This is a genomic window from Paraburkholderia susongensis (genome assembly GCF_900177725.1).
In the GTDB taxonomy this organism is placed as follows: Bacteria; Pseudomonadota; Gammaproteobacteria; order Burkholderiales; family Burkholderiaceae; genus Paraburkholderia; species Paraburkholderia susongensis.
This window is the reverse complement of sequence record NZ_FXAT01000009.1, coordinates 169,812-269,692: the sequence shown is the minus strand read 5'-3', so window position 1 is coordinate 269,692 and position 99,881 is coordinate 169,812. Positions and strand designations below refer to the sequence as shown.

Below are 99,881 nucleotides of genomic sequence, written 5' to 3'. Positions count from 1 at the left end.
GAAACGACTCCACGCCGATGATAGTGCGGATTGCCCGTGTGAAAGTAGGTCATCGTCAGGCTCCTCATGCTGCATCGACTGAACCCCGGTCTCTCGACACGAGAACCGGGGTTCTGGCGTTTACGCCGGCGTCGGACTCCTGATCGTCCATGAGCGGACGACTGGGCTGCCACATCAACCCACCTGTCCGGGCACCATCGGGACCGGATACGCTCGTGCCCGTATGCGGCGGGCGCCATGGGCGAACGGGCGTGAAGTCGGCCTGAGCCGCACCGGACGTCGTTACCTGTCCATCGGGACTGCGGCCAGTCAGGCCCGCCTACGCACTGGCGCCGGATCAGACGTGCCCGCAATAACGCGATCGAGCTGTTCGCTCGCCGCCGTGACAGCCCAGAGCGGCGCGCGATGCAGTTGCCGGTCATGCAATATCGAAGGCATTGACGCCGTTCCCGAACGCACGCCTATGCTGCTGGCAGCGAGTCATATAGACATACAGCCGCCATCGCCATCAATTACGACATCGTTCTCGGACCAACCAAGCAGCAGGCAACAGGCAGCGCCAGCGGCATCACAGCGAAGCGCCACATCCCTCCGCGTCAACGCCCTTCTACTACCTCCTACTTCCCCTGCGCGAGAAACTTCTGCGCCAATCGAACCCAATATGTCGACCCAACTGGCAATAGCTCGTCGTTGAAGTCATAGCTTGCGTTATGCAGCATGCAGGGGCCCGCGCCGTGCCCAGCTTCCCGGTGGCCACCGTCGCCGTTGCCCAGAAATGCGTAACAACCGGGCTTCGCCAGTAGCATGAAAGAAAAATCTTCGGCGCCCATGGTCGGCTCGACCGCGTCGTCGACATTCTCCGCGCCGACGATCTCCTTCATCACCGTCGCAGCAAAACGCGCTTCCTCGCCACTGTTGACAGTCGGCGGATAGTTCCGGTGGAAGTGGACCTGGACAGAGCAATCGTATGCTTCGGCGGTACTCTCCGCGATTTTGCGCATCCGCGCTTCGATCAGGTCGAGTGTCTCGGTGGTGAAGGTCCGCACCGTTCCTGAGATCCATGCATCGTCCGGGACCACGTTGACCGCATCGCCGGCGTGAATCTGGGTGATCGACAACACGGCGGTATCCAGCGGCTTCTTGTTCCGCGTAATGATGCTTTGCAGTCCGTTGGCGATCTGCACCGCCGTAAAGACCGGATCGCGGCCATTATGCGGCAGCGCGGCATGCGCACCTACGCCTTTGATTTCGATGCGGAATTCGTTGCTCGACGCCATGATCGGGCCTTCCGTCACGCCGAAGTGACCCGCCGGAATTCCCGGCCAGTTATGGATGCCGAACACAGCATCCACAGGGAATTTGACGAACAGGCCGTCGTCGATCATCGCTTGCGCACCCGCGCCGCCTTCCTCGGCCGGCTGGAAAATAAATACGATCGTGCCGTCGAAATCGCCGTGCTTGACCAGATACTGAGCCGCGCCGAGCAGCATCGCGGTATGTCCGTCATGGCCGCATGCATGCATCTTGCCGTCGTTTTTCGACCGGTGATCGAAGCCGTTCAGCTCCTGAATCGGCAGAGCGTCCATATCGGCGCGCAGGCCGATCGCGCGCGAGCCGTTGCCGCGCTTCAATACGCCGACCACGCCTGTCTTGCCGAATCCGCGGTGAGTTTCGATGCCCCAGGACTCGAGTGTCCGGGCAACGAGATCAGCTGTCACCGCTTCTTCGTAGCGCAGTTCCGGATGGGCATGGATGGTTCGTCGGAGGGTCTGGATTTCGCCGCGAGCGGCCTGGATTTCGGGAATCAGTTTCATGATGGAGTGATGATGCGTTTGTGCTTGGCTTACGTGGGATCGCTCAGGGCCGCGTTGGCCCGGGCACGGAGATAATCGATTCTACGCCGAAGGCATTTTTGGTGGCACCAGCCAGGTCGACGGGCTGGCGGCGTAATAAAATTCCGCATGCTCGCTCACTATTTGCCTGGAAGGATTACCGATGAACGCCCCGATCGAGTTCGCGCGCGCAGTGTGTCCGCACGATTGTCCCGATACCTGCGCGATGCGTGTGACCATCGACAACGGGCGTGCGATCAAGGTTGTCGGCGACCCCGAGCATGCGCCGACCCAAGGCGTGTTGTGCACGAAGGTCAGCCGTTACGCGGAGCGTGTGTACCATCCGAACCGGCTGACTACACCGATGAAGCGCGTCGGCCGCAAGGGCGAGGGCCGCTTCGAGCCGATCAGTTGGGACGCCGCGCTCGAATTCGCCGCGGCCCGTTTGTCGGAAATCGCGCGCCGTGCGCCGGAAGCGATCTTGCCCTACAGCTATGCCGGCACGATGGGGTTAGTGCAGGGCGACAGCATTGCGCAACGCTTCTTTCACAAGCTCGGCGCGTCCCAACTGGACCGCACGATCTGCGCGGCCGCCGGCGCCGCGGGCATGAAGTACACGTATGGCACGGGCGTTGGCATGCATACCGAGTTTTTCGCCGAGAGCGAAGTGATCCTGATCTGGGGCGCCAACCCGATCGCATCGAATCTGCATTTCTGGACGCGCGCACAGGAAGCCAAGCGTCGCGGCGCGCAACTGATCGCAATCGATCCGTACCGCTCGCTGACCGCCGAAAAATGCCACCAGCACATCGCACCGAAGCCCGGCACCGACGGCGCTTTGGCGCTCGGCATGATGAACGTGCTGATTACCGAAGACCTGCTGGATCATGCGTACATTGAGGCACACACGCTCGGGTTTGCGGAACTGAAGGAACGCGCGCTCAACTATCCGCTATCTCGCGCTAGTGAAATTTGCGGCATTGAAGGGCAAGTAATCGCCGATCTTGCACGGCTTTACGGCGGCACGAAGAAGGCGGCGATTCGCCTGAACTACGGTCTGCAACGGGTGCGCGGCGGCGGCAATGCGGTGCGCGCAATCGCGTGCCTGCCGTCGCTGACGGGCGCGTGGCGTGAGCGCGCGGGCGGGGCGCTGCTGTCCTCTGGCGGCTGGGCGCCGGTCGACTCGCATGCGTTGCAGCGTCCTGACCTGATGCCCGGCTGGCCTGCGAGGCCAAGCCGTGTCGTCAATATGAATGCGATCGGCGATGCGCTGCTGCATCCCGGCGAAGCAGCGTTCGGCCCGAAAATCGAGGCCATCGTCGTCTACAACTCGAATCCCGTGGCGGTTGCGCCGGACTCCGAGCGGGTCGCGGCGGGCTTTGCGCGCGAAGACCTGTTCACGATCGTGCTCGAGCATTTCCAGACCGACACCGCTGACTATGCCGACCTGCTGCTGCCCGCCACGACGCAGCTCGAACACCTCGACGTGCACAAGTCGTACGGGCACACGCACGTGATGGTCAACCTGCCCGCGATCGCACCCATTGGCGACGCCCGTCCGAACACCGAAATCTTTCGCGGCCTCGCGCGTCACATGGGGCTCGACGAACCAGCGCTATTCGAGAGCGACGAAGCGATCGCGCAGGCCGCGTTCCGCTGGCAGGATAAAACGCTCGAAGGTATGGACTGGCCGACGCTGAAGCAGGCCGGCTGGGCCAAGCTCAATTTGCCCGATGCGCCTTTCGCCGATGGCGGTTTCCGCACACCGTCCGGCAAGTGCGAGTTCTACAGCGAGCGACTCGCGCAGCAAGGCCTCGATCCGCTACCGGACTATCTGCCGCCCTACGAATCCGCCGACGGCTCGCCTGAACTCGCCGCCCGTTATCCGCTCGCGATGATTTCGCCGCCCGCGCGCAATTTCCTGAATAGCACCTTCGTGAACATCGAAAGTCTGCGCGCGACGGAAGGCGAGCCGCATCTCGACATCCATCCGGTCGACGCGCATGCGCGAAACATCGCCGACGGCGATCAGGTGCGTATTTTCAACGACCGTGGCTCGATGCAGGCGCGTGCCCGCGTGACCGACAGGGCGCGCGAAGGGCTCGTGGTCGGATTGTCGATCTGGTGGAAGAAGCTCGCGCCGGACGGCCGCAACGCCAATCAACTGACCAGCCAGGCCCTCACCGATCTCGGCGGCTCGGCTACGTTTTATGACTGTCTTGTCGAAGTCGAGCGAGCCCGAAACGGGTCAGAAACCCGGCTGGATATTCCATCGGCGCACGTGCCTCGCGAGTTCGAGGCTGACGTCTAACCACGCTGCTTTCGCCATTAGCCATAACGTGCCCATGCTACGATGCATTTTTAGCACGATCATTCGAAAATAATTCAGGAGACGCTGCATGGAGAAAATCTGGCTGAAATCTTATCCGCCCGGCGTTCCCGCAGAAATCGATCCAACGCGCTATTCATCGGTTGCCGAGCTGCTCGAGGAGGCTTTCCGCGAGCATCGGGCCAAGCCGGCGTTCGTCTGCATGGGCAAGGAAATCAGCTACGGCGAGCTAGACGAGCTTTCGCGCAGGCTGGCTGCGTGGCTGCAGTCGAAGGGGCTCGCCCGCGGCGCGCGCGTCGCGATCATGATGCCGAACGTGCTGCAATATCCGGTAGCGATCGCCGCGATCCTGCGTGCGGGCTACGTGGTCGTGAACGTGAATCCGCTTTACACGCCGCGCGAACTCGAGCATCAACTGAAGGACAGCGGTGCCGAAGCGATCATCCTGCTCGAAAATTTCGCGGGAACGTTGCAGACGATCATGCGCAATACGCCGGTCAGGCATGTCGTCGTCGCGGCAATGGGCGACCTGATGGGAATCAAGGGCCCGCTCGTCAACTTCGTCGTGCGCAAGGTGAAGAAGATGGTGCCGGCGTGGAGCCTGCCGGGTCACGTCAGGTTCAACGACGCGGTCGCGCAAGGCGCGGGCCAGAGTTTCAAGCCGGCTCAGCAGGGACCGGACGACATCGCGTTCCTGCAGTACACGGGTGGCACAACCGGCGTGGCGAAAGGCGCGACGCTGCTGCATCGGAACCTGATCGCCAACGTTTTGCAGTCCGAAGTCTGGCTCGATCCGGTGCGTGCGAACCGCACTGATATCGATCAGTTCATCACGGTTGTCGCGCTGCCGCTTTATCACGTGTTCGCGCTGACCGTGTGTGGCCTGCTGACGATCCGCACCGGCGGTCTCGGCGTGCTGATTCCGAATCCACGCGACATTCCCGGCATGATCAAGTCGCTGGAAGGCTATGCGATCACGACGATTCCCGCCGTCAACACGCTGTATAACGCGATGCTGAACAGCCCCGACTTCCCCAAGCTCAATTTCTCGAAGCTGCTCACCGCGAACGGCGGCGGCATGGCGGTGCAGGAAGCGGTGGCGAAGCGCTGGTTCGAGCTGACGCGCACGCCGATCGTCGAAGGATATGGGTTGTCGGAAACGTCGCCGTGCGTGACCTGCAATCCGGTCACCGCGACCGAATACAGCGGCACGATTGGCCTGCCGCTGCCGTCCACCGAAGTCTCGATCCGCGACGACGACGGCAACGAGGTGCCGCTCGGCCAGCCCGGCGAAATCTGCATCCGCGGACCGCAGGTGATGGCGGGCTACTGGAACCGGCCGGACGAGACCGCCAAGGTCATGACGCCGGATGGTTTCTTCAAATCGGGCGATGTCGGGATGATGAACGCGGATGGCTTCATCAAGATCGTCGATCGCAAGAAGGACATGATTCTCGTGTCCGGTTTCAACGTCTATCCGAATGAGATCGAGGACGTCGTGGCCAAGTTGCCCGGTGTGTTCGAAGTTGCCGCGGTCGGTGTGCCTGACACGCATTCGGGCGAGGCGGTGAAACTGTTTGTCGTGAAGAAAGACCCGTCGTTGACCGACGAGGAGATCTTCGCGTACTGCAAAACGCAACTGACCGGCTACAAGCGGCCCAAAATCGTCGAATTCCGTACGGAGCTGCCAAAGAGCAACGTTGGCAAGATTCTGCGTCGCGAGTTGCGCGACGGAAGGGCGTAAGCGTATCCAACGCATGGTTGCGCACTCAACCTGACCCGGAGCTCGACTAACAAAGCGAGCCATCGCACCAAAGCAAACAGCCCGGCGGACGAAAGTCACGCCGGGCTGTTTGCTTTGAACGAGATCGCAGCCTGGGATGGAATCGCAACAGCCAGCATCGCGAATGAACCAGACAAGCGCCCCCAAACTATGGGCGCAAAAAAAGGCGCCCGAAGGCGCCTTTGAGAGAGACTGCTTTTTTACGACTTATTAGAACTTGTGGCGGATACCGACGCGAGCCGTGAACTGGTTGCTGGTCGACGAACCCGTCAGGCCGTTGATGCCTGCCGTTGCATCGACAATATCGCCCGCTGCGTTCATCGTTTCGCCCAGAGCGTGCTGGTACACGCCGATCACGTACACGTCGGTGCGCTTGGACAGGAAGTAGTCCACGCCCAGTGCGCCTTGGTGGTACTGAGCACGCGAGGTGCCTTCGATCGATGCGCCGCGCGTGTAGTCATACGCTGCGCCGACCAGCAGTGCCGGGGTCAACTGATACTTGAAGTTGATTTCGCCGTTGTTGAACGTAGCCGACTGGCCCTGGAGCGGCGACGCGAAGGTCTTGCCCAAGTTGCCGAAGCGGATGTTCGAATACGTCAGGCCGACCGTTGCCGCGCCGAACGTGTATGCACCGCCCGCACCGATGACCTGGTACGTGTTAGCCGACGTGAAGCCAGCGTAGACCGGGCTCGTTACAGCTGCATTAGGCGCCGTGATCGTGCCGCCGTTGTTGAAGATACCGCCCGAAGCTGCCGGCGTGCGTGCGTTCAAATAACCCACGCCCAATTGCAGCGGACCGTTGTTGTAGCCAGCACCCAACGACCAGATCTGATTGCCGGTGAAGTTGCCTGCCTGGCCGCCGAGGCTATACGTGCCGCCGAACGTCAGGCCGCCGTAGTTTGCGCTCGTGTACTTGACCGTGTTGTTGGTGCGGTACGCGTTGTTGAAGTTGTCGATATCGCCCGGGTGAGCAGCGATGTAGCCGCCCCACTGGTCGCCGGCTTCCATCGGGCCGACGTAGTCGACGACGGAGTCGTACTGACGACCCAGCGTGACCGTACCGAAGTTGCTCGACAGACCGACGTAAGCCTGACGGCCGAACATCAGGCCACCTTGACCGAGCTTGCCGTTGGTCACGTCAAAGCCGTTTTCCAACACGAACAGTGCCTTCAGACCGCCGCCCAGATCTTCCGTGCCACGCAGGCCGAAACGCGAGCCTTGCATCACACCGCTGGACATGTCGTACTTGTGGAAGCCACCGGCGTTGGTATTCATGTTGATACCAACGTCAATGATGCCGTACAGGGTCACGCTGCTCTGAGCATGCGCGACGCCTGCGAATGCGCCCAGTGCTGCGAGAGCGAGAAGCGACTTTTTCATCGAATGATCTCCAAGGATTACGAATCTTTTGTACAAGGCGAAATATTTATCTGGCGCTCAAGGCCTTGCTTGTGCAACTTCGCGAGAAGTTGCCACGTAATGTAACAAAAGGCATACATGGCACAAAGAAAAAGGAGGTGGCCAGGAGGGCTCCTGTTTCGTTTACGCAACATGGTCTAGAATCGGAAATTGGCTGTCCGTTTCATCCGGATCCGAGGTTCCCGCGTAGCCGGTTTTGCGTCGCAAAGCCTTGTCGCGTGGACGTTCCGGTTCGGTGAAGCGGCCGTTGAATCAGGGAGTGCTTTATGTTGCTGGACGAGTTGATTGGCGAGTTTGATCGGGGTTTACGCTCACTGACGGGCGTGTCGCGGATGAGTCGTCCGCTGCCTATTCCACAGGAGTCCGTGGCGACGGCCGAGGCACCCGAACTCTCGCCAGCGGAACGCGCGCACGCAGCCGGTTTGATGCGCGTGAATCATGTCGGCGAAGTCTGCGCGCAGGCGCTTTACCAGGCTCAGAAACTCGCCACTCGTTCGCCTTCGTTGCGCGCCGTGTTCGATCGCGCCGCGATCGAGGAAGAAGATCATCTCGCGTGGACCGCGAAGCGCCTCGAGGCGCTCGATTCGCGTCCGAGTCTGCTGAATCCGCTCTGGTACACCGGTGCCTTGGCGATCGGTCTCGCCGCCGGTCGCATGGGAGATCGCGTGAGTCTCGGCTTCATGGCTGAAACCGAGCGGCAGGTGGAGTTGCATCTCGACAGCCATCTCGACGAGCTGCCGCCCGCCGATCACGAATCGCGCGCGATCGTCGAGCAGATGCGGATCGACGAAGCACAGCACGGCAAGGCCGCGATGGATGCCGGCGGCGTCGAGTTGCCGTTTCCCGCGCGTGCGTTGATGCGCGCGATGTCGAAAGTCATGACGCGCACAGCCTATTACATATAAAAGCTGTCAGGCCGGACCCACCGCTGAAACGTATTTTCCGAAATGGGACGGCGCCCCGCGCGCCGTTCGTCGAAGGCCCTCTGCAAGCCTCATTTATTCCTTCCGATCCGCCTTAACGATCTCTTTCAATCCGCGTTGTTCCCCCGCGCTTTTCACGTATCACCTTCACAAGTTTCACTAGCTCATTCATTTATAACGGTTTTCCGTTTTATGCCTGACGTGAAGGAGTCGCGCTAAGTCCTTGTTCTAGCAAACAAAATTCGCTCGAAAAGCGGGTATCTCCCTTGACCCCTGTTTAGCGTTCCTCTAAAGTGGGAGGCAGTGTGAGAAAGTGTATTTTTGTGTGATCTCCACACCACTTTCAGGTAGATTTTCAGGAATCGGGAAGCCGGCGCAACAGCGTCGCAAGAGGGGAGAGTGAAGTGTTCCAAGGGGCGTCGGCGCTGACGCTCGATGCGAAAGGGCGGATGTCGATTCCCTCTCGTTATCGGGATGCGCTGCAAACACAGGCAGAGGGCCGGGTGACGATCACCAAGCACCCGGACGGCTGCCTGTTGCTCTTTCCGCGCCCGGAATGGGAGATCTTCCGCGACAAGGTCGACAAGCTGCCCATGAACGCAGCCTGGTGGAAGCGCATTTTTCTCGGCAACGCAATGGATGTGGATATGGACGGCGCAGGCCGCGTGCTCGTGTCGCCGGAGTTGCGCGCCGCTGGCTCGCTGGAAAAAGAAGTGACCTTGCTCGGCATGGGCCGTCACTTCGAGTTGTGGGATGCACAGATTTACGCCGCGAAGGAACAGGCGGCGATCGCCGAGGGCATGCCCGACGCGTTGAAAGATTTCACGTTCTGATCGCGGTTCAACTTTATGGCATCTGCGATGGGAAACGAATTGCAGCATCGCACGGTGCTGCTGAACGAAGCGGTCGACGCGTTGGTGACGCGCACGGACGGCACGTATGTGGACGGCACGTTCGGCCGGGGCGGTCATAGCCGCCTCGTGCTGGAGCGGTTGGGTGAAGCGGGGCGGCTGATCGCGTTCGACAAGGACCCGCTCGCCATCGCGACGGCGCAGATGATCGGCGATCCGCGCTTTGGCATCGTGCATGAGAGTTTTGCTTCACTGCGCTCCGCAATGGCGGAGCGTGGCGTAGGACGGGTGTCGGGTGTTTTGCTGGATCTGGGCGTGTCGTCGCCGCAAGTCGACGATCCGGAGCGGGGCTTCAGCTTCCGCGCCGACGGCCCGCTCGACATGCGGATGGACCCGACGCGCGGCGAGTCCGCGGCTGACTGGCTCGCGCGGGCCACGGTGCAGGAATTGACGGAGGTGATACGAGATTATGGGGAAGAACGGTTTGCTTTTCAGATTGCAAAGGCGCTTGTTGCTCGCCGGGCAGAGTCCGACCGTCTTGGGCCTCTCGTCAGCACGGGCGAGCTTGCCCAAATCGTGGCTAACGTCGTCAAAACCCGTGAGAAGGGTAAGGACCCGGCAACCCGCACCTTTCAGGCTATACGGATTCACGTCAATCAAGAGCTTGCGGAGCTGCAAGTCGTTTTAGAAGCAGCGTTGTCGCTGTTGGAGCAAGGGGGGCGGCTGGTGGTCATCAGCTTTCATTCGCTCGAGGATCGGATCGTCAAGCGATTCATGCAGGCGCACGCGAGTGCGCCGGCGGTCGATCGCCGTCTGCCGATCCGCGCAGTTGACCTGCCGAGCCCCCCGCTCAAGATCATCGGCCGTGTATTCGCGAGCGACGCAGAAGTCGCTGAGAACCCGCGCGCCCGTTCTGCCGTGATGCGTGTGGCGGAGCGGATCGCGCCATGAACCGCCTCAATATTTTCCTGCTGATCATCGTGATGGGCTGTGCCTTGTCGGTTGTCAACGCGACCAATCAGCAGCGTCAGATCTTTATCCAGTTGCAGCGCGCTCAATCGCAGGAGCGTCAACTGCAGCAGGACTATTCGCAGCTTCAATATCAGCAGAGCGCGCTGTCGAAGACCTCGCGCATCGAGCAGATCGCCACCGCCTCGCTGAAGATGCAATCGGTCACGACGGGCCGCACCCAGTACCTGACGCTCGACCCGGGCGCCGCGAAGGCTGAGGACGCGCCCATTCCGACTTCTGCTCCGGCCTCGGCGCCGGCGGCGACCCGTCGCGGAGGCACGCGATGAAAAAATCGTCGGCTCGCAAGAGCGTTGCGTTTTCCGCCAATCCGATCCTGTCGGTGCGCCTGCCGATGTGGCGCTCGAAGCTCGTCGTGTTCATGCTGTTCATGGCGTTCGTCGCGCTCGCCGCGCGCGCGTTCTGGATTCAGGGACCGGGCAACGCGTTCTATCTGAAGCAGGGCGAAATCCGTTATCAGCGCCGCATCGAATTGCCGGCCACGCGCGGCAAGATTCTCGACCGCAACGGTCTCGTGCTCGCCACGAGTCTGCCCGTGCGCGCGATCTGGGCGATTCCCGAAGCGGTGCCCGACGATCTCGGCGCCGACAAGCTCGACTCGCTGGGCAAGCTGCTCGGCATGACCACCAAGGAGCTGCGCACGAAGCTCTCGGAAGACAAGACCTTCGTCTACGTGAAGCGCCAGGTGCCGCTCGACGTCGCCGCGAAAGTCGCCGCGCTCGACATCCCCGGCATTTACTCGCGCGAGGAATACAAGCGCTTCTATCCCGAGGGCGAAATCACCGCTCACCTGATCGGCTTCACGAACGTCGAGGACGAGGGCCAGGAAGGCGTCGAGCTCGGCGACCAGAAGCTGCTCGCCGGCATGTCGGGCAGCCGCCGCGTCATCAAGGACCGCATGGGCCACGTCATCGAGGACGTGGACGAGCAGGTCGTGCCGCACAACGGCCAGGACGTCGATCTGTCGATCGACAGCAAGATCCAGTACATCGCCTATACGAACCTGAAAGCGGCCGTCGAGAAATTCAAGGCGAAGGCCGGCGCGGCGATGGTGATCGACGTGCGCACGGGCGAAGTGCTCGCGCTCGTCAACTACCCGACCTACAACCCGAACGACCGCTCGCACCTGACCGGCGACCAGCTGCGCAACCGCATCCTGACCGACACGTTCGAGCCGGGCTCGATCATGAAGCCGTTCACGATTTCGCTCGCGCTCGATCTGCACCGCGTGACGCCGACTACACTGGTGAATACGGGCGGTGGCCGCTTCGTGCTCGATGGCGCACCGATTACCGACGACAGCGCGTTCGGCGTGCTGACGGTCGGCGGTGTGATCCAGAAGTCGAGCAACATCGGCGCGACGAAGATCGCGATGCAGTTGAAGCCCGAAGAGATGTGGAACATGTACACGAGCATCGGTCTCGGCCAGGCGCCGAAGGTCGGTTTCCCGGGCGCGGCGGCGGGCCGTCTGCGTCCGTGGAAGAGCTGGCGCCGCATCGAGCAGGCAACCATGTCGTACGGTTATGGCCTGTCGGTGTCGCTGTTCCAGCTCGGCCGCGCGTACACCGCGATCGCGCACGACGGCGAAATCATGCCGGTGTCGATTTTCCACACGCCGGGCGACCAGCCGGCCATCGGTCCGCAGATTTTCTCGCCGACCACCGCGCGTGAAGTGCGCGCGATGCTCGAAACCGTGGTCGCGCCCGGCGGCACCTCGCCGGATGCGGCCGTGCCGGGCTATCGCGTCGGCGGCAAGAGCGGTACGGCCTACAAGCACGGCCCGCACGGTTACGACCACTCCAAATACCGCGCATCGTTCGTCGGCATGGCGCCGATGCCGAATCCGCGCATCGTCGTCGCCGTATCGGTCGACGAACCGACCGCGGGCAGCCACTTCGGCGGGCAGGTGTCGGGTCCGGTGTTCTCGGGCATCGTCGGCGATACGCTGCGCGCGCTGAACGTGCCGCCCGACATGCCCGTCAAGCAGATGGTCGTGTCCGACGACTCGGCGCCGGCCGCGCCCGGCGTGCCGGCCACGCAGTCCGGCGCCAAGAAACTGTCCACGAGTCCCGGCGTGAAAAAGATGACCATTTCCGCCAACACGAAGAATCATCCCGGAGTCGAGCGATGAGCGCGCTGCGCGAGCAACATCCAGCGCACCGGCAGATCGCCGACGCCCTCGCCTGGCTGCACGCGCACGTGCAGCCAGGCGCGCAATTGCACGCCGACACGCGCTCGCTCGCGGCCGGCGACGCGTTCTTCGCGTATGCGGTCGACGGTGCGGACAACCGTCCGTTCATCGACGCCGCGATCGAGCGCGGCGCGGCAGCCGTTCTCGTGCAACCGGAAGGCTTTGCCGGCACGCTCGACCCGTCCGTCGCGCACGCGGTGCCCGCGTTGAACGAACTCGCCGGCTCGATCGCGAGCGCCTGGTATAGCGATCCGAGCGACGTGCTGCTCGCGGTCGGCATCACCGGTACGAACGGCAAGACTTCGTGCAGCCAGTGGATCGCCACGGCGCTGAGTTCGCTCGGCACGCGCTGCGCGATCATCGGCACGCTCGGCACGGGCTTTCCCGGCCAGCTCATGCATACCGGCTTCACGACGCCCGACGCGCCGCAGTTGCAACGCAGCCTCGCGCAGTTGCGCGACGCGGGTGCGCAGGCGGTCGCGATGGAAGTGTCGTCGCACGCGCTGCATCAGGGGCGTGTGAACGGCACCGCGTTCGACATCGCCGTGTTCACGAATCTCACGCAGGACCATCTCGACTATCACGGCACGTTCGCAGCCTATGAAGCGTCGAAGGCGCACCTGTTCGCATGGCCGGAGCTGCGCGCGGCCGTGATCAATCGCGACGACGCGGCCGGCCGCCGTTTGCTTGCGAGCACGCGCGCTCATGCGCGCACGATTGCGTACGGTCTCGATACCGCGGCGGCAGTTGAGCCCAAAGACATGCCGCAAGCCGACGCATGGCTCGCCGCCTCGAATGTGCGTGCCACGGCCACCGGCACCGCGTTCCATCTGCGCACCTCGGACTGGGGCAACGCGGAAGTCGAAGTGCAGACGCTCGGCGCATTCAACGTGAGCAATCTGCTCGCCGTGCTCGGCACTCTGCTCGCCGCCGACGTGCCGTTCGACGCGGCGCTTGCCGAACTCGCGAAGCTCGAGCCGGTGAACGGCCGCATGCAGCGTTTGGGCGGCCGTCTGCAAAACGACGAACCGCTTGTCGTCATCGATTACGCGCACACGCCCGACGCGCTCGAAAAAACGCTCGAAGCGCTGCGCCCGATGGCGGCCGCGCGCGGTGGCGAACTCGTCTGCATGTTCGGCTGCGGCGGCGACCGCGATGCGACCAAGCGCCCGCTGATGGGCGCGATCGCCGAAAAGCTCGCGGACAGCCTCGTCGTCACGAGCGACAACCCGCGCAGCGAAGATCCGCTCGCGATCATCGAGCAGATCGCGGCGGGCATGAAGGACGCGTCGAAGGCACGCCGCATCGAGGACCGCGCGAGCGCGATTCTGCAGGCGATTCGCGGCGCCGCGCGCGAAGACGTGATCGTGCTGGCCGGCAAGGGACACGAAGCAACACAGGAAATCATGGGCAAGAAACGCGCTTTCTCCGATCAGGACCACGCCCGCCTCGCGCTCGCCGCGCGGGCGACGCAAGCACGCGGAGGTGGCGAATGAGCATGTTTTCGCTGCGTACAGCCGCCGCGCTGATCCCGGGCGCGACCGTCACCGGTGACGACAGCGTGCGTTTCGAGGGCGTCTCGACCGACAGCCGCAGCGCCGGTCCCGGCGATCTGTTCATCGCGATCAAGGGCGATCGTTTCGACGCGCACGATTTCCTGCCGCAGGTCGCGACGCGCAACGTCGCGGCCGTGCTGGTCGCGCGCACGCCGGAAAACTGGAGCGTGCCCGCGATCCGCGTCGCCGACACGCGCGCCGCACTCGGCGTGCTCGCGCGCGGCTGGCGCCGCCAGTTCAGCATGCCGCTCGTCGCGGTGACGGGCAGCAACGGCAAGACCACGGTCAAGGAAATGATCGCGTCGATCTTCGCGGCGGCGGTCGGCGCCGATGCGCGTCTCGCGACTGCGGGCAACTTCAACAACGACATCGGTTTGCCGCTCACGCTGTTCCGGCTGCATGCCGCGCATCGGCTCGCGGTGGTCGAGCTCGGCATGAACCATCCGGGCGAAACCGAACTGCTCGCGAAGCTCGCCGAGCCGACCGTCGCCGTCGTGAACAACGCGCAACGCGAGCATCAGGAATTCATGGCGACCGTCGAAGCGGTCGCGCTCGAGCATGCAAGCGTGATTCATGCGCTGTCGCCCGAAGGCACGGCCGTGTTCCCCGCCGACGACGCCTACGCGAGCATCTGGCGTGTGGCCGCGACCGGCAGCCGCATCGTCGATTTCGCGCTGAACAACGCCGAGCGCACGACCGAAGCCGCGGTGAAGGGCACGTTCGACGGCAAGCGCCTCTCCATCGATACGCCGCAAGGCCACCTCGACGTCACGCTGCAGGTGCTCGGCAATCACAACGCGCACAACGCGCTCGCTGCGACCGCGGCCGCGGTCGCGGCGGGTGTGTCGCTCGATGCGATCCAACGCGGCCTCGAATCGTTCGGCGCGGTGAAGGGGCGTCTGCAGGTCAAGCAGGCCGTGCTCGGCACGCTCGCGGGCGCGACCGTGATCGACGACACCTACAACGCGAATCCCGACTCGATGCGCGCCGCGATCGACGTGCTCGTCTCGTGCGCGTCGCCGCGCGTGCTCGTGATGGGCGACATGGGCGAGGTCGGCGACAACGGCCCGGTGTTTCACCGCGAAATCGGCGCCTATGCGAAAGAGCGCGGCATCGACGCGCTGTACGCGCTGGGCGACGCTTCGCGCGACGCCTGCACCGCCTATGGCGCGGGCGCGCACCACGTCGCCGATGTCGGCGCGCTGGTCGCGCAACTGCAGCAGGCCGGCTTCGGCGCTGCTGCAACGCTTCTCGTGAAAGGTTCGCGCTTCATGCAGATGGAGCGCGTGGTGGACGCCGTGACGAGTCCACAACCCAACGCTGCGGGCTCGACGCCCGCCGCACATTGAAATAGAAGGACCAAGCATGCTACTGGCGCTGGCGCAATGGCTGCAGAATGACGCAAGCTTCTTGCGCGTGTTCAGTTATCTGACGTTCCGCGCGGTGATGGCGACCATCACCGCGCTGCTGATCGGGCTCGTCTGCGGCCCGGCGGTGATTCGCAAGCTGACCGCGATGAAGGTCGGCCAACCGGTGCGCAAGATCGGCCCGCAATCGCACGCGGTGAAGTCGGGCACGCCGACGATGGGCGGCGTGCTGATTCTGCTCGGCATCGCTGTGGCGACGCTGCTGTGGGCCGATCTGACCAACCGCTTCATCTGGATCGTGATACTCGTCACGTTCGGCTTCGGCGTGATCGGCTGGGTCGACGATTACCGCAAGGTCGTCCACAAGGACCCGCGCGGCATGTCCTCGCGCGAGAAGTATTTCTGGCAGTCGGTGATCGGCCTGTTCGCGGCGGTCTATCTCGCGTTCAGCGTGTCCGAGGCGAGCAACGTGCGCGTGTTCGACCTGTTCATGGCGTGGGTGCGCAGCGGCCTTTCGATGGGGCTGCCCGCGCGCGCCGACCTGCTGGTGCCGTTCTTCAAGTCGATCACCTATCCGCTCGGCGTCTGGGGCTTCATCGTGCTCACGTATCTCGTGATCGTCGGTGCGAGCAATGCCGTGAATCTCACCGATGGCCTCGACGGTCTCGTCATCATGCCGGTCGTGCTGGTCGGCGCGTCGCTCGGGGTGTTCGCGTATGTGATGGGCAGCTCGGTCTATTCGAAGTACCTGCTGTTTCCGCACATTCCCGGCGCGGGTGAACTGCTGATCTTCTGTTCGGCGATGGGCGGCGCGGGCCTCGCGTTCCTCTGGTTCAACACGCATCCGGCGCAGATGTTCATGGGCGACGTCGGCGCGCTCGCGCTCGGCGGCGCGCTCGGCACGGTCGCGGTGATCGTGCGCCAGGAAATCGTGCTCTTCATCATGGGCGGCATTTTCGTGGCGGAAACGCTCTCCGTGATGCTGCAGGTCGCGTGGTTCAAATACACGAAGCGCCGTTTCGGAGAAGGGCGGCGTTTCTTCAAGATGGCGCCGCTGCATCACCATTTCGAATTGTCGGGTTGGAAGGAAACGCAGGTGGTCGTGCGTTTCTGGATCATCACGCTGATGTTGTGCCTATTCGGTTTGTCCACTCTCAAATTGCGTTAAGCAGCAGGTAAAGGAAGCAGGCGATGTTCGGCGAGAAGTTTCGGGATCGGCAAAAGCCGATGGTGCTCGTGCTAGGACTGGGTGAATCCGGTCTCGCGATGGCGCGCTGGTGCGCCAGGCACGGCTGTCGGCTGCGCGTGGCCGATACGCGCGAGGCGCCGCCGAACCTGTCCGCGCTCGAAGCGCACGGTGTCGACGCCGATTTCGTCGGCGGCCCGTTTTCGCCGGTGCTGCTCGAAGGCATCGAACTCGTCGCGATCAGCCCAGGGCTGTCGCCGCTCGCCGCCGATCTGCTGCCGCTGATCTCGGCGGCGCGCGAGCAGGGCATTCCGGTATGGGGCGAACTCGAACTGTTCGCGCAGGCACTGCGTACGCTCGGCGAAAGCGGTTACGCGCCGAAGGTGATCGCGATCACCGGCACCAACGGCAAGACCACGACGACGAGCCTGGCTGGCCTGCTGTGCGAACGCGCGGGCAAGAAGGTCGCGGTCGCGGGCAACATCAGCCCGTCGCTGCTCGACAAGCTGAGCGAGGCGATCGATCACACCGCCTTGCCCGACGTGTGGGTGCTCGAATTGTCGAGCTTCCAGCTCGAAACTTCGCACACGTTTACGCCCGACGCGGCGGCGGTGCTCAACATCACGCAGGATCACCTGGACTGGCACGGCGGTCTCGATGCCTATGCGGCCGCGAAGGGCCGCATCTTCGGTACACAGACCGTGCGCGTGCTGAACCGCGACGACGCGCGCGTGATGGCGCTCGCACCCGCAAGCGATGAGGCCGAGATCGTGACGTTCGGCGTGACCGAGCCGAGCAACGACGGCGACTACGGTTTGCTGCGCGACAACGGCATGGTGTGGCTGGTCGTCGCGCACGACCGTGACGCGAGCGACGAACCCGTATCGAAGCGCCGTCGCAAGAACGAAGCGGCCGCCACGCCGGACATCGCGTTGAAGCGCCTGATGCCCGCCGACGCGCTGCGCATTCGCGGTCTGCACAACGCCGCGAACGCGCTGGCCGCGTACGCGCTTGCGCGCGCGATCGGCTTGCCGGGCGCGCCGTTGCTGCACGGCCTGCGCGAATATCACGGCGAGCCGCATCGCGTGGAGTTGATTGCGTCGATCGACGGCATCGACTATGTGGACGACAGCAAGGGCACCAACGTCGGCGCCACGGTGGCCGCGCTCGACGGTCTTGCGCAGCGCGTGGTGCTGATTGCGGGCGGCGACGGCAAGGGCCAGGATTTCGAGCCGCTCGCCGCGCCGGTCACGCGCTGGTGCCGCGCCGTGATGCTGATCGGCCGCGACGCGCCGCAGATTCGGGCCGCGCTCGAACATAGCGGCATCGCCATGACCGATCACGCGACGCTCGAAGAAGCGACGCGCGCGGCCACCGCGCTCGCGCAGCCGGGCGACGCGGTGCTGCTCTCGCCCGCGTGCGCGAGCTTCGACATGTTCAAGGGTTACGCACACCGTGCCGCGGTATTTCGCAGCACGGTGGAAGACATCGCGGCCGAACGGGGGACGATGATATGAGCTGGTCGGAACGTTTCGGCTCGCGCGAAGCAGCCGGCAGTGGCGGCGCCGCGGCGCGCACGTCCAGCCGCACGGGCGGCAGTGGTCTCGCGAGCGCGGTCAACGGCGTGCGTCCGCTGCGCTCGCGCATGCTCGACTACGATCACTCGCTGCTGTGGGTCGTCGTTGCGCTGCTCGGGCTCGGCGTCGTGATGGTGTACTCGGCGTCGATCGCGATGCCCGATTCGCCGAAATACGCGTCCTACCGCGACTACGCGTTTCTCGTGCGCCAGATCATCTTCGTCGTGATGGGCGCGGTGGTCGGCGTCGTGTCGTTCCGCGTGCCGATCTCGACGTGGGACAAGTACGCGCCCAAGCTCTTCCTGCTTTCGCTCGCCGCGCTCGTGATCGTGCTGATTCCGCACGTCGGCAAGGGTGTGAACGGCGCGCGCCGCTGGATTCCGCTCGGCATCACGAACATGCAGCCGTCGGAAATCATGAAGCTCGCGGTGACGATCTACGCGGCGAACTACACGGTGCGCAAACAGGAGTACATGCACAGCTTCGCCAAGGGCTTTTTGCCGATGGCGGTCGCGGTCGGCCTCGTCGGCGCGTTGCTGCTGCTCGAGCCGGACATGGGCGCGTTCATGGTGATCGCGGCGATCGCGATGGGCGTGCTGTTCCTCGGCGGCGTGAACGGCAAGCTGTTCGGCGGCCTCGTCGCTACTGCGGTGGGCACGTTCAGTTTGCTCGTGTGGGCGTCGCCGTGGCGTCGCGAGCGGATCTTCGCGTACCTCGATCCGTGGGACGACCGCTACGCGCAGGGCAAGGCGTATCAGTTGACGCACTCGCTGATTGCGTTCGGGCGCGGCGAGTGGTTCGGCGTGGGGCTCGGCGGCAGCGTCGAGAAGCTCAACTATCTGCCGGAAGCGCATACCGACTTCATCCTCGCGGTGATCGGCGAGGAACTCGGTTTCGTCGGCGTGCTGGTCGTGATCCTGATGTTCTACTGGATCGTGCGCCGCTCGTTCGAGATCGGCCGTCAGGCGCTCGCGCTCGACCGCACGTTCGCAGGTCTCGTCGCGAAGGGCGTGGGCATCTGGTTCGGCGCGCAGACCTTCATCAACATGGGTGTGAACCTCGGGCTTCTGCCGACCAAAGGTCTCACGCTGCCGCTCGTGAGCTATGGCGGCTCGGGCATTTTGCTGAACTGCGTGGCGATTGCGGTGTTGATGCGGGTGGACTATGAAAATCGTGTGTTGATGCGTGGAGGGAAGGTATGACCGCTCTCCACCAACGCACGCTGATGGTGATGGCCGGCGGCACCGGGGGACACGTGTTCCCCGGGCTCGCGGTCGCGCACCTGATGCAGGCGTGGGGCTGGAAAGTGGTGTGGCTCGGCAACCCCGCGGGCATGGAGGCGACGCTCGTACCGAAGCACGGCATTCCGATGGAGTACGTGCGCTTTGGCGGCGTGCGCGGCAAGGGTCTCAAGACCAAGCTGATGCTGCCGCTCAATCTGCTGCGCGCGTGCACGCAGAGCCTGAGCGTGCTGCGTCGCGTGAGGCCCGACGTCGTGCTCGGCATGGGCGGTTACATCACGTTCCCGGCCGGTCTGATGACCGCGCTGAGCGGCCGGCCGCTCGTGCTGCACGAACAGAATTCGATCGCGGGTCTCGCGAACAAGGTGCTCGCGAAGCTCGCCAAACGCGTGCTCGTTGCGTTTCCGAATGCGCTGCCGCACGGCGAATGGACCGGCAATCCGATTCGAGAGGAACTTGCGCGCGCGAATGCACCCAAAGAACGCTACGCGCAACGCAGCGGAGCGCTGAACGTGCTGGTCGTGGGCGGCAGTCTCGGCGCGGCGGCATTGAATGAAGTAGTGCCGCGCGCGGTCGCGTTGCTTGGCTCCAACGAGAGGCCGCGCATCGTGCATCAGGCAGGCGCAAAGCATATCGATGCGCTGCGCGAGAACTATGCCGCGGCGGGCCTGCAAACCGGCGCCGAGGTCACGCTCGTGCCGTTCATCGATGATATGACGAGCGCCTACGAAGCAGCCGATCTCGTGATCTGCCGCTCGGGTGCGATGACCGTGTCGGAGATTTCGGCGGTCGGCGTCGCGGCGCTGTTCGTGCCGTTCCCGTATGCGGTGGACGATCACCAGACCACTAACGCAGCGTTTCTCGCCGACAACGGCGCGGCGCTGGTCGTGCAACAACGCGATCTGTCGGCGGAAAAACTCGCCGACTGGTTGCGCAGCCAGACGCGGGAAAGTCTCGCGGAGATGGCGGAGCGTTCGCGCTCGCTCGCGAAACCCGACGCCACGGAACAGGTCGCGCAGATCTGCGCGACCGTGGCGGGTTCGACGGCGGGCGCAAGCCCAGAAGGAAAGCAATGAAACACATCGTCAAACACATTCATTTTGTCGGCATCGGCGGTGTCGGCATGAGCGGCATCGCCGAGGTGCTCGTCAACCTCGGCTATCAGGTGAGCGGCTCGGACCTGTCGGGCAACGCGGTCACGGAGCGCCTCGCCGCGCTCGGCGCGCGCATCTCGATCGGGCACGCGGCGGAGAACATCGAAGGCGCGAACGCGGTGGTCGTCTCGACCGCCGTGCGCAGCGACAACCCGGAAGTGCTGGCCGCGCGTCATCGCCGCATTCCGATCGTGCCGCGCGCGGTGATGCTCGCGGAGCTGATGCGCCTGAAGCAGGGCATCGCGATTGCCGGCACGCACGGCAAGACCACGACCACGTCGCTCGTCGCGAGCGTGCTGGCCGCGGGCGGGCTCGATCCGACTTTCGTGATCGGCGGGCGGCTGATTAGCGCGGGCGCGAATGCGCGCCTCGGCACGGGCGACTTCATCGTCGCCGAGGCGGACGAGTCGGACGCGTCGTTCCTGAACCTGTTCCCGGTGATCGAAGTCATCACGAACATCGACGCCGATCACATGGACACCTACGGCCACGACTTCGCGCGCCTGAAGCAGGCGTTCATCGAGTTCACGCACCGTCTGCCGTTCTACGGCATCGCGGTGCTGTGCGTCGACGATCCGAACGTGAAGGAGATCCTGCCGTTCGTCTCGAAGCCGATCATCCGCTACGGTTTCGCGCCCGATGCGCAGGTGCGCGCGGTCAACGTCGAAGCGCGCGAGGGTCGCATGCATTTCACCGCGATGCGCGAAGACGCGGCGCCGCTCGACATCGTGCTGAACCTGCCGGGAGAGCACAACGTGCAGAACGCGCTGGCCGCCATTGCAATTGCGACTGAACTCGAAGTGAAAGATGCCGATATCCAGCGAGCGCTCGCGGATTTCAACGGCGTCGGCCGCCGTTTCCAACGCTACGGCGAAGTGCCGGTCGTGAGCGATGGCAAGGCCGCGGGCGCCTACACGCTGGTGGACGACTACGGTCACCATCCGGTCGAAATGGCCGCTACGGTGGCGGCGGCGCGCGGTGCGTTCCCCGGCCGGCGTCTCGTGCTGGCGTTCCAGCCGCACCGCTTCACGCGCACGCGCGATTGCTTCGAGGATTTCGTGAAGGTGCTGTCGACCGTCGACGCGCTCGTGCTGACCGAAGTCTATGCGGCCGGTGAAGCGCCGATCGTCGCAGCGGATGGCCGCGCCTTGGCGCGCGCGTTGCGCGTCGCGGGCAAGGTCGAGCCGGTGTTCGTCGAGACGGTGGATGAAGTGCCGGACGCGCTGTCGGCAGTGGTGCGCGACGGCGATGTGGTGATTACGATGGGCGCGGGTTCGATCGGCGGTGTGCCGGGTCGCCTCGCCCAGGAAACGAAGGTGTGAGATGAGCAGTACTAATTCAGATCAACTCGCCAAACAATTCGGCAAGGTGGCAGTGCTGCTCGGCGGAAACTCCGCCGAGCGCGAGGTGTCGCTCAATTCAGGGCGGCTCGTGTTGCAGGGCCTGCGCGACGCCGGCGTCGACGCGCATCCGTTCGATCCGGCCGAGCGTCCGCTCGCCGCGTTGAAAGACGAAGGCTTCGTGCGCGCGTTCAACGCGCTGCATGGCGGTTACGGCGAGAACGGCCAGATTCAGGGCGCGCTCGATTTCTACGGCATTCGCTACACCGGTAGCGGTGTGCTCGGCTCGGCGCTCGGTCTCGACAAGTTCCGCACCAAGCTCGTGTGGCAGCAGCTCGGCATTCCGACGCCGCCGTTCGAAGCGGTGCTGCGCGGCGACGACTACGAAGCGCGTGCCAAAGAGATCGTCGCGAAGCTCGGTCTGCCGCTCTTCGTGAAGCCCGCGAGCGAAGGGTCGAGCGTTGCCGTCATCAAGGTGAAGAGCGCCGATGCATTGCCGGCGGCGTTGATCGAAGCCGTGAAGTACGACCGCATCGTCGTGGTCGAGAAGAGCATCGAAGGCGGCGGCGAGTACACCGCGTGCATCGCCGGCAAGCTGGACCTGCCGGTGATCCGCATCGTGCCGGCCGGCGAGTTCTACGACTACCACGCGAAGTACATCGCCGACGACACGCAGTATCTGATTCCGTGCGGTCTCGGCGCTGAAGAGGAATCGCGCCTGAAGGTGCTCGCGCGCCGCGCGTTCGACGTGCTCGGCTGCACCGACTGGGGCCGCGCGGACTTCATGCTCGACAGCGCAGGCAATCCGTACTTTCTCGAAGTGAATACGGCGCCTGGGATGACCGATCACTCGCTGCCGCCGAAGGCGGCGCGCGCAGTCGGCATCAGCTATCAGGAACTGGTTGTCGGCGTGTTGGCGCTGACGCTGCAGGACTAACCGGGGCAACCCAAAAGCAACACCATGTGGAACAACGTTCGCCAGCTCAATCTCGCCACCAATGCGCTGCACGCGTTGCTGGTGCTCGTGCTGCTGGCGGCGGGCGGTTACTGGCTGATCCAGCGCCCGAATTTCGCGCTGCGCGAAATCCAGATCGGCGGCGACACCGAGCACATCAATTCGCCGACGGTGCGCGCCGGTGTAGTGGGGCGGTTGAAGGGCAACTTTTTCACGGTCGATCTCGACGTCGCGCGTCAGGCGTTCGAGCAGATGCCGTGGGTGCGGCACGCGAGCGTGCGGCGCGTCTGGCCGAATGCGCTGGCTGTCACGCTCGAGGAGTACAAGCCGCTTGGGACGTGGGGCAGCGATCAGCTCGTGAGCGTCGACGGTGAGCTGTTCACCGCGAATCAGGGCGAGCTCGACGACGACCTGCCCGCGTTCGACGGCCCGGACGGTACGGCAAAAGAAGTCGTCGCGCGTTATCACGACTTCCAGAAGTGGTTCGCGCCGCTCAATGCGACGCCCGAGGAAGTGACGCTGTCGCCGCGTTATGCGTGGACGGTGAAGCTCTCCAACGGCATGCAGGTGGAACTTGGGCGCGAGCGCAATCAGGAAACGCTCGCCGATCGCAGCAGGCGTCTGACCGCGGCATGGAGCGCGGTGACGCAACGTTGGGGGAAGGATATCGAGTATGCGGACTTGCGCTATCCGAACGGTTTCGCGATTCGTGCCGCTGGCATGCGCTTCATCAGCGAACCCGACAAGGGCAAGAAGTAAACGGACATCACACGCAATGAGCACGCTATGAGTAAAGACTATAAGGATCTGCTGGTCGCCCTCGACATCGGGACGTCGAAGGTCGTGGCCATCGTCGCCGAGTTGAAGGGCGAAGGCCACTACGAGGTGATCGGTCTCGGCCAGAGCGAGTCGAAGGGGCTCAAGAAAGGCGTGGTGGTGAATATCGAAGCCACCGTGCAGTCGATTCAGCGCGCGCTCGAGGAAGCCGAGCTGATGGCCGACTGCAAGATCACGAACGTGTTTACCGGGATCGCCGGAAGCCATATCCGCAGCTTCAATTCGAGCGGCATGGTGGCGATCAAGGAGAAGGAAGTCACGCAGGCGGACGTCGCGCGCGTGATCGAAACGGCGAAGGCTATCAACATCCCGACCGATCAGCAGGTGCTGCATATCCTCACGCAGGAATTCATCATCGACGGTCAGGAGGATGTGCGCGAGCCGATCGGCATGAGCGGCATCCGCCTCGAAGTGAAGGTGCATATCGTCACCGGCGCGGTGAGCGCGGCGCAGAACATCGTCAAGTGCGTGCGCCGCTGCGGCCTCGAAGTGAACGACCTGATCCTGCAGCCGCTCGCGTCGTCGCTCGCGGTGCTGACGGAAGACGAAAAGGAACTGGGCGTGGTGCTGGTCGATATCGGCGGCGGCACGACTGATATCGCGATTTTCAGCGAAGGCGCGATCCGTCACACGGCGGTGATTCCGATCGCCGGTGACCAGATCACGAGCGACATCGCGATGGCGCTGCGCACGCCGACGCCGGATGCCGAAGACATCAAGGTCGACTACGGCATCGCGAAGCAGGCGCTCGCCGATCCGGACGAGATGATCGAAGTGCCCGGTCTCGGCGAGCGCGGTCCGCGCACGCTGTCGCGCCAGGCGCTGGCGGCGGTGGTCGAGCCGCGCGTCGAAGAACTGTTTTCGCTCGTGCAGCAGGTGGTGCGCGAGTCGGGTTACGAAGAGCTGCTGAGTTCGGGCGTGGTGCTGACCGGCGGGGCGTCGATGATGCTCGGCATGGTCGAGCTCGGCGAAGACATTTTCCTGAAACCGGTGCGCATCGGCGTACCGGAATACGCGGGCGGTCTCGCCGACGTGGTGCGCAACCCGCGCTACTCGACGGCGATGGGCCTGCTCGTCGAAGGACGCTCGCAGCGCATGCGCGGGCGCAAGGTTGCGGTGCAGTCGGGGTCGATGGGACAGGTGTTCTCGCGCATGAAGGACTGGTTCCTCGGCAACTTCTGATGACAGGTTTCGAGTAATTCGCGCTGGTGCCGGCGGCCGGCGCGCGACAGGAGGTTGCCCGATCTCCTGCCGGATAACGGCCGAGTGGCGGTACTTTTTTATCTTGACGGAGGCAACATGGAATTCCAGATGCTGGAAACCGAAACGAACGGCACCATCATCAAGGTCGTCGGAGTCGGTGGCGCTGGCGGCAATGCCGTTCAGCACATGATCAACAAAGGCGTGCAAGGCGTCGACTTCATCGTGATGAACACGGACGCGCAGGCGTTGTCGCGTTCGCGCGCCACCGCGGTGATCCAGCTCGGCAACACGGGTCTGGGCGCAGGCGCCAAGCCGGAAATGGGCCGCGCCGCCGCTGAAGAAGCGCGCGAGCGCATCGCCGACGCACTGCGCGGCGCGCACATGGTGTTCATCACCGCAGGCATGGGTGGCGGCACCGGCACGGGCGCGGCACCGGTCGTTGCGCAGATCGCGAAGGAAATGGGCATTCTGACCGTTGGCGTCGTGAGCAAGCCGTTCGAATTCGAAGGCGGCAAGCGCATGCGCGTGGCGGAAGCCGGTTCGCAGCAACTGGAGGATCACGTCGACTCGCTGATCGTCGTGCTGAACGACAAGCTGTTCGAGGTGATGGGCGACGACGCCGAGATGGACAAGTGCTTCCAGTGCGCTGACGACGTTCTGAACAATGCGGTCGCGGGCATCGCGGAAATCATCAACGTCGACGGTCTCGTGAACGTCGACTTCGAAGACGTGAAGACCGTGATGGGCGAGCAGGGCAAGGCGATGATGGGCACGGCGACGGTCGCCGGCGTCGATCGCGCGCGCCTCGCCGCCGAGCAGGCCGTTGCGAGCCCGCTGCTGGAAGGCGTCGATCTGTCGGGCGCGCGCGGCGTGCTGGTCAACATCACGTCGAGCCGCTCGCTGCGTCTGTCGGAAACGCGCGAAGTGATGAACACGATCAAGAGCTATGCTGCGGAAGACGCCACGGTGATCTTCGGCGCCGTGTACGACGATGCCATGGGTGACGCGCTGCGCGTGACGGTCGTCGCGACGGGCCTCGGCCGTGCAGCGAAGAAGCAGCAGTCGGCACCGATGACGCTGCTGCGCACCGGCACCGACAACCAGCCGATCGGTGCAATGCAGCATGCTGCATACACGCCGGCGGCATCGCATGCGAGCACGGCCGACTACGGCGCGCTGGATACGCCGGCAGTGTGGCGCACCTCGCGCGACACCGCGGCATCGCACGTGCAGGCGCTGCAGGAAAAGGGCGTCGACACGTACGACATTCCGGCGTTCCTGCGCAAGCAGGCGGACTGAGCGCACGGGCAGGCTTTCGTTGCCGCGCTGTGTCGAACAGCGCTGGCGGACGAATGCACGAGCGTGGCGGGTGAACGGCAAAGAGGTCGCGTATCGTCTGATTCGCGGCAGGGGCAACTGCCCTCTGCGGATTCGCGAAGCGGACAAGGCGACTGCCGCTGGACGGCTGAGCCTATAGCTGGGCTCATGCTGGATTTCACTGCGACACGACGACGTGCGAGCGTGCTTCGCATCGATGCAAAGGACTGAGCATGATTCAGGCAGGTGACAAGCTGCCCGACGCGACGCTCTTCGAGTTTGTCGAAGACGAGCGGGCGGGCTGCACGATCGGACCGAACAGTTTCGACGTGCGCGGACAGACGGCGGGCAAGCGTGTGGTGATCTTCGGATTGCCGGGCGCATTCACGCCGACCTGTTCGGCCAAACATGTACCGGGTTATGTCGAGCACGCCGAGCGGTTGCGCGCTGCCGGCATCGACGAGATCTGGTGCGTGTCCGTCAACGACGCGTTCGTGATGGGCGCGTGGGGACGCGATCTGCACGCCTCGGGCAAGGTGCGCATGATGGCGGACGGCAGTGCGGCTTTCACACGGGCGCTCGGTCTGGAGCAGGATCTGTCGGCGCGCGGCATGGGAATCCGTTCCCAGCGCTACGCGATGGTGGTCGACGACGGCGTGGTCAAGACGCTGAACGTCGAAGCTGCCGGCAAATTTGAAGTCAGCGATGCAGCGAGTATTCTCGCTACGTTGAGCTAGTTGCTGGCGTCGCACCTTCGCCGCGGGCTTGCGCGCATATGCCGCGTGGCACTATGGCAACGGTGATTGCGACGCTTTTGTGACAGGCCGTTACGCGGGCCGATGACCGGAAACGCCTCCGTTCCGGGGCATCGGCCCGTCACGCTTTCCCTCGCGGCGCCCACGGGGTAACGCAGCGAAACAGATTGATACGTTCCCTGAAACGACGCGCCCCAGGGTATTGGAGTATAATTCGGGCTATGAAATAAAAAGTCCCGATTGGGATTTTCAATCGAATAGAAGATCACCATGTTGAAGCAGCGCACAATCAAATCGATCGTCAAGACTGTCGGCATCGGCCTGCACTCCGGCCGCAAAGTCGACCTGACGCTCCGTCCGGCGGCGCCGGACACTGGCATCGTGTTTTCGCGCGTGGATTTGCCCACGCCGGTGGACATTCCTGCGTCGGCGATGGCGATTGGCGATACGCGTCTGGCTTCCGTGTTGCAGAAAGACGGCGCGCGCGTATCGACGGTCGAGCATCTCATGTCCGCCTGTGCCGGTCTTGGCATCGACAACCTTTACGTTGACGTCACCGCCGAAGAAATTCCGATCATGGACGGCAGCGCGGGTTCGTTCGTGTTCCTGATCCAGTCGGCTGGAATCGAAGAGCAGAACGCCGCGAAGAAATTCATCAAGGTTACGAAGCCGGTCGAAATTCGCGACGGCGACAAGTTCGCGCGCCTCGATCCGTACTTCGGCTTCAAGCTCAAGTTCACGATCGACTTCCGTCATCCGGCGGTCGATAAAACCGGCCAGGCGCTCGAAGTGGATTTCGCCAACACGTCGTACGTGCGCGAAATCGCGCGCGCCCGCACGTTCGGCTTTGCGCATGAAGTGGAAATGATGCGCGAACTCGGCCTCGCGCGTGGCGGCAGCATGGACAACGCGATCGTGCTCGACGAGTACCGCATCCTCAACAACGACGGCCTGCGTTACGACGACGAGTTCGTGAAGCACAAGATGCTCGACGCGATCGGCGACCTGTATGTGGTCGGCCATCCGTTGCTGGCGTCGTACACCGCGTACAAATCGGGCCACGGTCTGAACAATGCGCTGCTGCGCGAGTTACTCGCGCACGAAGATGCGTACGAAATCGTTACTTTCGACGACACGCAGAAAGCACCGCGCGGTTTCGCGTACGAAACGCAGACGGCGTTCGCATAACGCCAGCGGGCGGCCTCGTTTGCTCGAGGCTTGCGCATGAAAAAACGGCCCATCGGGCCGTTTTTTTCGTCCAGCGTTTTAGCGGCTGGCGGGCGGGTCAGCGCTTGCGCCGATGCCGGGCCGCCATGCGCGCCAGCGCCTCCTGCAGCGGCGACGGCGCGAGCGATTCGCTGAGCGCCTGCAATGCGTCCGCGCCGGCCGGCGTCATGCGCGCCTGCTTGACCGGTGGCGGCTCCTTGGCCGGCTGCGGCCGCACGCGAATCTTCAGCGCATGAACGGGCCAACCGCGCTGCTGCAAATCCGACAACAGCCGCGGTTCGAGATGCCGCAACCGCGCCGCGAGCGCGTTGTGCCCGGCAAAGAGGGCCAGCACACCTTCCTTGATGAAGCCTGGCTCGACGCTCGTCGCCAGATAATCGGGCAGCAGCTCGCGCAAATCCTTTTCGAGCGCGGCGATCTGCTCGACGCCCGCGCGCAGCGCCGCGAACGCGTCCGTGCGGCCCAGCACCTCGGTGAGAGGTTGTGGGCGGCGCGGATCGAACTGCCTCGGCGGCCTTGAAAAGGACGGAAAACGGCTCATGTTTGAAGTTAAAGGCGTGAGCGCGCACCATGCGCGTTTACGCCGTGATTGTACCGCGCGGGCACCTCGCGGATCCGGCCTGCGACGAGTCGCCGGAGGTTGCCGGGCGGGCCTCGAAGGGCCCGTGCCGTCGCACCGCCGACACAAGCGCAGCCGGACGCGCGTGCTAGAATGCCCGATTCGAATTCACTCTTGGACCAAGCGGCCGAGGCCCTACCGACCCAGGCGCGTGCGTGCCCGAATCGCACGCCGCAAGCCAGCCGAAGCCGCGACGCAGACACCCCGATCCGATGACCACCGGTTTTCTACAGAAGATTTTTGGCAGCCGCAATCAGCGGCTAGTCAAGCAATATCAAAAGACCGTCGCGGCGATCAATGCGCTCGAACCGCAGATCGAGCAATTGACGGATGAGCAACTGCGCGCCAAAACGGGTGAATTCCGCCAGCGCGTCGCGAGCGGCGAGTCGCTCGACAAGCTTCTGCCCGAGGCGTTTGCGGTGTGCCGCGAGGCCAGCAAGCGGGTGCTCAAGATGCGCCACTTCGACGTGCAGCTGATCGGCGGTATGGCGCTGCACTACGGCAAGATCGGCGAAATGCGCACCGGTGAGGGCAAGACGCTCGTCGCGACGCTGCCGGTGTACCTGAACGCGCTGTCGGGGCGCGGCGTGCACGTGGTCACGGTCAACGACTACCTCGCCCAGCGCGACGCCGAATGGATGGCGCGCCTCTACAACTTCCTCGGTCTGTCGGTCGGTATCAACCTGTCGCAGATGGAGCACACGGCGAAGCAGGAAGCCTACGCCGCCGACATCACCTACGGCACCAACAACGAATTCGGCTTCGACTACCTGCGCGACAACATGGTCTACGAGACCGAGGCGCGCGTGCAGCGCAGCCTGAATTTCGCGGTCGTCGACGAGGTCGACTCGATCCTGATCGACGAAGCGCGTACCCCGCTCATCATCTCCGGCCAGGCCGAAGATCACACCGAACTCTACGTGCGCATGAACGCGCTGCCGCCGCTGCTCGAACGCCAGATCGGCGAGGAGAAGGCGGACGGCACCGGCGTCGAGAAGCCGGGCGACTACACGCTCGACGAAAAAGGCCGCCAGGTGTTCCTGACCGAATCGGGCCACGAAAAGGCCGAGCGTCTGCTCGCCGAGTGGGGTCTGATCGGCGACGGCGAAAGCCTGTACGCGCCGCAGAACATCACGCTGATGCACCACGTGTACGCGGCGTTGCGCGCGCACACGCTGTTCTTCAAGGATCAGCACTACGTCGTGCAGAACGGCGAAGTCATCATCGTCGACGAATTCACTGGCCGTCTGATGGCCGGCCGCCGCTGGTCGGACGGTCTGCACCAGGCGGTCGAGGCGAAGGAGCACGTGAAGATCCAGAGCGAGAACCAGACGCTCGCATCGATCACGTTCCAGAACTATTTCCGCATGTATGCGAAGCTGGCCGGCATGACCGGCACGGCCGACACCGAAGCGTACGAATTCAACGAGATCTACGGTCTCGAGACGGTCGTGATCCCGACCAACCGGCCGCCCAAGCGGATCGACAAGCAGGATCAGATCTACAAGACCGCGAAGGAGCGTTACGACGCAGTCATTCGCGACATTCGCGAGTGCTTCGAGCGCAGTCAACCGGTGCTGGTCGGCACGACGTCGATCGAGAACTCGGAGCTGCTGTCGCATCTGCTCAAGCAGGCCGGGCTGCCGCACGAAGTGCTGAACGCGAAGCAGCACGCGCGCGAAGCGGCGATCGTTGCCGAAGCGGGTCGTCCGCAGCGCATTACGATCGCCACCAACATGGCCGGCCGCGGTACGGACATCGTGCTCGGCGGCAATGCGGAAAAGCAGGCGTCGTTCATCGAGCAGGACGAAACGCTCGCCGACGACGAGAAACAGCGCCGCATCCAGAAGCTGCACGACGAATGGCAGGCGCTGCACGATCAGGTGAAGGCCGCGGGCGGCCTGCACATCATCGGCACCGAGCGTCACGAGTCGCGCCGTATCGACAACCAGCTGCGCGGCCGTGCCGGCCGTCAGGGCGACCCGGGTTCGTCGCGCTTCTACCTGTCGCTCGAAGATCCGCTGCTGCGCATTTTCGCGGGCGACCGCGTGCGCGCGATCATGGATCGCCTGAAGATGCCGGAAGGCGAGGCGATCGAAGCGGGCATCGTGTCGCGCTCGATCGAATCGGCGCAGCGCAAGGTCGAGGCGCGCAACTTCGATATTCGTAAGCAATTGCTCGAATACGACGATGTGTCGAACGATCAGCGCAAGGTGATCTATCAGCAGCGCAATGAATTGCTCGAAGCGAACGACATCACCGAGACCATTGGCGCGATGCGTCATGGCGTGATCGCCGACATCGTGCACCAGTTCGTGCCGGTCGGCAGCATCGAGGAGCAGTGGGACGTACCTGAACTCGAGGAAGTGCTGCGCAACGAATGGCAGCTCGATCTCGCGATTCAGGAAATGATCAACGAGTCGAACTCGATCAACGCGGAAGAAATTCTCGAAGCGGTCGAGGCCGCCTCGGACGAAGCGTACGAGGCGAAGGTCCAGCTGGTCGGCCGCGAATCGTTCAGCGCGTTCGAGCGCTCGATCATGCTGCAGACGCTCGACCGCGCGTGGCGCGAACATCTGGCCGCGCTCGACCATCTGCGTCAGGGCATCCATCTGCGCGGCTATGCGCAGAAGAATCCGAAGCAGGAATACAAGCGCGAGGCGTTCGAGCTGTTCGCCGCGATGCTCGACGCCGTGAAACTCGAAGTCACGCGCATCGTGATGAACGTGCAGATCCAGTCGCCGGAGCAGCTCGAAGCCGCCGCGGAGCAGCTCGAAGAGCAGGGCGGTCATCTTGAAAACGTCGAGTTCCGCCATGCCGAATTTGCGGAAGCCGGCGCTGCCGCGCCCGTCGCAGCCGAAGCGGCAACCGCCGCGATGATCGGCGACGCGATGAGCCACGGTCACAGCGCAACGCCACAGGCAGCAATGCACGTGAATACCGACAACGTGCCGAAGGTCGGCCGCAACGACCCGTGCCCGTGCGGCAGCGGCAAGAAGTACAAGCAGTGCCACGGCAAGATCGCGTAATGTAGATGCGGCGCGCCATCGGGCGCGCCGCATCGTCGCTGTGCCGTTTGTTGTGTCGTTCGCCGTTTCGTTCGCCGTTTCGTTTTTACGCGCAGCTTTGTCCTTGATTTCGCAGATGGCCCGGCAACACACCCGGGTCATCAGTTCCGTTTCCCTGATGCCGGCGCCCGCCGGCATTTTCTTCGACAGGTCGCGACCATGGCTGTCAACTTTCCCTCGATCGATCCCGCTCAACTCCATCCTGTCGCCGGCGTCACGCTCGGCTGGGCGGAGGCGAATATCCGCAAGCCGAACCGCAAGGACGTGCTCGTCATTTCCGTCGCCGAAGGCGCGACGGTAGGCGGCGTGTTCACGCAGAACCGTTTCTGCGCGGCGCCTGTCACCGTGTGCCGCGAGAACCTGCAGCGCGTGCGAGCGGGCGGCAAGCCGATTCGCGCGCTCGTGGTCAATACCGGCAACGCGAATGCGGGCACCGGCGAGCCGGGCCTCGCGCATGCGCGCGAAACCTGCGCGGAGCTTGCGCGTCTCGTTGACATCGCGCCCGAGCAGGTGCTGCCGTTCTCGACGGGCGTGATTCTCGAGCCGCTGCCGGTCGGTCGTCTGAAGGCCGGCCTGCCGGCCGCGCTCGCAAATCGCAAGGAAGCGAACTGGCACGACGCCGCGCAGGCGATCATGACCACCGACACGCTGCCGAAGGCCGCGTCGCGCCAGGTCACGATAGACGGTCACACGGTCACGTTGACCGGTATCAGCAAGGGCGCGGGCATGATCAAGCCGAACATGGCGACCATGCTCGGTTTCCTCGCGTTCGATGCGAGTGTTGCGCAGCCGGTGCTCGACGAGCTCGTGAAGCACGTCGCGGACCGCTCGTTCAACTGCATCACGATCGATGGCGATACGTCGACCAACGATTCGTTCATCCTGATCGCCTCGGGCAAATCGAGCCTGCCGGCGATCACGTCCACCGATTCGCCCGCTTATGCAGCGCTGCGCGACGCGGTGACCGAAGTCGCCCAGACGCTCGCGCAACTGATCGTGCGCGACGGCGAAGGCGCGACCAAATTCATGACCGTGCATGTCGAGGGCGGCTCGAGCGTCGGCGAATGCCGCCAGATCGCGTATGCGATCGGCCACTCGCCGCTCGTGAAGACGGCCTTCTATGCATCGGACCCGAACCTCGGCCGCATTCTGGCGGCCATCGGCTATGCCGGCGTGGACGATCTCGACGTCGGCAAAATCGATCTGTATCTCGACGACGTGCTGGTCGCCACCGCCGGCGGCCGCAATCCGGCCTACCGTGAAGAAGACGGCCAGCGCGTCATGAAAAAGAGCGAGATCGGCATTCGCGTCGTGCTCGGCCGCGGCAATGCGCAAGCCACGATCTGGACTTGCGATCTGTCGCACGACTACGTGAGCATCAACGCCGACTATCGTTCGTAAATCCGCTTCGCGAATCCGATTCCGGGCCGCTTCGCAGGCGGCTTCGTGAGCGGTTCGCGATCCGGTCCGATTCGGTCATTCCGCGGCCTCGGGCCGCTCATTTCACCGCCATGGACAAACTCGAACAGTTTTTGACCCGGGCCGAAGCCGTGCTCGGCCGCCTGGAAGCGATGCTTCCCCCTGCAGCGCCGGACATCGACTGGTCGGCCGCGGTCGCTTTTCGCTGGCGCAAGCGCCAGGGGCGCGGCTACCTGCAACCGGTATCCGCGATTTCGTCGATCACGCTCGACGACCTGCAGAATATCGATCGCCAGAAAGGGCTGATCGAGCAGAACACACGCCAGTTCGTGCACAAGCAGCCGGCCAACAACGTGCTGCTGACGGGCGCGCGCGGCACCGGCAAGTCGTCGCTGATCAAGGCGTGCCTGAATGCGTACGCGAAAGACGGTCTGCGCCTGATCGAAGTGGACAAGGACGATCTGCACGATCTCGGCGACATCGTCGATCTGATCTCGATGCGGCCGGAGCGCTTCGTCGTGTTCTGCGACGACCTGTCGTTCGAAGACGGCGAGTCGGGCTACAAGGCGCTGAAGGTCGCGCTCGACGGCTCGGTCGCCGCGCAGTCGGACAACGTGCTCATCTACGCGACGTCGAACCGCCGCCATCTGCTGCCCGAGTACATGAGCGACAACGAGACATACAAGCACACGTCGGATGGCGAGATTCATCCCGGTGAACTGGTCGAGGAGAAGATTTCGCTGTCCGAGCGTTTCGGGCTGTGGGTGAGCTTCTATCCGTTCAAGCAGGACGACTATCTGACGATCATCGCGCACTGGCTGCGGCATTTCGGCTGCGACGACGCCGAAATCGAGGCGGCGCGCGGCGACGCGCTGGTGTGGGCACTCGAACGCGGGTCGCGCTCGGGACGGGTGGCGTGGCAGTTCGCGCGCGACTGGTCCGGCCGTAAGACGCCGGCATGAGCGAGGCGAGCAAAAACGCGGGCAAAAACGGCGCGGCCCGTCCGGTCACCGAAGTCGCGGTCGGCGTGCTGGTTCAGCCGGACGGGCGCTATCTGCTCGCGCAGCGTCCGGCGGGCAAGCCGTACGAGGGCTACTGGGAGTTTCCGGGCGGCAAGCTGGAAGCGGGCGAGTCTGTCGAGGCCGCGCTCGCGCGCGAGCTGCATGAGGAGCTTGGGATCGAGGTCGAGGCGAGTCATTTGTGGCACACGCTCGAACACGATTATCCGCACGCCTATGTGCGGCTTTTCTTCTGCAAGGTGACGCAGTGGTCGGGGGAACCGCACGGGCGCGAGGGCCAGGCCTTCGTGTGGCAGAGCTTGCCCGCCGAGGTTTCGCCGCTGCTGCCGGCGACGATTCCGGTGCTGGAGTGGCTTGCGGCTGAGAAGACGTAGCCAGCGAGTCATCAGCAAGACCACGCGGGCGGGCGCTGTGCGAGCAGGCCCGCCCGCGTGTTTTTTATGGCCCTTTTGCTGGTCTTTTAGCGGCCCCTTCTGGTTTCAGGGGCCGTGGCGCGGCTCTCTCTGCGGCCCGCGCTCAACAGGCCAAACAATACGCGGCGCTCAGCGAGCGAGGCTCAATGCGGGTTGTAATCGTCACGAGATGTTTCATCGGACGACGCTTCCTGCTCATTGCCGCCGATCTTGTATTTTTCAGCGGCCCACGCGCCGAGATCGATCTGCTTGCAGCGCTCGGAGCAAAAAGGACGAAAGCGGTTTTCAGGGGTCCAGCGGACATCTTTACCGCAGGTAGGGCATTTGACGACGGTAGGCATACGGTCGGACAGTCAATCGCAAACGGAACAAGTAAGGAATATAGGGCTATTTCGCGCCGCTTCAAAGGCGCGTTCCCAGGATCTGGATTGGGCTATTGAAAGTTGGCGGCCGTCTACAGGCTGCAAAGCGTGAGCTGGAACGGCACGTCGACGTCGACCGCACGCGGCCGCAGATCGCCGTCCTGCACCGTGAAGCGCACCCACAGCATGTACTTGTTGGCGCTCGCTTCGGGAATCACCCGCAATTCAGGTGCCACACGAACCTGCATCAATTGATACGAGCGGCCTGAGAGCATCTGCTGATAGCTGCCTTGCATCGCCATCACCTTCGATGCCTGGCCGGATTCGCGCGCAAGACGCAGCACGATGGCCGCCGCATCGCGTAGCGGCAGGAGCGGCGTCACCCATTTGGCGATGTCCTGACGACGCTGATCGGGATGAAGCTGCTGCCACGCGTAGTAGGACGGCAGATCGAATTTGCAGGTGCCGCCCGGGATGATGGCGCGGCTGCGAATGCTCGCGAGCCACTCGTTGTCTGCAAGATGCTGGCCGGTTTTGCCCTGCATCTGCGCGAGCCCCGCGAGGGTTTGTTCTATTTCTCCGAGCACCGCTTCCAGCGCGTTCTGCTCGATTCCCGGATTGCCGCGAAACGGTGCGAGCGTCTGCCGCTGCCGTTCGAGCTCTTTCATCAGATCGGACTTCAGATCCGCGCGACCCGCAACTTCGGAGATTTCGAACAACGTTGTCAGCGCGACGTGATGTTCCCTGGCGTCTTCCTGAGTCAGAAAGAACGTGAAGCGCTCGAACAGATCTTCGAGGCGCAACAGCGTCCGGATTCGCTCATTGAAGGGGTACTCGTAAAGAATCAAGCGGGCTCGCCTCGGGCGTGGTCGGTGACGGGAATGCAGAACATTCTAATGCGGTGGGACTACCCAGGCAATCACGCACTTTTTCAGCGCGCTTTCGCAACTTTTTTCGTGAGTTCACGATGGTTCTGAGCGGTTCGGCTCGCGGGCGCGCGCAAAGTTCAATGTGTAGGCAAGGATTCGCGCGAGGTCTTTGTTTGAGGTTGGTTTGTGCCGCACTTGCGCCGCGTTTGTGGGGCGGTCGTGTTTCGGTTGCATCGCGTCTCGAGCTTCGGGCGCATTTCGTTCGAACGTGTGCATGTGTGCCGTGTACGGATTGAGGGTGCGTGCTGCACGCGTAGGTGCGATACGTGTCTGCGCGATACATCCCTGCGATCCGCATGCGCTGCTTACGCGGCTTCCCGGTGGACGTGCAGCGTTGGGAGGCGGTTCACCCGTGCGCGAGCGAGAGGTACGCGCGATGCCGCGCGTCCACCTGCGCCTCGAGTGCCTCGAGCGGCGCGTTGTCGTTGTCGATCACGTCGTCGGCCGCGGCGAGGCGTGCTTCGCGTGTGGCCTGGCGCGCGATGATCGCGAGCACCTGGTCGCCGCTGAAGCCGTTGCGGCTCATCACGCGCGCGATCTGCGTCTCGACGCTGCAATCGACGGTCAGCACGCGATTCACGCGACCCTTCCATGTTCCGGATTCGACCAGCAACGGCACCACGACGATCACGTACGGCCCTTGCGCTTCGCGCTCTTCGCGCTCGGTTTCCGCGCGAATCAGCGGATGCGTGATGCCTTCGAGACGTTTGCGTGCCGTTTCGTCGCTGAACACGAGCGTGCGCATGCGTGCGCGATCGAGCGAGCCGTCGGCCGCGACGAACTCGGCGCCGAATTCGGCGGCGATGTGCGGCATCGCGATACCATGCGGCGCCGTGATGCGATGCGCGATCACGTCCGTGTCGACGAGCGGCACACCGCGCGCGGCAAAAAGATTCGCCACCGTCGATTTGCCGCTGCCGATGCCGCCGGTCAGTCCCACAACGAACATGCGTCAGCCTCCCAGAGCCAGATAAAGCGGTGTGCCGACAAACAGCGTGAGCGCACCGCCCGCGGCGAGAAACGGCCCGAACGGCAGCGGCTCCTCGAAGCGCATGCGGCCGCCCCACGTCGCCGCGAGGCCGACCAGCGCACCGCTCACCGCCGCGATCAGCACGATTTGCGGCAACGCTGTCCAACCGAGCCAGGCACCGAGGGCAGCCAGCAATTTGAAATCGCCGTAGCCCATGCCTTCGACACCGCGCACGAGACGGAACACCCAATGCACGGCCCACAGCGTGAGGTAACCGAAGATCGCGCCGAGCACCGCATCGTGCAGATTCGTGAACAGGCCGTTGAAATTGACGATGAGGCCTGCCCACAAGAGCGGCAGCGTCATCGAATCGGGCAGCAGGTGCGTGTCGATGTCGATCGCGCTCATGGTGAGCAGAGCCGCGCACAGACCGAACGCGGCGAGCGCCATCAAGGTCGGGCCGAACACCGCGAGCGCGAGCGCCGCGAATGCGGCGCTCGCAATTTCGAGCAGCGGATAGCGCAGGCTCACATGCTGCCCGCAAGCGGAGCAGCGTCCGCGCAACACGATGTAGCTGAGGACCGGCAGGTTCTCCCACGCGCTCAGCACGTGACCGCAATGCGGGCACGCGCTGCGCGGCACCCACAGGTTGTAGCGCGCCGGCAGGCCGTCTTCCGGCGGCGGCGTGTCGCCGGTCTCGCTGATTTCCTCGCGCCAGGCGCGCTCCAGCATGATGGGCAATCGATGCACGACCACGTTCAGAAAGCTGCCGATCACGAGGCCGAACACGATCGCGAAGGCGATCTGCAGGCCAGCGGGCAGGCTGGCGAACGCGAGACCGAAGCCGCTTGCGAAGCGGCTTGGCAGTAAGCCCGCGAGCAGGCTGGGAGAGGTTTCTGACACGAGCGGAAGAGGGCCGACATGGAGATGGAATGGATTCGCAGCGATGCTACACCACGTTGCCGAGTTGAATGATGGGAAGATACATCGCAATCACGAGGCCGCCGACCAGCGTACCTAGCACGACGATCACGAGCGGTTCGCACAGGCTCGACAGCGTGCCGATCTTTTCGTCGACCTGACGATCGGCGAGCGAGGCGACGTCGAGCAGCATGCTGTCGAGCGCGCCCGATTCCTCGGCGACTGCAACCGGCTGCACGACCTCGGGTGGAAAGCAGTGCGCCGCACGCATCGCAGCGGCGAGTCGTTCACCGCGCCGCAGCCGCACGGCGATGCCCGCCGTGGCGCGGTCAAAGAACGCGTTGCCGGTCGCGTGGGTCAGCGAGTCGAATGCGTCGGCGAGCGGTGTGCCAGCCGACAGCAGCGTGCCGAGCGCGCGGCTCCAGCGCGCCGCGCACAGCGTGCCCAGCAGCGGACCGGCTACCGGCATCTTGAGCGACAGGCGCGCAACGCGGATGCGCGCCGCTTCGGAGCGCCGCAGGAGAAACGTCAGGGCCGAGCCCAGCGCGAACGTCAGCGCGACAAGGGGCACGCTCCAGTGCGCCGCGCCCGCCGATAGCGCCAGCACGAACTGCGTCGGCGCGGGGAGCTTGGCGCCGAAGCCGTCGAAGATCTGCTTGAAGGTCGGCACGACCCACACGAGCAACGCTGCGGTAATCGCGACGGCGAGCAGCAGGATCGCGACCGGATAGGTCAGCGCCGCGCGTACTTTCGCGCGCTGCGCGGCGGCGCGCTCGCGGTCGTCGGCGAGGCGGGCGAGCACAGTGGCAAGCGCCCCCGCTGCTTCGCCGACCTCGACGAGCTGGCAGTACAGCGCATTGAATTGCGCCGGATGCCGCTGCAATGCCGCCGAGAAGCGCAGGCCAGCGGTGATGTCGCGCGCGACGGCGGCGACGACGCGCGGCATGCCTTGCCGCTGGCCCGACGCAGCGGCCTGCGCAAGCAGCTCGAGCGCCGGTGCGAGCGGCAAGCCGGCGCGCAGCAGACTGGCGAGTTGCCGTGTGAACCGTGTGACGTCGGCCGCGCGGGTTTTGGGGTGCGGCGCCGGCCCCTGCGTCGCGAGTTCGACGACGAACAGGTTGTCGCGTTTGAGCATGATGCGCGCGGCACTCGCGTCCGGCGCGATCAGCGTGCCGCTTTGGCGGACGCCGTCGGCGTCGACACCGCGCCATCTGAAGCGCAGGTCGGCCGCGACAGGTTGTGGGGGCGTGACGGCGTTCATGCGACTTCGGTGGCGGCGAGCGCTTCGGCGAGACTGGTGGTGCCGTCGCGCACGCGCGCGAGCGCGGCGTCGCGCAAGGTCGCCACCTGCTCGGTCTGCGCGAGCCGGGCCAGTTCGTGGACGCCCGCGCTTGCCACGATCAGCTCGCGCATCGCCTCGGAAACGGGCATCACCTGATGGATGCCGACGCGCCCGCGGTAGCCGATGCCGTGGCAGGCGGCGCAGCCGCTCGCGGCATAAGGCTGCCAGCCGTCGAGCTGAGGCTCGGCGAAACCCGCGGCCTCGAGCGTCGCCGCCGAATGGGGTGCGGGCTGGCGGCACGCGATGCAGAGGCGCCGCACCAGCCGCTGTGCCGTCACCATGCGCAGCGCGGCCGCGAGGTTGTACGGCTCGACGCCGATATCGATGAGCCGCGCGACCGCGGCCGGGGCGTCGTTCGTATGCAGAGTGGACAGCACGAGGTGACCGGTTTGCGCAGCCTTCACCGCGACGTCGGCGGTCTCGTTGTCGCGGATTTCGCCGACCATGATCACGTCCGGATCCTGACGCAGAAACGCGCGCAATGCGACCGCGAAAGTGAGCCCGGCTTTCTCGCGCACGCTGACCTGATTGATGCCGGCCAGCTGGATCTCCGCCGGATCCTCGACTGAACAGAGGTTGCGCGCCTCGCCGTTCAGCAGATTCAGAAAACAGTAGAGCGACAGGGTCTTGCCGCTGCCGGTCGGCCCGGTGACGAGCACGAGGCCGTGCGGCGCGCGAATCGCGGCATCGACGGCTTTGCGTTGCTGCGGATCGAGGCCGAGCGAATCGAGCGAAAGATCGGCGGGCAGCGCATCGAGCCGGCGCAGCACGAGCTTTTCGCCGAACAGCGTGGGCAGCGAGTTGACGCGGTAGTCTTCGACGCGATGAGGCGTGGTGGCAATGCGCAAGCGGCCGTCCTGCGGCACGCGCCGCTCGGCGATATCGAGGCGCGCGAGCACCTTCACGCGCGTGACGAACGCGTCGCGCAGATGAGCGGGTGGCCGCGGGATTTCATGCAGTACGCCGTCGATCCGCAAGCGCACGCGCCAGCCATGCTCCGTCGGTTCGATGTGAATATCCGAGGCATTGCGCCGCGTCGCTTCCTGCAGCGTCTCGGTCAGCAGACGCACGGCGGGGGCGTTGTCGGGATCGGTGAGACTGGCTGCGTTGTTTTCGCCGTTCAGAGCGAGGGGGCGCGGCGTGGCCGCAGCGGTTGGAAAGGGAGTGGACATGAGAGACCGGTGATGAGCCGCCTGTGGAACGTGACGGCGTCATCTTCCGGCAGCGCGGACGGCGGCGCCATTCAGCCATTCGGCTAATGGCGCGCGGCGTGGCAGCGTGCGATGCTGACTGCGGATCAGCGATCGATGGCGCGATGGATCGCGTGAAGAATGGCGCAGAGGTCAGTTGAGCCGCGTTTTGGCCGCCTTCGTGCGCGAAGGCGGCTTGAACAGCTTGACGGTGCGAATCGCCTGATCGTCGCTGCGCATGACTTCGAGTTTGATCTCGCCGATCTGCACGCAGACGTCGCCGTCGGGAATGTCTTCGAGGATTTCGAGAATCAGTCCGTTGAGCGTTTTCGGGCCATCGGTCGGCAGCGTGAGGTGCAGCCAGCGGTTCAGCTCGCGCAGTGGCATGCTGCCCGCGACGATGCATTCGCCAGCCTCGTTCCAGCCGCCGCGCGAACTGGCGCTGCGCGGAATCGAGGTAGTGAATTCGCCGATCAGTTCCTCGATGATGTCTTCCGGCGTGACGAGGCCTTCCAGCTCGCCGTATTCATTGACGACGAGTGCCGTGCGCTGCCGGCTCTCCTGGAAATATTGCAGTTGCTGGAATACCGGCGTGCCGGTCGGCACGAAATACGGTTCGGTCAGCAGTTCGCGCAGGGTGTCGCGCTCCAGTTCCTGGTTGTGCAGAGCCGCGAGCGTCTTGCGCACATGCAGTACGCCGAGCACGCGGTCGATGTCGCCCTGGTAGACGATCAGCTTGTTGTGATAGCAGGTTTCCAGCTGGTGCAGGATCTGCTCGAACGGCGCGTCGAAGTCGAGCGCCTCGATGCGGCGGCGCGGGATCATCACGTCTTCGACGGAAATGTTTTCGAGGTCGAACAGATTCAGCAGGATGCTGCGGTGCTTGGTCGGCATGAAGCTGCCCGACTCGAGCACGATGGTGCGCAGCTCTTCGGTGGACAGCCGCTGGTCGCGCGCGCCTTTCGTATTGATGTGCAGCACGCGCAGGATGCCGTTCGCGAACAGATTGACGAACCAGATGAGCGGTTTCGCGGCGCGCATCAGTGGCGCGATCAGCAGGCTCGCGGGGAGCGCGATCTTCTCCGGGAACGTCGCGCCGACGATTTTCGGCGTGATTTCCGCGAACACGATGATCAGAAACGCGACGATGCCGGTCGCGACGGACAGGATGAGATTGTTACGGCCGAACGTGTGCAGCGCGAGCGAGGTCGTGAGCACCGGGATGATCGTGTTGAACAGATTGTTGCCGATCAGTATGACGCTCAGTAGCTGATCGGTACGCGCGAGCAGGCCCTGGGTCGTTCTTGCGCCCAGCGCGTTCTGGTTGGCAAGATGTTTCAGGCGATGGCGGTTGAGCGCCATCATCGCTGTCTCGGAAATGGAAAAGAAGGCGGAGCAGATGAGCAGCAGAAGGACGGCGCCGATCTGCGCCCATAAGGGAAGTTGTTCCACGCGTCGTGAAAAATGAGGGAAAGGATGGAGAGAATATAGCAGAGGGGGCAGTGCGTACTGCCACGGGGGGGCGCCGATACGGGCGGGGTGTGCTGGCCGTGCAGGTGACGCGAAAATTCGCCGCGCAAAACAAAAAACCGCCGAGCAATGCCGCGGCGGTTTTCGAACCCTGAACTAACAAGGAGAATCTGGTCGGGGTGAGAGGATTCGAACCTCCGGCCTCTACGTCCCGAACGTAGCGCTCTACCAGGCTAAGCTACACCCCGATGTACTGCTGACTCGATTCAGATTAATTCGGCGTTTCAGTCCAGTTCAAGACTGTCTTGCCGTCGAGTAAGAACATAATTCTAGCAGGCTCTCTTTAAAAATGGAATGGGGGAATGACGAAATTGCCGCGGCCGCGGCCTGAGCTTCCTGTTTCGCGCATTCGAGCGTGTGATCGAGCGCGCCGGAACGCGTAATGGCCTCGAAAATCGTATCGAAACGGTCGGTGCCGCCTTGTTCGATCGCTTCGCGCGCGAGCGCCGATTGCTCCGGCGTGCCGCGTTCGATGAGATAGATGAGCGGCAGCGTCGGTTTGCCTTCGCGCAGATCGTCGCCGGCGTTCTTGCCCATCGATTCGGCGGTGCCCGTGTAGTCGAGCCAGTCGTCCATGATCTGGAACGCCGTGCCGATGCGCCGGCCGAATTCCGCCGCGGCCGCTTCGATTTTCGCGTCCGCTCCGGCCAGCACCGCGCCGAGCTGGGCGGCGGCTTCGAACAGCTTGGCGGTCTTGTAGCGGATCACTTGCATGTAGCGGGTTTCGTCGACGTCCGCGTCGTGCATGTTCAGCAGTTGCAGCACCTCGCCTTCGGAAATGATGTTGGTCGCCTCGGAAAGAATTTCCATGACGCGCATCTTGCCGACGCCGACCATCATCTGGAACGAGCGCGAGTAAAGAAAATCGCCGACCAGCACGCTCGCCGCGTTGCCGAACAGCGCGTTGGCGGTCTGGCGGCCGCGCCGCAGGTCGGATTCGTCGACCACGTCGTCGTGCAGCAGAGTGGCGGTGTGGATGAATTCGACGACCGCGGCCAGTTCGTGCCGGTGCCCCGTCGTGTCTCCCAGCGCGCCCGCCACGAGCAACAGCAGCGCGGGCCGCAGCCGTTTGCCGCCGGCGCTGATGATGTACTCGGAAATCTGGTTGATCAGCATCACGTCGGACGCGAGACGTTGCCTGATGACGCGATTCACCTGCTGCATGTCTTCGGCGATCGGAGCAAGCAGGCTGGCGACGTTGGGGGAGGGGGTGGCAGTCGACGACATGATGGCTGAATTGGGTAGTGCCGCGAATTATAAGGCGATCGGGGCGGTTCCGGGTCGCCGGCTGCGGCACGGATGCGTTCCCGCTGGTAGCGGCGCCGCGCGCCGGGGCTGCATTTGAGGCGCCGGGCGTCGTGCGCGGCGTTGCGAAAGTAGGAACCAGAAAAGGTATTGAACGGCTCGGGAAGCAGGTTTTGACCGAGCAGCTAACTCCATGTATAATCGACAGTTTCCGCGCGCGGTGCGTGGGAAAAATGAACACAGAGTGAGGTTCTCAATGTACGCGGTCATAAAAACCGGTGGCAAGCAGTACAAAGTTGCCGTCGGCGAAAAACTTAAAGTAGAACAGATACCGGCAGACATTGACGCTGAAATCACGCTCGACCAGGTTCTCGCAGTGGGCGAAGGCGAATCGATTAAGTTCGGTACGCCGCTGGTCAGTGGGGCTTCCGTCAAGGCTACCGTCGTGTCGCAAGGTCGTCACGCCAAAGTGACCATCTTCAAGATGCGTCGCCGGAAGCACTACCAGAAGCATGGCGGCCACCGCCAGAACTATACCGAACTGCGCATCGACGCGATCAACGCGTAAGCGCAACGGTTAAGGAGCACATCAAATGGCACACAAAAAGGCAGGCGGATCGTCCCGGAACGGCCGCGACTCCGAATCGAAACGCCTCGGCGTGAAGGTTTACGGCGGCCAGGCTATCAACGCTGGTGGCATCATCGTGCGTCAGCGCGGCACGCGCATGCACGCTGGTGAGAACGTCGGCATGGGCAAGGATCATACCCTGTTCGCGCTGAAGGACGGCCACGTCCAGTTCTCCACGAAGGGCGCGGCGAAGAAGCACACCGTTTCCGTCGTCCCGGCAGCCTGAGCCTGATCAGGCACGGGCTTCAGGACCGGAAAAAGGCCCCGCGAAGTTCGCGGGGCCTTTTTTATTGCGGCGCCTCTATGGCGTTGCGGCCGCGGAACCGACCGCTCATCATCGGCGACTATGCCGTTCGGTCGATTGATCAGCGCGCGGCGCGCGCGGCAAAATAGCAGAATCCAATCAGTATCAACCCCGGCATCAAATGGGGCAGTACACCACGGGACGGAGTAACGCATGAAGTTCATTGACGAAGCGAGGATTGAAGTCATCGCCGGCGACGGAGGGGATGGCAGCGCGTCGATGCGCCGCGAGAAATTCGTTCCGTTCGGCGGCCCCGATGGCGGCGACGGCGGCCGGGGCGGCAGTGTGATCGCGGTCGCGGACCGCAACATCAACACGCTGATCGACTACCGCTACGCGAAAAAGCATCAGGCGCGCAACGGCGAAAATGGCCGCGGCTCGGACTGCTACGGCAAGGGCGGCGACGACATTACGCTGCGTATGCCGGTCGGCACCACGATCACGGACATGGAAACCGGTGAGCTGATCGCCGATCTGACCGAGCATAACCAGAGCGTGCAAATCGCGCAGGGCGGCGCGGGTGGTCTCGGCAATCTGCATTTCAAGTCCAGCACGAACCGCGCGCCGCGTCAGAAGACCGACGGCAAGCCGGGCGAGCGCCGCATGGTGCGCCTCGAACTGAAGGTGCTGGCCGACGTCGGGCTGCTCGGCATGCCGAACGCGGGCAAGTCGACGTTTATCTCGTCGGTGTCGAACGCGAAGCCGAAAATCGCCGATTACCCGTTCACGACGCTCGCGCCGAATCTGGGCGTGGTGCGCGTCGGGCCGAGCCGCAGCTTCGTGATCGCCGACATTCCGGGGCTGATCGAAGGCGCGGCGGAAGGCGCAGGCCTCGGGCACCAGTTTCTGCGTCACCTGCAGCGCACTGGCCTGCTGCTGCACATCATCGACATTGCGCCGTTCGACGAGTCGATCGATCCGGTCGTGGAAGCGAAGGCGATCGTCAACGAACTGCGCAAGTACGACGAACAGCTCTATCAAAAGCCGCGCTGGCTCGTGCTGAACAAGCTCGACATGGTGCCTGAAGACGAGCGCGAGGCGCGCGTTGGGGCTTTCCTCGAAGGCTTCGGCTGGGACGGCCCGGTGTTCGAAATCTCGGCGCTGACCGGTCAGGGCTGTGAAAATCTCTGCTATGCGGTGTTCGACTACCTCGCCGAGCATTCCGACGCACAGCGCGCGGCCGAAGCCGAAGACCTCGCTTCCGACGTGCGTTTCCGCGAGGGACCGGAAGCACAGGCTGCAACTGACGACTCCGGCACCCGCCCGCAGGAATAAAAACTCGAGCGCCGGCGCCAGCGGCGGGCTGCCGGCATGCATCTACGCGTCATCTTGGGAGACAGCGCACAATGCGTTCCGTCATCGCGGATTCACGGCGATTGGTAGTGAAAGTGGGTTCGAGCCTCGTCACGAACGACGGGCGCGGCCTCGATCATGCGGCGATCGGCCGCTGGGCCGCGCAGATTGCCGCGCTGCGCGCGCAAGGCAAGGAAGTGGTACTGGTCAGCTCGGGCGCCATCGCCGAGGGTATGCAGCGGCTCGGCTGGACCAGACGGCCACGCGAAATCGACGAATTGCAGGCGGCTGCGGCCGTCGGTCAGATGGGGCTTGCGCAGGTGTATGAAAGCCGCTTCGCCGCGCACTCCATCCAGACTGCGCAGATCCTGCTCACGCATGCCGACCTCGCCGACCGCGAGCGTTACCTGAACGCGCGCTCCACGCTGCTCACGCTGTTGCGCCTCGGCGTCGTGCCGATCATCAACGAAAACGATACGGTCGTGACCGACGAAATCAAGTTCGGCGACAACGACACGCTCGGCGCGCTGGTCGCCAATCTGATCGAAGGCGACGCGCTCATCATTCTCACGGATCAGCAGGGCCTTTTTACCGCCGACCCGCGCAAGGATCCCAGCGCCACGCTCGTTCAGCAGGCTGACGCCGGCGCGCCGGAACTCGAAGCGATGGCGGGCGGCGCGGGTTCGAGCCTCGGCCGCGGGGGCATGCTGACCAAGATTCTCGCGGCCAAGCGCGCGGCCCACAGCGGCGCCAACACGATAATCGCGAGCGGACGCGAGGCGGACGTGCTGGTACGGCTCGCGTCGGGCGAGGCGATCGGCACGCAGTTGATCGCGCGCACTGCGCGGATGGCGGCGCGCAAGCAATGGATGGCCGATCATTTGCAGGTGCGCGGCCACGTGGTGATCGACGACGGCGCGGTCGAAAAGCTGACTGCGGGCGGCAAGAGCTTGCTGCCCATCGGTATCGTCGGCGTGCAGGGAGCGTTCGCGCGTGGCGAGGTGATCGCCTGCCTGAGCGCGTCGGGGCGCGAAGTGGCGCGCGGTCTGACGAACTACAGCAGTGCCGAAACCAAGCTGATCCAGCGGCGGCCCAGTGGCGAGATCGAGTCGGTGCTCGGCTATATGCTGGAGCCGGAGTTGATTCATCGCGACAACCTCGTGCTGCTCTGATCCATTCGGCAGCGCGGGCAGGCAGCACGTGCCTCAGGCCCGCAAAAAGCGCATAAAAAAGCCGTTCCAGCGCATGCTGGAACGGCTCTTTTATCTTCGGATGCCTGCGACGAAACCGGCTTCAGTGAATCTGCGACGTTTGCGTGCGCTTGTAGCGGATATTTTCGACGATGCGCTTCGCGTTGCCGGTCGGCATCTTGTTCGCGCACATATAGTCCTGATACAGCGCCGATTGATACGCGTTCAGCGCGCCGTCCTCGATACGAGAAAACTGGTTCGCGACCGTTTTGTCCCAGCCGTCGTGATCGGCGTTCAGGCCCGCGTACTGACGCCATTCATACGTGTCGCAGCGGATACCTTCGTAATTGACGTTGCGCGCGCCGCTCGGGCTCGTGATGACCACCGTGTAACGCACGACGCCGTCGTCGCCGACGCTGACCGAGTTCGGGTCGATTGCGAATTGCAGTGGTGTATTGCCGGAGACCTCGAACGGCAGCAGATTGGCGTCCGTCGGCAGCGGCGGCAACGTGTCCACCTTGTTTTCAACCCAGTTGCCCTTGCGGTCCAGCAAATAAACGAACTCGCTGTCGTCCTTATTGGTCGGCTTGCCGGCGCTCGAACAGCCTGCCAGCAGGGCGCCAGTGGCGAGACACACCACGGCAAATGCAAATGCTTTCAATATGATTCCCTCGAAACACAGGCGCGGCCCGAAAGCCGCGCCAGAGAGAGGCAGCATGGATAGCCGCCCGGAGTTGTTAATCGCGCATGCCCGAGCGGACCAGCGGGACGGCGCCTTCATTAGCCGATTCGCCGTCGTGACGCGCTTCGCCGCTCGCTTGCGCTGCAGCGGCGCGTTGCCCGCAATCCGACACGACCAGAACGCGAGTCGTTGTTTCGACGCTCACCGAAGTCACGACAGTGGCCGAAGCCACTGTGCCTACCGTGGAATCCGGGGGACTTTGCATCGACGATGCAACCCGCGGATAACGCGACCCATGGTGTCCGCCAGGTTTTTCCGCACGCGGCGCAGGTCGGCGCATGAAACGGGATAGCTCCGTTAGCGCCAACTGATACACATCCCGCTTGAACTCGATCACACAGTCGAGCGGCACCCAATACTCGTTCCAGCGCCACGCATCGAACTCAGGGTGGTCGGTGGCGCGCAAGCAGATATCGCAGTCGCGTCCTACCATCCGGAGCAAGAACCAGATTTGCTTCTGGCCGCGGTAATGACCGCGTACTTCACGCTTGATGAACTTGTCAGGCACCTCATAACGCAACCAGTCGCGCGTGCGACCAATCACCTTGACGTGCTCAGGAAGCAGCCCGGTTTCTTCGTGTAACTCCCGATACATCGCTTGCACGGGGGTCTCACCATATTTGATGCCCCCCTGCGGAAACTGCCAGGAATGTTCACGGAGCCGTTTGCCCCAAAACACCTCGTTGTGCGCGTTCAAGAGGATGATGCCGACGTTCGGGCGAAAGCCTTCACGATCCAGCATACAACCACCTTCGAATCCTTTAAAATTGCTTTGATTATAAACAGATAACGGACCCGACGCACCGAATCGAGGAAGATTGGACCGATTCGCCGCAACAGGCCCGTGTTTGCGGTAGCCTGTCGGTTTTCCGTGCCTTATCCCTTGTGCGAAGGCTTTGCGCGGCAGCTTCGGCGCCGTGCCCGGGCAGCGCGTGCCGGTGGGCGGGCGAACCGTGCCGGCCCAGCATCGGATCTGTGTCGATTTCCCCAACGTTTTCACCTTTTCGGGCGGCCCCTCCGGAGCCGCCGCTTTTGGACAATCTGAATGAAAGCCTCCCGTTTCTTTATCGGCACGCTGAAAGAAGCGCCCGCCGACGCCGAAATCATCAGCCACAAGCTCATGGTGCGCGCGGGCATGATCCGTCGCGTCGCCGGCGGTATCTATAACTACCTGCCGGTCGGCCTGCGCTCGATCCGCAAGGTGGAAGCCATCGTGCGCGAGGAAATGAACCGGGCGGGCGCCATCGAGCTGCTGATGCCGGCGGTGCAGCCGGCCGAGTTGTGGCAGGAGTCGGGGCGCTGGGAGAAATACGGCCCCGAGCTGCTGCGTTTCAAGGACCGCAAGCAGGCCGACTTCGTGATGGGCCCGACGCACGAGGAAGTCGTCACCGACATCGCGCGCAACCAGATCAAGAGCTACCGCCAGTTGCCGGTCAACTTCTATCAAGTCCAGACGAAGTTCCGCGACGAGATCCGTCCGCGTTTCGGCGTGATGCGCGGCCGCGAATTCATCATGAAAGACGCGTACTCGTTCGACAAGGACATCGAGGGCCTGCGCGAGTCGTATCGCAAGATGTACGACGCGTACGTGCGCATTTTCACGCGCCTCGGGCTCGAGTTCCGCGCGGTCGCGGCGGACAACGGTTCGATCGGCGGCAGCGGCTCGCATGAATTCCACGTGATCGCCGACACCGGCGAAGACGCGATCGCCTATTGCCCGACCTCAGAGTTCGCCGCGAACGTCGAAGCCGCCGAAGCGCTGCCGCTCCTCGCGCAGCGCGCCGCGCCCGCCGAGGACATGAAGAAGACCGCCACGCCGGGCAAGGCGAAGTGCGAGGCCGTTGCCGAACTGCTGAACATTCCGCTCGAGCGCACGATCAAGTCGGTCGTCCTCGCTACCGAAAACGAAGGCGCCGAGCCGACCATCTGGCTGCTGATGCTGCGCGGCGACCACGATCTGAACGAGATCAAGGCTGGCAAACAGCCCGGTCTTGCCGATTTCCGCATGGCGACCGAAGCCGAGATCATCGAAACCTTCGGCACGCCGCCGGGCTACCTCGGCCCGATCAACACGAAGAAGCCGGTCAAGGTGATCGCCGATAGCACGGTCGCGAACATGAGCGATTTCGTGGTCGGCGCGAACGAGGTCGACTATCACATCACCGGCGTGAACTGGGGCCGCGATCTGCCGGAGCCGGTCGTCGCCGACATCCGCAACGTGAAGAAGGGCGATCCGTCGCCGGACGGCAAGGGCGTGATCGACATCTGCCGCGGCATCGAAGTGGGCCATGTGTTCCAGCTCGGCACCAAGTATTCGGAGGCGATGAACGCGACCTGCCTCGACGAAACCGGCAAGCCGCGGCCGATGGAAATGGGCTGCTACGGCATCGGCATCACGCGTATTCTCGGGGCGGCGATCGAACAGAATTTCGACGACAAGGGCATCATCTGGCCGGAGTCGATCGCGCCGTTCGAAGTCGTGCTGTGCCCGATGGGCTATGACCGCAGCGACGCGGTGCGCGAGCAGGCCGACAAGCTGTATGCGGAGCTCGTCGCCGCGGGCATCGACGTGATCCTCGACGATCGAGGCGAGCGGCCGGGCGTCATGTTCGCCGACTGGGAGCTGATCGGCGTGCCGCATCGTCTCGTGATCGGTGACCGTGGCCTGAAAGACGGCAAGCTCGAATACCAGGGCCGTCGCGACACCGAAGCGACGCTGCTGCCGGTCGAGGACGCCGCGCAGACGGTGATCGGCAAAGTGCGCGCCGCACTCCCGCGCTAGGCGGAGCGGGCGGTGGAGTACACCTTCCTGTCCGCGACCGTGCTGCTGATCCTGATTACCGATCCGCTCGGCAACATCCCGATCTTCATCAGCTGTCTGCGCGACGTGGCGCCCGAGCGCCGCACCGTCGTGATTCTGCGCGAGGTTGCGATCGCGTTTGCGATCCTGTTGATGTTCATGGTGCTCGGGCAGGGCTTTCTGCGCATGATGAGCCTCTCCGACCAGTCGTTGCGGATCGGCGGCGGCATCGTGCTGTTTCTGATCGCGCTGCGCATGGTGTTCCCGCATCCGGACGGCCCGTTCGGCGGCGACGCGCGCGGCGGCGAGCCGCTCATCGTGCCGCTCGCGATTCCGGCGCTGGCGGGCCCGTCGGCGTTGGCGACGGTGATGCTGCTGGCCTCGCAGGCGCCTGGCAAGACGCTCGAGTGGATCGGCGCGCTGACTGTCACGATGATCGTCTGCGCGATCGTGCTGATGCTCGCCGAGCGCATTCAGGCCTGGCTCGGTGAGCGCGTGATGACGGCGTTCGAGCGGCTCATGGGGCTCGTGCTCGTGGCGATCTCGGTGGAAATGATGCTCGGCGGCATTCGCTCTTTCGTGCACAAACTGTGAGGCGGGAAGCGGGACGCCGATGCAGTGACAAAAAAAGCAGCCATTCAGGCTGCTTTTTTTACGCCGGTGCGTGGCAGGCGAGAGCGCCCGAATCACGCACCAAATCAAGCACCAAATCACGCCCCATCAGTCAGCGCACGAATGGTCGGCAAATTGCGCCAGTACCCCTTGGCATCCATTCCGCAGCCGAACACATAACGGTTCGGCACTTCGAAGCCGCAATAGTCCGGGCGCAGCGGCTTCGCCTTCGGAATGATCTTCTCGCAGAGCACCGCTGAGAGGAAGCGCTTGGCGCCCATCGCGAGGATGCGGTCACGGATGGCGGCCATCGTTTCGCCTTCGTCGAGAATGTCGTCGAGCACGAGCACGACGCGGTCCTTCACCGACTCGGCCGGCGCCACTCGCCATTGCATCTCGTTGCCGCCCTTCGTGGTGTTGCGGTAGCGCGTCAGATGGATGTAGTCGAATTCGAGCGGGAAGTCGAGGTGCGGCAGCAGCATGCCGGTGAACACCGCCGCGCCGCCCATTACCGAGAGCACGAGCGGGAAGTCCTCGCTCATTTCATCGCGGATGGCGGCCGCCATGCCGGCGATCGACGCGTTGACGTCCGAGGCCGAAACGATTTCTTCGGAGTGTTTAAAGATGTGGAGAGCTTCTTCGCGGTTCATGACGTCTGACGGGCGGTAACTGTATACATGGTGTGGGTGGGAGCGTCCCGAAAGACGATCCTGCGAGGGGCGGCGACGTGCGGTACAGGATAAACCCGCGCGAACCCGGCGTCAGCCGCTCCGTGCAGCGGCGCTTGCGCGCGAGGGCGCGCCGTCCCCATCAAGCTTAGCGCATGCCGGGCATCATGCCCTTCATGCCGCGCATCATCTTCTGCAGGTTGCCGCCCTTGAGCTTTTTCATCATCGTGCGCATCTGCTCGTACTGGTTCAGCATGCGGTTGACTTCCTGCACCTGCACACCCGCGCCCGCGGCGATGCGGCGCTTGCGGGTCGCCTTGATGAGTTCGGGCTTCGCGCGCTCGGCCGGCGTCATCGAGTTGATGATGCCTTCCATGCGGCGCATCTGCTTCTCGGCCTGGCCCATGTCGGCGCCGGCCGCGGCCTGCTGGAACTGCGCGGGCAGCTTGTCCATCAGCGACGACAGACCGCCCATGCCCTTCATTTGTGTGAGCTGCGCGCGGAAATCGTTGAGGTCGAAGTCGCCGCCTTTCTTGACCTTGTCGGCGAGCTTTTGCGCGGCCTGCACGTCGACGCCGCGCTGCGCTTCCTCGACGAGCGCGAGGATGTCGCCCATGCCGAGAATCCGGCTCGCCATGCGGTCCGGGTGGAACACTTCGAGGCCGTCGAGCTTTTCCGCGACGCCGACGAACTTGACCGGCTTGCCCGTCACGTGACGCACCGACAGCGCTGCGCCACCGCGCGAGTCGCCATCGAGCTTGGTGAGCACGACGCCGGTGAGCGGCAGCGCGTCGCTGAACGCTTTCGCGGTGTTGACCGCATCCTGGCCGAGCATCGCATCGACGACGAAGAGCGTCTCCGCCGGCTTCAGCTCGGCGTGCAGCGCGGCGATTTCCTGCATCATCGCTTCGTCGATACCGAGGCGGCCGGCCGTGTCGACGAGCAGCACGTCGTGATAGTGGCGCTTCGCCCAGTCCACCGCGGCGCGCGCGATGTCGACCGGCTTCTGGTTCGGCTCGGACGGGAAAAAGTCGGCGCCCACCTGCTCGGTCACCGTTTTCAGCTGCGCGATAGCGGCGGGACGATAGACGTCGCACGAAACGGTCAGCACCTTCTTTTTGTACTTCTCGCGCAGGAGCTTCGCGAGCTTGCCGACCGTGGTCGTCTTGCCGGCGCCCTGCAGACCCGCCATCAGGATGATCGCGGGCGGCGTGACGGCGAGATTGAGCTCGGCCGCTTTGCCTTCGTAATCGCCGCCGATCACGGCGGTCAGCTCGCGCTGCACGACGCCGACGAGCGCCTGGCCCGGCGACAGGCTGCTGATCACTTCCTCGCCGAGCGCCTTCTCCTTGACCTTGGCGATGAACTCGCGCACGACGGGCAACGCCACGTCGGCCTCGAGCAGTGCGAGACGCACCTCGCGCAGCATTTCCTGGGTGTTCGCCTCGGTGAGCCGGGCTTCGCCGCGCAGCGTCTTGACGACGCGCGCCATCCGTTGAGTCAGATTGTCGAGCATGGGGAGCGATGAACGGTGGGGCCCCGGGCAGCGCGCGAAGTGCAAGACGTCGCGGAGGAGGGGCCTAGTGTAAACTTCGAATATGGATATTGTACTGTATGCCCTCACCGCGCTTCTCTACGGCAGCCTCGCCGTGGCCGGCTGGCGCTCGCACCGGCACACCGCCGTGCGTCCGATGCTCGAGAGCGTGCCGCCGCTGCACGATCATGCCGTGAGCGGCGCGGCGGTTTCGGCGGGCTCGGGCATGAGCACGGCGGGGCGCGTGCTGCTGTTCGTCGCGCTGCTCGCGCACGGCGTGCTGCTGCATACCACGATCTTCCCGCAGAACGCGATGGTGTTCGGCTTCGCGTTCGCGCTGTCGGCGATGTTCTGGCTCGGTGCCGGCATCTATTGGATCGAGAGCTTCTTCTTCCCGCTCGACGGATTGCGGCTGCTCGTATTGCCGCTCGCGTGCCTGGCGTCGCTGCTGCCGCTCGCGTTCGGCGGCGTGCGCGTGCTGCCGTACGCGGCCGCGCCGATGTTCAAGCTGCACTTCCTGATCGCGAACATCGCGTACGGACTCTTCGCGGTCGCGGCGCTGCACGCGGTGCTGATGCTGGCGGTCGAGCGGCGTCTGCATTCGATGCGCGGCGGCCTCGCGCCGCGGCATGCGGCCGCGGCGGGTAACGGCTGGTTGTCGAGCTGGCTCGACACGCTGCCGCCGCTGCTCACGCTCGAGAAGCTGCTGTTCCGTCTGATCGGCGCCGGCTTCGTGCTGCTCACGCTGACGCTCGTCTCGGGCATCCTGTTCAGCGAGCAGCTGGTCGACCGCGCGTTGCGGCTCGATCACAAGACCGTGTTCGCGATTCTTTCGTGGGTGATGTTCGGCGCGCTGCTGACCGCGCGCAGGGTGTCCGGCTGGCGCGGCCGTGCGGCATTGCGCTGGGTGCTGGCCTCGTTCGTTGCGCTATTGCTGGCGTACGTCGGCAGCCGTTTTGTTTTCGAGGTGCTGTTGCACCGGCCTGTAGTGTGAGCGTGTCTCCATGCGACAAATCTTTTTGCTGATCCTGCTGTTCATCGTCGGTCAATGGCTCGTGAGGGCGCTGCGCCGTCACGACGCGCAAAGCGCGCAGCGCACGGGCGCGGGCGCGCGCAATGCTCAGGGTGCGAACGGCGCCGCGCGTCCCGCGCAGCCGCCGCAGCTTGCCGAGCCGATGATCCGCTGTGCCGAGTGCGGCGTGCATGCGCCGAAAAGCGACTCGGTGGTGATGGCGGGGCAGACGTTCTGCTGCGCCGCGCACGCGCAGCAGAACGGCACGCGTCCGAGCGGCCGCGACGCCCGATGAGCGTCGCGTTCACCGTCGATGCCGACGGTTGGGTTGCCACCGCACGCAGGCTGCCCTCACCGAATTTCGAAGCGCGGCCGCAAGGCGCGGTGCCGACGCTAATCGTTGTCCATAACATCAGCCTGCCGCCCAACGAGTTCGGCGGCACCGCGATCGCCGAGCTGTTCCTGAACACGCTCGACTGCGACGCTCATCCGTACTACGACACGCATCTGCGCGGCGTGCGCGTGTCGGCCCATTTCGTGATTCATCGCGACGGCGCGCTCGAGCAGTTCGTGTCGTGCAACGAGCGTGCGTGGCATGCGGGGCCGTCGAATTTCTTCGGCCGCGAGCGCTGCAATGATTTCTCGATCGGCATCGAGCTGGAAGGCAGCGACACCACGGCCTTCGAAGGGGCGCAATACCGCACGCTCGCCGCGCTCGTGAGCGCGCTGAAGGCGCACTATCCGATCGAGGCGCTCGCCGGTCACTCCGACATCGCCCCTGGCCGCAAGACCGATCCCGGTCCGCATTTCGAGTGGCCGCGGCTGCAGCGCGACACCTCGCTCGAAGCTCGGTATTTCCCCTATCTCAAGTTTTCCGAACCGCTGTAACGACCCTTCGCGACCCTGCGCGCGATTCCCGTAGAACAAGGCGCAGCCTCGTTCTACGCGAGATGCCTTTTGCGTGCGCGACGAAAAAAGTCAACCCTTCAGGCGCAAATAAATCGGTTTGACCTGCCCTGAATCTCCACTATACTTGGTGCCACAAACTCAGTTACGCACTATATCTTGTGTGATTCTGTGCATAACCATGTGAATAACCGAGTGTATAAGTCAGCGGCGCCCCGCTCCCCGAGCATGGCGCCGCAAGCATTCCAGGCAGCGAAAAATTCCTGGGGCCGCAGCCGGTAGGGGGATCTCCGGCCGCATCCAGAAGCATTCAGGAAAGGACCAGCCAGTGATCGCGACACATCCGATGAAGACCGACATCAAATCGAACCAGGCTTCTTCGCAGTTGCATCCCGCCAACCGGCTTAGCCGGCCTTCCTGCACTTCATCGCTCGCGCTCGCGGCGGCGCGGCGTTCGATTTAATCCGCGGCACTCGCCGCAATTTCCAAGACCAGGAGCTTTGCACATGCAAACCACCGACAACGTGACGACCCGGTACGAGGGCTCACCGACTGGCCAAACCTTCGGCCAGGCTCAAGGCGCACAGGCGCTCGCGCCGCAAGCGACATACGCCGACTACAAGGTGATCCGCCGCAATGGCAGCGTGGTGTCGTTCGAGCCGTCGAAAATCGCGATCGCCGTGACGAAGGCGTTCCTCGCCGTCAACGGTGGTCAGGGTGCGGCGTCGGCGCGTGTGCGCGAACTGGTCGAGCAGCTCACGCAGAGCGTGGTGCGCGCACTCGTGCGCAGCCGTCCGAACGGCGGCACGTTCCATATCGAAGACATTCAGGATCAGGTCGAGCTCGCGCTGATGCGCGGCGGCGAACACAACGTCGCGCGCGCCTACGTGCTGTACCGCGAGAAGCGCAACCAGGCGCGCGCGCATGACGAGCAGGTCGCAGTCGGCAGCACGCCGGGCCTGAACGTGACCGACAACGGCGTCACGCACCCGCTCGACCTGGCGGCGCTGCGCGGCATCATCGAATCGGCCTGCGCGAATCTCGGCGACGCCGTGAGCGCCGAGCCGATCGTCGCCGAAACGATCAAGAACCTGTACGACGGCGTGCCGATGACCCAGGTCTACGACTCGGCCATCCTCGCTGCCCGCACGATGATCGAAAAGGACCCGGCCTACAGCCAGGTCACCGCGCGCATCCTGCTGCACACGATCCGCCGCGAAATCCTCGAAGAAGAAGTCACGCAAGCCGAAATGGGCGAGCGCTACGCCGAGTACTTCCCGCAGTTCATCAAGCGCGGCGTGCAGGCCGAGTTGCTCGACGACAAGCTGCTGCAGTTCGACCTGAAGCGTCTCGGCGCCGCGCTCGACGCGAACCGCGACCTGCAGTTCGGCTACCTCGGTCTGCAGACGCTCTACGACCGCTACTTCCTGCATCACGACAACGTGCGCATCGAAATGCCGCAGGCATTCTTTATGCGTGTGTCGATGGGTCTCGCGCTGAACGAGATCGACCGCGAAGCGCGCGCGATCGAGTTCTACAACGTGCTGTCGAGCTTCGACTTCATGTCGTCCACGCCGACGCTGTTCAACTCGGGCACGCGCCGCTCGCAGTTGTCGTCGTGCTACCTGACCACGGTCGACGACGACCTCGACGGCATCTACGAAGCGCTCAAGGAAAACGCGCTGCTCTCGAAGTTCGCGGGCGGCCTCGGCAACGACTGGACGCGCGTGCGCGCGCTCGGCTCGCACATCAAGGGCACCAATGGCAAGTCGCAAGGCGTGGTGCCGTTCCTGAAGGTCGTCAACGACACGGCGGTCGCCGTGAACCAGGGCGGCAAGCGCAAGGGCGCGGTGTGCGCGTATCTCGAATCGTGGCACCTCGACATCGAGGAATTCCTCGAGCTGCGCAAGAACACCGGCGACGACCGCCGCCGCACGCACGACATGAACACCGCGAACTGGATTCCCGACCTGTTCATGAAGCGCGTGATGGAAGGCGGCGACTGGACGCTGTTCTCGCCGTCCACCTGCCCGGACCTGCACGACAAGTTCGGCGCGGAATTCGAAGCGGCTTACACGGCTTACGAAGGCAAGGTCGCGCGCGGCGAGATCAAGCTGTTCAAGAAGATCCCGGCGGCGCAACTGTGGCGCAAGATGCTCGGCATGCTGTTCGAAACCGGCCACCCGTGGATCACGTTCAAGGATCCGTGCAACGTGCGCTCGCCGCAGCAGCACGTCGGCGTCGTCCATTCGTCGAACCTCTGCACGGAAATCACGCTGAACACGAGCGACGCCGAGATCGCCGTCTGCAACCTCGGCTCGGTGAACCTCGTCGCGCACCTGAAGGAGCAGGCCGACGGCACGCTCGCGCTCGACCACGACAAGTTGAAGCGCACGGTCAGCGTCGCGATGCGCATGCTCGACAACGTGATCGACATCAACTACTACGCGGTCGCCAAGGCGCGTAACTCGAACCTGAAGCACCGCCCGGTCGGCATGGGCATCATGGGCTTCCAGGACTGCCTGCACATGCTGCGCACGCCGTATGCGTCGGAAGAGGCGGTCAAGTTTGCCGATACGTCGATGGAAGCGGTCTGCTATTACGCGTACTACGCGTCGACCGAACTCGCCGAGGAGCGCGGCCGCTACTCGAGCTACCACGGCTCGCTGTGGGACCGCGGCATCCTTCCGCAAGACTCGGTGAAGCTGCTTGCCGAGGCGCGCGGCGGCTACGTCGAAGTCGATTCGAGCGAGTCGATGGACTGGTCGGAGTTGCGCTCGCGCATCGCGACCTACGGCATGCGCAACTCGAACTGCATCGCGATCGCGCCGACCGCGACGATCTCGAACATCATCGGCGTGTCGGCCTGTATCGAGCCGACGTACCAGAACCTCTACGTGAAGTCGAACCTGTCGGGCGAGTTCACGGTGGTCAACGACTACCTCGTGCGCGACCTGAAGGCGCGCGGCCTGTGGGACGAGGTGATGGTCGCCGACCTCAAGTACTTCGACGGCACGCTTTCGCGCATCGACCGCATCCCGGCCGACCTGCGCGCGATCTACGCGACCGCGTTCGAAGTCGATCCGACGTGGCTCGTCGAGGCGGCTTCGCGTCGTCAGAAGTGGATCGACCAGGCGCAGTCGCTGAACATCTACATGGCGGGCGCGTCGGGCAAGAAGCTCGACGAGATCTACAAGCTCGCATGGGTGCGCGGCCTGAAGACGACCTACTACCTGCGCACGATGGCGGCAACGCACGTCGAGAAGTCGACGGTCGCGCACGGCGCGCTGAACGCGGTCAGCTCGGGCGGCACTCAGGGCTCGGGCGGCGCGGCAGGCGGTGCAGCCGGCGGCTTCGGTGCGAGCGGCGAAGCGGCAGGTGGTGCGTCGGGCGGCTTCCAGGCGGCTGCCGTTGCATCGGCAGCGGTCGTGGCTGAAGCCGTTGCTTCGGCGCCCGAAGCGGATGGTCCGGTGTGCATGATGCGTCCGGGCGATCCTGGCTTCGACGAGTGCGAGGCTTGCCAGTAAGCAGATGGCAAGCAGCAGGAGCGTTGCTTGCTAAGCGATGTCGAGCGAGGTCGTAGGTGATGACCCGCATGCAGCGAGCAACGCACCTCGCAGAGATGAAGTAGCAGCAGAGCGATGAGCGGCGAGTGAGACCGAAGTCTCGCTGCTCATCGGAAGGGCAGTCCAGCAGTCGGCAACACCAGGCGAAGCGCGAGACTGTGCACAACGCTGCGTGCCTAACGCAGTGCTCCCGGCAAACGCTTTGATCGACGGGGCGATTGGCATGAACGGCCGCATGCATCGCTCAACAAGGCATTGAACCTCACCTCGCAGGCACGCACGGAAACGGCCAACGGGGCTCGCGGCACCACTCTCGCGATGAGCGAGGCACGCGACGCCAACGAGATATCGAAGCTGCAAACGCACTCCGCAATACAGATAGATAGAGCAGCGAAGCAACGTGACGAAACGTTGCTCTTCGAGTTCGCGAAGCACCTCGACAACGCATGTTCAACCCGAACTCAACACGCTTCACTCGACGCATCACGCACAGCAGGTTGAGCAAAGTGTTGTATGAACGTAGCAATGCGAATCGAAAACAGGAATTTTCATGAACGAACTCTTTTATCGCTCGTGAAAAGATGGTACAAACCGTTCTAAATTGATGGTGACATTTATGCTCAACTGGGATGACGAGATCACTACCGTAACTCCCTCGAGCGCGACGCAACCGAACGTGTTGCGCAACGCTGCGGGATCGGCTGTGGGTTCGCAAATCGGAATGCGTTCCGCTCCCCATGCTGCCTCGGCGCAAGAAGTCTTCGCGAACGACATCGCTGTTGCTCCCGTCGCGCATGTAGCCAACCCGGTTGCCAACGCAGCCGCGGTCTCCGAAGCGCGTGTCAATGTCGCCGACAAGCGCATCATCAACGGCCAGACCGACGTCAATCAGTTGGTGCCGTTCAAGTACAAGTGGGCCTGGGAGAAGTATCTGGCTGGTTGCGCCAACCACTGGATGCCGCAGGAAGTGAACATGTCGCGCGACATCGCCCTGTGGAAAGACCCGAACGGGCTGACCGAAGACGAGCGCCGCATCGTCAAGCGCAACCTGGGCTTCTTCGTGACGGCTGATTCCCTCGCCGCCAACAACATCGTGCTGGGCACCTACCGCCACATCACGGCGCCCGAATGCCGCCAGTTCCTGCTGCGTCAAGCGTTCGAAGAGGCGATCCACACGCACGCTTACCAGTACATCGTCGAGTCGCTCGGGCTCGACGAGGGCGAAATCTTCAACGCGTATCACGAGGTTTCCTCGATCCGCGAGAAAGACGAATTCCTGATTCCGTACATCCACGTGCTGACCGACCCGGCCTTCAAGACCGGTACGCTCGAGGCAGACCAGACTCTGCTGCGCTCGCTGATCGTGTTCGCCTGTGTGATGGAAGGCCTGTTCTTCTACGTCGGCTTTACGCAAATCCTGGCGCTCGGCCGCCAGAACAAGATGACCGGCGCGGCGGAGCAGTACCAGTACATCCTGCGCGACGAGTCGATGCACTGCAATTTCGGCATCGACCTGATCAACCAGATCAAACTCGAAAACCCGCATCTCTGGACCGCGGAGTTCCGTGCGGAAATCCGCGAGATCTTCCAGCAGGCGGTCGAGCTTGAATATCGCTACGCTGAAGACACGATGCCGCGCGGGGTGCTCGGCCTCAATGCGTCGATGTTCAAGAGCTATCTGCGCTTCATCTGCAACCGCCGTTGCCAGCAGATCGGTCTCGATCCGCTGTACCCGAACGAGGAAAACCCGTTCCCGTGGATGAGCGAGATGATCGACCTGAAGAAGGAACGCAATTTCTTCGAGACGCGAGTGATCGAATATCAAACCGGCGGCGCGCTGACCTGGGAGTGATCCGGGTTCGTGTCGCAGATGCATTCATTGATGGGGATGTCGCGGCTTCGGTCGCGGCAACTTGGATTAGGAGCAGAACGGCCTGATGCAAAGCGTGCCCGGTGCCTTGACGGCCCACAAACATGACAGGCACTTTGCGAACCCTTCAGTGGGATGGGCAAACTTCCCCCCGGAAAAAGCCGCTGGCGTGATCGCCGGCGGCTCGATCAAGCAATTGCCGGTGTCGCCTCGCGACGCCGACCAGATCTGGCGCGCGGTGCCTTGGGGCACGGCGCGCCTAACCGCATTCATTAGCGTAAGCGCGTTGCACCTGCGTACGCCGATGAATAGCCCGCTTCGTAGCGCGCGCCCTGAGAAGCGTCCGCGGGAAGCGGGTTTTGACGAAGGGTGTAGTTTGAACTGACCTCATCTGAAAACCTGAAGGAGAAAATGATGGCAACTGCAAAGAAGGCCGCGGCCAAGAAACCCGCAGCGAAGAAGACCGCAGCTAAGAAGGCAGCTCCGGCCAAGAAGGCAGCACCGGCGAAGAAAGTCGCTGCGAAGAAGGTCGCAGTGAAGAAGGTTGCAGCGAAGAAAGTCGCAGCGAAAAAAGTCGCGGTGAAGAAGGTTGCTGCGAAGAAGGCAGCGCCGGCCAAGAAGGCTGCAGCGAAGAAAGTCGCGGTGAAGAAGGTCGCGGCGAAAAAGGCGCCCGCCAAGAAGGCTGCAGCGAAGAAAGTTGCGGTGAAGAAGGTCGCAGCGAAGAAGGTTGCAGCGAAGAAGGCGGCACCGGCGAAGAAGGCCGCGGCCAAGAAGGCAGCACCGGCGAAGAAGGCTGCAGCGAAGAAGACCGCTGCCAAGAAGGCTGCGCCTGCGAAAAAGGCTGCCGCCAAGAAAGCCGCACCTGCCAAGAAGGCTGCCGCGAAGAAGGCCGCTGCGCCTGCGAAGAAGGCTGCTCCTGCGAAGAAGGCTGTCGCCAAGAAGGCTGCGCCTGCTCCCTCTGCGCCTGCTGTCTCGAGCGCACCGGCGGCGACGGTGAAGACCGCGCTGAACCCGGCAGCGGCATGGCCGTTCCCGACGGGCAGCCGTCCGTAAGCAGTCGATGTAATCGGGCACATCGCATGATGTGTCCAATGACCGGGTCGCGCTCGAGTTTTGAGCGAACCCGGTCAATCTCCCGTTACCGGTTTTCCGGTGGCGGGATTTTTTTTGCCTGGCGTTTTGCCTCGTGGTTCGACGGCGGCGGCCACGTGTGCGGGAAACGGATCGGGTTGTGGTCGCGAGGAAACTGCGCACGCACGAAAAATCTGCGGACGAAAAAACACGCATGGACCCGTGAGGGCGCATGCGTGCGAGGTCGTCGTGGCGGCGCGGGAGTAGAGCGGCGCGCGGCCGCGCGAGAGGGGAAGCCCGGTGTTAGTGCGTGACGCGCGTGACGCCGCCGCTCGACAGCAGCCGCACGCGGTCGCCGGCGCGGAAGATTTCGCCGGTCGAGGTTTGCGTGATCGCGCGCATGTCGCCGTTGTCGAGTCGCACGGTGATCTCGACGCCGTCGCGCATTGCGACACGGTTTTCGACTGCGTTGCCGGCAACCGCGCCGCCGACGCCGCCGACGATGCCCGTGGCGACCGAGCCGCGGCCGCCACCGATCGCGCTGCCCGCGAGCGCGCCGAGCGCGGCGCCGCCGAGTGCGCCGACGCCGCTCGGCTGGCCGTTGTTCGAACTGATTCTCACAGCACGCACACTATCCACCGTGCCCATGCGGACCGTCTGTTCACGCTGCGCCTGCGACGCGGTGAAAACGTCGGGAGAACTACTATTGACCGCACACCCCGACATGGCCAGCGAACTGGCGATCAAGGTGGCGACGACCAGGCGACTTGTTGTTCCCATTCCCAAACTCCCATAGCTCGCGGTATCAGGACAGCTCGTATCCGAATGCCTGCTTGAACCGCTCGTTGATTTCCGCCCGGCTGGGCGAGTAGTTTTGCGGACCCTGCTGCTCGATTTTCAATGCACCCATCAGACTGGCGAGACGGCCCGTGGTGGCCCAGCCCAGACCGTTCTCGATACCGTACAGCAAGCCGCCGCGAAATGCATCGCCGCAACCGGTCGGATCGAGCACCTGTTTGGCTTTGACGGCCGGAATCTCTTCGATGCCGCCGCCATGATAGATCTGCGCGCCCTTTTCGCCGAGCGTGATGATCAGTGCTTCGACCTTGCTGGCCATCTCTTCGATCGACCAGCCGGTCTTGTTGCTCACGAGTTGGGCTTCGTAATCGTTGACCGCAACATAGGTAGCAAGTTCAATGATGCGCCGGAGCGTCGCGCCGTCGAAGAGCGGCAAACCCTGGCCCGGATCGAAGATGAACGGCACGCCCTCGGCGGCCAGTTGCTCCGAGTGCTGAACCATGCCGTCGTAGCCGTCCGGCGCGACGATGCCGAGCGTGATCCCCTTCGCTTCGTCGGCGCGGTTGCAATGCGACTGCATCATCGCGCCCGGATGGAATGCGGTGATCTGGTTGTTCTCGAGGTCGGTCGTGATCATCGCCTGCGCCGAGTAGGTGTCGGGCACGACGAGCACGTTCTCCGTCGACAGGCCGAGCTGCGCGAGCCGGTCCATGTAGAGCTGCGCGTCGACCGCGCCGATCGCGCCCATGATGCGCGCGTCGCCGCCGAGCAGATGCAGCGCGTAGGCGATGTTGCCCGCGCAGCCGCCGAACTCGCGGCGCATGGTCGGCACGAGAAAGCTCACGTTCAGGATGTGGACCTGCTCCGGCAGGATGTGCTCCCGGAAGCGCCCTTCGAAGGTCATGATGTTGTCGTAGGCGAGCGAGCCGCAGATGAGCGTAGCCAAGGGGAGCGTTCCTGTAAAAAGGCGATGGAAAAAGGTGCAACGCTGCGAAAGCGCCGCGCGAGAAGGCGCGGCGCCGGGGTTCGTGCGCGCGCGGCTTACTTCAGCGCGGCGAGTGCTGCGTCGTAATTCGGCTCGTTCTTGATTTCGCCGACCAGCTCGGCATGCACGACCTTGTCGTGCTCGTCGATCACGACGACGGCGCGCGCCGTCAGGCCGGTCAGCGGGCCGCTCGTCACGTCGACGCCGTAGGCCTGTGCGAATTCATGGCCGCGGAATGTCGAGGCCGTCACGACGTTCTCGATGCCTTCAGTCGTGCAGAAGCGCGTAGCGGCGAACGGCAGGTCGCCCGACACGACGATCACGGCCGTGTTGCTGAGCTTCGCAGCCGCTTCGTTGAACTTGCGGGTCGACGTCGCGCAGGTCGGCGTGTCGAGGCTCGGGACGATGTTGAGCACCTTGCGCTTGCCTGCGAAATCGGCGAGCGACAGCGGCTTCAGGTCCTTGCCGACCAGCGAGAACGCGGCGGCCTGCTGGCCCACCGACGGGAACGTGCCGCTTACTTCGATCGGGTTGCCACCCAGCGTGACTTGACTCATGTTGTGCTCCGAAATTGCGTCAGTAATGACAGTGAAGCGCCCGCCCGGGAGCGGACGCGCGGGGGTGCGTTACGGATAAAAAATCTGCACGCGGAAATTGGAGGCGACCGCATTGCCGGTGTCGAGATGCACGATCATCGTCTGCGTCGCATGAGCGGGCAGGCCGGCCGCGATCACAGTGCCGGGCGGCACGTAATCCTGCGGCCACAGCACGCGCCGCACGGCGACGTTGTTCTGGTCGTCGAGCAGCGTGAGTTCGATAGCGGGGTAGGCGAGCGGTATGTTCAGGCGGTTGTGCAGCGGCATCTTCAGCTCGAGCTTGTGCGGGCCGTCGATCTGCCGCAGATCGGACGGCTCGACGAGCAGCCCTTCGATGTCGTGCGGCGGCGTCACCTGGCAGCCGAGCTGCGCGCAGATTTTCGCGTAGACGATCCGCGAGCGCGGCAGGTTGACCATCACGGTTTCGCGCTGCCACCACGCGAGTTGCGCAAGCAGTGCAATGATGAGCAGCGCCGCGACGACCACACCGGTCACGAGCCAGCCGATCCGCCTCGCTTCGGCGGGACGAGGCTCGCGCATGACAGGGAACGGGTCGGCGCCATCGTTGACGGGGGTAACAGAAAACGGCTCGCCGCTCGATGCGGCGGGCGCGAAGCCTTCGGGAGGGCGTGGGCCGCCCGGACCGCCCGCGCCCGAATTGCCCGCGCCTGTGGCCGCACCGAAGCCCGCCGCATTGCCGAAGCCAGCCGCGCCTGAACCGGCCGCACCGAAATACGGTTCGTTATCGGGGATGCCTCGCAGACTCGCCGGGTCACGCAGCGCCGGCTCATCCATCGCGGACGGCTCCGGGCGCTCGGTCCTGTGCCAGACGCGCGGCGCTTCCTCGGCCAGCGGCGGCACACGCGCCGCGGCAGGCGCTTCGTCAGGGAGTCTGTCAGTTGCTTCGTGGAGCGCTTCGTCAGGCGGGTAAGCAAACGGTTCGAGCGGCGCGTCAGCGAGCGTCGGTTCGTGATCCGCGGGAATCGGCGCGGCGAAGCCGCCGGCGGGCAACTCCGGTTCGCTCGCGTGAGCCGTCGCGTGACCAGCCGTGGGAGTGGGCGGCGGGTTGCCGTCGTTGCCGAGCGGCAGCGGCGAGAGCTGCATGCTGTCGGCGTGATGACGCAGACGGTTGTCGAGTGTGCTTTCGGAGGCGGACACCCACGGGGCCGACGCTTCGGCGCTGAAATCCGGGCTTTTCTGACGCACGCCCGACAGCGCCTCGATCGCGGCTGCCGCGGCGACAGGTTTGGCGGTGGAAAAATCGCCGCCTTCAGTGACGTCGAACAGGCTGCTCGACGCGTCGAAGACTTCCTGACAGTGTCCGCAGCGCACGAGACCGCGGCGCTGCGCAAGCTGCACCGGTTGCAGACGAAAGACGGTTTCGCAGAAGGGGCAACGCGTCGCCAGGAGCATATGAGCCGTAAAGCCCGAGGGCCGTTGGTTGGACAATACGCCTTATTCTAATGGCTTTCGCGGCGCGTTCCCGTAAGGCACACCCAACCCTCATGTTCGCGCCATACGCCGATATCGATCCAGCGCGCGTACACCTGCGCGACTTCGTCCGCCTGGCGCGCGAGAATGCCCGACAGTGCGATGCGTCCGCCCGGCTTGACCTTCGACGCGAGCATCGACGCCATCAGCTTCAGCGGATTGGACAGGATATTGGCGACCACGACGTCGAATTCGCCGGCCGGACATGCGTCAGGCAAGCCGTAGGTGACTTCGGCATGGTTGCGCTCGCTGTTGTGGCGTGCCGATTCGACCGCCTGCGGATCGATGTCGATGCCGATCACCGGATTCGCGCCGCACTTCTTCGCGAGAATCGCGAGAATGCCGGAGCCGCAGCCGTAGTCGAGCACGGACTGCCCGGCCTTGACCGACTGCTCTATCCACTCCATGCACAGGCGCGTGGTGGGGTGGCTGCCGGTGCCGAACGCGAGACCCGGGTCCAGTTCCAGCACGAGCGCGTCGGGATCGGGCGCATCGTGCCACGACGGCACGACCCAGATGCGCTCGCCGATCTGGATCGGATCGAACTGCGACTGCGTGAGCCGCACCCAATCCTGCTCCTCGACTTCGCGCACACTGAACGACGGCGCCGTGTCGAGCCCGATTTCGTTCGCCGCGGCGGTCAGCAGCACCGCCGGTTCGTGTTCCGGCGCGAGCAGCGCGATCACGCGCGAGCGTTGCCACGCCGTGCGGTCCGGCGTGAGACCGGGCTCGCCGAAGAGCGGCTGCTCGTCGGGCGTGTCGGCGTCCGCGTCTTCGACCGACACGGACAGCGCGCCCAGCTCGAGCAGCGCGTCGGAGAATTCCTCCGCGTGCTCGCGCGCCAGTTCGGCGACCAGTTCCCGATAGCTCATGACTTACGCTTCTTCCGCGACCTGCTGGCGCGCGGCCAGCCGGTTTTCGAGGTAGTGAATGCTGGTGCCGCCTTCGACGAACTTCGCGTCGAGCATCAGCTCGCGGTGCAGCGGGATGTTGGTCTGAATGCCTTCGACCACCATTTCCGACAGCGCGATGCGCATCCGCATGATGGCCTGTTCGCGCGTCGCGCCGTAGGCGATCAGCTTGCCGATCATCGAATCATAGTTCGGCGGCACGAAATAGCCGTTGTACGCGTGCGAATCGACGCGGATGCCGGGGCCGCCCGGCATGTGCCATGACGTCAGGCGTCCCGGCGACGGCGTGAACTTGAACGGATCTTCGGCGTTGATCCGGCATTCGATCGCATGGCCGCGGAACTGGATGTCGCGCTGGCGGAACGTGAGCTTTTCGCCGGCCGCGATGCGGATCTGTTCCTGCACGATGTCGACACCGGTAATCAGCTCGGTCACCGGATGCTCGACCTGCACGCGCGTGTTCATTTCGATGAAGTAGAACTCGCCGTTTTCATACAGGAATTCGAACGTGCCCGCGCCGAGGTAGCCCATCTTCTTGCAGGCGTCCGCGCAACGATCGCCGATGCGCTCGATCAGGCGGCGCGCGATACCGGGCGCCGGCGCTTCCTCGATCACCTTCTGGTGACGGCGCTGCATCGAGCAGTCGCGCTCGCCGAGCCACACCGCGTTCCTGAACGAGTCGGCCAGCACCTGGATTTCGATGTGCCGCGGGTTCTCGAGGAATTTCTCCATGTAGACCTGCGGATTGCCGAACGCGCGGCCGGCTTCTTCGCGGGTCATGTTGACCGCGTTGACGAGCGCCGCTTCCGTGTGGACCACACGCATGCCGCGTCCGCCGCCGCCGCCCGCCGCCTTGATGATGACCGGATAGCCGATCTGGCGCGCAATCTTCACGATCTCTTTCGGATCATCCGGCAACGCGCCTTCCGAGCCCGGCACGCACGGCACGCCGGTCTTGATCATGGTCTGCTTGGCCGTGACCTTGTCGCCCATCATGCGGATCGTTTCCGGACGCGGGCCGATGAAGGTGAAGCCGGACTGCTCGACGCGCTCGGCGAAGTCGGCGTTCTCCGAGAGGAAGCCGTAGCCGGGGTGGATCGCTTCGGCGTCGGTGACTTCGGCCGCGCTGATGAGCGCGGGCATGTTCAGATAGCTCAGATTCGACGGCGCCGGGCCGATGCAGACCGCCTCGTCGGCGAGCTTCACGTACTTGGCTTCCTTGTCGGCTTCCGAATAGACGACGACCGTCTTGACGCCGAGTTCGCGGCAAGCGCGCTGGACACGAAGCGCGATCTCGCCACGATTGGCAATGAGGATTTTTTCAAACATAGCGGGTTTTCGACTCATCAATGGGCGCCGGGTCGGTCACGACACCGGCTGCCGCAGAGGATCGGTCGCGCGCCTCGGGATGAACGGCGCGCGGGCGGCGAACTTCAGGTGCCGCGTTAGCCGACCACGAACAGCGGTTGGCCGTACTCGACCGCCTGGCCGTTTTCGACGAGGATTTCCTTGACCACGCCGGACTTGTCCGACTCGATCTCGTTGAGCAGTTTCATCGCTTCGATGATGCAGATGGTCTGGCCTTCCTTGACCGTGTCGCCGACCTGCACGAACGGATCGGCGCCCGGCGACGGCGCGCGGTAGAAGGTGCCGACCATCGGCGAGGTCACGACGTGGCCCTGCGGCGCGGCAACGGCGGGGGCCGCCGGGGCGCTGGCGGCCGGTGCGTCGAAGCCGGCCGCCGGTGCTTGCGGTGCGAATTGCTGGGGCGCGTACGAAGCGGACGGTTGCACGTAAACCGGCGGCGCATTCTTGACGATGCGGACCTTGCCTTCGCCCTCGGTCACTTCGAGTTCGGAAATACCGGACTCCGAGACGAGGTCGATCAGAGTTTTGAGTTTACGTAGATCCATCAGGTTGCCCCTTTCAATGCGTAGTGTGCCGGCATGTGCAATCGTGCAGTAGCCGGCTCAAATTGGACGTGTTTGGATTCAGCCGCGCGACGAGCCGGCCTTGAGCCGGTCGAGCGCGAATTCGAGCGCGTACAGATACCCCTTCCAGCCAAGGCCGCAAATCACGCCCTCTGCCTGGTCGGAGAAATACGAGTGATGCCGGAACGGTTCGCGGCGATGCACGTTCGACAGATGAATCTCGACGAACGGGATGCCGACCCCCGCCAGTGCGTCCCGAATCGCGACGCTCGTGTGCGTGTACGCGGCGGGATTGATCAGGATGAAATCGGTCTTTTCGGTCCGGGCGGACTGGATGCGGTCGACCAGCGCGCCTTCATGATTGCTCTGGAACGATGCAAGCTCGACATCTGCATCCGCGGCGCGGTCCGAGAGCGCCTGATCGATCTGCGGCAGGGTCACGTGACCGTAGACCTCAGGCTCCCGGGTACCGAGAAGATTGAGGTTGGGTCCGTGCAGTACCAGCAGTCGCGTCATGGTCGCTTCTATTTCCGTGGAATTGGGCGCACTTTAGCGCTGATTAGAGAAACTTGTCTAGTTTCGCGCACGTACGAAGCGCTCTCCGGCGCGGCTCGCCGCCGTGCCGGAGACCCAACTTCACTCAAATCCTCGGGATTCTCGCGCATTTTTGCTCGTTCTGCGCGGAATCGGGCACCAAAAGGAGCAGCAAAGGAAAAGCGGAATTTACAGCGTATCGAGCGTTTGCCGGAGCGCGGCGGGGTCGATCTGGCCCAATTTTGTCGACCGGATGTTGCCTTTTGCGTCGATCACGACGGTAAACGGCAAACCGCCCGCGTTGTTGCCGAACGCCCGCGCGAGATCGGCGCCGCCGAAGCCGGTCACGTAGATCGGGTAGGCGACCTTGACCTTCTGCAGGAACGCCTGGATGTTCTTTTCCGAATCGACACCCAGTCCGACGAACTGGATTCCTTTCTTCTCATACTCGCGCTGAAGCTTGGAAAGCGCGGGCATTTCCTCGACGCACGGCCCGCACCACGACGCCCAGAAGTTGACGACGATCGGATGCCCCTTGAGCAGGCTCAGCGACTGCGGCTTGCCGTCGACGCTCGTGACCGGCGCGGCCCACAGTTGCTGGACCGCGCTCTGGTGCGAGTCAGCCTGTGCGTCGGCTTGTGCCCCGGCCTGTGCTCCGCCCTGCGCCGCGTACGCGACGTCGGCGTCGCGATCGAGCCAGTGATTGGCCAGCACCCCGCCGCCCGCGGCGGCCAGCGCGACGACCGCGCCCGCCAGAATCCGTCTCGTGTTCATTGTCGCTCTGCTTCGTTTCAGTTCAGTTGGTGAAGGAGGTGATTTCGCCGCCGTCGAGCAGCGCCTGCACCGTTTGCAGATTGGCTCGCGCCGTGCGGCCGCGCGCGTCGGCGCGCACCGCGCCGCGCAGGTCGTCGGTTTCGTACAGCGCGAGGTGAATGCCGACCGGCTCCGCCTCGCGTGGTTCGTCGGCGGGACGCCAGAGGAAGCTCAGCGTCTCCACGTAGCCGCGGCCCGCGAAGTGCCGCGTTTCCGATACGTCGTACTGGATGTTCGCATTCAGCAGATAGATCGCGACTTCCTTCGGGTTGTCGCAGAACACCTGCAGATGCACGTCCGAATGCTCGCCGGCCGTGCCGCCGAGCACGGCGCCGGTCAGATACGGATTGAACGGCGCGAGCCGCTCCATCCAGTCGACCGCGATCACGCGCAGCCGCCGCAGCAGCGCCGGCTGGCTGTCGCCCTGAAAGAGCAATTGATATTCACGGATTTCTTCTTCTATCTGATCGTTGTCCGGCAGCCATTCACCGGCAACACGAGTCTCGCCGACGACCTGCCGGGCCGCTTTGCGCTTCGCGGTGGCGTAGTCCAGACCGTCCTCGGCAATCATGCGCGCAGCCGCGATGGCGATTTCCTCGCGCACGCGCTGCGGATCGAAATGTGATTTGCGAACCATCCGTCCATGATACTAGATAGAGGTTGGCGGCGCGGTCGCGCGAGCCGCGTCGGTTACAATGGGCGTCCTTTGCAGACGGTCGTTCCGGCCGTCCTGCGGCACTCCCACTTCTCGCAAAAAACGCCCGCGCGGCACGACAGGCTTATGCACATCCACATCCTCGGCATCTGCGGCACCTTCATGGGCGGTCTCGCGGTGCTCGCGCGCGGCGCGGGCCACACGGTGACCGGCTGCGACGCCGGCGTCTATCCGCCGATGAGCACGCAGCTCGAGGCGCAAGGCATCCGTCTGATCGAGGGTTACGACGCGGACCAGCTGAACGGCCTGAACGCGGACCTGTTCGTGATCGGCAATGTGGTCTCGCGCGGCAACCCGCTGATGGAGGCGATTCTCGACCGCGGCCTGCCGTACGTGTCCGGTCCGCAATGGCTCGGCGAGCACGTGCTGAACGGCAAGTGGGTGCTCGCGGTGGCGGGCACGCACGGCAAGACCACGACCAGCTCGATGCTGACCTGGCTGCTCGAAGACGCGGGCCTGAACCCGGGCTTCCTGATCGGCGGCGTGCCGCTCAATTTCGGCGTATCGGCGCGGCTCACCGATTCGAGCTTCTTCGTGATCGAAGCCGACGAGTACGACACCGCGTTCTTCGACAAGCGCTCGAAGTTCGTCCATTACCGCCCGAAAACGGCGGTGCTGAACAATCTCGAATTCGATCACGCCGACATCTTCCCCGATCTCGCCGCGATCGAAACGCAGTTCCATCACCTGATCCGCACGGTGCCGAGCCTTGGCCGCGTCGTCACGAACGGCCGCGAAGACGCGCTCGAGCGCGTACTCACGCGCGGCTGCTGGAGCGAGGTCGAGCGCTTCGGCGTGCAGGGCGGCTGGGAAGTGCAGCCCGCTGAAGCCGGCGTGCCCGTCGACGAACGCTTCGCGGTGTATCACAACGGCGAGCGTGCCGGGCTCGTGGACTGGCAGGTGCAGGGCGAGCACAACCGCATGAACGCGCTGGCCGCGATCGCCGCCGCACGCCACGTCGGTGTGCCGCCCGCGCAGGCCGCGAAGTCGCTGTCGGGCTTTCGCAACGTGAAGCGCCGCATGGAAGTGCGCGGCAGCGTCGACGGCGTGACCGTGTACGACGACTTCGCGCACCACCCAACTGCCATCGAGACGACCGTCGCCGGGCTGCGCGCGCGCGTCGGCCGTGACAACACGCGGATTCTCGCGGTGCTCGAGCCGCGCTCGAACACGATGAAGCTCGGCGTGATGAAGGCGCAACTGCCCGCAAGTCTCGCCGACGCCGATCTGGTGTTCGGCTACGGCGCGCCGGGCGGGCGCGACGCGCTCGGCTGGAACCTCGGCGAGGCGCTCGCGCCGCTCGGCGGCAAGGCGCAGGCGTTCGACCATCTCGACGCGCTCGTCAAAGCGGTGGTTCACGCCGCGCGCCCCGGCGACCAGATTCTCGTGATGAGCAACGGCGGCTTCGGCGGCGTGCATCAGAAGCTGCTCGACGCGCTTTCGACGCGAGGTGCGTCGTGATTCTCTATCTGCACGGTTTCCGTTCGTCGCCGAATTCGTTCAAGGCGCGCGTGCTCGCGGCGCGTCTCGCCGAACTGGACCGCGCCGACGAATGGTGTTGCCCGATGCTGCCGGTGTCGCCGTTCGAGACGGTTGCGCTTGCCGAGTCGCTGGTGGCCGAGGCGCGCGCGAAGGGCGGCGCAAAGCGCGTGACGGTGATCGGCAGCTCGCTCGGCGGCTATTTCGCCACGTATCTCGCCGAGCAGCACGGCTGGCCGGCCGTGCTGCTGAACCCGGCGGTCGTGCCGCAGCGCGATCTGAGCGGCTATCTCGGCGAGCAGCCGTTGTGGCATGGCGGCGGCAGCATCGTCGTCGAGCCGCATCATCTGGATGAGCTGCGCGCGCTCGGCGTCGCGTCGATCACGCGGCCCGAACGCTATTATTTGATGGCGGCCACCGGCGACGAAGTGCTCGACTACCGCGAAATGCTCGCGCACTATCCGGGCGCGCGCACTACGCTGATCGAAGGCAGCGACCATGCGATCAGCGAGTTCGCACGCTACGCCGACGATGTGCTGGCGTTTTGCGACGCAGAACAGGACTAACCCGCCGGCGCGTATCGCGCCGCGGACCATTACCACGAACATGTTGTCGTGCCGCGCACGCAGTGATCGATCGCTGAACAGGATCGGGCGCGCCGGCAGATGCAAGTCAGAACGAGAGTATTGAGTGAACGTTTTCTTCGAGGAATCGGGCAGTTTCAAGGCCGGCAGCGTGCTGTCGCGCCAGGGCGACGCGTTTCAGGTCGAGTTGCCGGGCGGGCGGCGCGCGAAGGTGCGCGCAAAGGACGTGCTGATCGAATTCGACAAGCCCGGCGCGGCCGAATTGATGGGGCAGGCCGACGCGCTCGCGCAGGAGATCGACCTCGACTTCCTGTGGGAATGCGCGCCTGACGACGAATTCCCGTTCGCGACGCTGGGCGCAGAGTACTTCGGCGAGCACTTCGGCGCGGCCGAGCGCGCGGCGCTCGTGCTGCGCATGCACGGCTCGCCGGTGTATTTCCGCCGCAAGGGCCGCGGCATGTATCAGCGCGCGCCGCAAGAGCAACTGAAGATGGCGCTCGCGGGCCTCGAGCGCAAGCGTCAGCAGGCGCTCGTGCAGGCGCAGTACGAGGAGGAGCTGAAGGAAGGCCGTCTGCCTGACGCATTCACGGGCAGCAAGGCGCTCGCGCTGCTCACGAAGCCCGACAAGAACACGATCGAATACAAGGCGCTCGAGGGCGCCGCGGCGGCGCGCGGCATTTCGCAGGCGCGGCTGATGCTCGAATGCGGCGCAATCGCCTCGCCGCGCGCGCTGCATGAAGCGAAATTCCTCTCCGAATTTTTCCCGCACGGCACCGGCTTTCCGCCGGTCGCCGCCGCGATCGTGCCCGACGATCTGCCGCAGGCCGACGGCGAAGCGTTCTCGATCGACGACATCACGACGACCGAAATCGACGACGCGTTCTCCGTCGAGCATCTGGCCGACGGCCGCGTGCGTATCGGCGTGCACATCGCCGCGCCGGCGCTCGGCATCCAGCGCGGCGACGAGGCCGACGCGATTGCGCGCACGCGGCTTTCGACCGTCTACATGCCGGGCGACAAGATCACGATGCTGCCCGACAGCGTCGTCGAGACGTTCACGCTCGCGGAGGGCGGCTATCGCCCGGCGCTGTCGCTGTACGTGATCGTCAATCGCGAGACGCAGGAGATCGTCGCGAGCGAAACGCGCGCCGAGCGCGTGTTCGTGAAGAGCAACCTGCGCCACAACACGCTCGACGAGATCGTCACCGAGCAGGCGCTCGCCGAAGGCACGGGCGATTATCCGCACAAGGACGACATCGCGGTGCTGTGGCCGTTCGCCCAGGCGCTGTTCGAAAAGCGGCAGACCGCGCGCGCCGGCTACGGTCTGCGCCGCGAAGTGCAGCGCAATACCGACTTCAATTTCTACGTGGACGGCGAGCACATCACGATCACGCCGCGCCGGCGCGGCTCGCCGCTCGACACGATCGTCGCCGAACTCGCGATTCTCGCGAACTCGTCCTGGGGCGCGTTCCTGCACGATCACGGCGTGCCGGGCATCTACCGCACGCAGCGCGCGTTCGGCGCGCCGAGCGGCCCGAAGCGCACGCGCATGCAGACCAACGCCGCGCCGCACGAAGGCCTCGGCGTCACGCAGTATGCGTGGAGCACGTCGCCGTTGCGCCGCTACGTCGACCTCGTGAACCAGTGGCAGTTGATCGCCTGTGTGCAGCACGGCGTGACCGCGAAGCTCGCCGCGCCGTTCAAGCCGAAAGACGCCGACCTGTTCGCGGTCGTGCAGGGTTTCGACGACACCTACACCGCGTATGCCGATTATCAGCGCCGCATGGAGTACTTCTGGTGCCTGCGCTGGCTGAAGCAGGAGAACCGCAAGCAGGTGGTGGCGTCGGTCGTGAAGGGCGATCTCGTCCGTCTCGAGGAGATTCCGCTGCTGCTGCATGTACCCGGCCTCGGCGTGCATGCGCGCGGCACGCGTTTGCAGATGGAAGTGATGTCGATCGACGAGCTGACGATCGAAGCCTCGGTGCGTCTCCTGCACGTGCTCGATGCGCCGACCGTGACGAGCGGCGGCGAAGCCGACGAAGCTGAGGACGAGGGCGACGAAGAACTGCTCGACGCAGCCGACGACAGCGCAGAGGGCGAAGCCGAGGCGCAAGCCGAGGCCGATCTCGACGGCAATCTCGATGATGGCGAGAGCGCCACGGAAAACGGCACGGGCGACGAGCGCAACGACGGAAACAGCGACGAAGGCAACGATAGCGCAGCCAATCCCGCCGACGCCGAACAACACATCACGGAGCCGGGACGATGAGCGGCAACGAAGCGCGCGACCGTTACGCGGTCATCGGCAATCCGGTCGGCCACAGCAAATCGCCGTTCATTCACGGCCGCTTCGCCGCGCAAACCGGCGAGCCGGTCGACTACGGCCATCTGCTCGCACCGGTCGATGCATTCGTGCCGCACGTGCGCGCGTTCATCGAAGCGGGCGGACGCGGTCTGAACGTGACCGTGCCGTTCAAGCTCGAGGCTCATGCGTTCGCGAACACGTTGTCGCCGCGCGCGGCGGCAGCGGGCGCGGTGAACACACTGCGCGTCGACGCGAACGGCATCTACGGCGACAACACGGACGGCTTTGGCCTCGTGCGCGACATCGAGGTGAATCTCGGCGTGCCGCTGAAGGGCGCGCGCATCCTGCTGCTCGGCGCGGGCGGCGCCGCGCGCGGCGTCGTGCTGCCGATGCTCGATCGCGCGCCGCATACGCTGACGATCGTCAACCGCACGGCGGCGAAAGCCGAGGCGCTCGTCGGCCAGTTCGCGCAGGCCGCGCGCGACGCGCAATGCCGTCTGACGGGCGGCGGCGCGCGCGCAATCGAAGCGGGGCAGTACGACGTGATCGTCAACGCGACCGCAGGCAGCCTCGACGCGTCGCTGCCCGAGTGCGACGACCACGCGTTCGGCAACGGCACGCTCGCGTACGACATGATGTACGGCGCGCATCCGACGGTCTTCATGGAGCACGCGCGCACGCTCGGCGCGCGCGGCGCGGACGGCCTCGGCATGCTGGTCGAGCAGGCGGCCGAATCGTTTTACGTATGGCGCGGCGTGCGCCCGGACGGCGCGCCGGTGCTCGCCGAATTGCGCGCGCTGCTGACGGCGCCGTCGCCGGCTTAACGGCATCACGGTATCGAGGATCCAGTGGACGCCCGGCGGCATTCACCCATTCGAGGACTGAACGCACGATGACAGCGACGCGGCGCGCAAGCGGTTCGCGAGGCCGGCCCAGCCCGGTGCAATGGCTGCTCTATCTGATCGCGGTGCTGGCGCTCGCGTGGCTCGTCACGCAGGCGTTCTACTTCACGCAGATCGCGGTCTGGACCGTCGTCAATCCGCGCTCGACGGCGTTCATGCGCTCGGACGCATGGCGTCTGTCGCAGGATCGGCCGGATCTGTCGGTGCAGCGCACGTGGGTGCCGTACGACCAGATTTCCCACAATCTCAAGCGCGCGATCATCGCGTCCGAAGACGCGAATTTCGTCAACAACAACGGCTACGAAACCGACGCGATCCTGCAGGCGTGGGAGCGCAACAAGGCGCGCGGCAAGATCGTGCGCGGCGGCTCGACGATCACGCAGCAGCTCGCGCGCAATCTGTTTCTGTCGCGCGAGAAAAGCTACATCCGCAAAGGTCAGGAGCTGATCATCACGTGGATGCTCGAAACGCTGATGGACAAGCAGCGCATCTTCGAGATCTATCTGAACTCGGTCGAATGGGGCAATGGCGTGTATGGCGCCGAGGCGGCCGCGCAGTACTACTACAAAACTCCCGCGAGCAAGCTGACCGCCGCGCAATCCGCGCGTCTCGCGGTGATGCTGCCGCGCCCCAAATATTTCGACGAACACCGTAATTCCGCATATCTCGCGCAACGCTCGCGTGTGATCGCGCGACGCATGGGCGCGGCCGAATTGCCCGATTGAACGCGCGTGCGGTGCTCACGCCTGAGCGCCGGATAAGCCGCGTTTTCCACGTTTTCCACGTTCTCAAGCCCGCCTCGCGCGGGTTTTTTTACGTCCGGAATGCGCCCGGAACCGTACCTGCCAGCCGCAACTAAACAGCCAATCGGCAACTAAAATCTCATTATATGGACTCAACATTCACATATTGGTGATTCTCGAAAGTCGCCCTACAATCCAAGCCAACACGCATCGCAAATCGGAGCGCCAGGCGCTCCGACCCAGCCGATAGCGGCAGCAAAAAAACCGGAGACGACACCCACCATGTCTGGCAGCCAAAGACAGCACCCGCGCGAGCGCGGCGCCGCAAGCATCCCCGCCGCACGCATTGCCGGGCTTCTCTCCGGCCCCGCGCGCTAAGCGCAAAAAATCATCCGAAAGCGAATCGCCATGAACAAAGCGATGCCTACTCACGCCGTCAGCGCGGCCGAGGCCGTACAGACGCCGAACAGCGCACCGGGCTCCGCGCCGCGTCAGACCCCGGCCGTCACCGCCAGTGCCGCCGCGAGCGCCCCTTCCGCCGCAAGAGCGTCGCGCCCTGTCACGCGGCCCGGCGCCGCCGACGGACTCGGGCTGCCCGTCACGCTGCTGGAGATCACGCCGCAGCAGGCGGGCACGCAGACGCTCCTGCGCGGCCTCGCGATTCTCGAAGCGGCCGCCGCCGGCGTGCGCGATCTGCGCAGCTTCGGCGCCGCGCTCGGCACGACCCGCAGCACCACGCACCGGCTCGTGAGCAGCCTCGTGCAGGCGCGCTATCTGCGTCAGGTGCAGGGCGGCTATCTGCTCGGGCCGAAGCTGATCGAACTCGGCACGATCGCGCTCGAACAGATGCCGCTCACCGCGGTGGCGCGCCCGCATCTGGAGTCGCTGGCCGAGCAGACGCTCGACACGATCCACCTCGGCGTGCGCGATGGCGACGACGTGCTGTACATCGACAAGATTCCCGGCACGCGCGGCCTCGAAATGCGCTCGCGCGTCGGCCACCGCATGCCGCTCGCGTCGACCGGCATCGGCAAGGCGATGATGCTCGACCTCGCGCCGGACGCGTGGCAGTCGCTCTTCGACGCCTCGCGCCGCGCGCTCGCGGGCGTGAGCTTCAAGCCGGACAACCGCCCCGACGCGCCGACCTTCATGCAGCGCATGACGAACTACGCGGCCGGCGGCTACACCTTCGACCTCGAGGAAAACGAAGCGGCGATCCGTTGCGTCGCGGCGCCGGTGCGCGATGCGTCGGGCGCGATCGTCGCGGCGCTCTCGGTGGCGAGCACGATTCCGTACATGCCGCTCGAACGCATGGACGAACTGATTCCGGTCGTGCAGCGCGAGGCGCGCGCGATCTCGGAGGAACTCGGTTGGCGCGCTCCGCAACCGGCAGCCCGCAGGATCAAGCGATGAAACAGGCGGGCATCGCCACCGTGGCGAACCACGAATCAGCCGTCGACGACGGCATCGATGCGGGTGTCGATTTCGCGCGTGCCGCGCTGATCGCGCTCGACTGGGGCACGACGTCGCTGCGCGCGTATCTGTTCGACGGGCACGGCCGCGTGCTGGCGACGCGCGCGTCGGCGGCCGGCATCATGAACCTGCCGCGCAGCGCCGCCGAGGGCGGCTTCGACGCCGTATTCGACGACGTCTGCGGCGCGTGGCTCGAACGCGCGCATGGCGTGCCGGTGATCGCGGCGGGCATGGTCGGCAGCGCGCAGGGCTGGCTCGAAGCGCCGTATGTCGAAACGCCCGCGAATGCCGACGCGCTCGTGGCCGGCATCGTCCGTGTGACGGCGGCCAACGGCGCGACGCTGCATATCGTGCCCGGCGTGCTGCAACGCGGCGAGCTGCCCAACGTGATGCGCGGCGAGGAGACGCAGATTGTCGGCGCGCTCAGCGAGGACGCGGACGCCGCACATGACGCCGCGAACGACGCCGCCCATGCCGCAAGCAGCACGTGCTCGTTGATCGGCCTGCCGGGCACGCATGCGAAATGGGCGGTCGTGCAGGCGGGGCGTATCGAGCGTTTTCATACGTTCATGACCGGCGAGGTGTTCGCCGCGCTGCGCGAGCATACGATCCTCGGCCGCACGATGACCACGCCCGATCGTCCGGATACCGAAGCATTCCTGCGCGGTGTGAACGTCGCTCGAGAGAAGGGCCAGGCGGGCATGCTCGCGACGGTGTTCAGCACCCGCACGCTCGGTCTCACCGGCGAGCTGCCGGGCGAAGCGCAGCCCGACTATCTGTCGGGCCTGCTGATCGGGCACGAGCTGGCCGGTCTCGAAGCGGTGCTCGTGCTGCAGCAGAGTTCGCTCGCGCACCAGAGCCCGCGCCTGATCGGCAACGAAGCGCTATGCGAGCGCTACCGCCTCGCGCTCGCGCAATTCGGCTGCCTGCAGGCACAGCTAGTCAAGCACGCGACCGAGCGCGGCCTGTGGCGCGTCGCCGCCGAGGCGGGGCTCGTCAATCCGTCCGCCCGCGCACGGAGCGCCGGCTAACCGGCCGGCCGGCGGCAAGACCGCTCACGAAACAAGGAACCGACATGCAACCTCACATCAATCTGCCCGCACCGTACATGCCGCACGCAGGTCTGATCGCCGCGTTCGAAGCCTGTCCGCTGATCGCGATCCTGCGCGGCGTGACGCCCGCCGATGCGGCCGATCACGGCCAGGCGCTGTATGAGGCGGGCTTTCGCATCGTCGAGGTGCCGCTCAATTCGCCGCAGCCGTTCGACAGCATCGCCGCGATCCGCAAGGCGCTGCCGGCCGACGCGATCGTCGGCGCGGGCACGGTGCTGCATCCGGTATTCGTCGACGATGTGAAGGCGGCGGGTGGTGAACTCATCGTGATGCCGCATAGCGACCCCGAGGTCGTCAGCGCCGCGAAGGCGCAGGGCCTTGCGTGCGCGCCGGGCGTCGCGACGCCGAACGAAGCATTCATCGCGCTCAAGAACGGCGCGGACGTGCTGAAGATGTTCCCCGCCGAACAGCTCGGCTGCCAGGTCGTCAAGGCATGGCGCGCGGTGATTGCGGCGCAGGTGCCGCTCGTGCCGGTCGGCGGTATCACGCCGGACAACATGGGGCCGTTTCTGAGCGCGGGTGCGAATGGTTTCGGGCTCGGCTCGGCGCTCTACAAGCCGGGGCAAAGCGCGGCCGTGACCGCCTCGCACGCGAAGGCGTTCATCAACGGTTTGCGGATCGCCCGCGCGGGCGCGAAGAAATGAACCGGCTCGCTGGCAAAGCCGCTCTCGTGACCGGTGCCGGGCGCGGCATCGGCGCGGCGATCGCGCTCGCGTTCGCGCGCGAGGGTGCGGCGGTGGTGCTGGCTGAACTCGATCCCGACGCCGCGCAGCGCACGGCCGCACAGATCGAGGCGCAAATCGGCGCGGGCGCGCGCGTGCTCGCGGTGCAGACGGACGTCACGCAGGCGGCCTCGGTGCAGCATGCGGTGAGCGAGGGCGAACGTGCTTTCGGCGCGCTCGACGTGCTCGTCAACAATGCGGGCATCAACGTGTTCTGCGATCCGCTCACGATGAGCGACGCCGACTGGCGGCGCTGCTTCGCGGTCGATCTCGACGGCGTGTGGAACGGTTGCCGCGCGGTGCTGCCGGGCATGGTCGAGCGCGGCGCGGGCAGCATCGTGAACATCGCGTCGACGCACGCGTTCAAGATCATTCCGGGCTGCTTTCCGTACCCGGTCGCGAAGCACGGCGTGATTGGCCTCACGCGCGCGCTCGGCATCGAATACGCGCCGCGCAACGTGCGCGTGAATGCGATCGCGCCGGGCTACATCGAGACGCAGTTGACGCACGACTGGTGGAACGAGCAGCCCGATCCCGCCGCCGCGAAGCAGGCGACGCTCGCGCTGCAGCCGATGAAGCGCATCGGCCGGCCCGAGGAAGTGGCGATGACCGCGGTGTTCCTCGCGTCGGACGAAGCGCCGTTCATCAACGCGAGTTGCATCACCGTGGATGGCGGGCGCTCGGCGCTGTATCACGATTGAATTTGCCTGCCTCGTGAGGATCGCGCTCACAGGAGTCACAGGAGCGCGCTGCGCGAGGAGGCGTGAAGAGGCACAGGCAGAAGCACAGGCAGAACACCGGACGACGCGCTGGCCGCGTGTGTCAGACCGGTACAAGAAGACGCGGCCAATACCTTCTCGTTATCAATTAGTCAGGAGACACGCATCATGAAACGTAGAATTTTCCTCACGCTGGCAGCGGCAGCGGCGGGTGTGCTCTTCAACGCACCGGTCGTGCAGGCCGCTGATCAGGTCAAGATCGGCTTCCTCGTGAAGCAACCGGAAGAGCCGTGGTTCCAGGACGAATGGAAGTTCGCCGAGATCGCCGCCAAGGAGAAGGGCTTCACGCTCGTGAAGATCGGCGCGCCGTCGGGCGAGAAGGTGATGAGCGCGATCGATAACCTCGCCGCGCAGAAGGCACAGGGCTTCGTGATCTGCACGCCCGACGTCAAGCTCGGACCGGGCATCGTCGCGAAGGCGAAGGCCGACGGCCTGAAGATGATGACGGTCGACGACCGTCTCGTCGACGGCGCGGGCAAGCCGATCGAGTCGGTGCCGCACATGGGCATTTCGGCGTACAACATCGGCAAGCAGGTCGGCGACGGCATCGCGGCTGAAATCAAGAAGCGCGGCTGGGACATGAAGGACGTCGGCGCGATCGACGTGACCTACGAGCAGCTGCCGACCGCGCATGACCGCACCACCGGCGCCACCGACGCGCTCGTCGCCGCGGGCTTCCCGAAGGCGAACGTGATCGCCGCGCCGCAGGCGAAGACCGACACGGAAAACGCGTTCAACGCCGCCAACATCGCGCTCACGAAGAACCCGCAGTTCAAGCATTGGGTTGCTTACGCGCTGAACGACGAAGGCGTGCTCGGCGCAGTGCGCGCAGCGGAAGGCCGCGGTTTCAAGGCCGACAACATGATCGGCATCGGCATCGGCGGTTCGGATTCGGCTCTGAACGAGTTCAAGAAGCCGCAGCCGACGGGCTTCTACGGCACGGTCATCATCAGCCCGAAGCGCCACGGCGAGGAAACCTCGACGCTGATGTACGACTGGATCACGCAAGGCAAGGAACCGCCGATGCTCACGCTGACGACCGGCATGCTGGCAACGCGTGACAACGTCGGCGAAGTGCGCGAGAAGATGGGCCTCGCGTCGAAGTAAGCGGGTCGATTGCGGTGAGATGAAGCAAGCAAGTATCTAGCATGGGACCGGAGTAAGTGCTCTGCATGGGACCGTAGTAGGCGCTGAAGCGCCAACTACGGATCGACAGCTAAAGCGCTAACTCCGGTCGACCGCAGAGCATGGGACCGGAGTAAGCGCTAAAGCGTTAACTCCGGTCGACACAGGAGGCGAAGTGTCAGCGACGCTACGTTTTGACAATATCGGCAAGGTTTTTCCAGGCGTGCGTGCGCTCGACGGTGTGTCCTTCGACGTCTACGCGGGCCAGGTGCATGGCCTCATGGGCGAAAACGGCGCGGGGAAATCGACGCTGCTGAAGATACTCGGCGGCGAGTACCAGCCCGATTCGGGCCGCGTGATGATCGACGGCAACGAGGTGCGTTTCACGAGCGCGGCGGCGTCGATCGGCGCTGGCATCGCGGTGATTCACCAGGAACTGCAATACGTGCCCGACCTCACGGTCGCGGAAAACCTGCTGCTCGGCGCACTGCCGAACTCGCTCGGCTGGGTCAACAAGCGCGAAGCGAAGCGTTTCGTGCGCGAGCGGCTCGAAGCGATGGGCGTCGCGCTCGACCCGAACGCGAAACTGCGCAAGCTCTCGATCGCACAGCGGCAGATGGTCGAAATCTGCAAGGCGCTGCTGCGCAACGCGCGCGTGATCGCGCTCGACGAGCCGACCAGTTCGCTCTCGCACCGCGAGACAGAAGTGCTGTTCAAGCTCGTGCGCGATCTGCGCGCCGACAACCGCGCGATGATCTACATCTCGCACCGCATGGACGAGATCTACGAGCTGTGCGACGCGTGCACGATCTTCCGCGACGGCCGCAAGGTCGCCTCGCATCCGACGCTCGAAGGCGTGTCGCGCGATACGCTCGTGAGCGAAATGGTCGGTCGGGAAATTTCGGACATCTACAACTACTCGGCGCGGCCGCTCGGCGAAGTGCGCTTCGCGGCGAAAGCGATCGAAGGCCATCCGCTCGCACAGCCCGCGAGCTTCGAAGTGCGGCGCGGCGAGATCGTCGGCTTCTTCGGATTGGTGGGCGCGGGCCGCAGCGAGCTGATGCACCTCGTGTACGGCGCCGACCACAAGAAGGGCGGCGAACTGTTGCTCGACGGCAAGCCGATCAAGGTGCGCAGCGCGGGCGAAGCGATCAGGCACGGCATCGTGCTGTGCCCGGAAGACCGCAAGGAAGAGGGCATCGTCGCGATGGCGACGGTCTCGGAGAACATCAACATCAGCTGCCGCCGCCACTATCTGCGCGCGGGCATGTTCCTCGACCGCAAGAAGGAAGCTGAAACGGCCGACCGTTTCATCAAGCTCCTGAAGATCAAGACGCCGAGCCGCCGTCAGAAGATCCGCTTCCTGTCGGGTGGCAACCAGCAGAAGGCGATTCTGTCGCGCTGGCTCGCCGAGCCCAATCTGAAGGTGGTGATTCTCGACGAACCGACGCGCGGCATCGACGTCGGCGCGAAGCACGAAATCTACAACGTGATCTATCAGCTCGCGGAACGTGGCTGCGCGATCGTGATGATCTCGTCCGAATTGCCCGAAGTGCTCGGCGTGTCCGACCGCATCGTCGTGATGCGCCAGGGCCGCATTTCCGGCGAACTCGCGCGCAAGGACGCGACCGAACAGTCGGTGCTGAGTCTCGCGCTGCCGCAAAGCTCGACCGCGCTGCCGGACAGCGCAAACGCCGCCAACGCGGGCGCGCAGCACGCGGCCTGAACCTTATTTGGACGCAAGTCCGCAACCCGTGGGGAACGGGGAGGAGTATTGAACATGCAAGCCAGAGAAAACCTCGCGCAAGAGGCCGCCAAGAGCGCGGCCGACGCGCTGATTCCGCAGACGGGCGACAAGACGAAATGGTGGCAGCAGATCACCGAGTACAGCCTGATCGTGATCTTCGTCGTGATGTTCATCACGATGTCGCTGACCGTCGACCACTTCTTCTCGATTGAGAACATGCTCGGCCTCGCGCTGTCGATCTCGCAGATCGGCATGGTCGCGTGCACGATGATGTTCTGCCTCGCCTCGCGCGACTTCGACCTCTCGGTCGGCTCGACCGTCGCGTTCGCGGGCGTGCTGTGCGCGATGGTGCTCAACGCGACCGGCAACACGTTTATCGCGATCGTCGCGGCGGTCGCGGCGGGTGCGGCGATCGGCTTCGTCAACGGCGCGGTGATCGCCTATCTGCGCATCAACGCGCTGATTACGACGCTCGCGACGATGGAAATCGTGCGCGGCCTCGGTTTCATCGTGTCGCATGGGCAGGCGGTCGGCGTATCGTCGGATACGTTTATCGCGCTCGGCGGACTGACGTTCTTCGGCGTGTCGCTGCCGATCTGGGTCACGCTGTTCTGCTTCATCGTGTTCGGCGTGATGCTCAACCAGACCGTGTACGGCCGCAACACGCTCGCGATCGGCGGCAATCCGGAAGCGTCGCGTCTCGCCGGTATCAACGTGGAGCGCACGCGTGTCTATATCTTCCTGATCCAGGGCGCGGTGACCGCGCTCGCCGGCGTGATCCTCGCGTCGCGCATCACCTCGGGTCAGCCGAATGCGGCGGAAGGCTTCGAGCTGAACGTGATCTCGGCGTGCGTGCTCGGCGGTGTGTCGCTGCTCGGCGGCCGCGCGACGATCTCCGGCGTCGTGATCGGCGTGCTGATCATGGGCACGGTCGAGAACGTGATGAACCTGCTCAACATCGACGCGTTCTACCAGTACCTCGTGCGCGGCGCGATCCTGCTTGCCGCCGTGCTGCTCGACCAGTTGAAGAACCGCGGCTCGCGCGATTGACCGGATTCGTCGCGCGACCCGCTCCGCTCTCACCATCCAGTTCTTAAAGGAATCGAACGATGTCGTCTCCGGCCAATGCAAACGCCCGCCTCGCGGATACCGCGTACGCGCGCTATCCGAGTCTCGTCGACCGTACGGTGTTGATCACGGGCGGCGCGACCGGCATCGGTGCTTCGTTCGTCGAGCATTTCGCGGCGCAGGGTGCGCGCGTCGCGTTCTTCGATATCGATGCGAGCGCCGGCGAAGCGCTCGCCGATCAGCTCGGCGATTCGAAGCACAAGCCGCTGTTCCTGACCTGCGATCTGACCGATGTCGACGCGCTGCAAAAAGCGATTGCCGACGTGAAGGCCGCGCTCGGGCCGATCCAGGTGCTCGTCAACAACGCGGCGAACGACAAGCGCCACCAGATCGGCGAGGTGACACGCGAGTCGTTCGACGCGGGCATCGCCGTGAATATCCGCCACCAGTTCTTCGCGGCGCAGGCCGTGATGGAGGACATGAAGGCCGCGAAGAGCGGCTCGATTATCAACCTCGGCTCGATCAGCTGGATGCTCAAGAACGGCGGCTATCCGGTCTACGTGATGTCGAAGTCGGCGGTGCAGGGTTTGACGCGCGGCCTCGCGCGCGACCTCGGGCACTTCGACATCCGCGTCAACACGCTCGTGCCGGGCTGGGTGATGACGGAAAAGCAGAAGCGCCTCTGGCTCGACGACGCGGGCCGCCGGCAGATCAAGGAAGGGCAGTGCATCGACGCCGAGCTGATGCCGGCCGACCTCGCGCGCATGGCGCTCTTCCTCGCCGCCGACGACAGCCGCATGATTACCGCGCAGGACATCGTCGTCGATGGAGGCTGGGCGTGACTGCCGAGGCACGCACGCAACGGGCCACGCTGCTGCTCGACACGAAGTGCGAGCTTGGCGAAGGCGCGACCTGGTGTGCGCGAACCGGCCGCTTCTACTGGACCGATATCGAAGGCGCGCGCCTGTGGCGCTATGATCCGTCCGACGGCCGCAGCGATTCCTGGCCCATGCCCGAGCGGCTCGCGACGTTCGCGCTGTGCACGAATCCGCGCTACCTGCTGCTCGGTCTCGCCTCGCATCTCGCGTTCTTCGATCTGGAGACGGGCGGCACGCAACGTATCGTCGACGTCGAGCCCGGCATGAACACGCGCGTGAACGACGGCCGCTGCGATCGCGCGGGGCGTTTCGTGTTCGGCACCAAGGACGAGAGCGGGATGTTGCAGCGCGTGGGTGGCTTTTACCGGCTCAATCGCGATCTGTCGCTCGAACGCCTGCCGCTGCCGGCGCCGGCGATCTCGAACAGCATCGCGTTCAGCCCCGACGGCGCGACGATGTATTACTGCGATTCGCCGACGCGCGAAATCCGCGCCTGCGACTATCGCGCGGACGGCTGCATCGTCAACGACCGCGTGTTCACGCGCCTGACCGACGCGAGCGGCGTGCCCGACGGCTCGAGCGTCGACAGCGACGGCGGCCTGTGGAACGCGCAGTGGGGCGGCGCGCGCGTGGTGCGCTACGGTTGCGACGGCATGGAAACGGAGCGCGTCGAGGTGCCGACCGCGCAGCCTAGCTGTGTTGCGCTCGGCGGTCCCGCAAGAGGGCTCGCCGCCGGCGGCGCGCAGCTCGACACGCTCTACATCACGAGCGCGCGCGCCGAACTCGACGCGGCGGCGCTCGCGGCCGATACGTTCGCGGGCGGCGTGTTCGTCGCGACGCTCGCGCGGCGCGGGGTGGCCGAGCCGCTGTTCGAAGGCGCCCCGTCTGACACAGAATGACGCGTTCCCGGCCGCGCGCCGGGGCCGCGATCGTGAAGGTGAAGCAGAAAAAGAAAAAAAGCACGCAGCACCCGTCAGCCTTGACGGCCACGTCCCACGCCTCTCGATGGAGCCAGACATGACTGTTGCGAATTTCGTTTCAGCCTCATCCCAAACGTCCCAGACCCGGCGCTCGCGACTTGCCGCGGCGGCCAACCCTGTGCTGGCGGGCCCCAGCACGTCGGCGGTGGCGCTCGGCGAAGGCAGCGCCGGCGATTTCGCCTGCATCACGCTCACCAACGCGCAGTTGCGGCTCGACGTCGCGCCGACGCTCGGCGGCGGCGTGACCCGCTTCGACTGGCGCAACGACGGCGCGCTCACGCCGATCTTCCGGCGCTGCCGCCACGTCGGCGCCGACACGCAGCCGAACCAGCTCGCCTGCTATCCGCTGCTGCCGTATTCGAACCGGATCGGCGGCGGGCAGTTCAGCGTGGCGGGGCGGCGCGTCGAAGTGCCGCGCAACCGCGCCGACGAGCCGCTGCCGATTCACGGCGACGGCTGGCTCGCGCAATGGCAGGTCGTCGAAGCGGATCGCGAGCATGCGCGTCTTTCGCTCGATCGCTGCGACGGCAAGCCGTACGCGTATCGCGCGACGCAAACCTACACGCTCGACGGCCCGACACTCGTCGTCGCGCTCGAAATCGAAAACGCCGGGCGCGAGACGCTGCCGTTCGGGCTCGGCGTGCACCCGTTCTTCGTGCGCGACGCGGATACCGAACTGTCGGCGGCGGCGGGCGGCCTGTGGCTCTCGGGTGACGACTGGTTGCCAGTGCGCCACGTGCCGGCGCCGCCCGCGTGGCAGTTCGGCGTCGCGTATCCGCTGCCGGAGACGATCGTCAATCACGCGTTTACCGGCTGGAGCGGCCAGGCGGCCGTGGTGTGGCCGAAGCGCCGGCTGTCGCTGAACATCGCGGCCGACACGGACTACTACGTGCTGTACACGCCGCCCGGCGAAGATTTCTTCTGTTTCGAGCCGGTCGATCATCCGATCAACGCGATGAACCTCGCGGGCGGCGCGAGCGAAAACGGCATGACCCTGCTCAAGCGCGGCGAGCGTTTGACGCGCACGTTCCGCTTTACCGTCGAGCGGATGGGGCTGCGGTCGATGCCGGGCGGGCGTGGGGCGCGGCGGCAGTGACAGGATGTGGCGGGTGCATACGCAGGTAAAATACGCGCCTCTTCCGATTACCGGCTCGCCGCGAGACTTCCTATGTCCAATTTCATCCAGACACTCAACGACGCCTGGCAGCGCACGAATTCGCTGCTGTGCGTTGGCCTCGATCCCGAGCCCGGCAAATTCCCCGGCGCGCTCGCGGGCCGCTCCGATGCGATCTTCGAGTTCTGCCGCACGATCGTCGATGCGACCGCGCCGTACGCGTCGTCGTTCAAGCCGCAGATCGCCTACTTTGCCGCGCATCGCGCGGAAGACCAGCTCGAGCAGCTCATCGCCCACATTCACGCGAACCATCCGGGCCTGCCGGTGATTCTCGACGCGAAGCGCGGCGACATCGGCAGCACCGCCGAGCAGTACGCGCGCGAGGCGTTCGAGCGCTACAAGGCGGACGCGGTGACGGTCAATCCGTACATGGGCTTCGACTCGATCGAGCCGTATCTCGAGCACGAAGGCAAGGGCGTGATCGTGTTGTGCCGCACCTCGAACGCAGGCGGCTCCGATCTGCAATTCCTCGAGACGGGCGGCCGGCCGCTCTACCAGGTCGTCGCGCAGCTCGCGGCGCAGAAATGGAATGCGAGCGGCCAGCTCGGGCTCGTGGTCGGCGCGACATTTCCGAAGGAGATTGAAGTGGTGCGCGGGATCGTCGGCGACATGCCGCTGCTGATTCCCGGCATCGGCGCGCAAGGCGGCGACGTGCAGGCTACCGTGACCGCGGGCCGGACCGCGAACGGCACAGGCATGCTGATCAATTCGTCGCGCGCGATCATCTACGCGGGCAAGGGCGACGATTTCGCGCCGGCAGCCGCGCAGGCCGCGAAGGAAACGCGCGACCGGATCAACGCGTTCCGGTGAGCCGGAGGGGCTACCTCAGCCTCAGCAACGCGGCGGCGCCAGGCGCTCGATCAACGCCGCATGCCGCGGATGTTGCGCCTTCAGCACGGCCACATCCGCGAGTTCGAACTCACTGAATTCGAAACCCGGCGCGACCGTGCATCCCGCGAGCGCGAACGTCGCCGGATCGGCGCACTCCGCCGCGAACCACAAGCCGGCCGGCACCACGGCCTGAAACACCGTATCGGGCTGCGTGAGCGGATTGCCGAGCCGATGCGTGATGAGTGCGCCGTTGCCGTCGAGCACGTGAACGTTCAGCGGCTCGCCCGCATAGAAATGCCAGACCTCGTCGGAGCGGATCCGATGCCATGCCGAATGCGCGCCGTCGCATAGCAGGTAGTAAATCGCGGTCGACGCCGCGCGCTGGCCGTCCGGCTTGGCCGGCTCGCCGTCGCGCAATACGCGCGCGGCCGAGCGGTACGTCTCCGCGAAGAATCCGCCTTCGGGATGCGGCTTCAGATCGAGGCGGCGGATCAGTTCGTCCGTGACTGCGCGCGAGTTGTTCATGGGTCCACCGTTCGGCCGTTCACGTGAGGCTCAGTGCTCGCGCTCGTCGAGCAGCGCGAGCACACCGCGCAACGCATGCGCGGCGGCCTGCACGCGGATCTGCTCGCGATCGCCCTTGAAAATCTTCGTTTCCACTGAGGTATGCAGCCGGTTGCTCCAGCCGAACGAGACCATGCCGACCGGTTTGGTTTCGGTGCCGCCGCCAGGCCCCGCGACGCCGGTAATCGACAGCGACACCTGCGCGCGGCTGTTGCGCAGCGCGCCTTCGGCCATCGCGCGGGCGACCGGTTCGCTGACCGCGCCGTGCTTTTCGATCAGGTCGGCCGGCACGCCGATCATTTCGCTTTTCGCCTGATTCGAATACGTGACGAAGCCGCGCTCGAACCAGCCGCTGCTGCCGGAAATGTCGGTAATCGCAGTCGCCACCATGCCGCCCGTGCAGGATTCGGCGGTGACGAGCATCAGGCGCTCGTCGCGCAGACGGTTGCTCACGCGGATCGCAAGCTGATGAACGACGGAATCGGTAGGCATGGCGTCAATCCGGAAAAACGGCGCCGGCGGTGAAGCGCGGCAAAGGGCGAAGGCCGGGCGGCGGTCAAACAGAGCGCTGAAACAGCGCTCAGGCAAACGCTCAGGCAAACACTCAAGCAGCCGTCAAATGCCGCGCAAGCAGAGTGATCCAGCAGCGCTCAAACCGACATGCGCCACAGCGCGATCACGAGCAAGGTAAAAAATGCGGCGATCAGGTCGTCGAACATGATGCCAAAGCCACCTTTCAGACGGCGGTCGAAATAGCCGATGGGCGGCGGCTTCACCATGTCGAAGAAGCGGAAGACGATGAACGCCCACACCTGGCCGCTCAGCGTGGCGGGCGTGACCATCAGCAGCACGAGCCAGAACGCGACGATTTCGTCCCACACGACCGCTGACGGGTCCTCGATGCCGAGCCGCCTCGCGGTAAAGCCGCAGATCGCGATTCCGCCGATAAAGCCCGCGACGATCAGCACGCCCCACTCGATCACGGTCAGATAGCGGCTCAGGACCGCGAACGAAGCCCACGCGAACAGTGTGCCGAACGTACCCGGCGCGACCGGCGACAGCCCGCTGCCGAAACCGAGCGACAGGAAATGCAACGGATGAGACAGCATGAAGCGCGCAGTGGCGCGGCGTGGCTGCTGTCCGGGCGTACGCGGTCCGGACGCGTTGGGCGGCTGGCTGCCGGGGAGATCGTCGGCGGGGCCGAGCGGGTGGTCATTCTGCATGGAAGTGGTCGAAACCTTGCAACGTCAGAGTGAGCGGCTCGCCGGCGGCATTGCGCCACGCGATGGCCGGGCGGTCGTTGGCCGCCTCGAGAGCGCTTATTGTACCGATGCGGGTGACCGGCACGGCCGCCTTCTGCGCAGCGGCTTCGACCGCGGCACGCGCGACGGCGGGCGCGGTGAAGCAGAGCTCGTAATCGTCGCCGCCCGCGAGCGTGCAACGCTGCTGGACCTCGGGCGCGAGGCGGCGCAGCGCGGCTGAGCGCGGCACCGCGTCGGCGTTGACGGTCGCGCGCATCGACGAGCGTTCGAGGATGTGCAGCAGGTCGCCCGCGAGCCCGTCCGACAGGTCGAGCGCTGCATGCGCGATGCCGCGCAGCGCAAGGCCCAGCGCAATGCGCGGTTCCGGGCGTTCGAGGGCGCGGCGAAACGTCGCGGTGTCGCCGGCATGGGCCGTCCACTCGCCGCGCCGTACGCCGAGTCCGGCGCGCGCGTCGCCGAGCGTGCCGGAAATCCAGATGTCGTCGCCGGGCCTGGCGGCGTCGCGGCGCAGCGCTGATTGCGGCGGCACGCTGCCGAACACCGTAATGCAAAGATTGAGCGGACCGCCCGTCGTATCGCCGCCGATCAACTCGCAGCCATAACGCTCGGCCAGAGAGAACAGGCCTTCGCTGAACCCGGAAAGCCATGCTTCGTCGGCTTTCGGCAGCGAGAAGGCCAGTGTGAACGCCTGCGGCTGCGCGCCCATCGCGGCGAGGTCCGACAGATTGACCGCGAGCGCCTTGTGCCCGAGCGCTTCGGGGTCGACATCGGCGAAGAAATGGCGGCCTTCCACCAGCATGTCCGTCGAAATGGCGAGCATCTCGCCGGCATGTGGCGCGAGCAGCGCGCAATCGTCGCCGATGCCGAGCGTCTCGCCTGCGGTACCCGATGGTCGCGCTGCGGCGGCGCGGCGGGCGAAGAAACGGTCGATCAGCGAAAACTCGGAAAGCATGATGGCAGAAGATGAGTGGAGAACGGTGAGAATGTCGGCCTGATTGCAACTCTTGGCAGTGGATTCCGATGATGTGTGCTTAAGAACGAGCGCTGCGCGGCTGCTGCGCATCGGCCTGCGTTCCGCGTCACGGAGCCCCAGGGCACCGCCTGTTTTTTGCCTCAGCTCCCTCGTTGCATCAGGCGGGCAGATCAAGCCGCATCGGCTTTTCACGCTGTTTCAGTCGCGGCTGTTGTACCCGTATTGAAGGAATTGCGTAGGCAATTGGGGCTACAATGCCGTCGAACATCTATTCTAATCTGCACTTCGAAGCCCGCCTTATGTCGAATCCCGTCAATACCAAACTCCGCGAAGCCGCTCTCGACTACCACGAGTTCCCGACTCCCGGGAAGATCGCGATCGCCCCGACCAAGCAGATGATCAACCAGCGCGACCTCTCGCTGGCGTATTCGCCGGGCGTCGCGTTCGCGTGCGAGGAAATCGTTGAAAACCCGCTGAACGCGGCGCGCTTCACCGCGCGCAGCAACCTGGTCGGCGTCGTGACGAACGGCACGGCGGTGCTCGGTCTCGGCAACATCGGGCCGCTCGCGTCGAAGCCGGTGATGGAAGGCAAGGCGGTGCTGTTCAAGAAGTTCGCCGGCATCGACGTGTTCGATATCGAAATCAACGAGAACGATCCGCACAAGCTCGTCGAGGTGATCGCCGCGCTCGAGCCGACGTTCGGCGGTATCAACCTCGAGGACATCAAGGCGCCGGACTGCTTCATCGTCGAGCGCGAATGCCGCAAGCGCATGAAGATTCCGGTCTTCCACGACGACCAGCATGGCACCGCGATCGTCGTCGCGGCGGCGGTCACCAACGGCCTGAAGGTGGTCGGCAAGGACATCAAGAAGGTTCGGCTGGTTGCCTCCGGCGCGGGCGCCGCGGCGCTCGCCTGCCTGGATCTGCTCGTCGACCTCGGCCTGCCGCTCGAAAACATCACGGTGACCGACCTCGCGGGGGTCGTCTACAAGGGCCGCACCGAGCTCATGGACCCGGACAAGGAGCGCTTTGCGCGTGAAACCGAGGCGCGCACGCTCGCCGAAGTGATCGACGGCGCGGACGTCTTCCTCGGCCTGTCGGCCGGCGGCGTGCTCAAGCAGGACATGGTCAAGCAGATGGCCGGGAAGCCGCTGATTCTCGCGCTCGCGAATCCGACGCCGGAAATCCTGCCGGAACTGGCGCTCGAAGTGCGTCCGGACGCTGTGCTGTGCACGGGCCGCACCGACTACCCGAACCAGGTGAACAACGTTCTCGTGTTCCCGTTCCTGTTCCGCGGCGCGCTCGACGCGGGCGCGACCACGGTGACCCGCGAAATGGAAATCGCCGCGGTCAACGCAATCGCCGAACTCGCACGCCAGGAGCAGAGCGATATCGTTGCGACGGCGTACGGCATCGAGGACCTGTCGTTCGGGCCGGAATACCTGATTCCGAAGCCGTTCGATCCGCGTCTGATCGTCAAGGTCGCGCCGGCGGTGGCGAAGGCCGCGATGGATTCGGGCGTCGCCGAACGTCCGATCGAGGACATGGAGGCGTACCAGCAACATCTCCAGCAGTTCGTCTACCACAGCGGCACGACGATGAAGCCGATCTTCCAGCTCGCGCGCGGTGTCGAGCCGGAGAAGAAACGCATCGTGTTCGCGGAAGGCGAAGAAGAGCGCGTACTGCGCGCAATGCAGATCATCGTCGACGAAAAGCTCGCTAAACCGATCCTGATCGGCCGTCCGGCGGTGATCGAGCAGCGCATCGCGCGTTACGGTCTGCGTCTCGTCGCGGGACAGGACTATACGGTCGTCAACACCGATCATGACGCACGTTACCGCGATTTCTGGCAAGAATACGCGAAGATGATGTCGCGCAAGGGCATCACCGCGCAGATGGCCAAGCTCGAAATGCGCCGCCGCACCACGCTGATCGGCGCGATGATGGTCAAGAAGGGCGAAGCGGACGGCATGATCTGCGGCACGGTCAGCACGACGCACCGCCACCTGCACTTCATCGATCAGGTCATCGGCAAGAAGCCGGGCGCGAAGGTCTACGCGGCAATGAACGCGCTGGTGCTGCCGAACCGGCAGATTTTCCTCGTCGACACGCACGTGAACGTCGATCCGACGCCGGACGAACTGGCCGAGATCACGATCATGGCGGCCGAGGAAGTGCGCCGTTTCGGCATCGAGCCGAAAGTCGCGCTCGTATCGCACTCGAACTTCGGTTCGAGCAATGCGCCGACCGCGCAGAAGATGCGCGAGACGCTCGAGATCCTGCGCGAACGCGCGCCGGATCTGCAGGTGGACGGTGAAATGCACGGCGACGTCGCGCTCGACGCGAACCTGCGCCGCGAAGTGCTGCCCGATTCGACGCTCGAAGGCGACGCGAACCTGCTCGTGCTGCCGAACATCGATGCGGCCAACATCTCGTACAACCTGCTGAAGACGGCGGCCGGCAACAACATCGCGATCGGCCCGATGCTGCTCGGCGCGGCCAGGCCGGTGCATGTGCTGACGCCGTCGGCGACGGTGCGCCGTATCGTCAACATGACGGCGCTGCTGGTGGCAGACGTTAGCGCAGCGGCCCGCTGACCCGATCAGGCAGCGCATGGCGCCGCCTGATCGGGCGCCATGAAAAAAAAGCGTGCCCGCAATGGGCACGCCTCAGGGCAAGCAGGGGATAGCCACCCCGAAAAATGGCAATGACACAGCCTGACGGCTGCGGCAATTCCAAGGCTCTTCAACCGTGGTGAAAACGTGGGTGGGCGGCCGTTCGGGCCGCCTGCGTTCCGTCCTCATTTGCACGGTTGAGCTAAGTTTAGCCTGATCGCGTTCAATATTTTGTCAAAAGTCGTCAAGGTCCCTACCGCCGGGTTTTCCGGGCGGCCGCAGCGTTTCGTCTGCCCGTCGAACGTTGATTCCAAAGGCTATTAGCGATACCCTTACGACTTTCATGGTCGTCAAACTCGTGATCTGAGAGCGGGGAAACCTGATACATGGCACGCAACGGGTTGCGCATCAAAGGCGTGCTGATCGGTGTGGTCGCGCTCTGCGCGTTGTCTGGTTCCGTACCTGACGCGTTGGCGCGGAAATACACGGACTCCGCCGCGACGAACGTGGAAGTCGGCACCATTGCGCTGGCGCAACTGCCGCGCGAGGCGGTCAATACGTTGAACCTGATTGCCGCTGGCGGTCCTTACCCGTATGAGAAGGACGGCATCGTATTCGGCAATTTCGAGCGGGTGCTGCCGGCTCATCGGCGCGGCTACTACCACGAATACACCGTTCCCACGCCTCACGCGCGTAATCGCGGGGCGCGCCGCATCGTCTGCGGAGGTCCGCTACAGCGAACCGACAATTGTTACTACTCAGACGACCACTACACCAGTTTTAATCGTATTGTTGAATGAGATCGGGAAGAACGGCATGAGCGACAACATCTACGCGCACGACTCCGGGGTCGCGACGGATCTTTTCGCGGCCGGCGACGGCAATTTGTTCCAACGCGTCATGAAGATGCGCGCCGGCGAGGGCCGCGACCACCAGAGCGAAACCCAGAACGAAGCTGGCACGACGGTTTCATCGAACGAGGAGCCCATGAGTCTTTTCCAGACCGTGCGACCGAACATCGTGCAGTCGATCCGCGCGTTCCGCGTGCAGGATCTCGCCGACGAGGCCAGCCAGCTGGGCCAGCACTTTCTGTATGCGTATTGCGCGAACGCGGCATCCAAACAGGAAGTGCTCGAAACCATCGCGACGTCTTTTCTCTTTCCGAAGCACTTCGGCAAAAACTACGACGCGCTCTACGATTGCCTGACCGACCTCGTGCATAAAGCGGGGGCGCAGCCCGGTTTCGTGATCGTGCTCGAACAGTTGCCGGTCGCGCAGAAGTTCGACAAGGAAGGGCGCGAAACTCTGCTCGACGTGTTCCGCGAAGCGGCCGAATTCTGGGCCGAGCGCAAGGTAGCGTTCCGGGTGTTTTACTCGTTCGCGTGATTTGCCGGATTTTCGGCTGCGTTTGAGGTTGTTTTCCGCACGAAAGAACGACAAAGGCCCGCCAACTGGCGGGCCTTTGCTTTATGGGCGCGGCAGTTCAAGCCGCGAGGCAACCATGCGCGAACCGCATCACCATCCGCCCCAGCGCGCCGCCAGTGCCGACAGAACGGCCATACCCGCGGTCTCGGTGCGCAGCACGCGCGGCCCGAGACCGACGGCGCTGAATCCGTGAGCGGTGGCCGCGGCCTCTTCGGCCGAGGAAAAGCCGCCTTCCGGGCCGACCAGCACGATCACGCGGCCTCGTGGCGCCGCCGTGGGCAATGCCGAGAAGCCGATGTTCGCGCGCGGCGACAGCAGAATGCGCAGTTCGCCTTCTTCGGGTTCGGGCGGCAGCGTGGCGAGCCAGGTGGCGATTTCGCGCACCTGCGCGACTTCCGGCAACCGGTTGCGCCCGCATTGCTCGCACGATGCACGCACGATGCCTTGCCAATGCTGATGCCGGCGCTGGGCGCGCTCGCCGGCCAGACGCACGACGCTGCGCGTGGTGGTCAACGGCACGAAGCTCGATGCGCCGAGTTCGACGGCCTTTTCCAGCAGCCAGTCCATCTTGTCGCCGCTTGCAATGCCTTGCGCGAGTGTCAGGTGATATGGCGTTTCGACTTCGGTGGCGCGGAAATCGCGAATTTTCACGCGGGCCGAACGGCGTTCGACTTCGATGAGTTCGGCGCTGTATTCCCCACCTTCGCCGTTGAACAGCACGATCGAATCGCCGGGCTGCAGACGCAGCACGAGGACGTGGCGCACGACATCATCGGGAAGCGGCAGGATGTCGTCTGGATGCAGGGGAATACCGACGAAAAAGCGGGGCATCAAAAAAATACTCATTGACTCAGGAAAGGTGGCGAGCGAGCGCCCAACGGTAACCGTCCGGATCTTCGACCTGGGCAAAGCGGTCGCCCCAGAACTGATCTTGCGGCTCGCTCAGCGATTTGGCACCGGCCGCGAGGGCCCGCGCATAAACCGCGTCGACGTCGTCGACATAGACATAAAACGATTGCGGGGCGATTGCGCCTGCGCTTCTCGGGGTTTTTGCAACCGAGCCGAATGCCCCTTCCGGCGCGAACATCACGATCAACTGGCCTTGATAGGTCATCTCGACATGCATGACCATGCCGTCGTCCTGGACACTATCGCGGACCTCGAAGCCGAACGCCGCGGAGTAGAACGCGGTCGACGCACGTGCATCGCGCACCGTCAGATAGGGGGTTAGCCAAGGCACACCGGCGGGGCGGGAGGCGGTCATGGGGTTCTCCGGATCTCGAGGTTTGACGGGGCGCATGCTGCGGTTCGACGCTAATGGAGGCGTATCGAGACGCGTACTGCACGCATACTGCATGTATTGCGCCGCGGCGTGCGATCCAGTCGAACCGCCGCATTGTGCCCACGCTTGAATCTGATGGCTATAGGACGCGATCTAGTTTATCGCGCACCGACCGCGATGCCGAGAATAGCCCCCGCGTGCAAGGCTGGATCGTAGTGCTTCAGCGAATCGATCCGGCGTTCGGCGAGGCGTGCGGATCGTCGGGCAGGGCGCTTACGGCGGGCGGCCCGGACCGAGGCGTGGCGGGCAGGCGATCGAATGGTAAAGGGCCCGGCCGGCTCCTGCCGCGGCGCGTGCGTTGAACCACAGGACTGGAGGGCTTTCCGGCCGGGTACGGGTTAACGTTCTGTTAGAATGTGACGCTTTCAGCCTTGTCCGTTTGCTCTGCCCGTTTCGCGTCTCCTGGCGCCGCATCGTGCGCCGTAGCGAACCGTCCGCCGAGCTTCCGGGCCTCAAGCGCGCCCCGCTTTCTGACTCTGTCTCCGGACTCGACATGACGATCCCGTCTCCCGCACCCACTTCCTTGATGGCTAACGCAATCCGTGCGTTGGCCATGGACGCCGTTCAAAAGGCGAACTCCGGCCACCCCGGCATGCCGATGGGCATGGCCGAAATCGGCGTCGCCCTGTGGTCGCGTCATCTGCGCCATAACCCGAAGAACCCGCAGTGGGCCGATCGCGACCGCTTCGTGCTGTCGAACGGTCACGGCTCGATGCTGCTGTACTCGCTGCTGCATCTGACCGGCTACGATCTGCCGATGGAAGAGCTGAAGAACTTCCGCCAGCTCCATTCGAAGACGCCGGGCCATCCGGAATACGGCATCACGCCGGGCGTCGAGACCACCACCGGCCCGCTCGGCCAGGGTCTCGCGAATGCGGTCGGCATGGCGCTCGCCGAGTCGCTGCTCGCCACTGAATTCAACAAGCCTGACGCGAAGATCGTCGATCACCACACGTACGTGTTCGTCGGCGACGGCTGCCTGATGGAAGGCATTTCGCACGAGGCCTGCTCGCTCGCGGGCGTGCTCAAGCTGAACAAGCTGATCGCGTTCTACGACGACAACGGCATCTCGATCGACGGCGAAGTGGTGCACTGGTTCCACGACAACACGCCGAAGCGCTTCGAAGCGTACGGCTGGAACGTGATCCCGAACGTGGTCGGCCACGACGTCGACGCAGTGGATGCCGCGATCAAACAGGCGAAGCAGTCGGACAAGCCGACGCTGATCTGCTGCAAAACCGTGATCGGCGAAGGCGCGCCGACCAAGGCCGGCAGCCACGATTCGCACGGCGCGCCGCTCGGCGACAAGGAAATCGCGGCCACCCGCGAGGCGATCGGCTGGAAGTGGGAGCCGTTCGTGATTCCGCAGGAAGTCTACGCGGCATGGGATGCGAAGGAAGCGGGCGCGCGCTTCGAAGCCGACTGGGACAAGGCGTTCGCGGCGTACGCGGCGAAGTACCCGCAGGAAGCGGCCGAATTCAAGCGCCGCAGCGCGAAGCAATTGCCGGCCGACTGGAAGGACAAGGCGCGCGCGATCATCGCCGGCGCGAACGAGCGCGCGGAAACCATCGCGACGCGCAAGGCCTCGCAGCAGGCCATCGAAGGCCTGTCGGCCGTGCTGCCCGAACTGCTCGGCGGCTCCGCCGACCTGACCGGCTCGAACCTGACCAACTGGAAGGCCGCGAAGCCCGTGCGCGTGAATGCCGAAGGCCAGGCCGCCGGCAACTACGTGAACTACGGCGTGCGTGAATTCGGCATGAGCGCCGCGATCAACGGCGTCGCGGTGCATGGCGGCTTCAAGGCGTTCGGCGGCACGTTCCTGACGTTCTCGGACTACAGCCGCAACGCGTTGCGCGTCGCCGCGCTGATGAAAGCGCCGTCGATCTTCGTGTTCACGCACGACTCGATCGGTCTCGGCGAAGACGGCCCGACCCACCAGTCGATCGAACACGTCGCGAGCCTGCGCCTGATCCCGAATCTGCACACGTGGCGCCCGGCCGACACCGTCGAAACCGCGGTGGCCTGGACCCACGCAATCGAACAGGAAGGCCCGTCGTGCCTGATCTTCAGCCGCCAGAATCTGCCGTTCTCGGAGCGTACCGACGCGCAGATCGCCAACATCGACAAGGGCGGCTACGTGCTGCGCGACTGGGATGAAGAAATCGTCGCGCGCAAGATCATCCTGATCGCCACCGGCTCGGAAGTCGAACTCGCGCTGAAGGCCGTCGAGCCGCTCGCGCGCGAAGGCATCGCGGCGCGTGTTGTGTCGATGCCGTCCACGACGGTGTTCGACAGGCAGGACGCCGGATACCGCGAACGCGTGCTGCCGCACGGCGTGCGCCGTGTCGCGATCGAAGCGGGCGTGTCGGATTTCTGGCGCAAGTACGTGGGTCTCGAAGGCGGCGTGGTCGGCATCGACACGTTCGGCGAATCGGCCCCGGCAGGCGTGCTGTTCAAGCATTTCGGCTTCACCGTCGAGCATGTGGTGGAGACGGTCAAGGCCGCGCTCGGCTGATTCGGAGCCAAGCGTTGCCGTCGCGCCCATGCGGCTGCGCGGCAACGCGTCTGGCCGGATACTCGGCCGGGCGCTCGATCAGGCGAACACAAACGTATTTTTTCAGCCATCAGGAGATAAATCATGACGATTCGCGTCGCAATCAACGGCTACGGCCGGATCGGCCGCAACACCCTGCGCGCCTTCTATGAAAACGGCAAGAAGCACGATATCGAAATCGTTGCCATCAACGACCTGGGCGATGCCAAGACCAACGCCCACCTGACGCAGTACGACACCGCGCACGGCAAGTTCCCGGGCGAAGTGTCGGTGGACGGCGACTACCTGGTCGTGAACGGCGACAAGATCCGCGTGCTGGCGAACCGCAACCCGGCTGAACTGCCGTGGGGCGAGCTGAACGTCGACGTCGTGATGGAGTGCACGGGCTTTTTCACGACCAAGGAAAAGGCGAGCGCGCACATCAAGGGCGGCGCGAAGAAGGTCATCATCTCGGCGCCGGGCGGCAAGGACGTCGACGCGACGATCGTCTACGGCGTGAACCACAACGTGCTGAAGGCATCGGACACGGTGATCTCGAACGCATCGTGCACGACGAACTGTCTCGCGCCCCTGGTGAAACCGCTGAACGACAAGATTGGCCTCGTGAACGGCCTGATGACGACGATCCACGCGTACACGAACGACCAGGTGCTGACCGACGTGTACCACGAAGACCTGCGCCGCGCGCGTTCGGCCACGCACAGCCAGATCCCGACCAAGACCGGCGCCGCGTCGGCGGTCGGCCTCGTGCTGCCGGAACTGAACGGCAAGCTCGACGGCTATGCGATCCGCGTCCCGACGATCAACGTGTCGGTCGTCGACCTGTCGTTCATCGCCGCGCGCGACACGACGGTCGAGGAAGTCAACGCGATCATGAAGGAAGCATCGCAAGGCGCGCTGAAGGGCATCCTCGGCTACAACGACGCGCCGCTCGTGTCGATCGACTTCAACCACAACCCGGCTTCGTCGACGTTCGACGCAACGCTGACCAAGGTGTCGGGCCGTCTCGTGAAGGTGTCGAGCTGGTACGACAACGAGTGGGGCTTCTCGAACCGCATGCTGGACACGGCTGTCGCGCTCGCGAACGCGAAGTAAGTCTCAGGCTGTAGCGTTTTCTGCCGCGTTGGTGCTGCGGCAATCGCGCAGCACGAAGCACGAAAAAGCCGCTCCCCGGA

Annotated in this window: 89 protein-coding genes, 1 tRNA gene and 1 pseudogene; 59 read left to right on the top strand and 32 right to left on the bottom strand. The window is 64.6% G+C overall.

The features are described 5' to 3' along the window. Positions 1-617 precede the first annotated feature (617 nt). Positions 618-1,814, bottom strand: coding sequence for a M20 aminoacylase family protein (locus tag B9Z01_RS24885; RefSeq protein ID WP_085487956.1), 1,197 nt, complete (start codon positions 1,812-1,814; stop codon positions 618-620). A 181-nt stretch (positions 1,815-1,995) separates the two neighbouring features. Here B9Z01_RS24885 and B9Z01_RS24880 point away from each other — a divergent pair. Both B9Z01_RS24880 and B9Z01_RS24875 read left to right on the top strand, forming a co-directional pair. After that, a pseudogene (locus B9Z01_RS24880) lies at positions 1,996-4,068 on the top strand (molybdopterin-containing oxidoreductase family protein); the annotation flags it as partial. A 163-nt stretch (positions 4,069-4,231) separates the two neighbouring features. Next, positions 4,232-5,905 carry a long-chain fatty acid--CoA ligase gene (locus B9Z01_RS24875; RefSeq protein ID WP_085487954.1) on the top strand — a complete coding sequence of 558 codons (1,674 nt, stop codon included), beginning with the start codon at positions 4,232-4,234 and terminating at the stop codon, positions 5,903-5,905. Positions 5,906-6,154: 249 nt separating this feature from the next. Here B9Z01_RS24875 and B9Z01_RS24870 read toward each other — a convergent pair whose 3' ends face one another. Then, on the bottom strand, positions 6,155-7,324 hold the full coding sequence (locus B9Z01_RS24870; protein ID WP_085487952.1) for a porin: 1,170 nt from the start codon (positions 7,322-7,324) through the stop codon (positions 6,155-6,157). Between the two features lie 305 nt (positions 7,325-7,629). Between B9Z01_RS24870 and coq7 the strand changes: the two genes are divergently transcribed. The 18 genes from coq7 to lpxC all read left to right on the top strand — a co-directional run bounded on the left by coq7 (position 7,630) and on the right by lpxC (position 28,033). Continuing rightward, on the top strand, positions 7,630-8,268 hold the full coding sequence (gene coq7 / locus B9Z01_RS24865) for a 2-polyprenyl-3-methyl-6-methoxy-1,4-benzoquinone monooxygenase (RefSeq protein WP_085487950.1): 639 nt from the start codon (positions 7,630-7,632) through the stop codon (positions 8,266-8,268). Between the two features lie 422 nt (positions 8,269-8,690). Further along, positions 8,691-9,119, top strand: coding sequence for a division/cell wall cluster transcriptional repressor MraZ (gene mraZ, locus B9Z01_RS24860; RefSeq protein WP_013090620.1), 429 nt, complete (start codon positions 8,691-8,693; stop codon positions 9,117-9,119). 15 nt (positions 9,120-9,134) lie between these two features. Beyond that, complete coding sequence (gene rsmH, locus B9Z01_RS24855) at positions 9,135-10,088, top strand: 16S rRNA (cytosine(1402)-N(4))-methyltransferase RsmH (protein WP_085487948.1); 954 nt, start codon at positions 9,135-9,137, stop codon at positions 10,086-10,088. Then, a complete protein-coding gene (ftsL, locus tag B9Z01_RS24850) occupies positions 10,085-10,435 on the top strand; it encodes a cell division protein FtsL (protein ID WP_085487946.1) in 351 nt (116 codons plus the stop codon). Before rsmH ends, ftsL begins: the two co-directional genes overlap by 4 nt. After that, on the top strand, positions 10,432-12,297 hold the full coding sequence (locus B9Z01_RS24845) for a peptidoglycan D,D-transpeptidase FtsI family protein (protein WP_085487944.1): 1,866 nt from the start codon (positions 10,432-10,434) through the stop codon (positions 12,295-12,297). Before ftsL ends, B9Z01_RS24845 begins: the two co-directional genes overlap by 4 nt. Beyond that, the gene (locus B9Z01_RS24840; protein WP_085487943.1) at positions 12,294-13,853 is read left to right on the top strand and encodes a UDP-N-acetylmuramoyl-L-alanyl-D-glutamate--2,6-diaminopimelate ligase; all 1,560 of its coding nucleotides are present in this window, start codon (positions 12,294-12,296) and stop codon (positions 13,851-13,853) included. Before B9Z01_RS24845 ends, B9Z01_RS24840 begins: the two co-directional genes overlap by 4 nt. After that, positions 13,850-15,262, top strand: a complete 1,413-nt coding sequence (locus B9Z01_RS24835; protein ID WP_085487941.1) for a UDP-N-acetylmuramoyl-tripeptide--D-alanyl-D-alanine ligase — start codon at positions 13,850-13,852, stop codon at positions 15,260-15,262. Before B9Z01_RS24840 ends, B9Z01_RS24835 begins: the two co-directional genes overlap by 4 nt. Positions 15,263-15,278: 16 nt before the next feature. Continuing rightward, positions 15,279-16,448 (top strand): phospho-N-acetylmuramoyl-pentapeptide-transferase, encoded by a 1,170-nt coding sequence (mraY, locus tag B9Z01_RS24830; RefSeq protein ID WP_085487939.1) that lies wholly within the window; start codon positions 15,279-15,281, stop codon positions 16,446-16,448. A 23-nt stretch (positions 16,449-16,471) separates the two neighbouring features. Further along, positions 16,472-17,983, top strand: a complete 1,512-nt coding sequence (gene murD, locus B9Z01_RS24825; RefSeq protein WP_085487937.1) for a UDP-N-acetylmuramoyl-L-alanine--D-glutamate ligase — start codon at positions 16,472-16,474, stop codon at positions 17,981-17,983. Beyond that, complete coding sequence (gene ftsW / locus B9Z01_RS24820; RefSeq protein ID WP_085487935.1) at positions 17,980-19,245, top strand: putative lipid II flippase FtsW; 1,266 nt, start codon at positions 17,980-17,982, stop codon at positions 19,243-19,245. The genes murD and ftsW overlap by 4 nt, the downstream gene beginning before the upstream one ends. Continuing rightward, on the top strand, positions 19,242-20,360 hold the full coding sequence (gene murG, locus B9Z01_RS24815; protein WP_085487933.1) for an undecaprenyldiphospho-muramoylpentapeptide beta-N-acetylglucosaminyltransferase: 1,119 nt from the start codon (positions 19,242-19,244) through the stop codon (positions 20,358-20,360). Before ftsW ends, murG begins: the two co-directional genes overlap by 4 nt. Further along, a complete protein-coding gene (gene murC, locus B9Z01_RS24810; protein ID WP_085487931.1) occupies positions 20,357-21,760 on the top strand; it encodes a UDP-N-acetylmuramate--L-alanine ligase in 1,404 nt (467 codons plus the stop codon). The genes murG and murC overlap by 4 nt, the downstream gene beginning before the upstream one ends. 1 nt (position 21,761) lies before the next feature. Further along, complete coding sequence (locus B9Z01_RS24805; protein WP_085487929.1) at positions 21,762-22,715, top strand: D-alanine--D-alanine ligase; 954 nt, start codon at positions 21,762-21,764, stop codon at positions 22,713-22,715. A 24-nt stretch (positions 22,716-22,739) separates the two neighbouring features. Next, positions 22,740-23,492, top strand: coding sequence for a cell division protein FtsQ/DivIB (locus B9Z01_RS24800; protein ID WP_085487927.1), 753 nt, complete (start codon positions 22,740-22,742; stop codon positions 23,490-23,492). A 27-nt stretch (positions 23,493-23,519) separates the two neighbouring features. Beyond that, a complete protein-coding gene (ftsA, locus tag B9Z01_RS24795; RefSeq protein ID WP_085487925.1) occupies positions 23,520-24,752 on the top strand; it encodes a cell division protein FtsA in 1,233 nt (410 codons plus the stop codon). A gap of 117 nt (positions 24,753-24,869) precedes the next feature. After that, positions 24,870-26,072, top strand: coding sequence for a cell division protein FtsZ (gene ftsZ / locus B9Z01_RS24790; protein WP_085487923.1), 1,203 nt, complete (start codon positions 24,870-24,872; stop codon positions 26,070-26,072). A gap of 251 nt (positions 26,073-26,323) precedes the next feature. After that, positions 26,324-26,827: a peroxiredoxin gene (locus tag B9Z01_RS24785; RefSeq protein WP_085487921.1), complete on the top strand. Its 504-nt coding sequence runs from the start codon at positions 26,324-26,326 to the stop codon at positions 26,825-26,827. 288 nt (positions 26,828-27,115) lie between these two features. Further along, positions 27,116-28,033, top strand: a complete 918-nt coding sequence (gene lpxC, locus B9Z01_RS24780) for a UDP-3-O-acyl-N-acetylglucosamine deacetylase (protein WP_085487919.1) — start codon at positions 27,116-27,118, stop codon at positions 28,031-28,033. A 97-nt stretch (positions 28,034-28,130) separates the two neighbouring features. Here lpxC and B9Z01_RS24775 read toward each other — a convergent pair whose 3' ends face one another. After that, the gene (locus B9Z01_RS24775; protein ID WP_085487918.1) at positions 28,131-28,613 is read right to left on the bottom strand and encodes a DciA family protein; all 483 of its coding nucleotides are present in this window, start codon (positions 28,611-28,613) and stop codon (positions 28,131-28,133) included. Positions 28,614-28,903: 290 nt separating this feature from the next. Between B9Z01_RS24775 and secA the strand changes: the two genes are divergently transcribed. The 4 genes from secA to B9Z01_RS24755 all read left to right on the top strand — a co-directional run bounded on the left by secA (position 28,904) and on the right by B9Z01_RS24755 (position 34,571). After that, entirely contained in the window at positions 28,904-31,720 is a 2,817-nt protein-coding gene (gene secA / locus B9Z01_RS24770) for a preprotein translocase subunit SecA (protein ID WP_085487994.1), read from the top strand. A gap of 198 nt (positions 31,721-31,918) precedes the next feature. Next, complete coding sequence (gene argJ / locus B9Z01_RS24765; protein ID WP_085487916.1) at positions 31,919-33,160, top strand: bifunctional glutamate N-acetyltransferase/amino-acid acetyltransferase ArgJ; 1,242 nt, start codon at positions 31,919-31,921, stop codon at positions 33,158-33,160. Between the two features lie 110 nt (positions 33,161-33,270). After that, positions 33,271-34,140 (top strand): ATP-binding protein, encoded by an 870-nt coding sequence (locus B9Z01_RS24760; protein WP_085487914.1) that lies wholly within the window; start codon positions 33,271-33,273, stop codon positions 34,138-34,140. Beyond that, entirely contained in the window at positions 34,137-34,571 is a 435-nt protein-coding gene (locus tag B9Z01_RS24755) for an NUDIX domain-containing protein (RefSeq protein WP_085487912.1), read from the top strand. The genes B9Z01_RS24760 and B9Z01_RS24755 overlap by 4 nt, the downstream gene beginning before the upstream one ends. A 182-nt stretch (positions 34,572-34,753) precedes the next feature. Here the strand turns inward: B9Z01_RS24755 and yacG are convergent, their stop codons facing one another. The 9 genes from yacG to B9Z01_RS24710 all read right to left on the bottom strand — a co-directional run bounded on the left by yacG (position 34,754) and on the right by B9Z01_RS24710 (position 43,081). After that, positions 34,754-34,951 (bottom strand): DNA gyrase inhibitor YacG, encoded by a 198-nt coding sequence (gene yacG, locus B9Z01_RS24750; protein ID WP_085487910.1) that lies wholly within the window; start codon positions 34,949-34,951, stop codon positions 34,754-34,756. Positions 34,952-35,064: 113 nt separating this feature from the next. Further along, positions 35,065-35,820, bottom strand: coding sequence for a cell division protein ZapD (zapD, locus tag B9Z01_RS24745; RefSeq protein ID WP_085487908.1), 756 nt, complete (start codon positions 35,818-35,820; stop codon positions 35,065-35,067). A gap of 427 nt (positions 35,821-36,247) precedes the next feature. Then, positions 36,248-36,850 (bottom strand): dephospho-CoA kinase, encoded by a 603-nt coding sequence (gene coaE / locus B9Z01_RS24740; protein WP_085487906.1) that lies wholly within the window; start codon positions 36,848-36,850, stop codon positions 36,248-36,250. A 3-nt stretch (positions 36,851-36,853) separates the two neighbouring features. Further along, positions 36,854-37,774 (bottom strand): prepilin peptidase, encoded by a 921-nt coding sequence (locus tag B9Z01_RS24735; RefSeq protein ID WP_143809053.1) that lies wholly within the window; start codon positions 37,772-37,774, stop codon positions 36,854-36,856. Between the two features lie 46 nt (positions 37,775-37,820). Beyond that, entirely contained in the window at positions 37,821-39,053 is a 1,233-nt protein-coding gene (locus B9Z01_RS24730; RefSeq protein WP_085487904.1) for a type II secretion system F family protein, read from the bottom strand. Further along, positions 39,050-40,306 carry a GspE/PulE family protein gene (locus B9Z01_RS24725; RefSeq protein ID WP_085487902.1) on the bottom strand — a complete coding sequence of 419 codons (1,257 nt, stop codon included), beginning with the start codon at positions 40,304-40,306 and terminating at the stop codon, positions 39,050-39,052. Before B9Z01_RS24725 ends, B9Z01_RS24730 begins: the two co-directional genes overlap by 4 nt. Positions 40,307-40,477: 171 nt before the next feature. Beyond that, complete coding sequence (locus B9Z01_RS24720; protein ID WP_208626175.1) at positions 40,478-41,776, bottom strand: HlyC/CorC family transporter; 1,299 nt, start codon at positions 41,774-41,776, stop codon at positions 40,478-40,480. 189 nt (positions 41,777-41,965) lie between these two features. Next, positions 41,966-42,042 (bottom strand) — tRNA-Pro (locus B9Z01_RS24715). A 46-nt stretch (positions 42,043-42,088) separates the two neighbouring features. Next, on the bottom strand, positions 42,089-43,081 hold the full coding sequence (locus B9Z01_RS24710; protein ID WP_085487898.1) for a polyprenyl synthetase family protein: 993 nt from the start codon (positions 43,079-43,081) through the stop codon (positions 42,089-42,091). A gap of 274 nt (positions 43,082-43,355) precedes the next feature. Here B9Z01_RS24710 and rplU point away from each other — a divergent pair, with 274 nt between their 5' ends. The 4 genes from rplU to proB all read left to right on the top strand — a co-directional run bounded on the left by rplU (position 43,356) and on the right by proB (position 46,496). Next, the gene (gene rplU / locus B9Z01_RS24705; RefSeq protein WP_007180329.1) at positions 43,356-43,667 is read left to right on the top strand and encodes a 50S ribosomal protein L21; all 312 of its coding nucleotides are present in this window, start codon (positions 43,356-43,358) and stop codon (positions 43,665-43,667) included. Positions 43,668-43,692: 25 nt separating this feature from the next. Further along, positions 43,693-43,953 carry a 50S ribosomal protein L27 gene (rpmA, locus tag B9Z01_RS24700; protein WP_008923994.1) on the top strand — a complete coding sequence of 87 codons (261 nt, stop codon included), beginning with the start codon at positions 43,693-43,695 and terminating at the stop codon, positions 43,951-43,953. A gap of 231 nt (positions 43,954-44,184) precedes the next feature. After that, on the top strand, positions 44,185-45,306 hold the full coding sequence (gene cgtA, locus B9Z01_RS24695; protein ID WP_085487896.1) for an Obg family GTPase CgtA: 1,122 nt from the start codon (positions 44,185-44,187) through the stop codon (positions 45,304-45,306). Between the two features lie 71 nt (positions 45,307-45,377). Continuing rightward, on the top strand, positions 45,378-46,496 hold the full coding sequence (proB, locus tag B9Z01_RS24690) for a glutamate 5-kinase (protein WP_085487894.1): 1,119 nt from the start codon (positions 45,378-45,380) through the stop codon (positions 46,494-46,496). 121 nt (positions 46,497-46,617) lie between these two features. Here the strand turns inward: proB and B9Z01_RS24685 are convergent, their stop codons facing one another. Further along, complete coding sequence (locus B9Z01_RS24685) at positions 46,618-47,175, bottom strand: CNP1-like family protein (protein ID WP_085487990.1); 558 nt, start codon at positions 47,173-47,175, stop codon at positions 46,618-46,620. A gap of 76 nt (positions 47,176-47,251) precedes the next feature. Beyond that, on the bottom strand, positions 47,252-47,998 hold the full coding sequence (locus B9Z01_RS24680) for an RNA pyrophosphohydrolase (protein WP_085487893.1): 747 nt from the start codon (positions 47,996-47,998) through the stop codon (positions 47,252-47,254). Positions 47,999-48,301: 303 nt separating this feature from the next. On the opposite strand from B9Z01_RS24680, the gene B9Z01_RS24675 reads away from it, so the two are divergent. Then, positions 48,302-50,038 (top strand): proline--tRNA ligase, encoded by a 1,737-nt coding sequence (locus B9Z01_RS24675; protein ID WP_085487891.1) that lies wholly within the window; start codon positions 48,302-48,304, stop codon positions 50,036-50,038. A gap of 12 nt (positions 50,039-50,050) precedes the next feature. Next, a complete protein-coding gene (locus B9Z01_RS24670) occupies positions 50,051-50,650 on the top strand; it encodes a MarC family protein (protein ID WP_085487889.1) in 600 nt (199 codons plus the stop codon). A 116-nt stretch (positions 50,651-50,766) separates the two neighbouring features. On the opposite strand, the gene B9Z01_RS24665 is transcribed toward B9Z01_RS24670, so the two are convergent. Next, positions 50,767-51,318, bottom strand: a complete 552-nt coding sequence (locus tag B9Z01_RS24665) for a hypoxanthine-guanine phosphoribosyltransferase (protein ID WP_085487887.1) — start codon at positions 51,316-51,318, stop codon at positions 50,767-50,769. Between the two features lie 166 nt (positions 51,319-51,484). Beyond that, complete coding sequence (gene ffh / locus B9Z01_RS24660; RefSeq protein WP_085487886.1) at positions 51,485-52,852, bottom strand: signal recognition particle protein; 1,368 nt, start codon at positions 52,850-52,852, stop codon at positions 51,485-51,487. A gap of 82 nt (positions 52,853-52,934) precedes the next feature. On the opposite strand from ffh, the gene B9Z01_RS24655 reads away from it, so the two are divergent. The 8 genes from B9Z01_RS24655 (at position 52,935) to B9Z01_RS24625 (ending at position 61,277) form a co-directional block, all read left to right on the top strand. Beyond that, on the top strand, positions 52,935-53,864 hold the full coding sequence (locus tag B9Z01_RS24655) for a cytochrome C assembly family protein (protein WP_085487884.1): 930 nt from the start codon (positions 52,935-52,937) through the stop codon (positions 53,862-53,864). A 10-nt stretch (positions 53,865-53,874) separates the two neighbouring features. After that, a complete protein-coding gene (locus B9Z01_RS24650) occupies positions 53,875-54,177 on the top strand; it encodes a PP0621 family protein (protein WP_085487883.1) in 303 nt (100 codons plus the stop codon). Continuing rightward, the gene (ampD, locus tag B9Z01_RS24645) at positions 54,174-54,770 is read left to right on the top strand and encodes a 1,6-anhydro-N-acetylmuramyl-L-alanine amidase AmpD (protein WP_085487881.1); all 597 of its coding nucleotides are present in this window, start codon (positions 54,174-54,176) and stop codon (positions 54,768-54,770) included. The genes B9Z01_RS24650 and ampD overlap by 4 nt, the downstream gene beginning before the upstream one ends. 346 nt (positions 54,771-55,116) lie before the next feature. Next, the gene (locus B9Z01_RS36685; RefSeq protein WP_275937518.1) at positions 55,117-55,251 is read left to right on the top strand and encodes a hypothetical protein; all 135 of its coding nucleotides are present in this window, start codon (positions 55,117-55,119) and stop codon (positions 55,249-55,251) included. Between the two features lie 43 nt (positions 55,252-55,294). Next, positions 55,295-58,315 carry a ribonucleoside-diphosphate reductase subunit alpha gene (locus tag B9Z01_RS24640; protein WP_085487879.1) on the top strand — a complete coding sequence of 1,007 codons (3,021 nt, stop codon included), beginning with the start codon at positions 55,295-55,297 and terminating at the stop codon, positions 58,313-58,315. A gap of 655 nt (positions 58,316-58,970) precedes the next feature. Then, positions 58,971-60,206 carry a ribonucleotide-diphosphate reductase subunit beta gene (locus B9Z01_RS24635; protein ID WP_085487877.1) on the top strand — a complete coding sequence of 412 codons (1,236 nt, stop codon included), beginning with the start codon at positions 58,971-58,973 and terminating at the stop codon, positions 60,204-60,206. 85 nt (positions 60,207-60,291) lie between these two features. Continuing rightward, on the top strand, positions 60,292-60,609 hold the full coding sequence (locus B9Z01_RS24630) for a hypothetical protein (RefSeq protein ID WP_085487875.1): 318 nt from the start codon (positions 60,292-60,294) through the stop codon (positions 60,607-60,609). 29 nt (positions 60,610-60,638) lie between these two features. Next, complete coding sequence (locus B9Z01_RS24625) at positions 60,639-61,277, top strand: histone H1-like DNA-binding protein (protein WP_085487873.1); 639 nt, start codon at positions 60,639-60,641, stop codon at positions 61,275-61,277. Between the two features lie 321 nt (positions 61,278-61,598). Here the strand turns inward: B9Z01_RS24625 and B9Z01_RS24620 are convergent, their stop codons facing one another. The 10 genes from B9Z01_RS24620 to B9Z01_RS24575 form a co-directional block, all read right to left on the bottom strand. Beyond that, positions 61,599-62,075: an outer membrane lipoprotein gene (locus B9Z01_RS24620; RefSeq protein ID WP_085487871.1), complete on the bottom strand. Its 477-nt coding sequence runs from the start codon at positions 62,073-62,075 to the stop codon at positions 61,599-61,601. Between the two features lie 25 nt (positions 62,076-62,100). Next, positions 62,101-63,039, bottom strand: a complete 939-nt coding sequence (locus B9Z01_RS24615; protein ID WP_085487869.1) for a carbohydrate kinase family protein — start codon at positions 63,037-63,039, stop codon at positions 62,101-62,103. Positions 63,040-63,134: 95 nt separating this feature from the next. Next, positions 63,135-63,635, bottom strand: coding sequence for a thiol peroxidase (tpx, locus tag B9Z01_RS24610; protein ID WP_085487867.1), 501 nt, complete (start codon positions 63,633-63,635; stop codon positions 63,135-63,137). Between the two features lie 69 nt (positions 63,636-63,704). Next, a complete protein-coding gene (locus B9Z01_RS24605) occupies positions 63,705-65,087 on the bottom strand; it encodes a zinc-ribbon and DUF3426 domain-containing protein (protein WP_085487865.1) in 1,383 nt (460 codons plus the stop codon). Positions 65,088-65,134: 47 nt separating this feature from the next. Next, positions 65,135-66,037 (bottom strand): 50S ribosomal protein L11 methyltransferase, encoded by a 903-nt coding sequence (gene prmA, locus B9Z01_RS24600; RefSeq protein WP_085487863.1) that lies wholly within the window; start codon positions 66,035-66,037, stop codon positions 65,135-65,137. A 3-nt stretch (positions 66,038-66,040) separates the two neighbouring features. Then, positions 66,041-67,405, bottom strand: a complete 1,365-nt coding sequence (gene accC / locus B9Z01_RS24595) for an acetyl-CoA carboxylase biotin carboxylase subunit (protein WP_085487861.1) — start codon at positions 67,403-67,405, stop codon at positions 66,041-66,043. A 116-nt stretch (positions 67,406-67,521) separates the two neighbouring features. Continuing rightward, positions 67,522-67,989, bottom strand: a complete 468-nt coding sequence (accB, locus tag B9Z01_RS24590; protein WP_085487859.1) for an acetyl-CoA carboxylase biotin carboxyl carrier protein — start codon at positions 67,987-67,989, stop codon at positions 67,522-67,524. Between the two features lie 78 nt (positions 67,990-68,067). After that, positions 68,068-68,523 (bottom strand): type II 3-dehydroquinate dehydratase, encoded by a 456-nt coding sequence (gene aroQ / locus B9Z01_RS24585; RefSeq protein ID WP_085487857.1) that lies wholly within the window; start codon positions 68,521-68,523, stop codon positions 68,068-68,070. Positions 68,524-68,730: 207 nt separating this feature from the next. Beyond that, positions 68,731-69,315, bottom strand: coding sequence for a TlpA family protein disulfide reductase (locus B9Z01_RS24580; protein ID WP_085487855.1), 585 nt, complete (start codon positions 69,313-69,315; stop codon positions 68,731-68,733). A gap of 22 nt (positions 69,316-69,337) precedes the next feature. Next, positions 69,338-69,991 carry a UDP-N-acetylmuramate--alanine ligase gene (locus B9Z01_RS24575; protein WP_085487853.1) on the bottom strand — a complete coding sequence of 218 codons (654 nt, stop codon included), beginning with the start codon at positions 69,989-69,991 and terminating at the stop codon, positions 69,338-69,340. Between the two features lie 144 nt (positions 69,992-70,135). On the opposite strand from B9Z01_RS24575, the gene mpl reads away from it, so the two are divergent. The 16 genes from mpl to pyrF all read left to right on the top strand — a co-directional run bounded on the left by mpl (position 70,136) and on the right by pyrF (position 87,950). Continuing rightward, positions 70,136-71,530 (top strand): UDP-N-acetylmuramate:L-alanyl-gamma-D-glutamyl-meso-diaminopimelate ligase, encoded by a 1,395-nt coding sequence (gene mpl / locus B9Z01_RS24570; RefSeq protein WP_085487851.1) that lies wholly within the window; start codon positions 70,136-70,138, stop codon positions 71,528-71,530. Then, positions 71,527-72,114, top strand: a complete 588-nt coding sequence (locus tag B9Z01_RS24565; RefSeq protein ID WP_085487849.1) for a YqiA/YcfP family alpha/beta fold hydrolase — start codon at positions 71,527-71,529, stop codon at positions 72,112-72,114. Before mpl ends, B9Z01_RS24565 begins: the two co-directional genes overlap by 4 nt. A gap of 124 nt (positions 72,115-72,238) precedes the next feature. Beyond that, positions 72,239-74,401: a ribonuclease catalytic domain-containing protein gene (locus B9Z01_RS24560; protein ID WP_085487847.1), complete on the top strand. Its 2,163-nt coding sequence runs from the start codon at positions 72,239-72,241 to the stop codon at positions 74,399-74,401. Then, positions 74,398-75,261, top strand: coding sequence for a shikimate dehydrogenase (aroE, locus tag B9Z01_RS24555; protein ID WP_085487845.1), 864 nt, complete (start codon positions 74,398-74,400; stop codon positions 75,259-75,261). The genes B9Z01_RS24560 and aroE overlap by 4 nt, the downstream gene beginning before the upstream one ends. Positions 75,262-75,329: 68 nt before the next feature. Beyond that, positions 75,330-76,064, top strand: coding sequence for a monofunctional biosynthetic peptidoglycan transglycosylase (gene mtgA / locus B9Z01_RS24550; protein ID WP_085487843.1), 735 nt, complete (start codon positions 75,330-75,332; stop codon positions 76,062-76,064). Positions 76,065-76,490: 426 nt separating this feature from the next. Continuing rightward, positions 76,491-77,495, top strand: a complete 1,005-nt coding sequence (locus tag B9Z01_RS24545) for an IclR family transcriptional regulator (RefSeq protein WP_085487841.1) — start codon at positions 76,491-76,493, stop codon at positions 77,493-77,495. Further along, entirely contained in the window at positions 77,492-78,586 is a 1,095-nt protein-coding gene (locus tag B9Z01_RS24540) for a 2-dehydro-3-deoxygalactonokinase (protein ID WP_085487988.1), read from the top strand. Before B9Z01_RS24545 ends, B9Z01_RS24540 begins: the two co-directional genes overlap by 4 nt. A 44-nt stretch (positions 78,587-78,630) precedes the next feature. Beyond that, positions 78,631-79,311 carry a 2-dehydro-3-deoxy-6-phosphogalactonate aldolase gene (locus tag B9Z01_RS24535; protein ID WP_085487839.1) on the top strand — a complete coding sequence of 227 codons (681 nt, stop codon included), beginning with the start codon at positions 78,631-78,633 and terminating at the stop codon, positions 79,309-79,311. Next, complete coding sequence (locus B9Z01_RS24530) at positions 79,308-80,090, top strand: SDR family oxidoreductase (RefSeq protein ID WP_085487837.1); 783 nt, start codon at positions 79,308-79,310, stop codon at positions 80,088-80,090. Before B9Z01_RS24535 ends, B9Z01_RS24530 begins: the two co-directional genes overlap by 4 nt. A gap of 186 nt (positions 80,091-80,276) precedes the next feature. Continuing rightward, positions 80,277-81,275: an arabinose ABC transporter substrate-binding protein gene (locus B9Z01_RS24525; RefSeq protein ID WP_085487835.1), complete on the top strand. Its 999-nt coding sequence runs from the start codon at positions 80,277-80,279 to the stop codon at positions 81,273-81,275. A gap of 193 nt (positions 81,276-81,468) precedes the next feature. Beyond that, a complete protein-coding gene (gene araG, locus B9Z01_RS24520) occupies positions 81,469-83,019 on the top strand; it encodes an L-arabinose ABC transporter ATP-binding protein AraG (RefSeq protein ID WP_085487833.1) in 1,551 nt (516 codons plus the stop codon). Positions 83,020-83,073: 54 nt separating this feature from the next. Then, a complete protein-coding gene (gene araH / locus B9Z01_RS24515) occupies positions 83,074-84,090 on the top strand; it encodes an L-arabinose ABC transporter permease AraH (protein WP_085487831.1) in 1,017 nt (338 codons plus the stop codon). A gap of 59 nt (positions 84,091-84,149) precedes the next feature. Continuing rightward, positions 84,150-84,950, top strand: coding sequence for an SDR family NAD(P)-dependent oxidoreductase (locus tag B9Z01_RS24510; RefSeq protein WP_085487829.1), 801 nt, complete (start codon positions 84,150-84,152; stop codon positions 84,948-84,950). Further along, positions 84,947-85,885: an SMP-30/gluconolactonase/LRE family protein gene (locus tag B9Z01_RS24505; protein WP_085487827.1), complete on the top strand. Its 939-nt coding sequence runs from the start codon at positions 84,947-84,949 to the stop codon at positions 85,883-85,885. The genes B9Z01_RS24510 and B9Z01_RS24505 overlap by 4 nt, the downstream gene beginning before the upstream one ends. Before the next feature lie 118 nt (positions 85,886-86,003). Beyond that, on the top strand, positions 86,004-87,062 hold the full coding sequence (locus B9Z01_RS24500) for an aldose 1-epimerase (RefSeq protein WP_085487826.1): 1,059 nt from the start codon (positions 86,004-86,006) through the stop codon (positions 87,060-87,062). Between the two features lie 72 nt (positions 87,063-87,134). After that, positions 87,135-87,950, top strand: coding sequence for an orotidine-5'-phosphate decarboxylase (gene pyrF / locus B9Z01_RS24495; RefSeq protein ID WP_085487824.1), 816 nt, complete (start codon positions 87,135-87,137; stop codon positions 87,948-87,950). 21 nt (positions 87,951-87,971) lie between these two features. Here pyrF and B9Z01_RS24490 read toward each other — a convergent pair whose 3' ends face one another. The 4 genes from B9Z01_RS24490 to thiL form a co-directional block, all read right to left on the bottom strand. Next, positions 87,972-88,496, bottom strand: a complete 525-nt coding sequence (locus tag B9Z01_RS24490) for a cupin domain-containing protein (protein ID WP_085487822.1) — start codon at positions 88,494-88,496, stop codon at positions 87,972-87,974. A gap of 30 nt (positions 88,497-88,526) precedes the next feature. Continuing rightward, positions 88,527-89,027, bottom strand: a complete 501-nt coding sequence (locus tag B9Z01_RS24485) for a CinA family protein (RefSeq protein WP_085487820.1) — start codon at positions 89,025-89,027, stop codon at positions 88,527-88,529. Positions 89,028-89,185: 158 nt separating this feature from the next. Continuing rightward, positions 89,186-89,758 (bottom strand): phosphatidylglycerophosphatase A family protein, encoded by a 573-nt coding sequence (locus tag B9Z01_RS24480; RefSeq protein WP_208626173.1) that lies wholly within the window; start codon positions 89,756-89,758, stop codon positions 89,186-89,188. Beyond that, complete coding sequence (gene thiL / locus B9Z01_RS24475; protein ID WP_085487984.1) at positions 89,748-90,749, bottom strand: thiamine-phosphate kinase; 1,002 nt, start codon at positions 90,747-90,749, stop codon at positions 89,748-89,750. The genes B9Z01_RS24480 and thiL overlap by 11 nt, the downstream gene beginning before the upstream one ends. A 275-nt stretch (positions 90,750-91,024) precedes the next feature. Between thiL and B9Z01_RS24470 the strand changes: the two genes are divergently transcribed. The 3 genes from B9Z01_RS24470 (at position 91,025) to B9Z01_RS24460 (ending at position 94,771) form a co-directional block, all read left to right on the top strand. Then, complete coding sequence (locus tag B9Z01_RS24470) at positions 91,025-93,367, top strand: NADP-dependent malic enzyme (protein ID WP_085487818.1); 2,343 nt, start codon at positions 91,025-91,027, stop codon at positions 93,365-93,367. A gap of 404 nt (positions 93,368-93,771) precedes the next feature. Then, positions 93,772-94,185, top strand: a complete 414-nt coding sequence (locus tag B9Z01_RS24465) for a ribonuclease (protein WP_085487816.1) — start codon at positions 93,772-93,774, stop codon at positions 94,183-94,185. A 16-nt stretch (positions 94,186-94,201) separates the two neighbouring features. After that, the gene (locus B9Z01_RS24460) at positions 94,202-94,771 is read left to right on the top strand and encodes a barstar family protein (RefSeq protein ID WP_085487814.1); all 570 of its coding nucleotides are present in this window, start codon (positions 94,202-94,204) and stop codon (positions 94,769-94,771) included. Positions 94,772-94,900: 129 nt separating this feature from the next. Here the strand turns inward: B9Z01_RS24460 and B9Z01_RS24455 are convergent, their stop codons facing one another. Both B9Z01_RS24455 and B9Z01_RS24450 read right to left on the bottom strand, forming a co-directional pair. Further along, the gene (locus tag B9Z01_RS24455) at positions 94,901-95,641 is read right to left on the bottom strand and encodes a 16S rRNA (uracil(1498)-N(3))-methyltransferase (RefSeq protein ID WP_085487812.1); all 741 of its coding nucleotides are present in this window, start codon (positions 95,639-95,641) and stop codon (positions 94,901-94,903) included. 19 nt (positions 95,642-95,660) lie between these two features. Beyond that, positions 95,661-96,074, bottom strand: a complete 414-nt coding sequence (locus B9Z01_RS24450) for a VOC family protein (protein ID WP_085487810.1) — start codon at positions 96,072-96,074, stop codon at positions 95,661-95,663. Positions 96,075-96,645: 571 nt separating this feature from the next. Between B9Z01_RS24450 and tkt the strand changes: the two genes are divergently transcribed. Beyond that, positions 96,646-98,667, top strand: a complete 2,022-nt coding sequence (gene tkt / locus B9Z01_RS24445; RefSeq protein WP_085487808.1) for a transketolase — start codon at positions 96,646-96,648, stop codon at positions 98,665-98,667. A 123-nt stretch (positions 98,668-98,790) separates the two neighbouring features. Beyond that, on the top strand, positions 98,791-99,801 hold the full coding sequence (gene gap, locus B9Z01_RS24440) for a type I glyceraldehyde-3-phosphate dehydrogenase (RefSeq protein ID WP_006051892.1): 1,011 nt from the start codon (positions 98,791-98,793) through the stop codon (positions 99,799-99,801). Positions 99,802-99,881: the final 80 nt, after the last annotated feature.

Coding starts and splice junctions, on each gene's coding strand:
- B9Z01_RS24885 (WP_085487956.1), bottom strand. CDS start 1,814: ATGAAACTGATTCCCGAAATCCAGGCCGCTCGCGGCGAAATCCAGACC.
- B9Z01_RS24875 (WP_085487954.1), top strand. CDS start 4,232: ATGGAGAAAATCTGGCTGAAATCTTATCCGCCCGGCGTTCCCGCAGAA.
- B9Z01_RS24870 (WP_085487952.1), bottom strand. CDS start 7,324: ATGAAAAAGTCGCTTCTCGCTCTCGCAGCACTGGGCGCATTCGCAGGC.
- coq7 (WP_085487950.1), top strand. CDS start 7,630: ATGTTGCTGGACGAGTTGATTGGCGAGTTTGATCGGGGTTTACGCTCA.
- rsmH (WP_085487948.1), top strand. CDS start 9,135: ATGGCATCTGCGATGGGAAACGAATTGCAGCATCGCACGGTGCTGCTG.
- ftsL (WP_085487946.1), top strand. CDS start 10,085: ATGAACCGCCTCAATATTTTCCTGCTGATCATCGTGATGGGCTGTGCC.
- B9Z01_RS24845 (WP_085487944.1), top strand. CDS start 10,432: ATGAAAAAATCGTCGGCTCGCAAGAGCGTTGCGTTTTCCGCCAATCCG.
- B9Z01_RS24840 (WP_085487943.1), top strand. CDS start 12,294: ATGAGCGCGCTGCGCGAGCAACATCCAGCGCACCGGCAGATCGCCGAC.
- B9Z01_RS24835 (WP_085487941.1), top strand. CDS start 13,850: ATGAGCATGTTTTCGCTGCGTACAGCCGCCGCGCTGATCCCGGGCGCG.
- mraY (WP_085487939.1), top strand. CDS start 15,279: ATGCTACTGGCGCTGGCGCAATGGCTGCAGAATGACGCAAGCTTCTTG.
- murD (WP_085487937.1), top strand. CDS start 16,472: ATGTTCGGCGAGAAGTTTCGGGATCGGCAAAAGCCGATGGTGCTCGTG.
- ftsW (WP_085487935.1), top strand. CDS start 17,980: ATGAGCTGGTCGGAACGTTTCGGCTCGCGCGAAGCAGCCGGCAGTGGC.
- murG (WP_085487933.1), top strand. CDS start 19,242: ATGACCGCTCTCCACCAACGCACGCTGATGGTGATGGCCGGCGGCACC.
- murC (WP_085487931.1), top strand. CDS start 20,357: ATGAAACACATCGTCAAACACATTCATTTTGTCGGCATCGGCGGTGTC.
- B9Z01_RS24805 (WP_085487929.1), top strand. CDS start 21,762: ATGAGCAGTACTAATTCAGATCAACTCGCCAAACAATTCGGCAAGGTG.
- B9Z01_RS24800 (WP_085487927.1), top strand. CDS start 22,740: ATGTGGAACAACGTTCGCCAGCTCAATCTCGCCACCAATGCGCTGCAC.
- ftsA (WP_085487925.1), top strand. CDS start 23,520: ATGAGTAAAGACTATAAGGATCTGCTGGTCGCCCTCGACATCGGGACG.
- ftsZ (WP_085487923.1), top strand. CDS start 24,870: ATGGAATTCCAGATGCTGGAAACCGAAACGAACGGCACCATCATCAAG.
- B9Z01_RS24785 (WP_085487921.1), top strand. CDS start 26,324: ATGATTCAGGCAGGTGACAAGCTGCCCGACGCGACGCTCTTCGAGTTT.
- lpxC (WP_085487919.1), top strand. CDS start 27,116: ATGTTGAAGCAGCGCACAATCAAATCGATCGTCAAGACTGTCGGCATC.
- B9Z01_RS24775 (WP_085487918.1), bottom strand. CDS start 28,613: ATGAGCCGTTTTCCGTCCTTTTCAAGGCCGCCGAGGCAGTTCGATCCG.
- secA (WP_085487994.1), top strand. CDS start 28,904: ATGACCACCGGTTTTCTACAGAAGATTTTTGGCAGCCGCAATCAGCGG.
- argJ (WP_085487916.1), top strand. CDS start 31,919: ATGGCTGTCAACTTTCCCTCGATCGATCCCGCTCAACTCCATCCTGTC.
- B9Z01_RS24760 (WP_085487914.1), top strand. CDS start 33,271: ATGGACAAACTCGAACAGTTTTTGACCCGGGCCGAAGCCGTGCTCGGC.
- B9Z01_RS24755 (WP_085487912.1), top strand. CDS start 34,137: ATGAGCGAGGCGAGCAAAAACGCGGGCAAAAACGGCGCGGCCCGTCCG.
- yacG (WP_085487910.1), bottom strand. CDS start 34,951: ATGCCTACCGTCGTCAAATGCCCTACCTGCGGTAAAGATGTCCGCTGG.
- coaE (WP_085487906.1), bottom strand. CDS start 36,850: ATGTTCGTTGTGGGACTGACCGGCGGCATCGGCAGCGGCAAATCGACG.
- B9Z01_RS24730 (WP_085487904.1), bottom strand. CDS start 39,053: ATGAACGCCGTCACGCCCCCACAACCTGTCGCGGCCGACCTGCGCTTC.
- B9Z01_RS24725 (WP_085487902.1), bottom strand. CDS start 40,306: ATGTCCACTCCCTTTCCAACCGCTGCGGCCACGCCGCGCCCCCTCGCT.
- B9Z01_RS24710 (WP_085487898.1), bottom strand. CDS start 43,081: ATGTCGTCGACTGCCACCCCCTCCCCCAACGTCGCCAGCCTGCTTGCT.
- rplU (WP_007180329.1), top strand. CDS start 43,356: ATGTACGCGGTCATAAAAACCGGTGGCAAGCAGTACAAAGTTGCCGTC.
- rpmA (WP_008923994.1), top strand. CDS start 43,693: ATGGCACACAAAAAGGCAGGCGGATCGTCCCGGAACGGCCGCGACTCC.
- cgtA (WP_085487896.1), top strand. CDS start 44,185: ATGAAGTTCATTGACGAAGCGAGGATTGAAGTCATCGCCGGCGACGGA.
- proB (WP_085487894.1), top strand. CDS start 45,378: ATGCGTTCCGTCATCGCGGATTCACGGCGATTGGTAGTGAAAGTGGGT.
- B9Z01_RS24680 (WP_085487893.1), bottom strand. CDS start 47,998: ATGCTGGATCGTGAAGGCTTTCGCCCGAACGTCGGCATCATCCTCTTG.
- B9Z01_RS24675 (WP_085487891.1), top strand. CDS start 48,302: ATGAAAGCCTCCCGTTTCTTTATCGGCACGCTGAAAGAAGCGCCCGCC.
- B9Z01_RS24665 (WP_085487887.1), bottom strand. CDS start 51,318: ATGAACCGCGAAGAAGCTCTCCACATCTTTAAACACTCCGAAGAAATC.
- ffh (WP_085487886.1), bottom strand. CDS start 52,852: ATGCTCGACAATCTGACTCAACGGATGGCGCGCGTCGTCAAGACGCTG.
- B9Z01_RS24655 (WP_085487884.1), top strand. CDS start 52,935: ATGGATATTGTACTGTATGCCCTCACCGCGCTTCTCTACGGCAGCCTC.
- B9Z01_RS24650 (WP_085487883.1), top strand. CDS start 53,875: ATGCGACAAATCTTTTTGCTGATCCTGCTGTTCATCGTCGGTCAATGG.
- ampD (WP_085487881.1), top strand. CDS start 54,174: ATGAGCGTCGCGTTCACCGTCGATGCCGACGGTTGGGTTGCCACCGCA.
- B9Z01_RS24640 (WP_085487879.1), top strand. CDS start 55,295: ATGCAAACCACCGACAACGTGACGACCCGGTACGAGGGCTCACCGACT.
- B9Z01_RS24635 (WP_085487877.1), top strand. CDS start 58,971: ATGCTCAACTGGGATGACGAGATCACTACCGTAACTCCCTCGAGCGCG.
- B9Z01_RS24630 (WP_085487875.1), top strand. CDS start 60,292: ATGCAAAGCGTGCCCGGTGCCTTGACGGCCCACAAACATGACAGGCAC.
- B9Z01_RS24625 (WP_085487873.1), top strand. CDS start 60,639: ATGGCAACTGCAAAGAAGGCCGCGGCCAAGAAACCCGCAGCGAAGAAG.
- B9Z01_RS24620 (WP_085487871.1), bottom strand. CDS start 62,075: ATGGGAACAACAAGTCGCCTGGTCGTCGCCACCTTGATCGCCAGTTCG.
- tpx (WP_085487867.1), bottom strand. CDS start 63,635: ATGAGTCAAGTCACGCTGGGTGGCAACCCGATCGAAGTAAGCGGCACG.
- B9Z01_RS24605 (WP_085487865.1), bottom strand. CDS start 65,087: ATGCTCCTGGCGACGCGTTGCCCCTTCTGCGAAACCGTCTTTCGTCTG.
- prmA (WP_085487863.1), bottom strand. CDS start 66,037: ATGAGCTATCGGGAACTGGTCGCCGAACTGGCGCGCGAGCACGCGGAG.
- accC (WP_085487861.1), bottom strand. CDS start 67,405: ATGTTTGAAAAAATCCTCATTGCCAATCGTGGCGAGATCGCGCTTCGT.
- accB (WP_085487859.1), bottom strand. CDS start 67,989: ATGGATCTACGTAAACTCAAAACTCTGATCGACCTCGTCTCGGAGTCC.
- aroQ (WP_085487857.1), bottom strand. CDS start 68,523: ATGACGCGACTGCTGGTACTGCACGGACCCAACCTCAATCTTCTCGGT.
- B9Z01_RS24580 (WP_085487855.1), bottom strand. CDS start 69,315: ATGAACACGAGACGGATTCTGGCGGGCGCGGTCGTCGCGCTGGCCGCC.
- B9Z01_RS24575 (WP_085487853.1), bottom strand. CDS start 69,991: ATGGTTCGCAAATCACATTTCGATCCGCAGCGCGTGCGCGAGGAAATC.
- mpl (WP_085487851.1), top strand. CDS start 70,136: ATGCACATCCACATCCTCGGCATCTGCGGCACCTTCATGGGCGGTCTC.
- aroE (WP_085487845.1), top strand. CDS start 74,398: ATGAGCGGCAACGAAGCGCGCGACCGTTACGCGGTCATCGGCAATCCG.
- mtgA (WP_085487843.1), top strand. CDS start 75,330: ATGACAGCGACGCGGCGCGCAAGCGGTTCGCGAGGCCGGCCCAGCCCG.
- B9Z01_RS24545 (WP_085487841.1), top strand. CDS start 76,491: ATGAACAAAGCGATGCCTACTCACGCCGTCAGCGCGGCCGAGGCCGTA.
- B9Z01_RS24540 (WP_085487988.1), top strand. CDS start 77,492: ATGAAACAGGCGGGCATCGCCACCGTGGCGAACCACGAATCAGCCGTC.
- B9Z01_RS24535 (WP_085487839.1), top strand. CDS start 78,631: ATGCAACCTCACATCAATCTGCCCGCACCGTACATGCCGCACGCAGGT.
- B9Z01_RS24530 (WP_085487837.1), top strand. CDS start 79,308: ATGAACCGGCTCGCTGGCAAAGCCGCTCTCGTGACCGGTGCCGGGCGC.
- B9Z01_RS24525 (WP_085487835.1), top strand. CDS start 80,277: ATGAAACGTAGAATTTTCCTCACGCTGGCAGCGGCAGCGGCGGGTGTG.
- araH (WP_085487831.1), top strand. CDS start 83,074: ATGCAAGCCAGAGAAAACCTCGCGCAAGAGGCCGCCAAGAGCGCGGCC.
- B9Z01_RS24510 (WP_085487829.1), top strand. CDS start 84,150: ATGTCGTCTCCGGCCAATGCAAACGCCCGCCTCGCGGATACCGCGTAC.
- B9Z01_RS24500 (WP_085487826.1), top strand. CDS start 86,004: ATGACTGTTGCGAATTTCGTTTCAGCCTCATCCCAAACGTCCCAGACC.
- pyrF (WP_085487824.1), top strand. CDS start 87,135: ATGTCCAATTTCATCCAGACACTCAACGACGCCTGGCAGCGCACGAAT.
- B9Z01_RS24490 (WP_085487822.1), bottom strand. CDS start 88,496: ATGAACAACTCGCGCGCAGTCACGGACGAACTGATCCGCCGCCTCGAT.
- B9Z01_RS24485 (WP_085487820.1), bottom strand. CDS start 89,027: ATGCCTACCGATTCCGTCGTTCATCAGCTTGCGATCCGCGTGAGCAAC.
- B9Z01_RS24480 (WP_208626173.1), bottom strand. CDS start 89,758: ATGCAGAATGACCACCCGCTCGGCCCCGCCGACGATCTCCCCGGCAGC.
- thiL (WP_085487984.1), bottom strand. CDS start 90,749: ATGCTTTCCGAGTTTTCGCTGATCGACCGTTTCTTCGCCCGCCGCGCC.
- B9Z01_RS24470 (WP_085487818.1), top strand. CDS start 91,025: ATGCCGTCGAACATCTATTCTAATCTGCACTTCGAAGCCCGCCTTATG.
- B9Z01_RS24465 (WP_085487816.1), top strand. CDS start 93,772: ATGGCACGCAACGGGTTGCGCATCAAAGGCGTGCTGATCGGTGTGGTC.
- B9Z01_RS24460 (WP_085487814.1), top strand. CDS start 94,202: ATGAGCGACAACATCTACGCGCACGACTCCGGGGTCGCGACGGATCTT.
- B9Z01_RS24455 (WP_085487812.1), bottom strand. CDS start 95,641: ATGCCCCGCTTTTTCGTCGGTATTCCCCTGCATCCAGACGACATCCTG.
- B9Z01_RS24450 (WP_085487810.1), bottom strand. CDS start 96,074: ATGACCGCCTCCCGCCCCGCCGGTGTGCCTTGGCTAACCCCCTATCTG.
- tkt (WP_085487808.1), top strand. CDS start 96,646: ATGACGATCCCGTCTCCCGCACCCACTTCCTTGATGGCTAACGCAATC.
- gap (WP_006051892.1), top strand. CDS start 98,791: ATGACGATTCGCGTCGCAATCAACGGCTACGGCCGGATCGGCCGCAAC.